The sequence below is a fragment of the Peteryoungia rhizophila genome, assembly GCF_004912145.1.
GTDB lineage: Bacteria > Pseudomonadota > Alphaproteobacteria > Rhizobiales > Rhizobiaceae > Allorhizobium > Allorhizobium rhizophilum.
Genome location: NZ_STGT01000005.1, coordinates 1 through 112096, shown reverse-complemented (window position 1 = coordinate 112096; position 112096 = coordinate 1). Strand labels below are relative to the sequence as shown.

The following is a 112096-nucleotide window of genomic DNA, read 5'->3' as shown; positions in this document are numbered from 1 at the left end:
ATTCTTGTTGGCCGTGAGGATCTCGCCCGTGGTGGTGAATTCGATCGTCGCCTGGACGCGGCAGATCGCTTCCAGCTTTCCTGCGTCCTCAGCAGACTTCAACTTTGCTGCCGTAATGTCGGTGGCAAACTTGACAATCTTCCAGAGCTTGCCGTTCCTGAAGACAGGATTGTAGGACGCCTGGATCCAGACTTCGCCACCGTCTTTTCGGACCCGCTGATATTCCCGGCTCTCGAACTGGCCCTTGTTCAGCATATTCCAGAATTCGCGATAGTCGGCCGTCGCGGTGTAGGCCGGATCGCAGAAGATCCTATGGTGTTTTCCTTTGATTTCTTCGAGGCCATAACCGAGCGCACGACAGAAATTCTCGTTCGCCGTGATAATGGTGCCATCAGGCTTGAACTCGATCACTGCCTGCGATCGGCTCAAAGCATCAAGGACGGACTTGGATCCGAGCCCCGGAAATGTAACAAGACCCATGAAATTCCCCATAGTGAATCCATGCACCGAAGATCAGCGCAATCCTGGGCGAATATTAGCCGCCTCGGCTTAAGCGATCGTCAATGTCGAGCAATACATGGGCAACTGGTTGGGCGCCAAACGTTCAGCGATCCTCCAGTCTCGGCACGTTTACCTGACGAAACGCAATTGCCGGGATTAAAAGAGATCACATAAGAATTAAAATATAAAACGATATATTGCTTCATCCGCCGCGCGTCGGTCGATCCAGAATGCGTCGGCCGAAGAGACTTGCGGCCAGTTCGACCATAACACGAGCGCTCCGCCCGCGATCGTCGAGGAATGGGTTGAGCTCGACGAGGTCGAGGGAGGAAACGAGGCCGCTGTCATGCAGCAGCTCCATGATGAGATGCGCCTCGCGGAAGGTCGCTCCACCCGGCACGGTCGTGCCCACGCCCGGCGCCACGTCGGGATCGAGGAAGTCGACATCGAGGCTGACATGCAGCAGCGCGCCCGCTTCTCGGACGTCGCCCAGGATACGCTTGACGATGCTGCCCATACCTTCTTCGTCCACCGCCCGCATATCGAAGACGTTCACCGCGTTCTCCCGGATCATGCGGCGCTCTTCTTCGTCGACCGAGCGAATGCCGATCTGGTAGACGTGTTTTGGATCGACGAAAGGTCGATCGGCCGGCAGGATCGGAACGAATTCCGCCTTGCCGCAGAAGAAGGCGACCGGCATGCCGTGGATGTTGCCTGAGGGAGAGGTTTCCGGTGCGTTGAAATCCGAATGGGCGTCCAGCCAAAGGACATAAAGCGGCCGGTCGATCTCCGCTGCATGACGGGCCATGCCGGACACGCTGCCCATGGACAGGCTGTGATCGCCGCCGAGCAGGATCGGAACCGTGCCGTTGCGTGCCGCCGCATAGGTTTCGGCCTCGATTGCGCGGGTGAAGGCGCCGACGATCGGCAAGTGCTTGGCCTCTGCCATCTCCGGAAGGTCCGAGGCCGGGGCAGGGCGCAGGTCGCCGCGGTCATCGACGGCATAGCCGAGTTCGTGCAAAGCTGAGGCGATGCCGGCGATCCTGTAGGCGGCGGGACCCATGGCACACCCACCCCGTCCGGAGCCTTCCTCCAGCGGAATTCCGATGAGCGTCACGGTTTTGGTCTCGGCCTGCATGGGATACCCTTTCCTGAATGTCCTGGCGCATCATCGGCGATTGGCTCGTTGGCAAAAAGATGGAACTTCGCCATAAAGCGCGATAGTTTATGCAAATCGCAACCACAGTATGACGTTTTGACACATGGATGACCTCGACCGTGAAATTCTCGCCGCCCTGCGCCAGAATGCCCGACTGCCCGTCGCGTCTCTTGCGGCGATGACGGGTGCCTCCCGCGCGACGATTTCAGCGCGGATCGAGAGGCTGGTCGCCAATGGTACGATCGCCGCCTTTACCATTCTGACCGGCAGTGAAATCCAGTCGAGCGGCGTTCGCGCGATCGTCATGATCGAGGTCGTGGGCAAGTTCGCGGACCGAGTGGCACATCAGCTGCGCGGCATGCCGCAGGTCAAGTCGCTTCACAGCACCAACGGCCGATGGGATTTCATCGCCGAACTCGAAGCGCGCGACCTCGCGGGTTTCGACGAGGCCTTGCGGCGCATCCGCTTGGTCGAGGGGATCAATCTAACGGAATCGAGCATTCTGCTGAAGACGAGCAAGATCGGCTGAGATTGCCGCTTAGTCCGCCCCAATCTCCCGTCAGTATTCCTTCTCGTAGAAGATGCCGCCACCGGCTCCTTCGCCACCGGCCTCCCCCTTCAACTTCACGCCGCGGCCGATGTCGAGGTTGATGACGGCCTTGGCACCGCCGGCGCCGCTCTGCTGCAGCTCGATATAGGTGCGGTCGTTGAGATATTTTCCGGCGCTGATGCTGGTGCCGCCGGTTTCGTCCGTGGAGATGTCGAGATCGTCGATACCGAGCGTGTTGCGCAGCGACTGGAACAGCGAGGTGCCGCGACCGCCGGCGAGCTGAGCGGCCGCATCGGCAAGCTGCGCGATCTGCAGGGGCGAGAGCCGCGAGAGAGACTGGCCGAAGATGAGCTGCGCCAGGATTTCGTCCTGGGGCAGGGAGGGGGTCGAGCTGAAGCTCACCTGCGGATTGCTCGCGAGCCCCGTCAGCAGAATGACGATGGTGGCATTGCCAGAGGTTGTCGTCGCTTCGAGATCGAGCAACGGCACGAGGTCGCCCCCGAAGGTGATGGTGGCCCGTGTGATGTCGAGGCGCTTCGTCAGGATCTGCATTCGGCCGCGCCTAAGATCGAAGGCACCGGAAACCACGGGGGCTGCAGCCGTACCAGTCAGAGCGATCGTCCCGCCCAGCTCTGCGTCGATGCCACGTCCGCGCACGAATGTCTGCGTCGGCGAAGAAATCGTCAGATCCAGCGCAATCGGCGCACTCGAGGAGCGGCCTTCCGATGGCTTCTGGTCCCTCTGCTGGCGAAGGATCGCCGGGGGCGCGTTAAGGTGCACGATATCGAGCTCCCGCAAACTTGCGGGCTTGCTTTCCGAAAGAGTGATCGAGGTGCGTGACAGATTGATACTCCCCGCGAGCCTCGGGCCGTTCAGCAGCGGCCCGGTCAGGGTGAGTTGACCGTCCGCCGTGCTGGTAACGGTGTCGCCGTCGACATAGACCGCCTGGTCGAGGTCGATTGTCAGATCTGCGGGAAGGCCGGGCGCCGTGATGTCGATAAAGCCACGGGCAGACACCCTGCCGCCCGATGCGAGATTGCCGGTCAGGCTGCCTATCTCGGCGCGGGTGCCTGTCAGGTTCACCGTCGTCGCGATCTGTTCGATCGCAAGATTGCGCCGCACGTCGATGACGCGCGCGCCGCTGGTCGATACCGTGCCGGTGATGCTCGGGGCAGAGCCGGAGCCGCCGATCGTCAGGTTCACAGTGGCATTGCCTTCGGCGACGAAGCCCTGGGCTCCGAGCTGGCCATTGGCCGCAGACAAGGGAACGTCGCCCTGGATTCGGATGTCGAGCCCCGGGCCGTTCTGCAGGGATAGATTGCCGCCTGCGGTGAGGCCGATCCCGCCGCCGTTGATCTGGCTGTCGAGAGTGACGTTCTGGTTTTCGAAACGTCCGCTTGCCGTAATGCCGAAGGGTGCGAGCCCCGCGCCGCGGGTCTGGGCGATGGCTGCGCCCTGCCAGTCGAGATCATAGTCCGCGGTTGGTGCCGCCGTCGTGCCGCCGACGCGGACAGTACCAGAAATGGTTCCTTCGGGAGCAATGGTGGGCGCAAAGGGTGCCGCGAGAGAGGCAGGCAGGGCTCGGAGATCGACGGCAAGGTCGAGCCGGTCGCCGACCGTTCCAGAAAGGGCGACTCGGCCTGAGCCAGCGGAAATTACTGTCTCAGCGATCGAGACAGTGCCATCTGCCAGGCGTATCGAGGTTGGCGCGGTGAGGGCGAGCGCGATGCCGCGTGGCGTGGCGCGCAGTTCCTCGACGGCGACCGAGAGGTCCTCGTTGCCCTGGGTCAATGCACCCCGCACGACCACTGGGGCGTTGTCGTAGCGTCCGGCGAGGTTGAAGTCGGTGTCGGTGCCGGATCGAGTAAAATCGAGCGCGACCGTTTCCAGCCGATTTGCGCCGGACGCAATTTCGGATGCCGTGACACTGCCTTCTGCCGCCAGTGCTGCGACGTCGGACACGGTCAGGTCGATGTGCGGCTCGCTGACCGTGACATTGCCCTGACTGATCGCCGTGCCGGAGGCTTCGACATCGGCTGCAATTCGTCCCTGCTGGGATCGAATGGCGACCTCGCCCTTGAGATCGCCACCCACCGTCTGGCCGGCGAGTGCGGCGAGCAGGCTGATATCGGGGAAGTCGAAGGACACATCGCCGGTCGGCAGAAGGTCCTGTCCGAGATCGAGTGCCCCGGTCAGGCGGTTCGGGCCGATGGCGACATCGAGAGCATCGACCCGTGTCCTGCCGTCCGCGCTTACAACTTGTGCCTTGGCGTCGAGCGGCTTTCCATCGATCTGGCCGCTGACGGTCAGGTTGCCGCTGGGTGCATCCCGATTGACCACGCCATCGATCTGTAGCGCGACATCCTCGATCCGGTAGCCGGCTGCTTCGCCTTGCTCGATGGCCAGATTGATCGTCGCATCCATCGAGTCCATGGGTCCCGAGGCGGAGAGGTTGAAGGAGGCGGGTGCCCGGATGCGCTCGACGAAGAGGCCGAGGTCGCGAAGCTGCCCTGTGAGATCGGCCGCAACAACGCCTTCCTGGTCGAGGCTCAGCGAGCCTTCCGCCTGGGCGATGTCGGTGGACAGAACGATCTCTCGGAGGGCAATCGCGCGCGGTGCGACGAAATCGACGCGGGCCGAGAGATCGACTGGTCCCTGCAAACGGCTTGCCAGTGCGGCTGGCAACAGATCAGGTGCGGCCTGTACCGCGAGACGGCCGGAGAAGCCGTTGGTATCGAGGGCGTATTGGCCGGAGCCCTGCAGATCGAGGCCATTGCTGTCGAAGACCAGTTGCTCGAAGGCGATGGCTTCGCTGGAGATGGTGAGCGGTGCTATCAGGGTAAGGGGACCGCGAACATAAGGCCGGATGGCGGCGTCGGTGATGTCGGTGCCCTGCACAGAAACGCCGAGGTTCACAGGGCCCTGACGGTTGGAAAGGTCGAAGCTGTCACTCTCGGCGGTCAACTTGACGTCCGACAACGTGCCCTGCGGAACGGTGAGTTCCGCCAGATCGGCGCTCAGCGACAGGGCTGCGGCTGCGGCCTGTCCGTTGAGGGTGAGGTCCAGGTTTCTCAGCTTCAGACCTCCGGTGAAGTCTCCCGATCGAGTGGTGATGCCGACTGGTTCGCCGGTCGCCCGGGCCGCCAGGCGAATGTCGTTTTCACCATTCGGATCGTAGCGCCCGGCAGCCGTCACCTCGGCGGAGGCTGTTTCGAACCGGCCTCTCTCGATCGCGATCGATCCGTCCGTGCCGAGTGTCGCCGCCACGTCGATGGTGGTTTCGCCGGCAAAGATGTCCCGTAGCTCCGGTGGCATCAGGCCAGAAAACTGGCCTCCACCTGCAGCTGTCACTGTCCGGGTCCCCTCCGCCTCGAGACGGTGGGTCGCGTCGACCGTGATCGTTCGTTCACCGTCGAGCGAAGCGATGATTTCGCCGGCCCAGTTGTCGAGCGGACCGTCACCGTCGATTTCGATCGCCAGCGCCGGCTGGCCGGGCAATTGCAGCTGTTGGCCGAGCAGGCCGGCGGCCGGTTCCTGGTAGTCGAGATTGATGCGCAGCTGGTTGTCGTTCGGCGCGTAGAGCAGATCGACTACGGCATTGTTGCCGGGCTCATCCAGCCGGGTCGCAGTCAACCGGCTGCCGATCGTGTCGCCGACGATCTGCAGCGAACCCTGCGCTGAGAGCGCGAAGTCGCGTTCGGCGAGTGCTGCGCCGATTTCGATCGAGGGTAGGTCGATGGTGGCAATGTCGATTTCGACCGGGAGCGAGAAAGGTTCGTCCGTTTCCGGCTCCTGTTCCGCAGACGGCAGAGGTGGACGGCTGACTGTCACCCGCCGAGCAGAAATGCGGTCTGCCGTGAACCGCTTGCGGATCAGGTCCCGAGGTGTCCAGTCGAGTGCGAGATCCTCGATCGAGGCATAGACGCCCTGGCTGTCGGAGACCGTGATGCGTTCCACGGAGAATTCGCTGCTGAGCAGGGGGCCGGTTCCGCTCAAGGTGATCTGGCGATTGTCCGTGGAGACCACTGCGGCGATGCGGTCTGCCATGAACTGGCTGCCGGTGCGCGAAAAGCCGCCCACCAGGATTACCACGACGAAGAGCGCAATGAGCACCGCCACGAGGCCGCCCAAGAGACGGAGCGTCCAGGTCAGGATGCGCTTCAACCAGATCATGCTTTCAATCGTCCTGTCTTGCGCCGTCAGAAGCTCTGGCCGATGCCGGCATAAATGGCATAACGGCTGCCGCCATCATAAGGATCCAGCGGCACTGCCACATCCAGTCGCAAGGGACCGAAGGGTGTCATATAGCGCAGCCCGACGCCTGCACCCATCTTGATGTCATTGAAATCGGGCACGGTGTTGTCCGTGACGGTGCCGATATCGAGAAATGGCACGATGCCGATCGTATCCGTCACATTGATGCGGGCTTCCAGATTGGCCGTTACATAGGAGCGGCCGCCGGTGCCTTCGTCTGCGGCGCTGTAGGGCGTGATCTCCTGGAAGGCGTAGCCGCGTACCGAGCCGCCGCCGCCGGAGAAGAAGCGCCGTGTCGCCGGGATGGCGGAGAGATCTCCGCCGCCGATCAGGGAGCCAGCGCTCAGGCGACCGGCGAGCACGAAACGATCCTCCTCGCCGAAGCCGAAATAGGCCGAGATCGAGCCTTCTAGCGAGGTGAAGAAGGTCTGACCAAAGAAGTCGTAGCTCGGGGTCAGCGTCACCGTGCCGTAATGGCCCTCGGTCGCATTCAGCCGGTTGTCACGGGTGTCTCTGATGTAGCCGATCGGCACGCCGAAGGTCAGGTATTCGTTGTCATCGCCGAAGGCGTCGTCGATGCTGTCATAGGCCAGCGAAACGCCGGCGCTGACGGTATCGAAATCGCTCAGTTCATAGGCGTAGGACACCTTACCTGTAAAAGTGGCTGCGTCGTAAAAATCGGTTTCGAGCGTGCTGCCCTTGATGCTCGCTTCCAGCGTTCCGGAAGGAACGAAGGCACCGGGCTTGATGAAGGTTATCCCGGCCGTGTAGTCGAGCGAGGAGACGTCGCTGACATTCTCGAGTTCGCCGAGGCCACGCACCGCACCTTCGATCCGGAGTGATTCCGCCTCGCCGAAGAGATTGCGATGGCCCCAATAGCCTTCGATGCCGCCGCCGTCGACGGACGAGTAACTTGCGCCGATGCCGAAATAGCGGTGTTTTCCTTCGGAGACGACGATACCCACAGGGAGTGATCCGTCCGCTTCGAGGCTCTCTGTCTCATTGACCGTGACCGACGAGAAGACACCGAGCGTCCGCAGGCGTTCACCGGCCTTGCGTAGCTGCTCGGGCGAATAGGTCTGACCGGGCCTGAGGCGGGAGTAATAGGCGATGAATTCGGAGTCTACCGACCGTGCGCCCTTCACCGTCACTGCACCGAGAGGTGCCACGGGGCCTGCTTCGACTGCAATCGTCAGATCAACCGTCTGTGTCTCGTGGTCGGCGACGACGTCGCGCCGCGTCACGGCAGTCAGTGGCCGCCCTTCTTCCTTGAGTTGCAGGGCTATTGCCTCGGCTGCCTTCAAAATCGTCAGCGATCCTGCCTTGTCCCCGCGCACGAGATCGAACTCGGCGGGATCGAGCCGCGCGGCATCACCCTCCAGGCGCACATCGCCCAGTGTGAATGTCGGTCCCGGCTGGACGGTGATAGAGACGGGCACCGGGCGCGAACGGTCGAAGGTCGGATTGGGTGGCAGGCTGTCGAGGTCCTGGCCGTCGATGGTGACGGTGACGATGCCGCCATAGAGAGCGTTTTCGTAGAGGGTGGCAATCAGCCTGTCGCGGTCGTCGCGCGCCTTGATGACAAGGCCGAGATCGCCGGACACAGGCTGTTCCTCGTCGGCCACCAGCAGCGACGTGCGCTCGAGTGATTTGCTCAGCGCGCGATCAGCATCACCAGTGTCCAGCGTGATGGCATAGTCGACGGGATCGATGATGTCGCGGTCGACCTCGTCGCCGCCGAACAGGCGAATGCCGAAGATCTCGAAGGCATGAGCCTGCGATGCGATCCCGACGGATAACGGGCTCACAACGGTCAGAGCAAGTCCGAGCCGGAACGCATGACTAAACTTCGGCAATATCCATCCACTCGGTCTTGGCATTTCGCTTTCATCGCGATCTGTCAGGCACTTCCCCGCCTGGCGGACAACTTAGGCGTAATTGCGCAAAGACGCATACCCTTTTTTGCTCATTTATGGAAAAAGGCGGGGAGTGTTGCCTCCCCGCCTTTTTCGTAACTGCTTTCGCCGCGCGTATCAGTAGCCGCGCGGGCAGGCGTCGATGTAACGGTTGCCGTAGCGGTCGCGGTAGTAGCACTGTCCGGGCTGCTCCGAAACATTGCCGATGACTGCGCCGGCAACGCCACCGATTGCTGCGCCGACTGCAGCGCCCCGGACATTGCCTGTGGCAATGCCACCGATGATCGCGCCGGAGGCGGCGCCGATACCCGCGCCGCGTTCCGTCTGGGTGCAGCCTGCGACCGTAAGGCCGACCAGCATCAGCACAAGAGCTTTCTTCATCTTCATCTCTCCAAGTTCCACGCGCCCGGTCGAGCCGGTCTTGTTTTTGACAGCATGCCACGCCGCTCAGTGTCTCCCCGGGCGGTCGTCGGCTTGCATGAGCATAGCCTTGACCAAGGGAAAGTCCATGGTCGCGGCTCACACCCTGACAGGTGTTCCATTTGCATGCGGCATCGAAGATGAACCCAGGATTTACAGGCGGTTTGATGCTGCAATGCGGCACATAAAATTTTCAATTGCGACCCTTTGGACGGTTGCACATGTCACACAAAACTCACACCATGCCCTCCGTGTCCGGGAGAGACACGAGGAGGAACAACATGGCTAAAGTGACACTGACGGTGAATGGCCGGACAGTGAGCGGAGAGTGCGAGGATCGCACCCTGCTCGTGCATTTCATTCGCGAGAAGCTTGGTCTGACGGGAACGCATGTGGGTTGCGATACCACGCAATGCGGAACCTGCGTCGTTCACATGGACGGCAAGTCGATCAAGAGCTGTTCGATCCTGGCCGTCCAGGCGTCGGGATCCTCGATCACGACGATCGAGGGTATCTCTTCCGGCGGCGAGCTGCATCCGGTTCAGGCGGCGTTCAAGGAGCATCACGGCCTGCAATGCGGCTTCTGCACGCCGGGCATGGTGATGACGGCGCTCGACATGATCTGTCGTCACAACGGTGCGCTTGATGAGGCCACCGTCCGCCACGAACTCGAAGGCAATATCTGTCGCTGCACAGGCTACCACAACATCGTCAAGGCCGTGCTGTCGGCCAATGAAGCGATGACCGCTGGCCGCCAGGCCGCCGAATAAGGACTTCGGCAGTTCGGGTCGCCGCGACCGAGAGCCTGACCAAGGCCTCTCTGATGCCGACTGCACTGCCTCTGTCCGTCTGCCTGAAGTCCTGTTTCTCTGGAGGAGAAGACAATGGGTGTTGAAGGAATCGGCGCACGGGTTGCGCGCAAGGAAGACAAGCGTTTTCTGACCGGCAAGGGCCGGTATACGGACGACATGGTCGTCCCCGGCATGAAATATGCCTATTTCGTCCGTTCGCCCTATGCCCATGCCAAGATCACGTCGATCGACGTGTCTGCTGCCAAGGCCATGCCTGGTGTCATTGATGTTCTGGATGGCAAGCAGCTGCTGGCCGACGGTATCGGCAATCTGATCTGCGGCTGGATGGTGCATTCCAAGGATGGCACGCCGATGAAAATGGGCGCCTGGCGGCCGCTGGCCCATGAAACCGTGCGCTATGTCGGCGATGCCGTCGCCATCGTCGTGGCTGACAGCATGGGCGAGGCCCGCGATGCCTCCGAAGCCGTCGTCGTCGAATACGAGGAATTGCCTGTCGTCACCGGTGCTGTCGATGCGCTGAAATCAGGCGCGCCACAGATCCATCCGGAAGCCCCCGGCAACCTGATCTTCGACTGGGAGATCGGCGACAGTGCCTTGGCGGACGCGGCGATCGCACGGGCGGCCCATGTCACCGAGATCGAAATCTTCAACAACCGCCTCTCGCCGAACCCGATGGAGCCGCGCGCGACGCTCGGCATCTATGACGGGGCGGAAGACCACTACACCTGCTACACCACCTCGCAGAACCCGCATGTCGCACGCTTGGTGATGAGCGCCTTCTACAATGTCGCGCCCGAACACAAGCTGCGCGTGATCGCACCCGATGTCGGCGGTGGCTTCGGCTCGAAGATCTACATCTATCCCGAAGAGATCGTCTGTCTCTGGGCCTCGAAGAAAACCGGCGTGCCGGTCAAGTGGACATCGGACCGGACGGAGGCCTTCCTCACCGATGCCCATGGTCGCGACCATGTCTCCAAGGTCAAGATGGCCTTCGACAAGGACAACAACATCATCGGGCTGAAGGTCGATACGATCGCCAATCTCGGCGCTTACATGTCGCTTTTCTCGTCGTCCGTGCCGACCTATCTCTATGCCACGCTGCTGTCTGGCCAGTATGCGATCCCGGCGATCCACGCCAATGTCCGTACCGTCTACACCAACACGGTGCCAGTCGACGCCTATCGCGGCGCCGGGCGACCCGAAGCGACCTATCTCCTGGAACGTACCGTCGAGACGGCCGCGCGTGAACTGGGCGTCTCTCCGGCAGACCTGCGCCGGCAGAATTTCGTCCGCACCTTCCCGTACCAGACGCCTGTGATCATGTGTTACGACGCTGGTGATTACGACGCCTCGCTGGATGCAGCCATGAGTGCTGTCGATTGGAACGGCTTCCCCGCCCGCAAGGCCGAGGCTGCCCGCCGCGGCAAGCTGCGCGGTATCGGCATGAGCTGCTATATCGAGGCCTGCGGTATCGCGCCGTCGGCAGCGGTCGGTTCGCTCGGGGCGGGCGTCGGCTTGTGGGAATCGGCTGAGGTCCGCGTCAACGCAGTCGGTACGGTCGAAGTGCTCACTGGCTCGCACAGCCATGGCCAGGGTCACGAGACCACCTTCGCCCAGCTCGTCTCCGAACGCTTCGGCCTGCCAATCGACAATGTCTCCATCGTGCATGGCGACACCGACAAGGTGCAGATGGGCATGGGCACTTATGGCTCACGCTCCGGTGCCGTTGGCATGTCGGCCATCGTCAAGGCGCTCGACAAGGTCGAAGCCAAGGCGAAGAAGATCGCGGCCCATCTGATGGAAGCCGACGAGAGCGACATCGTCATCGAGAACGGCGAGCTCAAGGTCGCCGGGACCGACAAGACGCTGCCCTGGTTCCAAGTGGCGCTTGCCGCCTATACCGCGCACAACCTGCCGTCCGGCATGGAGCCGGGCTTGAAGGAGGGTGCCTTCTACGATCCCTCAAACTTCACCTTCCCGGCCGGTTGCTACATCGCAGAGGTCGAGGTCGATCCGGAAACCGGCAAGACCGAGATCGTGCAGTTCGTTGCGGCGGACGACTTCGGCAACATCATCAACCCGATGATCGTCGAGGGCCAGGTGCATGGCGGTATCGCGCAAGGCATCGGCCAGGCATTGCTGGAGGCCGTGCATTATGATCCGCAGACCGGTCAGTTGCTGACGGCAAGCTACATGGACTATGCCATGCCGCGTGCCGACGATCTGCCGTCCTTCAACGTCTCGCACCAGAACACGCCGTGCCCGGGGAATCCGCTCGGCATCAAGGGCTGTGGCGAGGCCGGTGCCATCGGTTCGCCGCCGGCGCTGATCAACGCGATCACGGACGCGATCAGCAACAACAACCTCAACATGCCGGCGACGCCGCTTGCTGTCTGGAGCGCGCTCCAGGCCAATGCGACCCGCCAGGCCGCCGAATAAGGGAGGAGAGGATCATGCAGCTCTATTCCACCAGCTATCACCGCGCCTCGTCGATCGAGGATGCCGGCAAGCTTCTCTCCGGTGCCGAGGACGGCAAGTTCATCGCCGGCGGCCAGACGCTGATTGCGGCGCTCAAGCAGCGTCTGGCCCAGCCTTCGGATCTGATCGATCTCCGGCACATCGAGACCCTCAAGGGCCTCAAGGTCGAGGGGCGGCGAGTTACGATCGGAGCTGGCGTCACTCATGCTGAGGTCGCCACCTCAGCGGCCATCCGCGCGGTCTGTCCGGCACTCTGTCATCTGGCCTCGATGATCGGTGACCCGCATGTCCGCCACATGGGCACGATCGGCGGCTCCGTCGCCAATGACGATCCGGCCGCCGATTACCCATCTGCCGTGTTGGCGCTCGGGGCGACTGTCGTCACCAATACCCGGGAGATCGTTGCTGACGACTTCTTTGTCAGCCTGTTCGAGACGGCACTCGCCGATGACGAGATCATCACGGCGATCCGCTTTGACGCTCCGGAAAAGGCAGGTTACGCCAAGTTCGCCAATCCGGCTTCCCGCTATGCCATGACCGGGGTCTTCGTCTCGAAGGGCGCCGGTGGCGTTCGTGTCGCCGTGACCGGTGCCGGATCGTCAGGCGTCTTCCGCCATGCCGGACTGGAGGCCGCGCTCTCGGCCAACTGGTCACCGGAGGCTGTCGCGGGTGTCGAGATCGATCCGTCGGATCTGATGTCGGACATGCATTGCACGGCCGAATACCGGGCAAACCTGATCCGGGTCATGGCGAAACGGGCGGTCCAGGCGGCCTGAGGTCCTGGACCTTCCAAGACTGCGGACAAGGGCGGCTTCGGCCGTCCTTTTTCTCCAAGATTGACGCAGATCAATTTCGCCTTGGCACAATCCGTTAGTATCTCTATGTGATAATTCTAATGTTCGCGCCATTTGTCGCAGTTTAGAATGAATGTACAATGGCGGGGTTGACCGCGCTGCCCGAGATACTCAAAAGGGTATCAAATACAGGAGTGACAGGAATGGATTTCGAGGCGTTTTTCACGGAGCAGCTGGCAGGACTTCACGAGGAAGGCCGCTACCGCGTCTTCGCTGATCTCGAACGCCAGCGGGGCAATTTCCCCCGCGCCACCCGCTACACCGAAAACGGCACTCAGGATGTCACCGTCTGGTGCTCCAATGACTATCTCGGCATGGGCCAGAACCCCATTGTCATCGATGCCATGAAAAAGGCGATCGACGACTGTGGCGCGGGTGCGGGAGGCACCCGGAATATCTCTGGCACCAACCACTACCACGTTCTGCTCGAGCGTGAGCTCGCCGATCTGCACGGCAAGGAATCGGCTCTGATCTTCACCTCGGGTTATGTCTCGAATTGGGCGGCCCTGGGCACGCTCGGCGCCAAGATCCCTGGCCTGATCATCTTCTCCGACGCGCTGAACCACGCGTCGATGATCGAAGGCATCCGCCATTCCAAGGCCGAACGCGTCATCTGGAAGCACAACGACGTCAAGGATCTGGAAGCCAAGCTCGCCGCTGCCGATCCCCGCGCGCCAAAAATGATCGCGTTTGAGTCCGTCTATTCGATGGATGGCGATATCGCGCCAATCAAGGAAATCTGTGATCTCGCCGACAAGTATGGCGCGATGACCTATCTCGACGAAGTTCATGCAGTTGGCATGTACGGCGCCCATGGCGGCGGCATTGCCGAACGCGAAGGCCTGATGCACCGCCTGACGGTGATCGAAGGCACGCTTGGCAAGGCCTTTGGCGTGATGGGCGGTTACATCGCCGCCTCCACCGCGCTCTGTGATTTCGTCCGCTCCTTCGCCTCCGGCTTCATCTTCACCACGGCTCTGCCGCCGGCGCTGGCCGCCGGTGCGGTCGCCTCGATCCGCCATCTCAAGACCAGCCAGGTCGAGCGCTTCGCCCATCAGGAGCGCGTGCGCCGTCTGCGCTTCATGCTCGACAAGGCCGGCATTCCGCACATGCCGAACCCGAGCCATATCGTGCCGGTGCTGGTTGGTGATGCGTCGAAGTGCAAGTGGATCTCCGACCTGCTTCTCGACAACTGTTCCATCTATGTGCAGCCGATCAACTATCCGACGGTCCCGAAAAAGACCGAGCGGCTGCGCATCACGCCGACGCCTTTGCATTCGGACGCCGATCTCGAACATCTGGTCGGCTCGCTGCACCAGCTCTGGTCGCGCTGCGCGCTCGCTCGCGCGGTGGCTTGATCGACCCATAGCAGACCTTCATAAAGATGCGGGTTCCGGAAATGGGGCCCGCATTTTTCATTGGGAGGTTTTGAGAACGTGAGTATTGCCGCACGCGTGGATGCCCTGATCGACAGGGTGATCGAGGAAGAACGCATCACGGGCGCCGTGGTGCTAGTGTACCAGGACGGCGAACCGATCCTGGAAAAGGCGGCGGGTTTTGCCGATCGCGAAGCCGGTATGCCTGTCCGCCTCGATGCGATCTTCCGCTATGCCTCCGTCACCAAGCCGGTCGTTGCGGTCACGGCCCTTGCGATGATCGAGAAAGGGCTGCTCAAGCTCGACGATCGCGTCTCGCACTATCTGCCCTGGTTCAGACCGAAGGCGCCTGATGGTCGCGAGGGCGCGATCACCATCCGCCATCTCCTCACCCACACATCCGGTCTTCTCTACGATCCGGCACTGGAGCTCCTGCCCGAGGGACAGCGCATGACGCTGGGCCTCGGCAATACGGATCTCAGCCTCGAAGACAATTTCAGCCGCCACAATGCCATCCCGCTCGCCTTCGAGCCTGGCAGTCGCTGGGCCTATTCCTTTGCCACCGACATTCTCGGCGGAGTCCTTGTTGCCCTCCATGGAGGGACGCTTGAAGATGCCGTCGCCCATCATGTCGCCGGCCCGCTTGGCATGGCCGATGCGCGCTTCCATGTGATGGATCCCGCGCGCCTTGCAGTTGCCTATGCCGATCATCCGGGTCGACCCGTTCGCATGCCGGACCCCTGGGTCAGCGGCGACGAGGACAACTGGCGGACTGTCTTTTCGCCGAGCCGCATCTTCAACCCCAGGGCCTTCCAGTCGGGCGGGACGGGGATGGCAGGCACAGCGCAGGATGTGATGCGTCTGCTCGAAATGTTGCGACAGGACGGAGCGGGTCTTTTGCCTGCGACCTTGGCCAAAGCCGCGCTCTCCAACCAGATCGCGAACCTCGAAGGTGAGCCAGGCTATCGCTTCACCTTTGTCGGAGGGCTGGTCACGGACCCGGCCGCAGCGGGAACCGCTTTGCCGAAAGGTGTCATCCAGTGGGGCGGTGTCTATGGCAATACCTGGTTCATTGATCCGGCCGAGAGGCTCACTGTGGTCAGCCTCACCAACAATGCGCTCGAAGGCTGCAACGGCGCTTATCCGGAGATGCTCCGTGCTGCCGTCTACGATCGGTGAGCCGCTGATTATCTGGCGCCGATGACCTCTGCCGCCTTGCGTCTCGCCTCATGATCGGCGGCATAGACGTCTTCGATCGTATCTGCCGGCACGCCCTCGATCATCGCGTCCATGACCGTCTCCACCACGTCGGCCATGTCGAGGAAGCGGATCTTGTCCTCGACGAAGGCGTTGAAGGCTGTTTCTTCGGCGGCATTCAGGACGGCGCCCTGCAGGCCACCACGCGTGAGCGCCGTGCGGGCGAGCCGCAGCGCCGGGAATCGGGTCTCGTCCGGGGCTTCGAAATCGAGCCTTGCCAGCTTGGCGAAGTCCAGCCGGTCGACATTCAGCGCCGGACGCTTCGGATAGGTTAGCGCATAGCCAATGGCCGTGCGCATGTCCGGCACGCCGAGCTGGGCGATCACCGAGCCGTCGGTGTAACCCACCATCGAATGGATGATCGACTGCGGATGCACGACGACCTCGATCTGGTCAGGACGGACGTCGAAGAGGTGCTTGGCCTCGATCAATTCCAGCGCCTTGTTGAACATCGAGGCGCTGCCGACGGAGATCTTAAGGCCCATCGACCAGTTGGGATGGGTCCGCGCCGTCTGGACGGTGACATTGGCCATCTGCTCGCGGCTGTGGGTGCGGAAGGGGCCGCCGGAAGCCGTCAGCACGATGCGCTCGAGCGCGTGGCGCTGATCCTGCTCCAGGCATTGGAAAATGGCCGAATGCTCGCTGTCGACGGGGATCAGCCGTCCGCCGCCCTTCTTCACCGCATCGACGAAGAGGTGGCCGGCGGAGACTAGGCATTCCTTGTTGGCGAGCGCGATGTCGGCGCCGCGCGCGGCTGCTTTCAATGTCGGTGCGAGACCTGCCGTGCCGACGATCGCCGCCATCACCCAGCCGGCATCCATATCTGCTGCCTCGTCCAGTCCGCTCATGCCGGCGGCGACGTCGATGCCCGATCCTGAGAGCAGGTCCTTGAGTGCCATGTACAGGCTCTCGTCAGCGGTCACGGCAAGTTTTGCCCCGGTGCGCCTTGCCTGTTCGGCCAGCAGATCGAGATTGCCATTGCCCGTGAGCGCCATCACTTCGAAAGCGTCGCGTCCACCGAGCTGTTCGATCACGTCGAGCGTGTTGACGCCGATCGACCCGGTCGAGCCGAGGACTGAGAGGCGCCGGGGCCGGGCGTTGTCGATCATGCTGCTTACGTCCGATTGCTTCATGCTCAGAAGGCTCTACAAGGGAAAGGGAAGGGCAGCAAGAGAGGCCGATTTCGGCCTTGCGCCAGCGCCTCGGGAATCCGACCATGCCGGAGTTTCTGCAGCCGACACGATTGCGTGAGAGCCTGCCCGTCCTGCTTGCCGGGCTCGCACTTCTCTGTCTCGTCGGCGGTGGGATGTTCCTCCTTGCGGACCAACCCGAACAGGCGGCGAGGATCTGGTTCGTCGGCGGCGGTGCGGTGCTCGTCGTCCTCGTCATCGATATCCTGCGTGCGCTTCTCAACGGCCGGATGGGTGTGGATGCCATCGCCGCACTCTCGATCGGCGTCGGCCTGGCGCTGGGTGAAAACCTCGCCGCCGCCATTGTTGCCGTCATGTATGCCGGCGGACAGTTGCTCGAAAGTTTTGCCGAGGGCCGTGCCCGGCGGGACATGACGGCCCTGCTCGGCCGCGTCTCGCGCACCGCGATGTTGTATCGCAACCAGGCGCTCGAGAGCGTGCCTATAGAGGCGCTTCAGCCGCAGGACCGGATCCTCGTTCGCAAGGGCGAAGTCGTGCCTGCCGACGGCCGCCTGCTCGCCCCGTCCGCGGTTCTGGATCTCTCGGCACTCACGGGGGAATCGCTCCCGGTGCCCATTCAGATGGGCCACGAAGTGCCGAGCGGCGCGACCGCGCTCGGCGATGCCTTCGACCTCCTGGTGCTGAGGGGTTCGAAGGAAAGCACCTATGCCGGCATCGTGCGTCTCGTCGAACAGGCACAGGCCAGCCGGGCGCCGATGGCGCGGATGGCGGATCGTTACGCCCTTGTCTTTCTCGCCGTCACGCTGCTGCTGGCAGGCGGCGCCTGGTGGTGGAGCGGTGACGCGACGCGAGCGCTGGCCGTGCTCGTCGTCGCCACGCCCTGTCCACTGATCCTCGCCGTTCCCGTTGCTGTCATCGCCGGCATGTCGCGGGCCGCTTCCCATGGTGTGCTGGTGAAGACCGCCGGCGCACTGGAGGCGCTGGCCACCGTCACCACGGTCGTGGTCGACAAGACTGGCACGGTTACCTCCGCACGCCCCGAAGTGAACGACATCAAGCCTGAAGCCGGCTTTGCGGCCGATGAGGTGCTCGCACTCGCGGCCTCGCTCGACCAGGCCTCCGGCCATGTCGCGGCCGAAGCGCTCGTTCGGGCAGCGACGGCACGCCGCCTTTCCTTGGTCCTTCCCCAAACGGTGGTCGAGGATGCTGGCCGCGGTCTTTCCGGTCTCGTCGGCAGCCGTCGGGTCGTGCTCGGCGGCAGCGCATATGTGCTTTCCCAGCTGTCGGCGGGTGAAGCCTTCACCCGCCTGGGCATTGACGGCGGCACGGCGGTCGTCGCTGTCGGCATCGACGGGCGGGCCGCCGGTCTCATCCTGCTGTCTGACCCCATTCGTGAGGATGCCGATGTCGCGATTGCAGCCTTTCGAGCCGGTGGCATCAGACGCATCGTCATGGCGTCCGGGGACCGCACGGATGTCGCGGAAAAGGCATCAGCGACGCTCGGCCTCGATGCGGTCGCCGGCGATCTCACGCCGGAGGGCAAGGTCGAGCTCATTCGTCGGGAACGACGGGAAGGCGTGGTGATGATGGTGGGCGACGGCGTCAATGATGCGCCAGCGCTTGCTCTGTCCGATGTCGGCGTTGCGATCGGGGCGCGGGGGTCTGCAGCCTCATCCGAGGCCGCGGATGTGGTGCTGCTCGCGGATGATCTGTCGCGACTGCCTCTGGCCTGTGGGATCGCGAAAAGATCCAGAAATATCGCTCGGCAAAGTGCCATTGCCGGGCTCGTCCTCTCGGGCGGCGCCATGGTGCTTGCCGCCCTCGGTTACCTGACGCCGGTCCAGGGTGCGCTTTTGCAAGAGGTGATCGACGTCGCCGTCATTCTCAACGCCTTGCGCGCGCTTCGCGGCTGATCACCCGATCAGGCCCGGTTCATGTCAGGCCTGCGTCATGACGCTGCCTTCGCCTGAAATCCGGATGCGCAGGTTGTTCTGCACATGGGTAACCCCGCTGACGCGGTCCACACAATCTTCTGCCCGGCGCTTCTCCCAGCGGTCGGTCACATGGCCGCCCAGCGTCACCTCGGCGTCCTCCACCGTAACCTCGATGTCCGACGCATCGATTGCAGGATCGTCTGCCAGGCGATCGTTGACGTCTTCCAGGATACGGGCGTCAGAGCGACGATAGCCGCGGGGACCCTTGCCGCGATGGCCGTCCATCTCGCGCCGGCGTGCCGCAACCTCATCGCCGAACCAGGACGCGACCTCGTCGTTGGCGCGATCGACGAAGCCGCGATCATGGCGAACAATATCGAAGGGCGAGTAGTCATGTCCGTGATCACGTCGACGGTCCGGCAATTGGTCGCCATAACCGCGATCGCGAAGTTCACCGATATGACGGTGCTCGCCGCTCGCTTGCTGTGATCGTCCCATGCGGGGGTCACGCGATCCGGATCCGCGATTACCATCGTCCATGCCGTAATCATGCTGCCGCGCAGCGTCATATCGATCCATGTCCGGGCGGTTTTCGCGGTGATCTCTGACAAAGCCGCTGTCACCCGGGCGGTAGTCGCCCGTCGGTCCCCGGCGCTGACGTTCACCGTGGAAATTCTCATGGTCCCAATTGTTGTTTCGATCGACCATTTTCTCCTCCTTTCGGTCGGGAAAGCGGGGCAGGCCCGCGTCAGGCCAACTGAGGAACGCGCCGTTCGTTCCTTGTGTCTCAAGGAATAAAGCCAGGAACAAAGGGACCGCAACGCAGGTTAGTCCGTCGCATTCCCCAACCCCGAGGAGACATACATCATGGCTACGAAAACACTGGAAGATCTCTTCCACGAAACGCTCAAGGACATCTACTATGCCGAGCGCAAGATCCTGAAGGCGCTGCCGAAGATGGCCCGCGGCGCTCAGAATGAAAAGCTGAAGGCCGCCTTCCAGCAGCACAAGGAAGAGACCGAAGGCCAGGTCGAGCGCCTGCAGCAGGTGTTCGAAATCATCGGCAAGCGTCCGCGCGCCAAGACCTGCCCCGCCATCGACGGCATCGTCGAGGAAGGCGAGGAAATCATGGAAGAATTCAAGGGCTCACCCGCTCTCGACGCCGGCCTTCTGGCCGCCGCCCAGGCCGTCGAGCATTACGAGATCAGCCGTTACGGCACCCTGCGCGCCTGGGCCCAGCAGCTCGGCTACAAGGATGCGGTCAAGCTGCTCGACGAGACGCTCGCCGAGGAATCGAAGACCGACGAACTGCTGACGAAACTCGCCGAGCAGGCCGTCAACGTGGCGGCACAGAAGAAGGCGGCCTGACCCGCCACGCTTCCCGTCAAAGGGCCGGTTCTGCCGGCCCTTTTTCGCGTTGAACTCACGGTTCAACCAGTCATATCATGCGGATGGTCTGGTGGTGAGGAAGGCCATCAAGCGGTTCTCGTCCGCCCGCAGCAAGGCGCGATTAGACGCTGAGAGGATCTGGGTGCGCACGGTGTCGAGGTCGGTTGCCGCGTCGGCCAGCGTCAGGATCGCCGGATGCACATAACTCGTGCGGCAGATCGTCGGCGTGTTGTGCAATCGGTCGGACGCCGTCTGGCACATCTGGCGGATCGTGGGACGTTCACCCCCTTCGATGCGTTTCCAGGCCTCGCTGAAGGCCGCCACACTGCCGCCCCAGGTCCGGAAAGTCTTGGCAGACAGGCTCGCCCGGGTAATCTCACCGAGATAGGAGTTGAGCCGGCCTGAATCGATGCGGTGCAACTGGCCGTCCTTGTCCCGCCAGGAAAAGAGATCGCGGCCGGGAAGATCGGCGATCTCCTCCAGGATCTTCTGCAGGCGTGGATGGCGCAGCTTCCGGCGCACGCGCTTGCCGCCCTTGGCGAGGAAACTCAGACGAATGCCATCGGGCTCAAAGGTCAGGTGACGCTTCTGCAGGGTGGTGGCGCCATAGGTCTTGTTCTCTTCGGCATAGGCTCGATTGCCGACGCGCATATAGGTCACGTCGAGCAGACTGATCAGCGCGGAAAGGAGAAAATAGCTCTGCTCCTCATGCTCGGCCAGATCACGTGCCACCCGGCGGCGGATACCGGGCAAAGCCTCACCGAAGGCGATGAGGTCGTCGAACTTTCGTTCGCTGCGCCAGGCGGCCCAATCGGTGTGGTAACGATATTGCTTGCGGCCCCTGGCATCATGACCGGTGGCCTGTAGATGGCTTCGTGGCTCGAGGCTGATCCAGACGCGTTCATAGGCCGGGGGAAGCGCGAGCTTACGGATCCGTGCGAGAAGCGTTGGATCGTTCACGGCCGTGCCATCTGGAAGATGATAGGAAAATCCTTTGCCCCTTCGGCGGCGGCTGATGCCGGGCGCGGCATCGGTGCCATAAATCAGGCCGATTTCGGCCAGTTCCGGCGCATCGTCCGGCGACGGGGCAGCGCCGGAAACCGCTTCGGTCTCGCTGTCTGCCTTCGTCATCCGACGGGGCTGTCCGTGCCCATTTCGCCCAGTTCACGGCGCAGCTGTTGGCGAGCCCGGCTCAGCCGGCTCTTCACGGTGCCAACCGCACATCCGCATATCTCGGCCGCATCCTCGTAACGTTCACCCAGCATGACGATCAGAACCAGCATTTCGCGATGATGCTCGGGAAGCCTGTTCAAAGCTCGTCGGACCTCCTCGGCTTGCACAGTCCATTCCTGGCTCGCCTCTGTTTTCAGGCTGGCCGTGATGGATTCCGGCAGGCCGACGCTCTCCCGGCTGCTTTTCTTGAAACGGGTACAAAAGGTGTTGCGCATGATCGTGAAAAGCCAGGACTTCAGCCTCGTGCCCGGCTCGAACTTGTCGAGGTTGGCAAGCGCTTTTGTCAGGGTCTCCTGGACGAGATCGTCGGCTTCTTCCGGCTTGTGGCAGAATGTCCGCGCAAAGGCGCGCAATGCCGGTATCAACGCGACAACTTCAGACTGTGCGGCAAGCTCGGCTCTACGGGTCGTCAACGTCGCCATCCTCCAATGTCTGTGGCGCAAAGGCAGAATGACGCGGAAACGCGCGCACCATGCCTTGGTTCCCAATTATGCAAACGATCTGTGAAGCCGGAAAACATGTCAGCTTCGGCTTACGAATTTGTTGAACCTGCTCATATTGCCGTCTTCGGCTTCGTCCTGATGAAGAAAGGCAAGATCGCTTTTCTCGAAGATGTCGAAGAAAACCTCCCACTCGACAGGTTCCAGTGCCTCTTCCGGTTCGCCGAAATCGACCCTGAGGATGCCGCCACTGCCACTGTCACGAACTCGCGACGGCGTGCCTTTGCGCTCCTCGATCCATCGGCGTATCGCATCGTGGTCGGTCGTCTGGCGTGCGCTGCTCATCGGTGCCTCTCCACTCTCGCTCTCCCCCATAGAGCCCGTCGAAGGAACGCCCCGATTGGCCCGTGGTTCCCGGCGGTTCGCGGCTTTTTCGAGTGGAACTATGCCGGGAATGGCGGGTTTCCTGCCAGAACAAGTCCCAATGGAGGTGAGAATCCCATGACGCACGTGCAGAATGTCGATGGCCAGGGCCAGTTGCTGATCGGCGAGCGTTTTTCGCCGATGACCTATCACGTCACCGTGGAGCGGCGGAATGCAGGCTATCGCGCCAAGGTTGAAATGCAGGTGCCGCGCGACTGGTTGATCCGTCAGGGGTTTCAATCCCGTGCAACGCTCGTCCTGTCGTCCGGAGACCGGATCGAGCTTGAACATGACGGCCCGGTGGATGTATCCGACAGCATTAGCGTGTTACTGCAGGGTGCGGCGCTCGACTATGGTGATCGGGATGCATTGGTTGCGGCCTTTCCCGAGGCAGATGAAAGCTCGAGCTAGGGCCGGCCTCGAGGTTGGGCAGAATTTCTGCTGATCCAAGACAAACCAATCGTCGTATCGAGAGTTATAGCGGAACATGTGTGATGGTTCGCGAGAAGCATCAAGTCGGAGGCCTGAATGGAAAAATCAAAACTCACATCCATGGAGGCTCGCCGCGACCGCACGGGCGGGATCGTTCGAGACAAACTCGATGTCCTCATGGAGGATATGCACCGTGAGGCCGTGCCCCCGCATCTGACCAAGCTCGCGCAAGACCTGCAGTCCGCGCTTGATGAAAAGGTGGCGAGCACGGCCACCAGTTCCTGATCAGTACCGGAACCTTTCGTCCAACGTCGGGTTGGCCTCATGGCCCACGTCACGAAAGGATACATCATGATCAATTACTTCTGGCTCGCCGTCGTCATGCTCGGACCGGTTCTGCTCGGCGCTGCGATCGTTTATGCCATCCTGCGTCAACGTCGGCTCAGCGCTCGCGAGCGCATCAACAGCGATGCGGCAACCCATGAGCTTTATCGCAATGAGGAAAATGCCGACACCCGGCCATTGGGCGGGCGTCAATGACGCCCACCATTCGGCGGCTTAGAGAAAGCTGCCATTGCTCGGATCGTAACGCTTTCCGTGCGCGATCCTCGCCAATTCAACGAGCTCGTCCTCGTCGTGAATGCCACTTTCCACCAGATAGGTGACGAGAGCGGCCGCATTCTCTTCAGAATGCCCGTCTTCCTGCCTTCGCCCATAGAGCCGTCGGACGGTGCGTTCGACGATTGCATCTGCTTCACGGGTCTTCCCGGGGGATTCTAATGCCATTGCATTCCCTCCGTTCAACGCTGGCGTACGAAGAATAGTCACCCGCCAGCATGGCATGGAACAATCATGGCGGGTCGTCACGAAGATGCAACCCTAGATTCGCAGTGGTGAGATTTCAGTGGTGAACGAGTGGTGATCCCGACGCGATTCGAACGCGTGACCCTCAGATTAGGAATCTGATGCTCTATCCTGCTGAGCTACGGGACCACTGCCTCCTCCATACAAAAGCAAAGCCTTCAAGCCAAGCGGTTTTGCGTGATGGAATGATGTCACTCAGCGCGGCAGGCGTTGTTCGGCGAGGCGAACCCAATAGGAGATGCCGGCTGCGATCGCCTCGTCATTGAAGTCGTAGGCCGGATTGTGCAGGCCGGCCGTCTCGCCATTGCCGATCATGATGTAGGCGCCGGGGCGCGACTGCAGCATGAAGGCGAAATCCTCCCCTGCCATGCTCGGATCCACTTCGGTGTCGACATTGTCAGCGCCGACCACGTCGATCGCTGCACGTGCGGCATAGTCGGTTTCGGCGGGATGATTGACGGTGACGGGGCAGGCGCGCTCGTATTCGTATTCGATGGTTGCGCCATGGGCTACGGCGATACCCGCAGCGATCTCGCCGATCCGCCGCTCGGCCAGATCGCGCACGCCTTCGTCCAGCGAGCGCACGGTGCCGGAGATGAAGGCCTCTTCGGGAATGATGTTGTGGGTCGTGCCGGCATGAAACTGGGTGACGGATACCACGACCGAGCGTAGCGGATTGGCGTTGCGTGCGGCAATCGTTTGCAGCGCGCCGACGATCTGCGCACCGATGACGATCGTGTCGGCAGTGTTGTGCGGTTCGGCGGCATGGCCGCCGAGGCCGGTCAGCTTGAGCTGGAACTTGTCGGGCGCCGCCATGATGCCGCCCTTGCGAATGGCGAAGGTCCCGACCTGTCTTCCAGGCATGTTGTGCATGCCATAGATCTCTTCGATCCCGAAACGCTCCATCATCCCGTCCTCGACCATGGCCAGCGCGCCACGCCCACCTTCCTCGGCCGGCTGGAAGACAACAGCCACGCGGCCGGCGAAATTGCGGGTCTCGGCCAGATACTTGGCCGCGCCGAGCAGCATGGCGGTATGGCCGTCATGGCCGCAGGCATGCATGCGGCCCGTGATCGTCGATGCCCATGGTTTACCCGTGATCTCCTCCAGCGGCAGCGCGTCCATGTCCGCGCGCAGTCCGATGGTCCGGCCCGCGCCGCCCGATCCCTGGATGATGCCGACGACACCCGTGCGGCCGAGCCCCGTCACGACTTCGTCGACGCCGAAGTCCCGAAGGCGCGCCTCGACGAAGGCTGCAGTGTTTTCGACGTCATAGAGGATTTCCGGATTGGCATGCAGATGGCGGCGCCATTCGGTGGCCTCCGATTGGAGTTCGGAGGCTCGGTTCAGAAGCGGCATTCTCTCGTCCTGGGTTCAGTCCTGGTCACGCTTGTTGCGTATCACGCGATTGTCGCCTGAGAATGTGCGCCTTTCAATTGACGTATTCAATGGGCTTTGCCATTCCTTCCCTACATAAGATTTCGCCATGCTTGGCGAGTGACCAGCCGAACAAGAGGATCGAAGTCGTGTTTACGAAACGTCCCCGCATGTTGTCTTCAACCGGAATCTTCCGCCGACTGGCGGTCGCCGTCTCGCTGTTGGCACTGGTTCTGCCAGGTGTTGCCGCCGCCAATCCGATGATGGTCGTCGATGTCGGCAGCGGCCGGGTCATCGCGCATCAGGAAGCCTTCCGCAAATGGTATCCGGCCTCGCTCACCAAGCTGATGACCGCCTATACGACCTTCCGCTCGATGCGGACGGGTGAGCTTTCGCCGGAAACCGTGGTCGTGATGAGCAAACACGCCGCCGACCAGCCGGCTAGCAAGATGTATTTTAAGCCGGGCTCCAAGCTGACGCTCGATAGCGCGTTGAAGCTCTTGATCATCAAGTCGGCCAATGACGTTGCAGTCGCGATCGGGGAAACCGTGAGCGGCAGCGAGCCCGCCTTCGTTCAGCGGATGAACCAAGAGGCGCAGCGGCTCGGCATGACCTCGACGCGCTTCGTCAATCCGAACGGGCTGCCGGGCAAGGGCCAGTATACGACGGCCCGCGACATGGCGCTTCTCGCGGCGACCATCCGGCGCGAATTCCCGGAATATGCGAGTTACTTCGCGCTCGAAGGTGTGACCACGGGCAAGAAAGACTATCCGAACTTCAATCTTCTGGTCGGCCGCTTTCCCGGTGCCGACGGCATGAAGACCGGTTATGTCTGCGCATCCGGCTTCAACCAGGTGTCGTCCGCTACGCGCAATGGCCGGACCGTGATTTCCGTCGTGCTCGGCGCCGACAGCCTCGGTGCACGCGCTGACCTTTCCGCCGACCTCCTGCAGAAGGGGCTGACGACGTCCACTGCTGGCAATCGGCTGGAGCAGCTCGCACCCTATGGCGAGGGGCAGGACCAGGTGACCGACATCAGCGCGGAGATCTGCAACCCGCAGGCCCGCAAGGTGCGCAGCGAAGGCCGCGACGACGCTGGTCGCATGAAACTGCTCTCGCCTTATATTCGCGAGATGGGCCGGCCGCCGGCGATGAGCTATGCCGGGCTGATCCCGGGGAGCGAACCCGTCCAGGCTGCAAAGGGAGGCGGCATCGGCGAGATCGCCAATGTGCCGATCCCGAAGCCGCGTCCCACTTTCTGAGTTGATTCATGAGCCAGTCCCGCATTCCCGTTTCCATCCTCACCGGCTTCCTCGGTGCGGGCAAGTCGACGCTACTCAACCGGCTCCTCAAGGACCCGGAGATGAAGGATGCAGCCGTCATCATCAACGAGTTCGGCGAAGTTGGCATCGACCATCTCCTGGTAGAATCCTCCAATGACGCCGTGGTCGAGCTTTCCGACGGCTGCCTCTGCTGCACGGTACGTGGCGAACTCGTGGATACGCTGGCCGAGCTGATCGACGGCATGCAGACGGGTAAGATCAAGCCTTTGTCGCGCGTCGTGATCGAAACGACGGGGCTCGCGGATCCGGCGCCCGTCATGCAGTCGGTCATGGGCCACCCCTCGGTTGCTCAGCATTTCGACCTCGATGGCGTCGTGACCGTCGTCGATGCGGTGAACGGGCTCTCGACCATCGACACCTATCCGGAAGCCTACAAGCAGGTGGCGGTGGCCGACCGACTGATCCTGACGAAAAAGACCCTCGCCGACGAGGCGACGACTGCGGCGCTCACTCAGCGCCTGCGTTTGCTCAATCCGCGTGCGCCGATTGCCGACGGGGACGCCCAGGATGCGGGCTCGGCTGCCATGCTGGTCAACGGTCTCTATGATCCCGCGAGCAAGATTGCCGATGTCGATCGCTGGCTGAAAGACGAGATGACGGCGGCGGGCGACCACCACCACCACCACCACGATCACCACCATGGTCATGACCACCATCACGGCCACGATCATCACCACGCTCACGACGTGAACCGTCACGGGGCCTCGATCCGGTCCTACTCGATCCTGCATGACGAGCCGATCGATCCGATGGCGATCAACATGTTCATCGATCTTCTGCGCTCCACGCACGGCGAAAAGCTTTTGAGGATGAAGGCGATCGTGGCGCTCACCGATCGGCCGGACAAGCCGCTGGTGCTGCATGGCGTGCAATCGATCTTCCATCCGCCCGTGCGCCTGCCGGCATGGCCGGAGGGATCGGACCGCAAGACGCGGCTGGTGCTGATCACCAGGGATCTGTCGGAGAACTATGTTCGGGACCTGTTCGGTGCCTTTACCGGCAAGGTCGCGATCGACCGTCCGGACCGCGCGGCGATGATGGACAATCCGCTGTCTATTCCCGGCTTCAAGTTCTAGGTCTCGCTCACCCGCCTTTGCGGATGTGGAAGCGGTGGCCCGCCTCCAGGCGTTCCTGCGCCACCAGTGCGTGACCGTCTTCCATGCAAAAATGCGGGATATCGATGCCGGCGAGCGGATCTGTCGTTTCGACGATCAATTCGTCGCCCGATTTCATGTCGGCCATTCGTCGGCGTGTCTTCAAAACGGGAAGGGGGCATTTAAGCCCCCTCAAATCATAAACCACCGTGTCGGGCATAACGCTTACCAGAGCTTCCAGAAGGGCTTCTTCTGAGCGGCTTCGGGTGCTGCTTGTGCGCTCTGGGGTGCGGGCGCCAGCGGATTGGGCTGCGGTACGGGAACAGCCGCCGTGGCCGCGGCTGCTGCAGTTGCGGCCGTCTGCGGCTGCGCGGCCTGGGCCTGCGGGTCGCCGTTCGGGTTGGTCGCCATCTGGTTGACGGCCGCGGTACCGTTGGCAGGTGTCGACATTGCCGGAGCGACATCGTTGATATCCAGCAGTTTTCCGGCCTTCAGGGCAGAGCCCGTCGGCGCAAAAGCGAGATCGTGCGAGCGCGACTTGCGCAGATCCGCAACCAGCGCCTTGCGCTCGGCTTCGGTGGGATCGTACCAGATCTTGCCGTCGTATTTCTTCAGCGCCTTGGAATAGGCGGCGTCATAGGCCTCGTTGTAGCCGTTCAGCGCGACCGACAGGGCCGCGGGCGTGCTGATCGCCGGGCAGGCACCCTGCGGATTGAAGCTCGAACCGGCCGGAGCGGTCTGGTTGAAGACGTATTTCTTCTCGCAGACATTGACCTCGGGCGGACGCTTGGTCACTTCGAAGTGGTCGTAGCCGACCTTCAACGTTTTCCAGAAGTCGTAATGCTGACTGTGGCGGTGGCGCGCCATGTTTTCCGCTGTCATGCGGAAGGGGAAGGCCTGCAACTGAACTGCCTGCTGGCCGCCCTTGAAGGCGTCCCGCGCGAAGGCATAGATTTCCAGCATCTGGGCGTCGGTCATCGAGTAGCAGCCCGAGGACGAGCAGGCGCCATGGATCATCAGATGAGATCCGCTGCGGCCATTGGCACGGTCGAACTGGTTCGGATAGCCGGTGTTGATTGCGAGGAAGTATTTGGAATTCGGGTTCAGGTGATAAGGCGTCAGCGGATAGAAGCCTTCCGGCGCCTGACGATCACCCTCCTTGACCTTGGGGCCGAGACGGCCCGACCAGGCACAGATGTCGTATTCCACGACTTTGTCGAAGCGGCTGTTGGTCTTCGCCTTCCAGACTTCGAGCTTGCCCTCTTCCTTGAAAATCCGGATCATGATCGGCGAATTGCGATCCATGCCCTTCTTCTGGATTTCGGCAATAAGGCGTGCCGGCAGCGGCTGCGCCACCTTGTTGGAAACCTTCGGCGTGTCGTAGGCCGCACTCTCCAACGCGTCGTTGCAGCCCGCGAGGGCGGCGGCGAAAATCAGAACCAGGGCCGTCGATGTCAAGCGCATGCGCGAATGCTCTTTCCAGGATCGAAGTTGTGGCTCGCAATGAGCCGGTCAGGCGTAGTCTAGAACTGCTTTCTTCACAAATTATAAACCAATGACGGCCGATTTCGCCATTCGCTTTCCGCCGCTAGTCCCTCAAAGCGGCGGAGTGATGGCAAACGGCCACATAAGGGCACGAAAACCCTAGAGATTCCGGCCGATATCCAGGAATTTCTGGCGGCGGTCGGAGCGCAGCTTGTCGCCCGGCAGCGGTGAAAGTTCTGCAAGAGCACTGGCGATCACATCGCCGGTCATGCCGATCACGCGGTCCGGCGCACGATGGGCGCCACCAACCGGCTCCGGAATGATCGCGTCGATGATGCCGAACCCCTTCAGGTCCTCTGCCGTGATCTTCATGTTGGTCGCGGCTTCCTTGGCGCGGGTCGAGTCGCGCCAGAGGATCGAGGCGGCACCTTCCGGCGAGATCACCGAATAGATCGCATGCTCCAGCATATAAACGCGGTTGCCGGTCGCGATTGCGATCGCGCCGCCGGAACCGCCTTCGCCGATGACGACCGAGACCATCGGCACCTTGAGGCCGAGGCACATTTCGGTCGAGCGGGCGATCGCTTCCGCCTGGCCGCGTTCTTCTGCTCCAACGCCCGGATAAGCGCCGGCCGTATCGATCAGTGTGATGACTGGCAGGCCGAAACGGTCAGCCATTTCCATGACGCGGATCGCCTTGCGATACCCTTCGGGACGCGGGCTGCCGAAATTGTGCTTGATGCGCGACTTGGTGTCGTTGCCCTTTTCCTGGCCGATCACGGCGACGGGCTGGCCGCGGAAGCGGGCGAGGCCGGCCTGGATGGCGGCGTCCTCGGCAAACTTGCGGTCACCGGCCAGCGGCGTGAACTCGGTGAACAGCGCCTCGGCATAGTCGACGAAATGCGGACGCTGCGGATGCCGCGCGACCTGCGTCTTCTGCCAGGCGTTGAGCTTCGAATAGATCTCCACCATCGCCTCTTCGACGCGGCTTTCCAGCCGGCTGATCTCTTCGGAGGTGTCGATGCTCTCGTCCTCTTCCGCGATCTTCTTCAGGTCGCGGATCTTGGCCTCGAGGTCGGAGATGGGTTTTTCGAAGTCGAGATAGTTGTGCATGAACTCCGTTCCGATCGTTCGTTCCTGGCGCTCGCCGCCCGCAGGGAACCGGCTTTGCCGGTCCTAATCGGGGTTTTTGGCCTGTTTTGCAAGGGGGTGATGCGTATGCACCAGGTGCTGCAGGCGCTCGTCGAGCACATGCGTGTAGATTTGTGTCGTTGAAATGTCGCTGTGACCGAGCAGTTCCTGCACGGCGCGCAGGTCCGCACCGTTGCCAAGCAGGTGGCTCGCAAAGGCATGACGAAGCACGTGCGGAGACACGGCATCGGCCGAAAGACCGGCCCGGATCGCGAGATCCTTCAATTCGCGGGCGAAGACCTGGCGGGGCAGATAACCCTCCTTGCTCGCGGAGGGGAAGAGAAAGGGGCTCTGGGCCTGGATAGGGTCGGCGTTTCGGACCGCGCCATAACGTACCAGAGCTTCGATCGCCGTGCGCGACAGCGGCACCAGCCTTTCCTTGTTGCCCTTGCCGCGCACCAGGAGAAAGCGTCCCTCCTGAGAGAGCACCTTCACAGGAAGCGAGACGAGTTCGCTGACGCGCATGCCGGTGGCGTAGAGGAGTTCGAGCAGAGCGAGCCGCCTGATCCTCGTCGCCTGATCCGGCCCCTCCAGGTTCGCCTCCGCTTCGGCAAGCGACAGCAGGCCAGTCACGTCCTCGACCGTCAGCACCTTCGGCAGTGTGCGGGATTTCTTCGGCGCATCGAGGATGGCAGTCGGATCGTCGCCGCGCAGGCCTTCGGCATAAAGAAACTTGTAGAACTGCCGCATGGCGGACAGTCGCCGCGCCTGGGATGTCGGCATGAACCCACGTTTCGACAGATCGGAGAGGTAAGCCGAGAGGTCTTCCCGTGTCGCCAAACCCAGGCTCACCTTGCGGCCGGACAGGAAGTCAGAGAGGTCGTCGAGATCCCGCTGATAGGAGAGGAGCGTGTTCTCGGCCGCCCCGCGCTCCGCGCTCAGCATTTCCAGGAAGGCTTCGACGCGCGCGCTGCTCAGATCCGACATGGTCGTGCTTCCTGCTACTGCTCGACCGGGTTGATCCGCTCGGAGGGAATGCGCACCGTGACGTCCCGCTCCCTGGGTTCCACGAAGACCGCGAAGGACCACATGGTCACATAGACCAGGCCGACGATAGTCCCGCAGATGAACAGGAAGCGAAACAGTGTGGGCATGGTCGATCCTTAAGTCCTTCATCGCAATAAATAGGTCGAAACATGGAGTTTACCAAGGCCGGGACAGGTCCGTTGGAAATGCCGCCATGGCTTGACGCTAGCCTCCTATATGTCAATAGGTCATGAAACAGTCGTGAACAGGCCGATGACCGAAACGATCCTCAACCTTGCTCCCAGTCTGGGTGAGCGCGCCAAGGCGGCGCTCGGCAAACGCAATCTCGTTCTCGTCGGTCTTATGGGTGCCGGCAAGTCGGCGATCGGCCGGCTCGTTGCCCAGCAGCTCGGCCTACCTTTCATCGATACCGATACGGAGATCGAGCGGGTTTCGCGCATGTCGATTTCGGAACTTTTCGCAGCTTACGGCGAAGAGGAGTTCCGCACGCTCGAAACGCGGGTGATCAAGCGGCTGCTCAGGACGGGTCCGCGGGTCGTCTCGACCGGAGGCGGGGCCTTCATTAACGAGAAGACCCGCAAGCAGATCGAGCGCGGCGGGCTTTCCGTGTGGTTGAATGCGGATCTCGATGTTCTCTGGGAACGGGTCAACAAGCGGGATCATCGCCCGCTTCTGAAGACCGAAAACCCGAAGCAGACATTGAAGGACCTGATGGACAAGCGTTATCCCGTCTACGGGCTGGCCGACATCACCGTCCAGTCGCGCGATGTGCGCAAGGAAGTCATCGCCAATGAGGTCCTCACCTCGGTGATCGAATATATCGGCAAGGACAAGACGTTATGACGAAGCCCGAGACATCGGAACGCCTGGTGCATGTGCCGCTGGGCGAGCGCTCCTATGACATCCTGATCGGCCCCGGGCTCATGGCGCGCGCCGGCGGTGAGATTACGAGCCGCATCAGGGGTCGCCGCGCCGCGATCATCACCGATGAAAATGTCGGGTCGCGTTACCTCGACGGCCTGATGGACAGCCTGCAGACCGACGGCATCGAGGCGGTGTCGGTGACGCTTCCGGCCGGCGAGAAGACCAAGAGCTTCGACAATCTCACCAATGTCTGCGACGTGCTGCTCGAGGCCCGCATTGAACGCAATGATACCGTCATCGCGCTCGGCGGCGGCGTCATCGGCGATCTCACCGGCTTTGCCGCCGGCATTGTGCGTCGTGGCGTGCGTTTTGTGCAGATCCCGACCTCGCTGCTCTCGCAGGTCGACAGTTCCGTTGGCGGCAAGACCGGCATCAATGCCCGCCAGGGCAAGAACCTGATCGGCATCTTCAACCAGCCGGACCTCGTGCTCGCCGATACCGATGTGCTCGACACGCTGTCGGAGCGCGAGTTTCGCGCCGGCTATGCCGAAGTCGCGAAATACGGCCTGATCGACAAGCCTGACTTCTTCGAATGGCTGGAGACGAACTGGCGCGAGGTCTTCGCCGGGGGGCCCGCCCGCATCGAGGCGATTGCCGTATCCTGTCAGGCCAAGGCTGACGTGGTCGCCGCCGACGAGCGCGAGAACGGTCGCCGCGCCCTTCTAAACCTTGGCCATACCTTCGGCCATGCGCTCGAAGCCGCGACCCAGTATGACAGCCGCCGTCTCGTGCATGGCGAAGGCGTGTCGATCGGCATGGTGCTCGCGCATCGCTTCTCGGCCCGCATGAACCTTGTCAGTCCCGATCTCGCGGATCGCGTCGAGGCGCATCTGAAGGCGGTCGGCCTGCCGACGCGTATGGATCAGATCCCCGGAGAGCTGCCGCCGACCGAGGTCTTGATGGACGCCATCGCCCAGGACAAGAAGGTCAAGAGCGGCCAACTCACCTTCATCCTCACCCGCGGTCTCGGCCAGTCCTTTGTCGCCGACGACGTGCCCGCCTCCGAAGTCCAGCGTTTCATCGAGGAGATGCGCCCATCATGATCGAACAAACTCTCGCTGTTCTCGGCGAATACTGGCTCACTCTCGTCGCCATCTTTCTGTTGATCTGCTGTTCGGGCTTCTTTTCCGGCTCTGAGACTGCGCTGACCGCGACGTCGCGCGCGCGCATGCACAGCCTGGAGGTCAATGGCGACGATCGTGCGGGCGTGGTGAATATCCTGATCGAACGGCGCGACCGGTTGATCGGTGCGCTGCTGATCGGCAACAACCTGGTCAACATTCTTGCCTCGTCGCTGACGACCAGCCTGTTTCTCGGGTTGTTCGGCGATTCCGGTGTCGCCATCGCCACGATTCTGATGACGATTCTTCTCGTCATCTTTTCGGAAGTGCTGCCGAAGAGCTGGGCGATCTCGGCGCCGGAGCGCTTTGCCCTCGTCGTTGCGCCGCTCGTCCGGCCCTTCGTGGCTATTGTCGGGCCGCTCTCCAGTCTCGTCAACTGGATCGTCCGCAAGCTGCTCGGCCTGTTCGGCGTCTCGATTTCAGGCGAGGCCTCCATGCTTTCTGCGCATGAGGAGCTGCGCGGCGCCGTGGCGCTCCTGCATCGCGAGGGTTCCGTGATCAAGGCCGACCGCGACCGCCTCGGCGGCGTTCTCGACCTCGGTGAGCTCGAGGTCTCCGACATCATGATCCATCGGACCGCGATGCGGGCCGTCAATGCCGACGAACCGCCGGAAGTCGCCATCCGCAACATTCTCGAAAGTCCCTATACCCGCATGCCGGTCTGGCGCGGCGCCACAGACAACATCATCGGCGTCATCCATGCTAAGGACCTGATCCGGGCATTGGCCGAGCCCCATGTCGAGCCGCAGGACATCGACATCGTCAAGATCGCGCAGAAGCCCTGGTTCGTGCCTGACACCACGAACCTCAAGGATCAATTGAACGCCTTCCTGCGCCGCAAGACGCATTTCGCCGTCGTCGTCGACGAATATGGCGAAGTGCAGGGCGTCGTGACGCTGGAAGACATCCTGGAGGAGATCGTCGGCGACATCTCGGACGAACACGATCTGGAGATCCAGGGCGTCCGCCAGGACAGCGACGGCTCGATCGTCGTCGACGGCGGCGTGCCGATCCGTGACCTCAATCGCGCCATGGACTGGCTGCTGCCGGACGAGGAAGCAACCACGATCGCCGGTCTCGTCATTCACGAATCGAAGTCTATCCCCGAGGAACGCCAGGCTTTCACCTTCTACGGCAAGCGTTTCATCGTGTTGAAGCGCGAGAAGAACCGTATCACGCGCCTGCGCATCCGCCCGATCGACGCCGCCGAACCGGAGGCCTGACCGTCTCGCTGTTTACCAGCGGGTCGGTTCGCCGGGTGCCGCCGGCTCGATTGCAAGAGCATGGAGGCCGGCATCGAGTTCCGGCTTGAGCACATCCGTAATCGCACGATGGCGTGCGAGCCGCGTCATGCCTGAAAAGGCATCGGCGACGATGCGCACCCGCATGTGGGTTTCGCCGGTGCCGGTGATGTCAGGCTGATGACCCGCATGGTGATGGCTCTCGTCAATCACGACAAGGCGTTCGGGGCCGAAGGCCTCGTTGAGACGGGTCTCTATCCGGCTCTTCACCGACATTGGTCTTGCCTCTTGCTGCTGCTTCGCAAAAAGCCCCACAAAGCGCGCAACAAACCGGTTTGTCAATTCTTGTCCGACCCCGGCTGACGCCCCATAATTACCCCATGAAACTCGACTCGAAATACTTCGATGGTATCCGGACCCGGCGAAAGCGGGCAGCGGAGCCCGAACCATCCAATCCTGTGTGCCAATGGGACGGCTGTGACAAGCCGGGGGCCCATCGCGCACCCGTGGGTCGACATGCAGAGGGGCAGTTCTTCCTGTTCTGTTTCGAGCACGTGAAGGAATACAACAAGGGTTACAACTACTTCTCCGGCCTCTCCGACACCGAAATCGCTCGCTATCAGAAGGAGGCGATCACCGGACATCGTCCCACCTGGACGGTGGGCGTCAACAAGGCGGCGAAAGCGAGCCCGTTGCACTCCACCGCGCGCTCCGGTTCGGCTGCGGCACAGGCGCGCATGAAGGACCCGTTCGGCTTCGTGCAGCAGGGTCGCGGAGGCACCTCGCGCTATCAGGCGGCGGATCGCAAACTGAAGACGCTGGAGGCAAAAGCGCTGGATACGCTTGGACTTAACGTCAGCTCCACGCCGACGGATATCAAGACCCGCTACAAGGAGCTTGTAAAAAAACACCATCCCGACGCAAATGGCGGAGACAGGGCTTCGGAAGAGCGTTTTCGCGCTGTTATTGAAGCCTACAAATTGTTAAAGCAGGCCGGTTTCTGTTAATCCGAACACACAGCAGCGATGAGATGCGGCCGGTCGGTGGCGCCCGGCATGGAGAAACGATGAGCAAAATTGAACTTGATATTACCAATCTCCCCGACACCACCGTGTCGGTGCGCGAGGTATTTGGTATCGACAGCGACATTCGCGTCCCGGCCTACTCCAAGGGTGACGCCTATGTCCCGGATCTCGATCCGGATTATCTCTTCGACCGCGAAACCACGCTCGCCATCCTCGCCGGCTTCGCGCACAACCGTCGCGTCATGGTCTCGGGCTTTCACGGCACGGGCAAGTCGACCCATATCGAGCAGGTCGCCGCCCGCCTCAACTGGCCCTGCGTGCGCGTCAACCTCGACAGCCATGTCAGCCGTATCGATCTCGTCGGCAAGGACGCCATCGTGCTCAAGGACGGCAAGCAGATCACCGAATTCAAGGACGGCATCCTGCCCTGGGCCTACCAGCACAATGTCGCGCTCGTCTTCGACGAATATGATGCCGGCCGTCCGGATGTGATGTTCGTCATCCAGCGCGTTCTGGAAAGCTCCGGCCGCCTGACGCTGCTCGACCAGAGCCGCGTCATCCGTCCGCATCCCGCCTTCCGCATCTTTGCGACCGCCAACACGGTCGGCCTCGGCGACACGACGGGCCTCTATCACGGCACGCAGCAGATCAACCAGGCGCAGATGGACCGCTGGTCGATCGTCACCACGCTGAACTATCTGCCGCATGACAAGGAAGTCGACATCGTCTGCGCCAAGGTCAAGAGCTTCGGCTCGACCGCCGAGGGTCGCGACACCGTCTCGCGCATGGTTCGCCTTGCGGATCTGACGCGTGCCGCCTTCGTCAATGGCGATCTGTCGACCGTCATGAGCCCGCGTACCGTCATCACCTGGGCCGAAAATGCCGAGATCTTCGGCGATGTCGCCTTTGCGTTCCGGGTCACGTTCCTCAACAAGTGTGACGAACTCGAGCGCACATTGGTGGCCGAGCACTATCAGCGCGCCTTTGGCGTGGAACTCAAGGAAAGTGCCGCCAATATGGTACTTGGCGCATAAGGACTTAAGAAGCATGGCAGGGCGCGGCGACAATTCGAAGGCCAAGGCTGGCGGCGGGGTGGATACCGAGCCGCTTCGCCGTGCCATCACCGGCTGCGTACGCTCGATCGCGGGTGATCCGCAGGTCGAGGTCGCCTTCTCCAACGATCGCCCGGGCCTTGCCGGCGAGCGCATCCGTCTGCCGGAAATCTCCAAGCGTCCGACCTCGCACGAACTCGCCGTGACCCGAGGTCTCGGCGATTCGATGGCGCTGCGTCTCGCCTGCCACGACCAGAAGGTCCATGCCAGCATGGCGCCTCAAGGTGTCGATGCTCGCGCCATCTTCGATGCGGTCGAGCAGGCCCGTGTGGAATCGCTGGGCTCGCTGCGCATGCCCGGCGTCGCTTCCAACATCCAGTCGATGAACACCGAGAAATACGCGAAAGCGAATTTCTCGACGATCAGCCGCCAGGAAGACGCGCCGATCCAGGAAGCTGTCGCCATGCTGGTGCGCGAGAAGCTCACCGGCCAGAAAGCACCAGTGTCCGCCGGCAAGGTGCTCGACCTCTGGCGTCCCTTCATCGAGGACAAGGCCGGTGCCGACCTCGACAATCTGTCTACCGTCATCGAAGACCAGCAGGCCTTCTCCCGCGTGATCCGCCATATGCTGTCGTCCATGGACATGGCCGAGGACATGGGCGACGACCAGGAGCAAAGCGAGGACGACCAGTCCACGGACGAGGAACAGCCACGCAGCGGCGAGCAGGACCAGGAAAGCGCCGAGGATGAGGCAGGCCAGGAGTCGGCTCCGGCCGAGGAAAGCGAAGCCTCCCAGGAACAGCTCGACGACGGCGAGATGGATGGTGCCGAAATCTCGGAAGAGGAGATGTCGGACGAAGGCGACGACGACAGCGAGACGCCCGGCGAGATGCGCCGACCGGCGACGCCGTTCGACGACTTCAACGAGAAGGTCGACTACAAGATCTTCACCCAGGAATTCGACGAGGAAATCACCGCGGAAGAGCTCTGCGACGAGGCCGAGCTCGAGCGGCTGCGCGCCTTCCTCGACAAGCAGCTCGCGCATCTGCAGGGTGCCGTCGGCCGGCTCGCCAACCGGTTGCAGCGCCGCCTGATGGCGCAGCAGAACCGCTCCTGGGATTTCGACCTGGAAGAAGGTTACCTCGACCCGGCGCGTCTCACCCGCCTGATCATCGACCCCATGCAGCCGCTCTCCTTCAAGAAGGAGAAAGATACCAAGTTCCGCGATACGGTCGTGACGCTGGTCATCGACAATTCCGGCTCGATGCGCGGTCGTCCGATCACGGTCGCGGCCTCCTGCGCCGACATTCTCGCCCGCACGCTGGAGCGCTGCGGCGTCAAGGTCGAGATCCTCGGCTTCACCACCAAGGCCTGGAAGGGCGGTCAGTCCAGAGAGAAGTGGCTCGCGGGTGGCAAGCCGACGGCACCGGGCCGTCTCAACGATCTGCGCCATATCATCTACAAGTCGGCCGATGCGCCCTGGCGCCGGTCACGCCGCAATCTCGGCCTGATGATGCGCGAGGGCCTGCTCAAGGAAAACATCGACGGCGAGGCGCTGATGTGGGCGCATAACCGCCTGATCGGGCGCCGCGAGCAGCGCAAGATCCTGATGATGATCTCCGACGGCGCCCCGGTCGATGATTCGACGCTGTCGGTGAACCCGGGCAATTATCTGGAGCGGCATCTGCGCGCCGTCATCGAGCAGATCGAGACAAAGTCGCCGGTCGAATTGCTGGCAATCGGCATTGGCCACGACGTCACGCGTTACTATCGCCGCGCCGTCACCATCGTCGATGCGGATGAGCTGGCGGGCGCGATGACCGAACAGCTCGCCTCTCTGTTCGAGGAGAAGCCTTCCGGTGGCTCGGGCCGGGCGCGTCGGCGTGCCTGATCGATCCGCACGGATGCTAGGAGGCGCCTGCGCTCTGTCGGTGCTCGTCGCGCTTTCGTCGTGCACACCGGCCACCATCCTGCCCGGTGAGATGCTTCCGATCGCCGTCGAGAGTGACGTGATCACCGACCTCGGCGGCAACCCGACGCTGTCGCCAGGCCTGACATTTCTCGGTGGTATCGAGCTCTCATCGTCCGAGCCGCTCTTCGGCGCATTTTCGTCGATCCGATTCCGCGACGAACAATCTTTCCTCGGCGTCTTTGACACCGGCTACTGGATCGAGGGGCGGATCCTGCGCGATGGAGACGGTCGTCTCGCGGGATTGGACGCTGTCCGCCTTGCGCCACTTCTCGATGCCTCCGGGCGCGAGAGCCCCAGCAAGTTCCTGGTCGATGCCGAAAGCCTGGCTCTCAACGGGGATCGTGCCTTTGTCGGCTTCGAGCAGCGGCATCGTGTCGTCGCCTATGCGCCGCTCGTCGATCTCGGCAAGGCGCTGCCGTCTGCCCCGCTCGCCTTTCCCTTCGACCTCGACATCCTGCACAGCAATGGCGGCTTCGAATCCCTCGTGATCGCGCCCAAGGGCAGTCCGGTCGAGGGTGCCCTGGTGGCGATTACGGAAAAGAGCTTCGACGAGAACGGCAACATCTATGCCGCCATCGTCGGTGGGCCGCTCGCCGGTGAGTTCCGCGTGCGCCCGCGCGACGATTTCGATATCACGGACGCCGCCTTCCTGCCCGATGGCGATCTTCTGCTCCTCGAGCGCCGCTTCTCCATCGCCACTGGGGTCGGCATGCGCCTTCGGCGCGTCGAAGGGACGAGCATTCTCCCAGGCGCGGTGGTCGACGGGGACGTCCTGTTCGAAGCGAATTACCGTTCGCAGATCGACAATATGGAAGGCCTCGACGTCATCCCGGAGCCGGATGGCTCCGTGCGCCTGATCGTCGTCTCGGATGACAACCATTCCATCCTGCAGCGGACGCTGATGCTGGAATTCCGGCTCGCGCCGCAGAACTGATTTTTCTCATCCCGCAAAAGCAAACAGCCCCGGTCTCCCGAGGCTGTCCGTCATTTCCTTCGATCGTGTCTCTTCAGGCCGAACGCGCGGCCGTCGGCATGGGGCGTACGACGCTCATCAGGGCGCCATAGGGCAGAAGCATGATCACGCCGATCAGCATCTTCACGCCGAAGTCGGCGATCGCCCAGGAGATCCAGCGCGGCGCTTCCGCCGACATCACGCCGAGGATCGGGGCGGCCGCAATCGCAAAGTCGTCATTCGGGCCGATAAAGCCGAAGACGGGCGCGAAGGAGAGCGAGAAGAAGATCACCGTGTCGAGCACGGAGCCGATCAGCGAGCCCATGAGCGGGGCTTTCCACCAGGACTGCTGGCGCAGCCGGTTGAAGACCGAGATGTCGAGCAGCTGGCCGACCAGGAAGGCCGTTCCTGAGGCAACCGCGATGCGCGGGGTCGCGAGCAGGATCGACAGGAGAACGCCGGCGATGAAGCCGACGAGGACCACACGGCGTGCCACCTTGGGTCCGAACTGACGGTTGGTCAGGTCGGTGACGAGGAAGGCGATCGGATAGGTGAAGGCGCCGAAGGTCAGAAGATCGGCGAGATTGATGCCGGCCAGGACCCCGTTGACCGGGTGCTGGACGAGGAAGTTCGAGGCGACGACGATGGTCGTCATCAGAAGGCTGTAGGCAAGGAAATAGCGCTTGTTCAGCATTTTTTTATCCTGGGTGATGCCACCAGTTGGAGGGACAATGATGTAGTGAATGGCGTGCAGGTCTTTTCCCGCATGCACATCTCAAACGAAAAGGCTTGCCCGGAGACCGGTCAAGCCTTTCGAAAGTCTGGCCGAAAAGCGCTATTAAGCGGCTTCAGCGGTCTTCTTGACGATCTGGCGACGCAGCAGACGAGCGCGCATGCTCAGATCGGTTTCGGAAGCCTTGAGCAGGAACGCGTCGAGACCGCCACGATGCTCGACCGTGCGCAGGGCAGCAGCCGAAACGCGAAGGCGGAAGCGCTGGTTCAGAGCATCCGAGATCAGCGTGACGTCGCACAGGTTCGGCAGGAACCGGCGCTTGGTCTTGTTGTTCGCGTGGCTCACGTTGTTGCCCGACTGGACGCCCTTGCCGGTCAATTCGCAACTGCGGGACATGGTACACCTATTGTTTTTCTAGGCCATCGCATCGCTTCCGGCCAAATGCCGGCGAGGCAATCCAACAGCGTCTGATTGGAAAGTTGCGGTTCTATAGTCAGTGAGAACCGGCGCGTCAAGCCAAACCTTGGATTTTCCGGGCGGCAAGGCGGGTGTAGGATATTTTCTTGCCACAGTCCACGGCGAGTATGCATGCTCAATTGCGCCGGCATTCCGGCACTGCCCCCTTATCTGGAGACGGCGCCTTGCGTTTCACCGGCCTTGCCCTTGCCTTCCTCGCCCTGATGCCCGCGGCCGCCGGAGCATCGGATTATCGCTATGATACGAGCTACAGCGTGGCGCTGGGCATCCTGCCCATTGCCCGCATGACCTTCCAGACGGAGGTTGTTTCCGATCGCTACACGATTTCCGGCCAGTTCCACTCCTCCGGTCTCGTCGACATCGTCCGTGAGGTGGCCGCCAAGAGCACGGTCAGCGGCACGCTGACCGGTGGTCGGATGCTGCCTCAGCGCTATGCGCTGGATTACAAAAGCGGGAAGCGGGCAAGCACCTACGAAGTCTTGTTTTCCGGCGGTAATGTCGTGGAAACCAATGTCACGCCCGTGCGCCCGAAGCCCAGTTCCTGGGTCCCCGTGAAGGCCTCCGACCTCAAGGCTGTACTCGATCCGATCGGCGCGCTGCTGATCCCTGGTGATGCAGATGTCTGCGCGCAGACCCTGCCGGTCTATGACGGTGAAAGCCGCATGGATCTCGTGCTTTCTCCCAACCGGTCGGAAAGCTTCTCTGCCGGCAGCGCAAAGGGTGACGCCATCGTCTGCTCGGTGCGTTACGTGCCGAAGTCGGGATACCGGAAGGGCCGCAAGGATATCGAGTATCTGACGTCGGTGACCGGCATGGAGATCTGGTTTGCCAAGACAGCGACGCTGAAGCTATATGCTCCAGTCTACGCGAAGATCCCGACCCGCTACGGGACGGTGCATGTGACCGCAGAAAAGTTCGACGGCTAGTTTTTGCGGGCGAGCCCCGCATCAGGGGATTTCATGAAGACCAAGGCAACGCTGATCGGGTTCACGGCGATCCTGATGTGGTCCTTCCTCGCCCTCATGACGGCGGCCTCCGGCACCATGCCACCCTTCCAGCTCTCGGCCATCACTTTCGCGATCGGCAGCCTTCCCGGGATTGGGCTTTTCGTCGCGCGGCCGGAGCGTTTGAGGGCCTTGCGCCAACCACCAAAAGTCTGGCTCGCCGGCGTCGGTGGCCTTTTCGGCTACCACTTCCTCTATTTTACGGCGCTCCGGAATGCGCCGGCCGTCGAAGCCGGCCTGATCGCCTATCTCTGGCCGCTGCTGATCGTGGTCGGCTCGGCGCTGCTGCCGGGGGAAAAGCTCGGTTGGCATCATATCGTCGGGGCGCTCTGCGGCCTCGTCGGTACCGCGCTCATCATCGGCAAAAACGGTTTCGCCTTCGATCCGGCCTATAGCCTCGGTTATTTCACCGCCTTGCTATGCGCCTTCACCTGGGCGGCCTATTCCCTCGTCAGCCGCAAGTTCGACAAGGTCTCGACCGATGTGGTCACCGGCTTCTGCCTCGCGACCTCGGTCCTGTCGCTCATATGCCATCTGGCGCTCGAAGCCACGGTCTGGCCCGACACGACGGCACAATGGGCCGCCGTGGTCGGCCTCGGCATCTTTCCCGTCGGGCTCGCCTTCTATGTCTGGGACTACGGCGTGAAAAATGGCGACATCCAGATCCTCGGAGCTTCCAGCTATGCGGCGCCGCTTCTCTCCACGCTGGTCCTCGTCCTCTCCGGTTTCGGAGAACTCAGTGTCAGAATTGGCCTCTCTTGCCTGCTGATCACCGGTGGCGCGATGCTCGCGGCTCGCGATATGATCTTGCGGAGCAAGGAACGGCCGACCTGACGGGGAATTGAATGGCATTCGCGACCGGTATCTTCTGGCTCTCGGTCGCGCTCGGCGCCAGCTATCTCTGGATCCTGCCACAAGAGAAGACGCTTGTCCGGGCTGTCTGGAAAACGGTGCCGGTCCTGCTCCTGTCGCTGTACGCCGGCCTCGTCGGCGCGCCTCCGCTGCTGGTCGCGGCCCTCGCGCTCGGTGCTCTCGGCGATCTGTCGCTTGCCTTCGACGGTGAGCGTGCCTTCATGGGCGGGGTCGCGGCCTTCCTGTCGGCCCATATAGCCTATGTCGCGCTTTTGATTTCAATCGCCGATCCATCGATCGCCTTCGCCGCACCCTGGCGCATCGTCGCAGGCTGCCTCGTCGGTGTTCTGACGCTTGGCGCCCTCGTGCGTCTCTGGAAGCCGGCCGGGCGACTTGCGTTTCCGATCGGCCTTTACATCCTGCTCTTCATGGCGCTCGTCTGGCTGACGCTTGGCCTCCCGGACCCGCTCGTCTTCGTCGGCGCCAGCCTCTTCATGCTGTCCGATCTCGTGCTGACAATGCGGAAATACTGGACAGGACCGGAGCATCCCAAGGATGGAGCCGCCGCCTATGTCGTCTGGGTGACCTATTTTGCGGCGCAGGTGATCCTGACAGTCACGCTTAGCCCATATTGACCGGGGGATTGCCAGCCGGGGCCCAGCCGGGCGGTGCCATCTCGAAAACGGCGAAGTCGAAGCCGGGCGCAACCGTGCAGCCGACGAGGGTGAATTCACCCAGGCTTTCGGCAGCCTGCCATTCATCGGCCTCTATGATCGCCTGGGGGCGCTGCCCTGCGGCGAGATCGAGCCCCAGCACCACTGTCTGCTGCGCCATGCCATCTTTCGAACGATGCAGAGCCAGCGGCGCGCCGGCATAGTAGTGCCAGGCCTCGGCTGCATCCTTCACCTTGTGCCAGTGCGAACGCTCGCCGGCCTCAAGGAGATAATAGATCGCCGTCGAATGCCCGCGCGGTCCGCCGTTTTCATCGCGCCAGGTTTCCACGTACCAGCCACCCTCGGGATGGCGTTGCATGCCGAGGGTTTCGATGATGTCGGCTGCCTGCATCAGAACGTGTCCTTGCGCTTGCGGATTTCGGCGAAGACCTCGTCATTGGTTGCGCCTTCCATGCCAAGCGTCCGGCGGATATCCGGTTCACCGGCCCGCAGGAACGGGTTGGTCTCCTTCTCAAACCCGATCGTCGTCGGAATGGTGAAATCGCCGCGCTTGCGCTGCATCTCGATCAGTTCTGCGCGCGATCTCAGCCGGGCATTTTCCGGGTCGATGGTCACCGCAAATCGGGCATTGGAGAGCGTGTATTCATGGCCGAAATAGACGATCGTCTCGTCTGGCAGTTCGGCGAGCTTCTGCAGCGAGTGCCACATGTCGAGCGCCGATCGCTCGAACAGGCGCCCGCATCCGAGCGCGAAAAGGGTGTCGGCTGCAAAGAGAATCATGTCCTCGGGCAGATAGTAGCAGATATGCCCCGCAGTATGGCCCGGCGTCTCGATCACGCGTACCGGCCGCTTGCCGAAGGTGAACTCGTCACCGTCGCCGACCGTTCGGTCGATGCCGGGGATCGCAGCCGCCTCGTTGCGCGGGCCGATGATCTCGCAACCATATTTTTCCTTCAGCGCCAGATTGGCTTCGACATGGTCGCCATGATGATGCGTGGTGAAGACATGGGTGATCGTCCAACCGCGCTTTTCGGCTGCCTTGACGATCGGATCGAGTTCCGGTGCGTCGATCGACGCCGTTTCACCCGTCTCCGGGCAGTGGAGAAGTACGCCGAAGTTGTCACTTCGGCAGATGAAAACTTCAATCTGCAGTGATTTCATTGTCGACCCACTTTTTATGTCCCACCTCTTTGCGGCGAATGTACCCTCTCGCGCTTTGAAGTCCAATGATGGGCTGCTAACAATAAGTTCATGCATGTCGATATCGTCGATCTGAGGCAGTTTTATTATACGATGCTCGGCCGCGTGGCCGAGCAGTCGATTGCGCTGGCCTTGTCCACAGTCTGGGCGCGGCTGCCGCAGGAGCGCCTGGTCGGCCTCGGCTACTGCATTCCCTTTCTCGATCGCTTCCGGGCCGACACCGAGCGCACCATGGCCTTCATGCCTGCAGGGCAGGGGGCGGTGAACTGGCCGGTCGGTGAGCCTTCTGCCACGGCGCTGGTCTTCGACGAGGAACTGCCGCTGCCGGACAGTTCCGTCGACCGGGTGCTGATGGTCCATTCGCTGGAATTTGCCGAGAACCCCCGCGAGACGCTGAAGGAGATCTGGCGGGTGCTTGCGCCCGGCGGTCGTCTCGTCATCGTCGTGCCCAATCGTCGCGGCGTCTGGGCGCGCATGGAGCATACGCCCTTCGGTTCGGGGCGTCCCTATTCGCGCGGACAGCTCACATCGCTGCTGCGCGAGACCAATTTCACCCCAGGGGCCTCGGCCGAGGCCCTGTTTTTCCCGCCCTCCAAGATCCGGGCGATCCTCCGGCTTCGGCGTGGTTTCGAGCGGCTCGGCCGTATCCTCTGGCCTGCCTTTTCCGGTGTCATCGTGGTCGAGGCGCAGAAGCGTCTCTATCAGGGGCTTCCGGTCGCTTCGCGTGCCTCGCGCCGCGTCTTCAAGCCAGTGCTCGCGCCTCAGGGCGTGCCGACCACGCGCACTCGATTGCCCGAGGTCTGAACCGCGTCATGAGCCGGGCGTCGGATGGACAGGCTGCGGCGCTCGCCCGCCTCGACAAGCGGAGCTTTCCGCAGTAATCCCAAGACCATGTGAAGGGTCGGTCTCCTGGTCGGCCGACGACCGGAAAGACGCCTCATGATTGCCTCGACGAAGCCGATGCCCCGTGCCGGGGTTATGGAGATCGCCGCCTATGTTCCTGGCAAGGAACATGCCGGTGGCGTCGCGCGCGTCTTCAAGCTCTCGTCCAACGAAACGCCGCTCGGCCCGAGCCCCCTGGCCATCGAGGCCTTCCAAGCAGCCGCAGACAAGCTCGAGATCTATCCCGACGGCCAGGCCCGTATGCTCCGCGATGCAATCGCTGAGGTGCACGGCCTGAACCCTGCCAATATCCTCTGCGGCAACGGATCTGGAGAATTGCTGGCCCTGCTCGCCAATATCTATCTCGGCCCCGGCGACGAAGCGATCATCACCGAACACGGCTTCTTGCTCTACCGCATCCAGATCCTGGCCGCCGGCGGAACACCTGTGACGGTTCCGGAGACCGATCGGTGCGTCGATGTCGATGCGATCCTTGGCGCCGTCAGCGAGCGCACGAAGATCGTCTTCCTGACCAATCCCGGAAACCCGACTGGCACCTATGTGCCCTATGCCGATATCAAGCGCCTGCATGCGGCCTTGCCTGCGCAGGTGATCCTGGTGCTCGACGCCGCCTATGCCGAATATGTCCGTCGCAACGATTACGAGGCCGGTATCGAGCTGGTCTCGGCCAATCGCAATGTCGTCATGACGCGGACCTTCGCCAAGGTCTACGGGCTGGCGGCGCTGCGCATCGGCTGGATCTATGGCCCAGCCGAGATCATCGATACGATGAACCGGGTGCGTGGACCATTCAACATCAACACGCCGGCGCTGCTCGCCGGGGCTGCTGCCATGCGCGACCAGGAGCATGTGGCGAAAGCCGTCGAACACAATCAGGTCTGGCTCGCCCGGGTGTCCGAGGCGCTTTCAGCACTCGGCCTCGAAGTCACACCCTCGGTCACCAATTTCATCCTGATCCACTTCCCCGACCGGGACGGAAAGCGGGCCGCGGATGCGGATCACTTCCTGACGGAACGCGGCTTCGTCTTGCGCGCGGTCTCGTCCTATGGTTTTCCCAATGCACTCCGCATGACGATCGGCAGCGACGAGGCCAATACCGGCGTCATCGCCGCCCTCACAGAATTCATGGAACGCACGTGATGTCTGAAATCCTGTTCGACCGCATCGCCCTGATCGGCATCGGCCTCATCGGCTCGTCGATCGCCCGTGACGTCAAGAAGCTGGGCCTTGCGAAGGATGTGGTCATCTCGACCCGCAGCGCCGAGACGCTGAAGCGGGCGGAAGAGCTGGAGCTCGGCACGGCTTACGTCACCTCCGCAGCCGATGCCGTGAAGGATGCGGATCTCGTCATCGTCTCCGTGCCCGTCGGCGCCTCGGAAGCGGTCGCCAAACAGATCGCGCCGAACCTGAAAGCCGGCGCCATCGTCACCGATGTCGGTTCGACCAAGGCCTCGGTCATCGCGCAGATGGCGCCGCATATGCCTGACGGCGTGCATTTCATTCCCGGCCACCCGCTGGCGGGGACGGAAAAATCCGGCCCGGATGCCGGTTTCCCGGGCCTCTTCAAGGGCCGTTGGTGCATCTTCACGCCGCTCGCAGGCACGGACGGCCAAGCGCTCGCCCGGTTGCGCGGCTTCTGGGAGGCGCTGGGATCGATGTGTGACGAGATGGATCCGCAGCACCACGACAAGGTGCTCGCCATCGTCTCGCACCTGCCGCACATCATCGCCTACAATATCGTCGGCACGGCGGATGATCTGGAAGCGGTGACGGAATCGGAAGTCATCAAGTATTCGGCGTCGGGTTTCCGCGATTTCACCCGTCTTGCCGCGTCCGACCCGACCATGTGGCGCGACGTCTGCCTGCACAACAAGGATGCGATCCTGGAAATGCTGGCGCGCTTTTCGGAGGATCTCGCCTATCTGCAGCGGGCGATCCGTTGGGGCGAGGGCGACAAGCTGTTCGAGCTTTTCTCGCGCACCCGCACGATCCGCCGCTCGATCGTCCAGGCCGGCCAGGACGTCGACGTGCCGGACTTCGGCCGCCACTCGCTGGACAAGTGAGCCGTTCCCACTGCCTCAGAGCGGCGGGATCTGTCCGAGCGGGATGAAGCCGAGCGCGGCCACGCCGTTCTGGATGGTGATCTCAGCCTCGCTGTTGTCGCGGCCGAAGGCGAGCGCCCGAAGCACGTTGGCGACATTGTCGACCATGTCGGCTTGCTCCGGATAGGCGGTCTTCACCGCATCGCGCCAAGCGCGGACCTGTTCGACCTCGACCTTGATGCGCCCCGAGAGCAGACCGTCCTCGCCCACTTCGAAGGGACCGCTCAGCGTCAAAACCCGGCCCTCGCCGATATCGACGACCATGCGGCGGATCTCGCCCTTGGTGCCGTAGAGTCGCTGATCCTGCGCGATCCTGGGGTCGAGCAGCCCGCCCTTGTCGGCGAGTGTAGCGTCGAGGCTCGCCGAGATCGGCGGTAGTGCAATCTTCTCGCCGCCGATCGACACCACCATGTCACGCACCAGCGTCGCGTAGTCGAGATTGCCTTCGTTCTGGCGGACATGCGACTGGGCGCTCGGCACGGCCATCTGCACCTGCAGGCTGGAGACGGTCGAGGTCAGCGTCGCGCTCAGATCTTCCAGGACGAGCGAGCTGCGCGACAGGCCTGACAGGCCAATGCGGAAGCTCGACTGCATGTTGGTCCAGTCGAGTGCGGTGTTGTAGCCGAGCGCCGAGCGGATCTCTGCCGGCGCATCCATCTCCCAGACGATCTGGCCCGGATTGTAGATCTGGGCAGCCGCGCGCACCGGCCCGAAGGAGGCCGCAACACCCTGGAAGTGATCGTCGACGGCGAGCCGGGAGCAATTCAGGCGGAATCGGAAGGGATAGCCGCCCATGGTCGCATCCTCGCATGATGCGGTCACGCCTGCCGGATTTCCGCCAGCGAAGAAGGTCAGAATGCGATTCTTCAGATATTCCGCAGCGAAATACCACCCGATGCTATAGACAGCGATGACGAGGACGATCAAAACGCCGAGCCGGACAACCTTGCGGCTGATCGGGCTTTCCGGCGCGGTCGACATGGCCATGGGATGCTCCTCGTTGCGATCTTCGTATCTTGGATTGGCGTGCGATATGGACGAATTTTGGGTCTTTGGCTACGGCTCGCTGATGTGGAATCCGGGCTTTCCCTATGAAGAACGGGTGCTTGCCCAGCTCGGTGGCTATCGTCGTTCGCTCTGCGTTCGTTCCTATGTCCATCGCGGGACCGAAGAGCGTCCCGGTCTCGTGCTCGGGCTCGACCGGGGCGGTTCCTGCAAGGGCGTCGCCTTTCGTGTGGCGCCGTCCGACTGGCAGTCCACCGTGGACTATCTGCGCGAACGCGAACTCGTCACCAGCGTCTATCTCGAGCGGCACGTCCGAACGCGCCTCGCGGATGGTCGCGATGTCCGCGCCCTGACCTACGTCATCGACCGTGCCCATTCTCAATATGCCGGTGCCATCGCAGTGGATGAGGCAGCCCGCATCGTCGAAAGCGCCGTCGGCCGATCCGGACCCAATCCTGTCTACGTCGCCAATACGGTCGCGCATCTGCGCGAGCTCGGCATTCGCGACCACTGGCTCGAAAGCGTGGCCTCGGCGATCGTCAACGATCCGTCCGGTGACTGATCATTCGCTTTATGGAAATGCGCTCAGAGCGCCCCGAGTTCCTTCAGCCTGTTGACGGCGGTGGGCGGTAGCGGCAGATCGGGGTTTTCCTTCGCCGTCTTCACCAGCAGTTCGTCGCTCGCCGCCTCCAGCCGCTGCATCAGCGTGTCGTGGAAGACGTCGGGGTCGAGACCCGGCTCGATCGGCGGCAGGATCCGCACGACGAAGTGGCCCGGGAAGCGCAGGAACTTGCGGCGCGGCCAGAAGAGGCCCGGATGCATGGCGACGGGCACGACCGGTACGTTGATGTCCCGGTAAAGGCGGGCGATGCCGTATTTATAGTCCGGTGCGGCGCCCGGCGGGCGGCGTGTGCCTTCGGGATAGATGATCAGCTGGCGGCCGTTTGCCATTTCCAGCTTGGTGCGCTCGATCACCTGCGCCATCACCTTGCCCTTGGCGCCGCGATTGACCGGGATCATGCGCTGCTTGGCGACATACCAGCCGAAGACCGGAATCCACATCAGCTCCCGCTTCAGGATGTAGACCGGATCGTCCAGCCAGGGCAGCAGCGCATAGGTGTCCCAGAAGGACTGGTGCTTGGGCGCGAGAATGTAACCGCCGCTCTTTGGAATGTTCTCCAGCCCCTCCACCGTGAAGGTCGTGCCGACGATCTTTTCCATCAGCCAGTGGTTGGCGCGCGCCCAGTCCTTCGGCACGAAGAAGGCCTTCTTGCGCGGCAGCAGGAAATAGATCGGCGAGAGCACGATCATCCTGAGGATCAGATTGGCGTAGAAGGCAGTGTTGAAGAGAATGGAACGTAGCGCAATCATATCTGGGGCTCTCGAGGGCGGGCGAAGACGTGCTTAGAGGAAAAGTGCGTCAAGCAAAAGCGCCTGCGTGAACTGGCCGGTCAGGAGCTGCGACCAGATTCTGTGATTTCGCCTTCCGGGCGCAGGCCCTGGTCCCGGCTCCAGCCTGTCACGCCCCGGATATAGGCGACGACCGTCTTGCCATATTCCGCCAGCATGGTGCGCATCGCATCCGGCTCGCTGTACCAGGCGCGGGTCTTCAGGTCTGCATTGACCACGGGATAGCCGATGAAATCGGTGTCCGGGTCGCCACGGCGAAGCTCCATCAGGCTGCGGGCCAGATGGTAGTTGCTGGTGACGACCAGAACCGACCGGTAGCCCTTGTCGCGGATCCAGATCGCCGTCTCGTTGGCATTGCCGATCGTGTCGATCGCACCGTAACCGATATCCACGCAGCATTCGAAGATGTCCGGTGAGGTGCGTGTCGCCTTGCGGATCTGCCCCGGCGTCGTCGCCGGATTGACGCCCGAGATCAACAGTCTTTCGCCATAGCCGCGCTTCAGAAGATCGATCGCCTGTTCGATTCGCTGGTAACCACCGGTCAGCACCACGATCGCATCGGCCTTCACCGTCTCGGGCGGTCGCATGCCGGTGACCGAATCAGCAAAGACGAGAAAGCCTGCCACGAGCACGGCCACGCACAGGATCACGAGCATGCCGCCATAGCGCAATGCCCTGCGGATCAGGCCTTTTCGCGCGAAAACGCCGGCGCCCGAACGGGGCCGGTCGCCGTCACGCAAAGGTTGATTTGGCGTCATGCGATCCATGCTCATTGCCCGTGAATAGCCGGGATTTCCCACAGCGAACAGGCGGCTTTAAGGCAAGTCAACATGCGAGTTTTCGTCAGTCGTCCAAGAGGCCGTCGGTCCGGGCCGGATCGGAGCGGATCAGATCTATCTCGTAGATGGTCCGCATCACCGTCAACCGTGCCGTGATCGTGGTCAAAAGCGCAATGACGACCATGGTCGCGAAGATGCCGATATAGCCGCCCCAGCCGATTGTGAAGGTGCCGAAGAGTGCGGTCGCCTGATCGCTTTCCGGCGTCGCCAGCGACCGGCTCTGCCAGAAACTGGCGAGCGCGAAGAAGGCTGCGGCGAGCAATCCACCGGCTGCCGCGCCCTTGAGGCTGATCTTGAGGAAGTGTTTCTGGAATTCCTGGGCGACGAAGCTTCCTTCAGCGCCGACGAAATGCAGCACCTCGATGATGTGGCGGTTGCCGGATAGCGCACCGCGGGTCGCAAACACCACGGTCAGCACCATGGCGGTGAAGACGAGGATCAAGATGCCCGAGCCGATCAGCACCGTCGTACTCGCCATTTGCACCAGCCTGTCGACCCAGGTGCGGTGGTCGTCGAGGAAGGCCTGCGGCACTTCCACCTGCAACAGCGCCCGCATGGCGTCGAAGTCCGGCGGATTGCTCTCGTCGATGGTGATGACGATCAGACGCGGAACGGGCAGGTCTTCGAGGTTCAATCCGGTGCCGAGCCAGGGTTCGAGCAGCCGAGCCGTTGCGCTGTCGTCCATGATCTGGCCGTCGCGCGTGCCGACGAAGGTCAGCGCCAGATCGCGGGCCTTGACCAGGGCGGCCCCCATGTCGAGGCCATCTTCCGGCGTGATCTGGATGGTGATTTCGCGCGAGATCTGGCTTTGCCAACTGGAGGCGGTCGCCCGCACCATGGAGACGCCGCCCAGCGTCAGGCAGGCGAGGAAGGCCATGATGGCGATCACCACCATCAGCGCATTGCCCTGGATGTTGGACGGCGGCAGGATCGGGCCGGTCGGCCTCACCGTCATCTCGACGCGGCGTTTTTTCTGGCCAGGGTTCTGGTTTGCGTTCTTGGCGATCTCATTCATAGATGTCGAGCCGCCCGTCGGTCAGGATCATCCGGCGCGCGTCCACCTGGTCCATCAGCGCGAGATCATGGGTCGCGATGACGACGGCGGTTCCGAGGCGGTTCAGTTCCAGGAAGAGGCTGAGCAGCCGGCGGGCCATCGGCGGATCGACATTGCCGGTCGGCTCGTCGGCGAGCAGGATTTCCGGCCGGTCGATCAGCGCGCGGGCAATCGCCACGCGCTGCTTCTCACCACCCGAGAGTACGGGTGGCAGAACGTTGATGCGCTCGCCGAGACCCACCCATTTCAGGAGTTCGATGACGTCCTGCTTGTAGGTCTGCTCGGCCTTGCCGCGGACACGCAGCGGCAGCGCCACGTTCTCATAGGTGGTCAAATGGTCGAGCAGCCGGAAATCCTGGAAGACGATGCCGACGCGACGACGCAGCATCGGCAATTCGCTGCGGGGAATGCTGGTGATGTCGCGGCCGAAGCTCTTGATCAGTCCGCGCGTCGGCTGCAGCGACATGAAGAGCAGGCGCAGCAGCGTCGTCTTGCCCGCGCCGGATGGGCCGGTCAGGAATTGGAAGGACCCTTTCGGCAGGTCGAAGGTCAGGTCGCGGAGGATCTCCGGTCCCATCCCATAGCGCAGGCCGACATTTTCGAAATGGATCAAAGGGGGCCCAGTCTGACGTGTCCGAGGTCTGGGGCGCGTAAACGAAGATCGTCAACGGCCGGTAAACATGCTTCCGGATCCGGGGCTTTTCCGCCCGTCTTTCCGAAGCATTAACCATTTGAATTTACGTCTAGAGAGGATTCGTTTCAACCGCCGACTTTCGGGGTATCCGATTTTGGCTGTGCGAAAGGTCCGAACGAATGAGTGCCTTCCGTTACCAGAAGCAGGCCGCCGCTGCGGACCTCGATCTCCTGCCGCCGGATCGTGCCCGCAGACGGATCGAACCGCAGCAGCGCATGGGCCGACACGACGTCGTGGACGCGCAGTTCGTTACGGTCCGCGAGACGCCAAAGCCATCGCCGCGTCCGGCCGTGGCGCCCTCCGTCGCACCCGTACCCTCTGACATCAGCGCTTTGCTGCGCACGTGTATCGAACGCGTCGAAGCCCGCCTCCAGCGGCTGTCCGATGTCGCCTTCTCGCTTCTCGTCGCCATTGCCTTCGTGTCCATGTTTTCCCTGGCTGGCCAGCTCGTCTTCGGCAGTGGCGAACATCCGGAAATCGCCGCCAAGCCGCTCGACTTGACCCACGTGAATCTGACGCCGCAGGACCGCAACGGCATGCGCGTCCTGCTGCTCAACGCTATCGTCGAGAACCGCACCGGTCGCGAGGTGATGCTCCCGAAGCTGCGCGCCGATCTTCTCATCGACGGTCAGGTCATCGCCAGCACCTATATCGAGCCCCCGGTGACAAGCCTGGATGGCGGCGAGAGCCGCGGGATCGTCACGCGGCTCCAGCATCCCGGTGGAAAAATCCCGGAAGTCCGGCTTTCCTTTGAACAGGCGGGTGTCTAACAGGCTCCATTGTGCTAATGGCCTTGCCTTTCCGGCATCCGCCGGTTCAGGACCTGAGGTCGACCAGCAAGGAGTCTCCCATGCCCGTTGTTCGCGGAAAGAACATCGAACCGCTCTTTACCGCCGAGCAGATCCGGCAGCGTAATCTCGAACTCGCCCAGGATATCATCAAGGGTCCCTGCGACGACCTTCTGGTCATTTCCGTGCTGAAGGGCTCCTTCATCTTTGCCGCCGACCTCATTCGTGCGTTGCATGATGTGGGTCTCGCCCCCGAGGTCGAATTCATCACCCTGTCCAGCTATGGCACAGGCACGGTGTCCCAGGGCGTGAAGATCATCAAGGACATCGACAGTGACGTGAAGGGGCGCAACATCCTCCTGATCGACGACATTCTCGAGTCCGGCCGCACGCTGCTTTTCGCCAAGGAGCTGATGTTTGAGCGCGGTGCGGCCAATGTCACGATCGCCGTGCTTCTCGACAAGAAAGTGAAGCGAAAAGAAGTGTTTGAGGCCGATTACGTCGGCTTCGAATGCCCCGACTATTTTGTCGTCGGTTACGGCATGGACGTGGCCTATGCGTTCCGCGAACTGCCCTTCGTCGGCGTGGTCACCGGCGACGCTTGAGCTGTTCCAGAAGGGAACATCTGACCATTCGACGGCAGTGAGCTGTTAACCATCGCGCGGGACGAGGCGTCCCGCGTTTACCACTCGACAAGGAAAGTCTGGTGATTTGCCTCCTGCAAGGCTCAAAAGACGCGGGAGAAGACTTCAACCATGGCGAGAATCCTCATCACCGAAGACGAAGACTCCCTGCGCTCCTTCGTGGCCCGTGCACTGCGTCTGGACGGGCACGAGACGCATGAAGCCGCCGATGGTGCCGAAGGTCTGGAAAAGCTCTCAGAGGGCGCCTACGACCTGCTGCTCTCCGATATCCGCATGCCCGTCATGGACGGCATCGAGCTCGCACATCGCGCCCATTCCGAATTCCCGTCTATGAAGATCCTGTTGATGACCGGCTATGCCGAACAGCGCGAGCGCGCCGACGACCTCTCGGCCAAGATCGTCGACGTCGTCTCCAAGCCCTTCGCCCTGCCTGACATCCGCAAAGCCGTCGCCTCGGCTCTGGCCGGCTGAAGTCACGCCCTTATCGCGTCTCTGACACCGCTTTCAGATAGGCCCGGCACATGAGCACGAGTTGCTGCATGACGCCGTCTGCCTCGTGGTTTGCAAGTTGCCGCTCGAAGGCATTGCGCACTGTGCCGAAGATGACCGTGACCAGCGTCCGATTGACCATAGCCACGTTTTGGAAGCGGCTGTCGCTTGCACTTTCCAGCATCGTGATCGTGGCGGAATCGACCCTTTGCGCGAACCTCTCGATCAGCGCCGAATTGTCGAGATCGGCAACGGAACGATAGAGCGCACGCGTGACCTCCGGCCTTTCCGTCTTGGCATGCCAATAGGTTTCTATCAGGGCCTGGACCATCAGGCCTGCCGAAGCGCCATGCTGCTGGCGGGACGTCGTCTCGATCCTCTCGGCGAGAGATTCCAGATAGCGTTCGTTGAGCGCATGGATCAGCGCCTGTTTCTGCGGAAAATACTGGTACATGGTGCCGACCGAAACGCCGGCGCGTTCGGCCACGCGGGTGGTCGTCAGGCGGTGCGGTCCGTCACTCAGCAAAACCTGAATGGTCGCCTCGTAAATGGCATCCACGGTCGCGGTCGCGCGGGCCTGACGCGGCCTTTTGCGCGGTGAAAGAGCCTGTTGCGTGACCGGGGCCAAATGCGAATCCTCAAACTGAATAATCCTTCATATTATGTCGGCTCATCGACAGCAACGGAAGGACCCTTCATGACAGACAGATCGATTGCCCTCGTCACCGGCGCGAACAAGGGGATAGGCTTGGAGATCACGCGCCAACTGGCCGGGGCCGGTGTGCACGTCATCATGGCGGCGCGTGACCCGCAAAAGCTGGCCGCTGAAGCTGAGGATCTCGCTGAGCGCGGTCGATCCGTCTCTACCGTGTCCCTCGATCTTCTCGACCAGGCCTCCATCGACGCGGCCGCTCGGTCTGTTGCGGAGGCGTTCGGCCGGCTCAACATTCTGGTCAACAATGCCGGCATCTTTGATCCGGCAGACGGTCCGCCGGATGCCGCTTCGCTCGGTGCAGTGCGTCGTGTCATGGAAACCAATTTCTTGGGCACGCTCGCGGTTACACAGGCCATGCTGCCGCTGTTGCGCAAATCGCCTGCGGCGCGGATCGTTAATCTCGCCAGTTCGCTCGGCTCGCTCAGGGTGAATAGCGACCCGACCTCGCCCTATTATGCCGCGCGTTTCATCGGCTACAACGCCTCGAAGGCCGCACTGAACATGCTGACGGTGCAACTGCACGAGACGCTGAAGGGTGCCGGGATCGCGGTTAATTCAGTCAGCCCGGGTTTCGTGAAAACGGACCTGACGGGCCAAGGCGCCATGACACCGGAGGAGGGCGCGCGGCTGCCCGTCCAGTTCGCTTTGGGACAGAGAGAAGGCTCGGGTGGCTTTCACGAGCCCGACGGCATAACGCCGTGGTGACCGGGGATGGTCGCTCCGATGAGGCGCCAAGCCCTCACTGGATGTCCAGCAACCGCTCCAGATAACGCCGTTCGATCTCCGGGCTCGAGTTCTCGCCGAGCTTCTCGCGGATCGCCTCAAGGATCTCGCGGGCGCGCTGGACGTCGATCTCGTCGGGAACTTTGACCTGCTCGCCGAAGTCGGGGCCGCTCGTGGCGCGCGGACGTCCCAGCGGGTCACGTCCATCCTGGTTGCCCTGGCCTTGACCCATCTGCGGGCCCTGACCACCCTGGCCCTGCTGCGCCTGCATCATCTGGTTCATCATGTCGCGGGCACCCTGACGCAGCGCTTCCATGGCGCGGCCCTGGCCTTCCACGGCCGGGCCACCCTGACCCTGGCCGAGGGCTTCACCGGCGCCCTGCATTTCCTGCTGCGCCTCGCCGAAGCCCGGGCCCGGTTCCATGCCGAGACCTTTCAGGCCCTCCTGCAATTCGCCGAGCTGCTGGCCGAGTTGTTCCTGCTGCTCGCGCAGCTGCCGTAGGGCCTCGCGCAGCTGCTCTGCGGTCATGCCGTCTAGCCCCTGCTGACCCTGTTCGCCTTGCTGTCCCTGTTGACCCTGCTGGCCCTGTTGCTGCTGGCCCTCGGCACCTTCCTCGCCCTGCTGCGGGTCGCCGCGCTGCATGCGGTCGCGCAGGGCCTGGTCGAGGCGGAAGGTCTCATCCATCAGCCGCTGTTGTTGCTGCAGGATCTCGCCGAGCTTGTCGATCTGGCGGCGGGCCTCGCTGTTCTGCTGCTGCTGGCCCTGCTGGGGCCGGCCGGCCTGCAGGTTGTTCATCATGCGCTGCAGTTCCGACAGGAGTTGCTGCGCCTGATCGCGATTGCCGGAGCGGGCCAGGTTTTCCAGCTGGTCGAGCATGTTGTCGAGGTCCTGCTGACGCAGCATGTTCTCGGCATTCTGCTGCGGCTCGCCCTGCTGGTTGGGCATGCGCTCGGCCAGCGCCTGAAGGAACTCCTGCATCGCCGAGCGCAGCTCGGCCATCAGCCGCTGGATTTCCTCGTCGGAGGCGCCGTTTTCCAGCGCCTCGGACAGTGCCTGCTGGGCGTCGCGCAGACGGCGTTCGGCGAGCGACAGATCACCGTCCTCCATGCCGAGCGCGATCTCCCAGAGATAGTCGGCCGTGTCCTTCAACTGCTCCTCGCCGCGCGCCATGGTCATCCGGGCACGGGCGCTTTCCAGCGCGATGAAGTTGCCGAGATCTGGGATTGTCTCGTCGGCGCGGAGCACCAATGCCTCGTTGAAGGCGATCGCCTGGGGCATCTGGCGGGTATCGAGCGAGAACACCTGCCGCTGTTCGGCAACGGAAGCCGCGAGCGGTTCGTTGAAGTTGCGCGACGGCAGCTGCATCTCGACCGGTTCGCTGCGGCCCGTCTGGCCGGCGCCGTCGGTCGCGACCAGCGTGATCTTCACCATCTGGCCGGCGAGCGGATGTTCGGTGATGTTGCGGCTCGCAACACCCTTGGTGTCGCGGGCATTGTGGCGCGGCAGGTCGAGTTTGTAGTCGGGCAGCGGATAGAGCGGGGTCGCGCCCGGCTGCTCCTCGACCGGCACGATCTCGGCATGGGCCTCGCGCAGGCCATAGTCGTCCTTGGCGAGGAAGGCGATCTCCAGCGCGCCGTTGATGGCGCGACGCGGCACGCCGTCAAAGGCGATCTCCGGTGCCTTGTCCGGCGTCACGCCGATCGTCCAGGTGCGGTCGGCGACGCGCAGTTCGCCGGCTTCGGCCAGTTCCAGCTCGTGCGTGCGTGCGACCATCGGGGCGTTTGGCGCGGGCGCCGGCGGGGGTGTCGGCACGGCCGTCTGACTGATTGCGTCCGTCTCGGAGCCGGCCGTGGGCGTGCGGGCCGCATCGTCCTTCTCCGCCACGTCGAGCACGGCGCCATCCGACTGCTGTACGAAGAGAACTTTCTCGTCGGACACCCCGCCACTGATGCGCACGGTAATCTTCGACTTCTGCGGCACGGTCACGCCGGCCGCATCCTGCGTGCCGAGGCCGGAGAGGAAGACCGGCGGCTGGCCGGTATAGCCCGGCGGCGTGATCCAGGCGTCGATGCGGATCGTCGGGGCCTCGCTCTCCGGTACATGCTGGCGGAAGGCATCGGCAATCTGGCCCGCGCCATTGGAGCCGGAATAGGCAAGGGCTGTGACGAAGAGCAGGGCCGGTACGGCGCGCAACGCGAAGCGGTCGTAGCGGGCGATATCCGGCTGCGGCAGGCCTGCATCGAGGGCTGCGATCCGCTCGGCCATGCGTCGCTGATGCTCCTGCCAGAGCGCGCGGGCAAAGGGTGTCTCAGCGGCGATTTGATCGTCCTGCACCGCCACCGGCTGGTGTGCGAGGCCATTGCGCTCCTCGAGCAGCCTGTCGGCTTCCGGAATGCTCGGCAGACGAAGCTTCAGGAAGGGCAGGAAGGACGCGACGAAGGCAAAGACGAGGATGAAGACGAGGGCCAGGCGAAGGACGTCAGGCACCTCCCGATAAACGCCGAACCAGGCGAGCGAGACGAAGAGGGCTGCAATGCCTGCGACCGGCAGGAAGAGCGGCAACAGGCGCTCGGCAAACAGCACGGACCGTGCGAGCACGCGTTTGACGCCGACGCGCCGCGCAAGCTTCGGGTCGTCCTTCAAGGCGCCTTTCCTGTGGCCGGCCGGGCGGGAAGAGCTCATCCGTCTGGTCTCCGAGAGCGCCGCGCATGATCACGGCTGACAGATCTCGAAGATAGCAGTCTTTGTGGCGAAGACGAGGGCGGCAAGGATGAGGTGGGGGTTTTTCCCGCCTCATCGCCGAATTGTGAATGGATCAGGCCAGCCAGTCGGGCACGCTGTCGAGCGCGATCAGGTCCTCATAGGTCGGACGCGGGCGAATCACGTGGAACTCGTCGCCGTTCACCAGCACCTCCGGCACCAGCCGGCGGGTGTTGTAGGTGCCGGCCTGCACGGCGCCATAGGCACCGGCCGAACCGACGGCAATCAGGTCGCCCGGCTTCGGCATGGCCATTTCGCGGTCGAGCGCCAAGTAGTCGCCGGTCTCGCAGACGGGACCGACAACATCGGCCTTGATGCGCGGGGCGTTCGCTGCCGAAATCACCACCGGCTTGATCTCGTGATAGGCCTCGTAGAGCGTCGGGCGAATGAGGTCGTTCATCGCGCCGTCGACGATGACGAAGGTCTTGTCGCCGCCGTCCTTCACATAGATCACCTCGGTCACCATGATGCCGGCATTGCCGACGATCAGGCGGCCGGGCTCGGTAACGATGCGGCAGTTGAGGCTCGACAGCTGGTCCTTGACGATCCGGGCATAGGCATCCGGTTCCGGCGGCGGGTTGTTGTCGTCCTTGTAGGGGATGCCAAGGCCACCGCCGACATCGACGTGATCGATGCTGTGGCCGTCGCCGCGCAGCGTCTCGACGAGTTCGCGCAGCAGGCGGAAGGCGTCCTCGAAAGGCTGCAGATCGGTGATCTGGCTGCCGATATGCATGTCGATGCCGGTCACCTGGATGCCTTCCAGGCTAGCCGCGCGGGCATAGACGGCGCGGGCCCGGTCGAAGGAGATGCCGAACTTGTTTTCCTTCTTGCCCGTCGAGATCTTGGCATGGGTCTTGGCATCGACGTCAGGATTGACGCGGAAGGAGACGTGGGCTTTTTTGCCGGCCTTGATGGCGCGCTGGTTCAGGACTTCCAGTTCCGGCTCGCTCTCGACGTTGAAGCAGTAGATGCCGGCTTCAAGGCCCAAATCCATCTCGCTCGGCGTCTTGCCCACGCCGGAGAACATGATGCGCTCTGCCGGAATGCCGGCTGCCAGCGCGCGGCGGAGTTCACCTTCCGAGACCACGTCCACGCCGGCGCCGAGGCGACCCAGCGTCTTCAGGACGGCCTGGTTGGAATTGGCCTTCATCGCGTAGCAGACGAGGGCGTCGACGCCGTCGAAGGCTTTTGCGAAGACCTTGTAGTGACGCTCCAGCGTCGCGGTCGAATAGCAGTAGAAAGGCGTGCCGACGGTGCGCGCAATCTCGGGAATGGCCACGCCCTCGGCGTAGAGAACGCCGTCGCGATACTCGAAGTGGTTCACGGGTTAAGCCCTGTCAAAGAAGCGGATCGAGAAGGAATGGGGTGTCCGGCGTCTTTTCGGCTTCGACGCCGCGCTTGTTCTGCTGGTCGACCGGCGTGCTCGGAGGGTCGAGATCGCCCTTGCGGCCGCAGGCAGACAGAGCCAGCGAGGCGGCCAGCACCAAAGAGAGCGTGAGCGTCGTGCGTTTCAGCGAATTCACCATGACCCGGTCCATAGAAATGTTGTTGCTCTAGGCTCTAGCGAAAAAAGGGGCGCTTGTGCACCCCTGATCTCGTTATGATTGGCCGGTGTCGGCGTGATCAATTGCGGGCCCGCCACCAGGCGATCTGCTTCCTGACTTCCGAAGGCGCCGTGCCGCCAAAGCTCTTGCGGCTCGCGACCGAGGCTTCCACGGTCAAAACGTTGAATACGTCAGCCGTGATCGCAGCATTGATGCTCTGCAACTCTTCCAGCGAAAGCTCGGCGAGATCGCAGCCCTTCTTCTCGGCCATGGCCACCGCATTGCCGGTCACATGGTGTGCATCGCGGAAAGGAAGGCCCGCTTCACGCACCAGCCAGTCGGCGAGGTCCGTCGCGGTCGAATAACCCGAGCCCGCTGCTGCCTTCATCTTGTCGGTGCGGATGGTCATGTCGGTGACCATTCCGGTCATGGCGGCAAGCGCCAGTTCCATGCTTTCGGCGGCGTCGAAGACCTGTTCCTTGTCTTCCTGCATGTCCTTGGAGTAGGCGAGCGGCAGGCCCTTCATGACGGTGAGCAGCGCAATCAGCGAGCCGTTGATGCGGCCGGTCTTGGCACGTACCAGTTCGGCCGCATCCGGGTTCTTCTTCTGCGGCATGATCGAGGAGCCGGTCGAAAACGCGTCCGACAGGCGGATGAAGCCGAATTGCGGCGTCGACCAGATGACGATCTCTTCCGCCAGACGCGAGAGATGCACAGCGGCAATCGAAGCGATCGAGAGGAATTCCAGCGCGAAGTCGCGGTCGGAGACGGTGTCGATGGAGTTGCGGGTCGGCTCGCGGAAGCCAAGCGCCTGTGCCGTCATGTGGCGGTCGATCGGATAGCCGGTGCCGGCAAGGGCTGCCGCCCCGATCGGGCTTTCGTCCAGATGCTCGATCGCATGGCGCACGCGCTGACGGTCGCGGCCGAACATCTCGACATAGGCCATGCAGTGGTGACCGAAGGTCACCGGCTGGGCCGTCTGGAGATGGGTGAAACCGGGCATGACGGTGTCGGCATGTTCTTCGGCGCGGTCGAGGAAGGCGGCGATCAGGCCGCTCAGCGCCTGTTCCGTCCGCTGCAGCTCTTCCTTCACCCAGAGGCGGAAATCGAGCGCCACCTGGTCGTTGCGCGAGCGGGCGGTGTGCAGGCGGCCGGCGGCGGAGCCGATCAGGTCGGCAAGGCGCGCCTCGATGTTCATATGGATGTCTTCGAGCTTGCGCGAGAAGACGAACTGGCCGGCCTCAATCTCTGACAGGATCGTGTCCAGGCCGTGAAGGATCTTGTCTTTATCTTCAGCAGAGATGATGCCTTGGTGCGCCAGCATGGTCGCATGCGCCTTTGAGCCGCGGATATCCTGGGCGTAAAGCTTCTTGTCGAAACCGATGGAGGCATTTATCTCCTCCATGATCGCCGAAGGGCCGGAGGCGAAGCGACCGCCCCACATCTGGTTGGAGGATTTGGTGTCTGTAAAGTCCTCGGCCATGAAGTGCCCGTCCTGGAGAATGACATGACAGAAAAAAGACCTAGCGGTCTCTTCCCCACCAAGCTGGTTGCGATTGCGGCGGTGGCCGGCATCGTCGCCGGCGCGGCTGCGGTATACGTGAAGCAGACCATGTCTGGCAATGCCGTGGAGACTGCGGATGCCGCCCAATGCGAGGGTTCTGTCGCCAGGGCAGAGGCGATCACGCCTTACCTCAAGGGCGATGTCGCGGCGATGATCCCTGTCAGCGAACCCAAGCTGATCGATGGGCTGACCTTCCAGGATAAGGCTGGCTCAGCGATGACCATGGCGAACTTCGCCGACAAGACGGTTCTGATCAATCTCTGGGCGACATGGTGCGTGCCCTGTCGCGAAGAGATGCCCGCTCTCAACAACCTGCAGGAGGCTGCCGGCGGGGAGGCCTTCCAGGTGCTCGCCATCAACATCGACACCGGCGATGTCGAAAAGCCGCAGACTTTCCTCGAGGAAACCGGCGTCGATGCGCTTGGCCTCTACCGCGATGCCTCGATGGGCGTCTTCAACCAGTTGAAGCGCGAGGGCCTCGCCTTCGGCCTTCCCGTCACGCTGCTCGTCGATGGCAAGGGCTGTCTGCTCGGCAGCATGAACGGCCCTGCGGTCTGGGACGGCGCCGACGCCAAGGCATTGGTGACGGCGGCGGCAACTGGCAGTTGATCTCCTCCGCCCGGTTTCGTTGTCTTAGTCTTGAAACAAGCGTGGCCGCAGGATTTCGATGAAGCCCTGATCGCCCTTCGACTTGGCAAAGTCGGGGGACGCGTCGAATTCGACGATCGTGTCGCCCGCGGCCTTGGCCAGCACCCGACGCGAGCCCGGGCGGTCAAGAACCCGCTGGATGGTCGCCGCCACACCCTTAGACGCGTCGTCGCTCCAGACGACATCGGTCGGGCGGAACAGCAGCTCGGCAGGTCCGTCCTTCAGGCCGTCTGCCGCATAGGTCATGTTGCCGACGGCAGCTTTGCCGCCCAATATGCTCGCCTGCAGCGCATTGGTGTCGCCGAGGAAACGCATGACGAAGGCATTGGCCGGATGGCGGCAGACCTCTTCGGGCGTGCCCTGCTGAACGATCTTGCCCTTGTCGAGGATGACGACGCGATCGGCAAGGTCGAGGGCCTCTTCCTGATCGTGGGTGACGAAGAGCGTGGTGATGCCGAGCTCGTCATGGATCGAGCGCAGCCAGCGGCGCAGGTCGCGGCGGACATTGGCGTCGAGCGCGCCGAAAGGCTCGTCGAGCAGCAGCACGCGCGGATCGACCGCAAGCGCACGGGCAAGCGCCACGCGCTGGCGCTGGCCGCCGGAGATCTGGCCAGGGAAGCGCTCGCCCAATCCGGCGAGCTGCACGAGGGAGAGCAGGTCTTCGACGCGGCGGTCGATGTCGGCCGTCGAACGCTTTACCTTCGACACCTTCATGCCGAAGGCGATATTCTCGGCGACAGTCATGTGCGGGAAAAGCGCGTAATGCTGGAAGACGAAGCCGACGCCGCGGTCGCGCACGGGAATGTTTGTCGCATCCTCTTCGCCGAAATGGATCTGGCCGCCATCGGCAAATTCGAGGCCAGCCACCATGCGCAGGATCGTCGTCTTGCCGGAGCCCGAGGGGCCGAGAAGCGCCACCAGTTCGCCGCTCTTGATGTCGAGCGAGACGCCATGCACGGCGCGGAAGGTTTCGAAGGTCTTGACGACAGTGTCGAGGCGAATGTTCACGAATTCATCTCCGAAGTATTGCCGGCGAGCGTCGCCGGTCGGTTCCGGCGTCCTGCGCCCTGGCGTTCGAGCAGAACCTTGGCCACGAGCGTGACCAGTGCCAGCGCGGCGAGCATTGAGGCGGCAGCGAAGGCGCCGACGGCGTTGTAGTCCTGGTAAAGCAGCTCGATATGCAGCGGCAGGGTGTTCGTCTGGCCGCGGATGTTGCCGGAGACGATCGACACCGCGCCGAATTCGCCCATCACGCGGGCATTGCAGAGCACGACGCCGTAGAGCATGGCCCATTTGATATTGGGCAGCGTCACCGACATGAAGGTGCGGAAGCCGCTCGCGCCCAGCGAGGTCGCGGCCTCCTCGAGATCGCGCCCTTGCGCCTGCATCAGCGGGATCAGTTCGCGTGCCACGAAGGGTGCCGTCACGAACATTGAGGCGAGCACGATGCCGGGCAGGGCAAAGAGGATCTTCAGGCCGGCGCTGTCGAGGACAGGCCCGAAAATGCCCTGCAGGCCATAGACGAAGAGATAGGCGACGCCTGCCACGACCGGCGAGACCGAGAAGGGGATCTCGATCAGGATGGTGAGCAAGCGCTTGCCGCGAAAATCATGCTTGGTGATCGCCCAGGCCGCCGCCACGCCGAAGATGGTGTTCAGCGGCACGGCGATCAGCGCGGTCAGCACCGTCAGCCCGATTGCGTGGCGTGTGTCCGGATCCGCGATCGTCTCCAGAAAGAACGGCACGCCCTTGGAGAAGGCCTCGATGCCGATGACGGCCAGGGGGGCTACGATGAAGAAGGCCACCAGAACGAGGACCAGGCCGATCAGCGTGTATTTGAAGAGGGGCGCGTCGCCGACGCGCGGCGGGCGTCTTGTCTTTGTGACGTGGCTCATGGTTCAGCCTTTCACCGTGTAGCGCAGCGCGCGGGCCTGCAGGTAGTTGGTCACTGCCAGCATGACAAAGGCGGCAATCAGCATGACCGAGGCGATCGCGGCCGATGCCGGATAGTCGTATTCCTCGAGCCGGATGAAGGCGAGCAGTGCCGTGATCTCGGTCGAGAAGGGCTGGTTGCCGGCGATGAAGATGACCGCGCCGAATTCGCCGAGGCTGCGGGCGAAGGCGAGCGAGGTGCCGGCGAGAAGGGCCGGCGTTAGCAGCGGCAGGATCACGCGGCGGAAGATTGAAAGATCGCTGGAGCCCAGCGTCTGGCCGGCTTCTTCGAGAGCCGGATCAAGCTCTTCCAGCACCGGCTGCACCGTGCGCACGATGAAAGGCAGGCTGGTGAAGGCCATGGCGACCATGATGCCGAGCGGGGTATAGGCGACCTTGATGCCGATCTCACCGAGTGCTGCGCCGAACCAGCCGTTCGAGGCAAACAGCGTGGTGAGCGAAATGCCGGCAACCGCCGTCGGCAGGGCAAAGGGCAGATCGACCAGAGCGTCGATGATGCGGCGACCGGGGAAGCGGTAGCGCACGAGAACCCAGGCGAGCGCCAGACCGAAGACGAGGTTGAACAGGGTCGCGACCAGCGCCGAGCCGACCGTCACGCCATAGCTCGCCACGGCGCGTTCCGAAGAGACGATACGCCAGTAATCGGCGGGCCCGAGGCTCGCCGCCTTGAAGATCAAGGCTGCCAGCGGCAACAGTATGATGATCGCGGCATAGACCAGCGTGATCCCGAGGGACAGTCTGAAGCCCGGCAATACGCGGCGTTTCAACGTCGTCGTCCTTTCATGAGAAAACCGGCGGAGGCTCCGCCGGTTCTGACATCGATCGAATACCGTGCTTAGCGGCTGCCATAGATCCCATCAAGGATGCCGCCCTCGGCAAAGTGCTCCGCGGAGACCTTGTCCCAGCCGCCGAACGCATCTTCGACGGTCACGAGGCGGATCTCCGGGAACTGGTCCTTGTATTCGGCAGCGACCGCCTCGTCATGGACGCGGTGGCCGAAGTCGGCGGCGATTTTCTGGCCCTCGGGCGAATAGAGGAAGTCGAGGTACTTCTTGGAAAGCTCCTGGCTGCCCTTCGCATCGGCGACCTTGTCGACGATGGCAACCGGGAATTCGGCGAGCAGGCTCACCGAAGGCACGACCTGCTGGAACTTGTCCTCGCCATACTGCTTGGCGATCGACTTCGTCTCGGCCTCAAACGTGATGATCACGTCACCGGTCTCGCGCTCGACAAAGGTCGTCGTCGCGGCGCGGCCGCCGGTGTCGAAGACCGGCACGTTGTCGAAGATCTTGTCGACGAATTCCGTCACCTTGGCCTCGTCGCCGGCGAACTTCTCTTTCGCGTAAGCCGTTGCCGCCAGATAGGTGTAGCGGGCATTGCCCGAGGTCTTCGGGTTGGGGAAGATCACCTGCACATCGTCACGGGCGAGATCGTCCCAGTCCTTGATGTTCTTCGGGTTGCCGGCGCGCACCAGGAAGGACGGGAAGGAATAGAAGGGCGAGGCGCTGTTGGGGAATTCGCTCTTCCAGTCTTCGGAGACGAAGCCGTTCTTCACGAGGAAGTCGATATCGGTCACCTGGTTGAAGGTCACGACGTCGGCTTCCAGACCTTCAACGATGGCGCGGGCCTGACGCGAGGTGCCGCCATGCGACTGGTCGATGGTCACGCCCGGATTGGCCTTGATGAAGGCTTCGTTCTGGGCGGCGAAGATCTCGCGGGCGATGTCATAGGAAGCGTTGAGCAGCTTGTCGGCAGCACTGGCCGAAACCGGCAGGGACAGAGCGGCGAGGGCGGCGCTGACGAGGAGGAGGCGTTTCATCGACTGGTACTCCGGTATGCGGGGGGATCGGTATCTGCCCCGCAAACTAGAGGGTCGGCCCGTCTCTTCCGAGGAATGGCCGACCAATGATCACCCCAAGGGGCAAATATCTTTCCGCCGGAGGGTGCCCCGCCGGAATGGGTAATCAGCGGGTCGGAACCGGCACTTCACCGCGGTAGTCGTAGAAGCCGCGGCCCGACTTGCGACCGAGCCAGCCGGCCTCGACATATTTGACCAGCAGCGGGCAGGGTCGGTACTTCGAGTCCGACAGACCCTCATGCAGCACCTGCATGATCGAGAGGCAGGTGTCGAGACCGATGAAATCGGCGAGCTGCAGCGGCCCCATCGGATGGTTGGCACCAAGCTTCATCGCCGTGTCGATGGCTTCCACCGAACCGACGCCTTCATAGAGCGTGTAGATCGCCTCGTTGATCATCGGCAGCAGGATGCGGTTGACGATGAACGCCGGAAAATCTTCCGCCACCGTGATCGTCTTGTCGAGCGAGGAGACGAACTCCTTGGCTGTCTTGAAAGTCGTCTCGTCGGTCGCGATGCCGCGCACCAGTTCGACGAGCTTCATGACCGGCACCGGGTTCATGAAGTGGATGCCCATGAAGCGCTCCGGCCGGTCGGTGGCCGAGGCGAGGCGGGTGATGGAAAGCGAGGATGTGTTGGTCGCAATCAGCGCCTCGGGCTTCAGCACCGGGCAGAGGGCTGCGAAGATCTTGCGCTTGACGCTTTCGTCTTCGGTCGCTGCTTCGATGACGAGATCTGATGGGGCGAGGTCGTTGACGTCGGACGATCCGGAAATCAGCGCCAGCGCTTCCTTGCGCTGTTCGTCGGACATCTTGCCATTGGTGACCTGGCGGGCGAGATTGCCGTTGATGGTGGCGAGACCTGCCTCGATCCTCTCCTTGGAGAGATCGTAGATCGTGACCTTGTAGCCGGCGGTGGCGGAGACCTGAGCAATGCCGCAGCCCATCTGGCCGGCACCCACGACACCCACATTGCTGATCTTGTCCGTCATCGTCTCGCTCCTCACCCGTTCCAGTCTTCACTCAAGAAGTGGCACCCAAGAAAATGCCGGCCCCGCTCATCGCGGACCCGGCTGATTGATAGACCGCAAAGGGTTCTTTGACCAGTCCTTTCGCAACTGCGAGATGGCGTTCAGAGCGCCTTTTCGAGCTCCGGCAGGGCTTCGAAGATGTCGGCGACGAGGCCGTAATCGGCGACCTGGAAGATCGGTGCTTCCTCGTCCTTGTTGATCGCGACGATGACCTTGGAGTCCTTCATGCCGGCGAGATGCTGGATGGCGCCCGAGATGCCGCAGGCGATGTAGAGCTGCGGGGCAACCACCTTGCCGGTCTGGCCAACCTGCCAGTCGTTCGGGGCGTAGCCCGCGTCGACCGCCGCGCGCGAGGCGCCGACAGCGGCACCCAGCTTGTCGGCGACCGGCAGGATGACTTCCTGGAACTTCTCCGAGGAGCCGAGCGCGCGGCCGCCGGAAATGATGATCTTGGCCGAGGCCAGTTCAGGACGGTCCGAGGAGGAGAGGGCGTCAGCGACGTGGCTGGATACGCCAGGGTTCGCGACAGCTGAAATCGCCTCGACAGCAGCCGACCCACCGTCACCGGCAGCGGCGAAGGAGGCGCTACGCACCGTGATCACCTTCTTGGCATCGGTCGACTGCACGGTCTGGATGGCGTTGCCGGCATAGATCGGACGCTTGAAGGTGTCGGCCGAAACCACTTCGGTGATTTCAGACACCTGCATCACGTCGAGCAGCGCTGCAACGCGCGGCATCACGTTCTTGCCGACCGAGGTCGCAGCCGCGATGATCGTGTCGTAGGAGCCTGCCAGCGATACGATGAGCGCTGCCAGTGGCTCGGCCAGGTTGTTGGCGAGCGAAGCGTCCTCGGCGAGCAGCACCTTGGAGACGCCCGAGAGCTTTGCGGCGGCATCGGCGGCAGCCTTGGCGCCGGAGCCTGCGACCAGCACATGTACGTCGCCACCGATCTTAGCGGCGGCTGTCAGGGCCTTCGCGGTCTGTTCGGAAACGGTCGCGTTGTCGTGTTCTGCGAGAAGAAGAATAGCCATGGTTCAATCCTCGAATAGAGTTCCCTCGGAAATCCGTCAGGCCCAGCCGAAAAGGGTGGGGTGCGAGAACCGGAGCGGAGCGTACTCAAAGTACGTGAGCACCGGAAGCGCAGCGACCCGCCCTTTGCAGGCGGGCCTCACGGATGTCATTAAAGCACGCCGGCTTCGTTCTTGAGCTTGTCGACCAGTTCGGCGACGCTCTTGACCTTGATGCCTGCCTTGCGGCCACCCGGCTCCTCGGTCTTCAGAACCTTCAGGCGCGGAGCAACGTCGACGCCGAAATCAGCCGGCGCCTTCTTGTCGAGTGGCTTCTTCTTCGCCTTCATGATGTTCGGCAGCGAGGCATAACGCGGCTCGTTGAGGCGCAGGTCGGTGGTGACGATCGCCGGAAGCTTCACGTCGATGGTCTGCAGACCGCCATCGACTTCGCGGGTCACGGTCGCCTTGTCGGCGCCAAGCTCGAGCTTGGAGGCGAAGGTCGCCTGGCCCCAGCCGAGGAGAGCTGCCAGCATCTGGCCGGTCTGGTTCGAATCGTCGTCGATCGCCTGCTTGCCGACGATGACGAGGCCCGGAGCCTCGGCTTCCACCACGCCCTTCAGCAGCTTGGCGACGGCGAGAGGCTCGACGGCTTCGTCGGTCTCGATCAGGATGCCGCGGTCAGCGCCCATGGCGAGTGCGGTGCGGATGGTTTCCTCGGCCTTGGCCGGACCGATCGAGACGACGACCACTTCCTCGGCCTTGCCGGCTTCCTTCAGCCTGAGCGCCTCTTCGACGGAGATCTCGTCGAAAGGATTCATGGACATCTTGACGTTGGCGAGCTCGACGCCGGAGCCATCCGGCTTGACGCGGATCTTGACGTTGTAATCCACAACCCGCTTGACTGGGACGAGTATCTTCATGGGTTCCTCTCTTCAAATCTTCCGTCGGAAAATGCGCTCATGTGCGCTCCCCCGTTTGTCGATTGGCGACATCGATACGCATTTTTTCCCCAAACACAACGATCGATGCCGTTTGGTCGACAGCAATAATTGACGTTGACGTGCACGTCAATACGACGAGGCCGCGACCTGTTGTCACCGTCCCCAGTGGGTGACGGGGCGTGCGGGCTTTGAGGCCACGGTTTCCGGCGTTTTCTGCTCCGGACCGGTGCGCGAGGTCGAGGCGGGAGCGCCCCATGGCCCGACCACTCCGGCATCGACGGACGGCGCCTCATGTTCCACGGCTCGCGGTGTCACGATCGCCCGATCGAAGAGCGGCACGCCGGGACGTCGCAAAACGAGCACCAGCAGCGCGCCCGCCAGAATGCCGCCGACATGAGCGCCCCAGGAGACGTTGCTGGCGCCGTCGATGACCAGCATGACGAATTGCTGGCCGACCCAGAAGAGAAGCGGAATGAAGGCCGGGAGCGGTAGGGGAAAGCGCATGAAGACCAGCACCCAGACGCGCACCTTCGGGTGCAGCATCAGATAGGCCGCAACCACGCCCGACACCGCGCCTGACGCCCCGATCAGCGGTGCTTCGCTCGCCGGCATAACCAGCCCATGCACGAGTGCGCCGGCGGCCGCGCAGGCGAGGTAGAAGAAAAGGAACTTGAAGTGCCCCATCGCGTCCTCGACATTGTCGCCGAAGACCCAGAGGAAGAGCATGTTGGAGCCCAGATGCAGCCAGCTGCCATGCAGGAAGGCATAGGTGATGTAGGTCGCACTCTCCGGCACCAGCACCAGAGAAGGATCGAGCGATGCGCCGCCGAGCAGGATCGCCGGAATGAAGCCCAGCCCATAGACGCCAAGCTCGAAAGCTGCATCTGGCACCACTCTTGCCAAAGCATAGGCAATGACATTCGCCGCAATCAGCCCCAGCGTCACATATTGCCGGCGAATATGTTTGAGCGCGTTTCGGTCATGCAGGGGAATGAACATCGCGCCTCGTCGGGGTTAGGGTAAGCCAATGCTAGCGCAGGTTGGGATGCGGGGACAGGGGGGAAAGGGGCGAGTGGCGGTTCCCCCTCTCCCCTTGTGGGAGAGGTTACAAAATCGAGGGCTTAGCCCGATCAGGGCTAAACCTCAGATTTTGTTGGTGAGGGGATCGGTGCGGTTGTCGCGACATAACCGACCCCCTCTCTGGCGATTTCTGATGTTTAGGCGGCTTGCGCGCGCCTAATTCATCGAAATCGCTTTCTCCCCCGCAAGCGGGGAGATGAGCGTCGCGCAAGCCGCGCGCTCCCGCTTCTCCCCAGCGGGGAGAAGATGGTCCGGAGGACCAGATGAGGGGGGCGCGCAGCGCAAGGCGAGATGGCACCATGGTTAGGGTGCAGGGTGATCCTCTGCCTGACGAGGTTCTGCTGCGCCGCGCCCTCATCCGGCGCTTGCGCGCCACCTTCTCCCCGCTGGGGAGAAGAGGAAAGCCGCCTTTGCCCCTCATCCGCCTGCCGGCACCTTCTCCCCGCGAGCGGGGAGAAGGCCGAGACATCAACCGCTTGCGCCCCCTCTCCCCGCCTGCGGGGAGAGGGTAGGGTGAGGGGCAAAACCACCAACTCGGCGCCAGCGGCCTAAATAGGGGGATGACTTTCGAAAATATCCCAACAAAATCAACAAAAGCTCTTTTTTCCATCCCCCACCATTTCCACGCCCTTACCCTAGTCCCCGTCCCGCCCTCGGATACACCTGACGATGCGATGTCAGGCGAGGCGGGGCCGGCGCCGGGGCTAAGCACTCTCGCAGGTGCAGACCCCCGGCCCGCTGCAACGGTCTCCCTCCGGACGAGGGGCTGGACGAAGGTGAAGGGGTCGGATGCCCTTTCACTGGATACCCCGATCGGAAGGACGTGCCTCAGAGGCACACAGACAAGGCGCCCACGCCGTCGCGAACATCCAGACGGCGGGGCGGATAGAACGGCGGGGATGAGAGCCGGGTCGCAAATGACCAGACGATCGTCCCCCGGGCGAGGGTCCCGGTCGGATTGGTGCACCATCCGGCGGGAACCTCCCGGGCCAACGGCCAGGCTGAAGCGTCATCCCGTATGACGCCGCAGCCGGACCCGCGCCCGGTCATCCTCGGTCATCCTCGGGCCTGACCCGAGGACCGAAGACCGTCGCCGCCTTGCCAGAGAGACGCATGCAGCGGGAATAGACGCCGAACGGGGCGCCGGAAGGAGCCACATAAAACTACTTAGACAGGTTGCTTCTGGCGCCTCGTCCGAGACAAGCATGAGACCGAACCGGAGGGAGCAATCCTGACCGGTGGCGAAGCTTGGGGTTTTTGACATTGATAGATCACCCCTCATCCTGAGGTGCCGGGCTTGCCCGGCCTCGAAGGGCGAGGCCACCTAGGGATGCTTCGAGGCCCTCGCCTTGCGAGGGCACCTCAGCATGAGGGAGCCGAAGCGCCTGCTGGGTCCCATCTCCCCCTTTGCGGGGGAGAACGGAAAATCGAAGGCTTAGGCGAGCGCAAGCCGCCTAAACTTCAGATTTTCCAAGAGAGGGGCAAAGTTCCCTAGGAAGAAACTTCACCGAGCCCCCCTCTTTCGAAATCTGAGGTTTGGCCCTGATCGGGCCAATTCCTCGATTTCGCTTTCTCCCCCGCAAGGGGGGAGATATGTCGCCGCCTACCTATTCTTCCCCGGCACCCACAGAATATCCGCCCTGCCGCCATCATTCGCATGCCGGGCCGCAACGAACAAAAAGTCCGACAGCCGGTTCACATATTTCAGTGCCGGCTCCCCGACCTCTTCGCCGTCGAAACGCGACAGTTCGACCATGATGCGCTCAGCCCGGCGCGAGGTGGTGCGGGCGAGGTGCAGATAGGCGGCGGCAGGCGTGCCGCCGGGCAGGATGAAGGATTTGAGCGGATCGAGATCGGCATTCAGCAGGTCGATCTCCTTCTCGATCCGATCGACCTGCGCCTCGATGACGCGGAGCGGCTCGTAGGAGAGCACTTCGCCGGTTTCGGGGGCTGCCAGATCCGCGCCGAGGTCGAAGAGGTCGTTCTGGATGCGCATCAGCATGGCGTCGAGTTCAAGCATCTCAGCCGTATGCAGGCGGGCGATACCGATCGCCGAATTGGTTTCGTCGATCGTGCCATAGGCGTCGACGCGCAGATCGTGCTTCAGGCGGCGCGGGCCGGTGACGAGTGCCGTTGTGCCGTCATCGCCGGTGCGGGTATAGATCTTGTTGAGCTTGACCATGGCTTCAGCGGCCCCCGCCGGTCAGCCAGAGCGTCAGCATGATCAGCGCAATCGCGATCGCCTGCAACACGATGCGCGCCTGCATCAGCTTGTTCGACGTATTGCCGTCGCCGCCCTTCAGCATGTTGAAGAGGCCTCTCACGAGGACAAGGGCAACGAGCCCCATGACGATGATGGCGAGGACATAGGTGAATGTGGACATTGCGATGGAAGAGCCTTTGTTCGTCGCCGGTCAGTCCAGCGAGCGCATCAATCGATAGAAGAGGTCGGCCGGCAGCCAGCGCTTGAGCAGGGCCCCCTGTTTCGCCGGCTTGGTCACGAGATAATGTGGGCGGGCACGGCGGGCGGTCAAGGCGTGGGTGAGGACTTTGTAGACCGCATCCGGCCCGAGTTTGTGGCGGTTCACGGGGCCTGTGCCATCGAGTCGCGCCAGCTGTCGGCGATAGTCTTCGGCATGAACAGAGTTTTCGAGGTCGATCGCCTCGCGGATATGGTGAAGCGCATTGGCGGTGAAGCGGCTTTCGATCGGGCCGGGCTCGATCAGGCTCACCTTCACGCCGGAGCCTTCCAGCTCCATGCGCATCGTCAGCGATAGACCCTCGAGCGCAAACTTCGATGCCGTGTAGGCGCCGCGCCAGCGATAGGGGATGATGCCGAGGATCGAGGAGCATTGCACGATGCGGCCTTCACCTTGCGCCCGCATCGCCGGGATCACCCGGCGGGTGAGGTCATGCCAGCCGAAAAGATTGGTTTCGAACTGGGCGCGCAAAGCGTCCGTCGGCAGGTCTTCCACCGCGCCCGGCTGGCCATAGGCGCCGTTGTTGAAGAGGGCATCGAGCCGTCCGCCGGTGCGCTCGAAGACAGTTGCCACGAGGGCTTCGATGCTGGCTGTGTCGGTGTAATCCATCAGCAATGCCTCGATGCCTTTGGCTTCTAGGTGCGCCAGATCCTCCGGCTTGCGTACGGTCGCGAAGACACGCCATCCGTCAGCCTTCAGGGCCTCTGCACAATAGGCGCCGATGCCGGACGAACAACCGGTGACGATGATGCTCTTCACGGACAAATCCTCGACTTTCCTGTACAAACGGCGATCGGTTTCCCATATTCGGCCACAGCCTGCAATCGTGCCTGTATCCCGAGGAGACTTGATGCCGACTTTCCTGCGTATGCTTTACAAGGTCGGTTTCGATGCGTTCTGGCACTTCACGGAGGACGACGGCTGGGCCATGGCGAGCCATGTGGCGCTGTCGGCGATCCTCGCGCTCTTCCCCTTCCTGATCTTCGGCACGGCGCTTGCAAGCTTCCTCGGCGCCGACCAGTTCGCCGATACGGCGGTGCATCTGATCTTCGATACCTGGCCGGAAACGATCGCCAAACCCCTGTCGGACCAGGTGATCGAGGTGCTGACGATCCCACGCGGCGGACTGCTGACGATCTCTGTGCTGGCGGCCGCCTATTTCGCCTCGAACGGGGTCGAGGCGCTCAGGGTTTCGCTCAACCGCGCCTATCGGGTCGCCGAAACGCGGCCCTGGTACATCACCCGCCTGATGAGCCTCGGTTTCGTCCTGGCCGCAGTCGTGGTGCTGGCGGCGATCAGCGCGCTTCTGGTCGCGGTGCCGGTGGCCCTCGCCTTTGCCGAACGGCTCTTTCCCTTCCTCAAGGACTTCCTCGCCACCGTCGCCAACTGGCGGGTCTACGGCACGGTCGCCTTCCTGATCGTCACGCTGGTGGTGTTTCATCTCGGCCTGCCGGACGGGCGCAGGCGGCTGATCGACGTACTCCCGGGTGTGCTGCTGACGCTGGCGCTCTGGCTGGTCGGGGCGCTGCTTTTTGCCTACTACCTCGCCTCCTTCGCCAATTATGCGGCGACCTATGCCGGTCTCGCCTCGATCATGATCGTGCTGGTCTTCCTCTACATGGTCGGCGCGATCTTCATCATCGGGGCGGAGTTCAATGCGGCGCTGATGAAATTCCGCGTGGTGCCGGTCAAGGGCGGGCCGCCGGGCGGGATCTCAAACCCCGACCATGGCGCGGATATCTGAGGGCGTTTTTCCCTCGGCCCTGAGTGCTGAAAGCGCCGTGTCGCCGAGGCTCTTCGAAAGCTTGCGACCGTCAGGCCCCAGGATCAGGCGATGATGGTGATAGACCGGTGCCGGCAGGCCGAGCAGGGCCTGCAAGAGGCGGTGCACCGAGGTGGCGTGAAAGAGATCAAGGCCCCGCACGACGTGGGTTACGCCTTGCGCCGCATCGTCCACGGTGGCGGCCAGGTGGTAACTCGAAGGCGAATCGGAGCGCCAGAGCACGACATCGCCCCAGGCGGCGGGATCAGCCTCGATCTCTCCTGTCGGCCCGTCGCCGGTTTCCTGCCATGTGAGCCTTTCGCCAATGAGGCCTTGCGCCTTGTCGATGTCGAGCCGGAAGGCATGGCGCTCGGCCTTCGCCAGTTTTTCGGCCCGTTCGGCCTCGGTGAGCGACCGCTCTTCGGTCGGGTAAAGCGGCGCGCCGTCCGGATCGCGCGGCCAGATGCCGCCCTCGCGTTCATAGGCCGAGACGCGGGCCTTGACCTCCCCACGGGTGAGAAAAGCGGGATAGACCAGGCCCATGGCCTGCAACCGGTCAAGCGCTTCCCGGTAAAGCGGAAAATGCTCCGACTGTCGGCGGACGGGGCTTTCAAAGGGCATTCCGAGCCAGCTGAGATCGTCGAAGATGGCCAGTTCGAGTTCGGGCGTGCAGCGGGTGAGGTCGATGTCCTCGATGCGCAGCAGAAGGCGACCGCCCGTTTTTTCGGCCATATCGGCGTTCAAGAGGGCCGAGAGCGCATGGCCGAGATGCAGTCGGCCGTTTGGGCTCGGCGCGAAACGAAAGACGGGGGCATCTTGGCCCTCGGTTTGACGAAAACGTTCGGTCATGCTTTTCCTTCGCATGAGAGTGGAATGAGGAAAAGGGGACGGATTTGACGACGATCCGATGCGAGGCCGATCTCGCTGCGGGGCTTTCCCTTTTGCTGACACGCGATCCCAGGCTCCGTCCGATCGCTGAAGTATGCCATCCGCTGCCGCTACGGCTCTCTGCCCCCGGCTTTGCGGGGCTCGCCTCCATCATCGTCTCGCAGATGGTGTCGCGGGCCAGCGCCGATGCGATCTGGCGGCGGATGACGGCGGTCTTGGGAAACAGGCCGCTGGCGGAGGATTATCTGGCGCTCGGCCCGGAACTGATCGGCACCTTCGGGCTCTCGCGCGGCAAGGCGCAGGCTCTCGAAGCGGCGGCCAAGGCCGATCTCGGTGGACCCTTCCGGCTCGACGAACTGGCGGACATGCCGGCCGATGCCGCGATCGCGGCGCTGACGGGTCTGAAGGGCGTCGGCCCCTGGACGGCCGAGGTCTACCTGATGTTCTGCGGCGGGCATCCGGACATCTTCCCGGTGGGTGACGTTGCGCTGCGCATCTCCGTCGGCGACGTTTTCTTTGCCGGTGAACGGCCCTTGCCGGATCAGGTTGCCGAAATCGCGGAGGCCTGGACACCCGTGCGCTCGGTCGCGGCGCGGCTGTTCTGGGCCCATTATGCGCGCATAACCGGACGGGTCGCACTGCCGCGCTAAAAGGGCGCGCCGAGACGTCGCAACACGGCTCAAAGATTCAGGCTTCACAATGCTGTAACAACGGACCTAATATAGAAAGGCAGATGCCGAATCGATCAGGAGTTAGCCTTGACGATTGCAGTTTCCCCTCAGGCCCTGCCGGCGCTCGTTCTGAATGCCGACTACCGGCCACTGAGTTATTATCCCTTGTCGCTCTGGTCCTGGCAGGACGCGATCAAGGCGGTCTTCCTCGACCGTGTGAACATCATCGCCGAGTACGAACACTCCGTCTGCTCGCCGAGTTTCTCGATGCGACTGCCGAGCGTGGTCAGCCTCAAGACCTATGTTCAGCCGACCCGGAACCCGGCCTTCACTCGCTTCAATGTCTTCCTGCGCGACAAGTTCGAATGCCAATATTGCGGTTCGCCCGACGATCTGACCTTCGATCACGTCATCCCGCGCGCCCATGGCGGGGAGACGACCTGGGAGAACGTGGTCGCCGCCTGTTCGCCCTGCAACCTGCGCAAGGGATCGAAGCTGCCCAAGCAGGCCGGCATGGTGCCGCATCAAAGACCCTATCGGCCGACGGTGCAGGACCTGCACAACAATGGCCGGCTCTTCCCGCCGAACTACCTGCATGAAAGCTGGGTGGACTATCTCTACTGGGATACCGAACTGCAGCCTTGAGGCCGCAGCTTCAGCCCGGTTCTGGGTACCTTACCGGGCAGCCGCTGATCCTCAGACGGTGGGCTTGCGCAGCGCGCCCCAGAGCGAGATGGCGGCCAGTGCTGCACTCGTCAGCACGTTCCAACCGGCGAAGGACAGGCCCAGCACACGCAAGGTCGCGTCCGTGCAGGACGGCGCCTTGGTCGCGTTCAGCGCTTCCAGCACGTTGACCGGTGTATCACCGCCGGTCGCGCCGATCGTGCAGCTGTCCGGTCCAGCCCAAAAGCCCCACTCGACGCCGGAATGATAGATCCCCAGGCCCATGCCGGTGATCATCAGAAGCGCGATCGCAATCAGCAGGGCCTTCGTGACGACTGGCGGCAGGCGGAAGACGGCCGACAGAACCGCCAGAAAGCCGACGCCGATGCCGATGTAATAGGGATTGCGCTGCATCAGGCAAAGCGCGCAAGGGACGTAACCGCCGATATGCTCGAAGCCGAGGGCCGAGCCGACGACCAGAGCCATGCCGAAGGTGAGAAGGGCGGCGAGCGCGGCGTCGGACTTCAATGGAGCTAGAATGGAGGTCATCATCAGCACTCTCAGAAAGCAAATTTGACGAGGTAGAAGCCGCCGATCAGCAGCAACATGAAGAGGGTGAAAAGAAGGCCGAGATATTTCTCGATGAAGATCCGGATCGGCTCACCGTAGAGCTTCAGGAGGAAGGCAACCAGAAAGAAGCGGGCGGCCCTTCCGATGATGCTGACAATGGTGAAGACGAGAAAGTTGAGCCCGGTCGCTCCGGAAAAGATCGTCAGGACCTTGTAGGGGAAGGGCGTGATGGCAGCGAAGAGCACGCCCCAGCCGCCCCAGGTGTTGTACCAGGCGGCGACCTGCTCGAACGAATCCTCCTTGCCGTAAAAGGCAAGGATCGGCCGGCCGATCGCTTCGAACAGAAACATGCCGATGGCATAGCCGAGAAAAGCCCCCAGAACTGAGGCAATCGTGCAAAGGAGCGCGAGCCTGAACCATTCACCGCGACGTGCGAGCACCATGGGAATGAGCAGCACATCAGGCGGGATGGGGAAGAACGAGCTTTCGATGAAGGAGACGCCGGCGAGTGCCCTGTCTGCGTGCCGGGTACCGGCAAGAGACATCGTCCAGTCGTAGATGCGACGCAGCATGGGATGTTCCGTGGTAAGGTGGTCGCGTTCTATGGCGCGCGTAGCCCTGTGTAAATGGTGCCATCGCACCGCGAGGCGAGAGGCGCCAACATTTGCGTGAACTGAAGCACGAAAAAGGCGTTGACCGCCCCACCCCGCCTCGTATAGTCCGGCGCAGTCAAACCTACGCTCATGTGCCCCATTGGCGGAACTGGTAGACGCGCTCGACTCAAAATCGAGTTCCGAAAGGAGTGCTGGTTCGATTCCGGCATGGGGCACCACAATCCCGTAGAAGGCAGAAGCGATGAGCAATTCCGGCAACAAGATCCGCATTCCCCAGCCCGTCAAGCAGGTTGTCGTGGATGCCGCGTTGTTGCCAAAGGCTCCGGCCCAGCCCGTTGCCGCCACGGGCAAGCGCAAGACAAAGGCTGCGACACCTGTCGTTGCCAGCCCGGCCGCTGCCGTGGATGGCAAGGCGAAGGTGAATGTCGTGGCGCCGGTCGCGCCGCAGGTGGCGGCGATGCGGCAGAAGCTGAAGCAGCAGTCGGTTCAGGCGCAGATCGCGCGTGTCGATGCCGCGATCGAGGCGGGGACGGTTTCGCCGGCGGATGCCAAGACGCTGGTTCTCACGCTTGCGATGAAGCGGCTCGGCTCGAAGGAAACCGCCGAAAAGTGGTATCGCAGCCAGCATCTGGAAGCTTTCGGCGGTCGCACGCCAGCCCAGATGGTGCGCGCCGGCGAGTTGAAGGCGCTGGTCTCGCTGATGCGCGCGGAAGCGGCCCAGAACAAGGCCTGACACGCAGGGGCGGCGTGAAACCCGCCCGAGGTTTCAGGACAAACTCCCTTTCGAACGACTGCGACATTTCGGCGGGCTGTCACCCGATGCGCGGTGGCGCGTTTGCGCGTGATTTACGCTATATCCAGCCGGTTATTGTGCATCTGCGAGATGAATGTTAGCAGATACAGCATGACGATCCGGAGCCTCAGCCATGCTGCTTGAGCCGCGCGACACTTTCGAGGCACTTCGCCGCGATTTCCATTGGGATATTCCCGCTGATTTCAACATCGGACGGGTGGTGTCCGACGACTGGGCCGCCAAGGCGCCCGAGCGCATCTGCCTTCAGCATTTCTCGCCCGACGGCGACCATCAATCGATGACTTATGGCGCGCTTGCGGCGCAATCCTCGGCGCTCGCGCATGGGTTGACCGACCTCGGCGTCGTGGCCGGGGATCGGGTGGCGCTGCTCCTGCCGCAGTGTTTCGAGACCGTGATCGCGCATGTGGCGATCTACAAGATGGGTGCGATCGCGCTGCCGCTGGCGCTGCTTTTCGGCGAAGAAGCGCTGGAATACCGGCTTCGGGATGCAGGCGCCAAGGCCATCGTGACCAATGGCTTTGGCCTTGCGCGACTGAAGACGCTGCGGGCCCGCCTGCCATCGTTGCAAAAGGTGATTTCGATCGAAGGTGCCGGGCCTGATGTCATCGGCTTCCATGCGATGATCGAGGGCAGGCCTGATGTTTTCGAGATCGCGGAAAGCGGCCCCGATACGCCGGCACTGATGATCTATACGTCTGGAACCACGGGGCCGCCCAAGGGTGCGCTGCACGGCCACCGGGTCCTGGCGGGTCACATTCCCGGTTTCCAGCTGGCGCATGATTACCTGCCGCAGGCCGGCGACAAGGTCTGGACGCCCTCGGACTGGGCCTGGGCGGGCGGGCTGCTGAACGCGCTTCTGCCAGCGCTGATGCTCGGGGTGCCGGTCGTTTCCTCGCCGGCGCAGAAATTCGATCCGCATATGGCTTTCCGGATCATGGCCGAGATGAAGGTGCGCAATGCCTTCATCCCGCCGACGGCGCTCCGGCTGCTGAAGGCCGTCGAGAAGCCACGCGAGGCTTACGACCTCGTGTTGCGCAGTATCGGCTCTGCGGGGGAATCGCTGGGGCGCGAGACCTATGAATGGGTGAAATCGGCGCTCGGCATCGTGCCGAACGAGTTTTATGGCCAGACGGAGTGCAATTTCGTGCTGTCTTCGGCCGCCCATCTCGGCGTCAGCAAGGGTGGCTTCATCGGCAAGGCCGTGCCGGGGCACGAGGTCGCGATCATCGACGCTGACGGTCGGGAAATGCCTGTTGGCGAGACGGGGCAGGTGGCGATCAAGCGACCGGATCCGGTGATGTTCCTCGGCTACTGGAATAACGCCAAGGCGACGGCGGACAAGTTCGTCGGCGACTGGATGAAGACGGGTGATCTCGGTCGGCAAGATGAAGAGGGCTATGTGCAGTTCTTCGGCCGTGACGACGATGTGATCACCTCTTCCGGCTATCGCATCGGCCCGGCCGAGATCGAGGACTGCCTGATCGGCCATCCGGCCGTGCGGCTGGCGGCCGTCATCGGAAAGCCGGATGCGCTGAGGACGGAAATCGTCAAGGCCTTCGTCGTGCTGCAGGACGGTTTCGCCGGCAATCCGGCGCTCGCAGCCGAGATCCGCGACTGGGTGAAGAACCGCCTGTCGATGCATGAATATCCGCGCGAGATCGAGTTCGTGGCGGAGCTTCCGCTGACCACCAGCGGCAAGGTGATCCGCAGGCTGCTCAGGGACCAGGAAATCGCCAAGGCGAGCTGAGTAGACGCGAGTAGCCGCGTTTCGACGGCCGACGATCAGCCGCCGAAACGGCGGTTCAGGACCTTGTCGCGCAGGATGCGGGCGATGTTGCGGGTGTTGCGATACATGTGCAGCTGGGCGCCGACCTGACGGACGTCGCGGTCGGCATTGGGTTTCAGGCCGACCACCAGGGTGCCCATGGCCTCCCGTTCCTGCCAGAAGCGGCTCATGATCGGATGATCAGACACGGCACAGCTGTCGGTGCGCTGGATGTTGGCATCGTCCAGATGCCATTCCGTGAGATCGGCCATCAGAAGCTTGCCCGGCGAGAACCGGGCATAGGTTTCGTCGAAGGCGGTCTTCCAAGTGTAGGCCTCGCCGGCCATGATGAAGACCACCATGGAGGCAATCGCGCGGCCGTCCAGGTCCAGCGTGTGGATGCGCACCGCATCGGCTTCGGCCAGATTGGTGATCGCCTCGCGGGCAAAGGCGGCGCGCAGGCGGTCGTTGACCATGGCGGAGCGCTTGCGCCCCTTCCAGCCGCTCGCTTCCAGTGCCAGGAATTCTTCCATCCTGAAGCGGATTTCTTCCGGCTGACGGGCGACGTTGTAGGTGACCGATCCCTGTTCGGAGAGCAGTCGGAACTGGCGGCGCATCTCGCGCAGATGGTTCTTGTTGAGCGCACCTCGAAGATAGTTCGGACCGTCCTCGTAGCTCTGCAGCATGGGGCGCTGGTATTCGTTGGTGACGGTCAGCGGCAGGTCACGAGCGAGCGCCACGGCGCGGGCGAGCTGGGCGAAACGGCCTTCGAGGCGCAGATCCGGGATGACGAGCAGGCCCGGCAGGCGGGCTTCCGGGCGGGCCAGCGCTTCGAGCAAATTGTCGATCGTCTCGGCCGCGCCCTCCGCATCGACCAGAGGTGTGCCGAGCGGGCCGAAGGGATTGGCCCAGATGCGGATGATCGAGGGGCCGACGGAGAAACCGGGCTTCTCGACCGAGAAGGGGAAAAGCAGGCGCAGGCGTGAACGGCGTTCGTCCTCGTCGCGGATGACGGCGAAGCGGACCTGGCGTTCCTCCAGCCGCGGCATGGCGGGGGCGAGGAAACGCGGGGCGAAAAAGACATTCGCCTCCATGACGCGATAGGTGAGGTATTCGAGTTCGTCCTGGAGCTCGTAGCCCATCTGCCCTGGATAGACGCTGAGGCGACGACCGGGGCGGCCGACCGGGACTTCCATTTCGGCAACGGGTGCCGGAGCGCCACCTGCGAGACTGCCGACCAGCCGGTTGGCGTCGCTGTTCATGCTCTCGTTGTAGATGCGTTCGGTCATGGGCGGACGGCCTCCGGCCAGGGCATCAGGGCATGCGGACCGGCGAACACGGCCACAGCCACGCGCTGAGTGCTGACCACCTCGTTCTCGGCCAGATGCACAAGGACCAGACGTGGGCCTGCGGGCAACCATTTTTCCGCTGTTTCCAGAACAGTCATCGGTACGTACGCAATACTTCTCGCTGGATCGGATATGGGCTCCAGTGATGACAGATCAGGGTTAACGAAGTGTGGTGATGCGGGGCTGCGGGCTGTCGGTGTCGCGTGGCTTGCGAGGCATGGACACGCCGTTGAAGAGGAAGAGCGCCAGCGAGGAACGCCGGATGAGGCGGTGTGCCGCATAGGAGAGCGCTGATGTTGCGAGGCAGACCAGGGCGAATTCGGCGACCGGCGGCCAGGCGGTGAGAAGGAAGAGGGTCGACAGGGCGTAGATGATGGGGTGATGCAGCAGGTAGATGCTGAAGGAGGCATCGACGATGCGGTCGATGCGCGGGTCGGGGCGGTTCCGAAAGCGCTGGGCTATGCCGATCGCGACGAGGCTGGCGAGGAGGGCGGCGGCACCATCCACGGCGTTGTAGGCAACCTCCAGGCCCGCGGTGTTCCAACCCCTCAGCAGCGAGGCGAGGATGGCGGTGATCGCCGCCAGTATGGGAAATGTCCAGCCCTTTTGCCAGACGAAAGCGGTTCGGAGATCCGGGGCGGCTCTCAGGGCGACGCCGATGAGGAAGAAGGGAAGATAGCGGAGATAGGGGTCGATGCCGTGGGCGAGGAGATAGGGCAGCGTGCCGCCGCGTGCGAGCATGGCCTGGTGGGAGAGGTGGACGCAAACCTCCCATGCGGTGATGACGAGCGTCAGCACAGCGAGTGCCATGTGCGGGCTCGCACTGCCGAAGCGGCGGAGGCGTTGCACAAGGTCCGTCAGCCGGGGCTGCTCGAGCGCTCCCAGTACGAGGACGAGGAAGGTGCTGTAGGCCAGCAGCGCCGGCAGGAACCAGAGATGCATGATCCAGCTTAAGCCGGGATGGGTGACGTCCTGTGCTGCGCGGTCGAGGGCGGTCGCCATCGGCATGGCGCCGGTCACAGCACCGTTGAGGTCGATCAGGACGATCTGCAAGGGGGCGAGCAGCGCAAGGCCTGTCAGGAAGGGAATGCCGAGCCGCGTCAGCCGGCTGCGGAGCCAAATGGTCGGGGGCCTTCGCTCCAGCATCATGGCGGCGAAATAGCCGGCGACGATGAAGAAGGCCGGCATGCGGAAGGTGACGAACACGCCGCTCACGAAGGTGAGAAACTCGCTCTTGTCGGGCGACTGTATGTCCCACACGACGCGCGTGTTGTAAGCCATGGCGGCGTGATAGGGGATGCCGAGAAGCATCAGGAACGCGCGCAGCGAATCCCAATGATGTTCCCGCGCTGACGCAGCTGACATCCTGTCCTCCAAAGAAAAAAGGGGAACCGGGCCGGGCGGCGCGGTTCCCCTCATTCGTCAGAGGCTAAGGGCGAAAGATTGAGAAAGCCTCAAAGCCCGGCGATCAAGCCTCGAGCACGCCGTGGCAATGCTTGAACTTCTTGCCCGAGCCACAGGGGCAAGGTTCGTTGCGGCCGATGGCGCCCCAGGTCTTGGGATCTTGCGGGTTGCGGTCCTGCGGCGGCACCTGGGCACCTTCGGCGAAATCGTCCTCGCCGGTGGTCGCATCGAGGTGATGGCCTTCCATTACCGGCGGCGGGGTCGGGGCCGGCGGCGTATCGCGGACCAGTTCGACGCGCGACATCTGCATGGTCACGGCGTCGCGCAGGTTGGCAAGCAGGGCCTGGAAGAGCTCGAATGCTTCGGCTTTGTATTCCTGCAGCGGATCGCGCTGGGCATAACCTCGGAAACCGACGACGGAGCGCAGGTGGTCGAGATTGACGATGTGCTCGCGCCACAGATTGTCGATCGTCTGCAGAACGACGGAGCGTTCGACATAGGCCATCAGCTCGCCACCGAAACGTTCTGCCTTGTCTGCGGCGGCCTTGTCTGCGGCTTCCATGATGCGGTTGTAGATGTCGTCCTCGGCAATGCCTTCTTCGGCGGCCCAGGCGTCGACAGGCAGGTCGAGGTTGAGCGTAGTCGCAACCTTCTCCTTGAGGCCCTTTACATCCCACTGTTCGGCATAGGCATTCGGGGGCACATGGATGGCGACCATGGTCTCGATCACTTCGTGACGCATGTCGGTCACGGTGGTCGAGACGTCCGTCGCGTCCATCAGCTCGATGCGCTGTTCGAAGATCACTTTGCGCTGATCGTTGATGACGTCGTCATACTTCAGGAGGTTCTTGCGGATGTCGAAGTTGCGGGCTTCGACCTTCTTCTGGGCACGTTCGAGCGCCTTGTTGATCCACGGATGGACGATCGCCTCGCCGTCCTTCAGGCCGAGCTTCTGCAGCATGCTGTCCATGCGGTCAGAGCCGAAGATGCGCATCAGGTCGTCCTGGAGCGACAGGTAGAACTTCGAGCGTCCCGGGTCACCCTGACGGCCGGAACGACCGCGCAGCTGGTTGTCGATGCGGCGGCTTTCATGGCGCTCTGTGGCAATGACGTAGAGACCGCCGGCTTCGAGCGCCTTCTGCTTGAGAGCTGCGATTTCCGCCTTGATGGCTTCAACCTTGGCATCACGCTCCGGACCCGGCTCGACTTCAGCCAATTCGTGCTCGAGGCGCATGTCGAGATTGCCACCGAGCTGGATGTCGGTACCGCGACCGGCCATGTTAGTGGCGATCGTGACGGCGCCGGGAACGCCGGCTTGGCTGACGATGTAGGCTTCCTGCTCATGGTAGCGGGCGTTCAGAACCTTGAAGTCCTTGAAGCCGCTGTCGCTCAGCATGGTGGCGAGCAGTTCTGACTTCTCGATCGAGGTCGTGCCGACGAGAACCGGCTGGTTGCGCTCGCTTGCAGCCTTGATCTCCTCGATGATTGCCTTGAACTTTTCCTCGAAGGTCCGGTAGACCTCGTCGTCTTCATCGATACGCTTGATCGGCAGGTTGGTCGGGACTTCGACCACTTCGAGGCCATAGATATTGGCGAATTCTTCCGCTTCGGTCGCCGCCGTACCGGTCATGCCGGCGAGCTTCTTGTACATGCGGAAGTAGTTCTGGAAGGTGATCGAGGCCAGCGTCTGGTTCTCGGGCTGGATCTGGACCTTTTCCTTGGCTTCGAGCGCCTGGTGCTGGCCCTCAGAGTAACGACGGCCCGGCATCATGCGACCGGTGAATTCGTCGATGATGATGATTTCGTCGTTGCGGACGATGTAGTCCTTGTCGCGCTGGAACAGCTTGTGGGCCTTCAGCGCATTGTTGATGTGGTGGACGATCGCGACGTTCTCGACGTCATAAAGGCTCTCGCCCTTCAGAAGGCCCGCTTCACGCAACAGATTTTCGAGCTTCTCGGTGCCGACTTCGGAGAAGTTGGCCGAACGCTGCTTCTCGTCGATTTCGTAGTCTTCATCCGACAGGAGCGGGATGAAGGCGTCGATCGTGTTGTAGAGGTCCGAGCGGTCGTCGAGCGGGCCGGAGATGATCAGCGGCGTGCGTGCCTCATCGACGAGGATCGAGTCGACTTCGTCGACGATCGCGAAATTGTGACCGCGCTGCACCATCTGGCCGCGCTCGTACTTCATGTTGTCGCGCAGATAGTCGAAACCGAGTTCGTTGTTGGTCGCATAGGTGACGTCGCAGGCATATGCCGCGCGGCGCTCATCGTCGGAGAGGCCATGGACGATGACGCCGGTGGTCAGCCCGAGGAAGCCGTACATCTTCGCCATGGTGGCGGCGTCGCGGCGGGCAAGGTAGTCGTTGACGGTGACGACGTGCACACCCTTGCCTTCGAGCGCATTCAGGTAGACGGCGAGCGTTGCGACCAGCGTCTTGCCTTCGCCCGTCTTCATTTCGGCGATGGAATTGTCGTTGAGGATCATCGCGCCGATCAGCTGTACGTCAAAAGGACGCATGCCGAGTGCACGACGGGCTCCCTCGCGGGCGACGGCGAAGGCCGGTACGAGGATGTCGTCCAGAGTCTTGCCAGCGGCCAGTTCTGCCCGGAACTCAGCGGTCTTTGCCGCGAGCTGCTCGTCGGTCAGGGCCTTCACCTTTTCCTCGAGGGCTGCGATCTGAGCGACGCGTGGGTTATAGGATTTGACGCGACGCTCGTTCGACGAGCCGAAGATTTTGCGCGCAAGTCCACCAAGACTGACCATATCGATGGTCCTTTCTGACCTTCGTCATATCGTTTGTGTGCCCATCGGAACGCACTCGGCGCGGACGAATAGGCACAGTGCGTCCTGAAACTGCTCTGGACGCGAGGTTGCGTGACAGATAAGAGGGGGGTCGAATGATGTCAACGGCGCAGGCAGGTCGCAAATCCCCTCGGTCGCCGGGCATCTGACAATCTTTTGCCCGATTCGAACGGTCTTCAAACGGTTCATCATCCGAAAGGTCTTTCATGCTTCGCCTCAATAAAATCGTGCTTGCCGCCTGTGTTTCCCTCTCGGCCCTCTACGGTGCGGCTTCCGCCCAGGACGCGACCGTTGTCGCCAAGGTCGGTGACGTCGAGATCACCCAGTCCGAACTCGACCTCGCCATTGCCAATCTCGATCCGCAGCTCGCCCAGCTCCCCGACGAGCAGAAGAAGGTCGCAGCCCTCTCCGGCGCCATCGACGTGAAGCTGCTCGCCGCCAATGCGACCGCCGCCGGCCTGCAGGACGATCCGGAATACAAGCGCCGCCTGGCCTTCATTGCCGAGCGCGAACTGCACAATGCCTTCTTCAAGAAGAATGTCGTCGATGCCGTCACCGAAGACGAAGTGAAGGCGCGCTACGACAAGGAAATCGCAGCGCTTCCGAAGCAGGAAGAAGTGCGCGCCCGCCACATCCTGGTGAAGAGCGAGGAAGAGGCCAAGCAGATCATCGCCGATCTCGACGCCGGCAAGGACTTCATCGAAATCGCCAAGGAAAAGTCGACCGATCCGAACAAGACGGAAGGCGGCGATCTCGGCTACTTCACCAAGGGCCGCATGGTTCCGGAATTCGAAGAAGTCGCCTTCGCACTCGAAAAGGGTGCCTATACGAAGACCCCGGTCCAGACCCAGTTCGGCTTCCACGTCATTCGTCTCGAAGACAAGCGTGATGCACCGCCGCCGGCTTTCGAAGCCGTCGAGCAGCAGGTTCGCCAGCTCGTCATGCGCGATAAGTATCTCGCTCTCATCGAAAAGGCGAAGACCGAGCAGACGATCGAGATCGTCGACGAAGCTCTGCGCAAGGGCTATGAAGAGGCCAACAAGGCTGAGCAGCAGCCGGAACAGCAGTAAGCTCGCCTTCATCCGCATCCATACTCAGGCCCGCAGATTGCGGGCCTTCCATTACGGGCCGTCGCCATGTCTTCCAGCATTTCCCCCCTCGCGCCGAAAACCTATGCCGACATGCCTGTCATCCGCGGTGTGCGGATGGCGACGGCCGCTGCGGGCATCAAGTACAAGAACCGCACCGACGTGCTGCTGATGGCCTTCGACCATTCGGCTTCCGTCGCTGGCGTGTTCACCAAGTCGAAGTGCCCGTCGGCGCCGGTCGACTTCTGCCGGCAGAACCTGGCACATGGCGTGGCGCGCGGCGTCGTCGTCAACTCGGGCAATGCCAACGCCTTTACCGGTGTGAAGGGCAGGGCAGCGACGGAATTGACTGCGAAGTCAGCGGCTGAGGCGCTGGGCTGCGGCGAGAACGAGATCTATCTCGCATCCACCGGCGTCATCGGCGAGCCGCTGGATGCCACCAAGTTTTCCGGCGTGCTGGACCAGATGGCGAAGGACGCGACCGGCGACTTCTGGTTCGAGGCGGCCAAGGCGATCATGACCACGGACACCTATCCGAAGGTCGCGACGCGCAGCGCCGAGATCGACGGTGTCACCGTGATGATCAACGGGATCGCTAAGGGTGCCGGCATGATCGCGCCCGACATGGCGACCATGCTGTCCTTCGTCGTTACCGATGCCGACATCGCACCTCAGGCTCTGCAAGGGCTGCTTTCGGCTGGCGTCGAGCCGAGCTTCAATTCGATCACCGTCGACAGCGATACCTCGACTTCCGACACGCTGATGCTGTTTGCGACCGGGGCTGCGTCTGCCGATGGGCAGGTGAAGGTCGAGAGCGCGAACGATGCTCGCCTCGCAGATTTCCGAATTGCATTGAACGATCTTCTGAAGGATCTGGCACTTCAAGTCGTTCGCGACGGTGAAGGTGCGCGCAAGATGGTGGAAATCACCGTCAAGGGTGCTGAAAGCGACGTGGCCGCGAAGAAGATTGCGCTGTCGATCGCCAATTCGCCGCTGGTGAAGACGGCGGTTGCCGGCGAGGACGCCAATTGGGGTCGCATCGTCATGGCGGTGGGCAAGTCCGGCGAGATGGCCGATCGTGATCGGCTCGCCATCTGGTTCGGTGACGTGCGCGTCGCCGTCGATGGTGAGCGGGATCCTGCCTATTCCGAGGATGCGACGACGGCCGTGATGGAACGCGAAGACATTCCAGTCACCGTCGATATCGGCCTGGGCTCCGGCACGGCAACGGTCTGGACCTGCGACCTGACGAAGGAATATGTCGCCATCAACGGCGACTATCGGAGCTGACGTCCGAATGCATGCAATGGTAAGCAATCCCAACCTGCCGCTCGTCCGGCGTCTCGAAGCGGTCGGTTTCCGTGCCTGGCCGGCGAGCAACGTGGTCTATGACGGCAGTTGGCAGGTCCGGCTGACCGGTGGCCATCCCGGCAAGCGGCTGAATTGCATCGTGCCGCTCGACCCTTCCGACAGCCGAGATATCGCGATCCGGATCGAGAAGGCCGGCAAGCGTTTCGAGGCGCATGGACGGCCACTGCTGGTGCGCCAGACGCCGTTGTCGCCGAAGCCCCTGATCGACTTTCTCGCGGCCGATGGCTGGGAGCGTTTCGAGGAGGTGGTGACGATGACCGCCGATCTCAGCCGGATGACATTTCCGGACACGCTGGACCATCTGCCGACCCAGGATGTCGGACGCTATGTGGATGCGGATATCGCCGTGCATGGCAGCGATCCGGCGCTGAAGCCGGCGCTGGCCGAGATCATCACCGGCATCAAGCCGCCGTCGGGCCTTTTCGTCATCGAGGATACTGTCGAGGGACCACTCGCAGCCGCCCTTTGCGTGCAGGACAACGATCTCGCGGGCATCATGTCGCTCGCAGTCAGGGCGGACCGCCGCCGGCAGGGGCTCGGCATCGAAATCCTGAGTTCGGCGCTTCGTTGGGCGCGGATGCGCGGCGCGCGGACCGCCTGGCTGCAGGTGGTGGCCGAGAATTCGGAGGCGCTGGCGCTCTATCGCAAGATGGGCTTCGAGGAGGCCTATCGTTACGCCTACTGGCGAAAGGCTTCCCGATGACGGAGACGAAGAAGCCGATCCTCTTGGTTGCGGCCTGTGCGCTGGTCGATACCGACAACCGGATCCTTCTCGCGCAGCGGCCCGAGGGCAAGTCTCTCGCGGGTCTGTGGGAATTCCCCGGCGGCAAGGTAGAAGCCGGGGAAACGCCGGAGGAGACGCTGGTACGCGAACTCGAGGAAGAGCTCGGGATCCAGACCAAGGTCGCCTGCCTCGCGCCGCTGACCTTTGCCAGCCATACCTACGAGACCTTCCATCTGCTGATGCCGCTCTACATCTGCCGTCGCTACGAGGGTATTCCGCACGGGCGGGAGGGGCAGGCGATCAAATGGGTGAAGGCCAAGGCGCTTCGCGACTATCCGATGCCGCCCGCCGACGAGCCGCTCATTCCGGTTCTCCAGGATCTTCTCTGACAAAACGCTCATCAAAGCGGCGTCGTTAATCAAAAGTTTATACCCCGCACCGCAATATACCCTCTGTTCATACGTCGAACACGTGTGTGGAGCGTAATATGGTAAACGAGGATTTCTGGAAGGCCGCACGGTCCCGAGAGCGGTCTTCGATCAAGACTGGCAGGACGGGTGTCCTCAACATCGCGTTGTTGTTCGGCACGGCTGCGATCGCGCTTTCGCTCGTCCTGACGCCGATGCTCGCCTCCAAGTCCGATCGCAAGACCCTGGCTTACCAGCCGGACGAATTCGATATGATCACCACCGGTTCCATCCCGAAGGACGACAGCGGCAAACGGTATACGATCCGCCGCAGCGTGCTTCAGGAAACGCCGGGTTCCGTCTGCATCATCGACGGCTATGGTTCGGGCCAGGCCTGCTGAGGCGAATGACAGGTCAGGCGTTCGTGGGGTGCGGCGCCTGGGCTCACATCAACGAGGGGTAAGAATGCATCTTTTCCGCCAACTGCTTTCAGACCTTCGTGGGGCCACAGCCATTGAATACGGCCTGATCGCTGCGATCATGAGCGTTGCGCTGATCAGCGGTTATGGCGCCTTCACAGGCGCTTTGATGGGAACCTTCAATACAATCGAAACCGAAATTGTAGAAGCCGGAAGATAATCCGGGTCTGCATCGGTCATGTGTCGCGCCTGGTTGGGTCGAGAGCGTCTGCCAGACGCATCTTGGCCGAGCCGGGTTTCAGCGGTTTCTGCTGGCTCTCATGAGGCGCCCAACCCGAGACGAAGACAATCGAGAAGGTGGCGCGGATGCGGCCATCCGGATCGGCAAACCGTTCGGCGTAGAGTTCCGCCGCCCGCAGGAAGAAGCGGCTGGAAACCGGACGGCGGCTGCGGCCCAGAAGTGGGTTCGCCATGCCCATGGCCTTCAAATCCCGCATCAACGCAAAGATATGATCGTAGCGCACCGTGAAGCTTTCCTCGTCGATGACGGGAAGCGCGAAGCCTGCGCGCTGCAGGAGTGAGCCGACATCGCGGATATCGGCGAAGGGCACGACGCGAGGGCTCGCGCCGCCATAGATCTCCGTTTCCGCTGCCAATAAGACGTCCCTGAGCTCCGCCAGCGTTCCCGCTCCCGGGATTGCCGCCAGAAGCAGGCCATCGGGTTTGAGGGCCCGTCGCATCTGAATCAGCATGCCGGGTGTATCATTGGTCAAATGCAGCGCGAGCGGCGAGAGGATGAGGTTGACGGATTGCGGCTCGAGGGGCACGCTCTCGTAATTCGTGGCAAGCACAGCCTGTCCTTCCTCGCCGAAGGCCGCATCGGTTTCTATCCGCTGCAATCGCTCGATCTTGCCTGTCGCCAGTGCTGCCTTTGCCGTAAGACCGGTGCCACCGAAGAGTTCGACGGCGTCTTCGAAGCGGCGCTCGACCAGGGAAAGCCGATCGGCGAGTTCGCGGGCGGTGAGTTCCAGCAAGAAATCGCTGCCCGGTGCGTTGCGTGCAAGCGCGCGTGCGCGGTTGCGGGCAATCAGGGCTTCGTCGAACAGGTCGTTCATGGCGGCATTCCCGGTTTTCGGCAGAGCTTTCTCAAGATTTCCGGCATTGGCCGAACGCCACAGCAGGCGTAAGGTCGATGCATGTGGGCTCATTTAGTGCAGAAAAGCGCATCCGTCAGCCGGTATCGTGCCGGATCCATGCTGCGCGGCTTGTTTCATCTCATCTATCCACCGGCCTGCGCCCATTGCCACGTCCATGTCGCCGGCCATCACGCGCTGTGTCCAAGCTGTTGGGGCGAGATGCGGCTGATCGAGAAACCATATTGTCCCGTTCTCGGCCTTCCCTTTGCGCATGATCCGGGCGAGGGCATGGTCTCGCCGCAGGCGATCGCGCATCCGCCCGTCTTCGACCGGCTGCGGTCCGTTGCCCTGCATGAAGGGGTGGCGCGGCATCTGGTGCATGGCCTCAAATATCGTGACCGAGTGGATCTGGCGCCGATGATGGCGGGCTGGATGCTTCGGGCGGCGTCTGTGGAGGTGGCCGAGGCGGACGCGATCGTCGCCGTGCCGCTGCATCGGATGCGGATCTTCCGGCGGATGTTCAACCAGTCGGCGGAGCTTGCCCGGCATCTGTCCGCACAATCGGGAAAGCCTTTCCTCGCCGAGGCGCTGGTGCGCCGCAAGCGTACCCGGCAACAGGTGGGACTAACGGCGAACCAGCGGTCGCTGAATGTTCGTGGTGCCTTCGGTGTGCCTGAGGGACGGGAGGATCTGGTCTTCGGCAAGCGGATCGTGCTGGTCGATGACGTCTATACTACGGGCGCGACGGTGAGTGCCGCGACGATTGCCCTGAAAAAGGCAGGGGCGGCGGATGTCACTGTTTTGACCTTTGCAAGGGCTCTCGCCGGGCCTATATGAGAGGTCAAACCCCTTTGTCCACCGACGCTTACCGGCGGAGACCCCATGGCTGACGTCACGATCTACACACGGCAATTCTGCGGCTTTTGTGCCAGCGCCAAGGCGCTGCTCGACAAGAAGGGCGTGGCCTATGTCGAGTTTGATGCGACTGGCAAACCTGACCTGCGCGAGGAAATGATCGCGAAGTCGGGCCGCAATACCTTCCCGCAGATCTTCATCGGTAGCCAGCATGTCGGCGGCTGCGACGACCTGCATGCACTCGACCGGGCCGGTAAGCTCGATCCGCTTCTTTCTCAGTAAGGACAGACCCATGGTGTTCAAGGCTGCTGCCGTCCAGATGTGTTCCGGGGTCGATCCGGAGAAGAATGCCGAGAGCATGGCGCGGCTCGTGCGCGAGGCTGCCCGGCGCGGCGCGATCTATGTCCAGACGCCGGAGATGACCGGTGCCGTACAAAAGGATCGTCCAGGGCTGATGGCGGTTTTGCGCGACGAGGAGACCGATCTCATCGTCAGACAAGCCTCTGAGCTTGCCAAGGAGCTCGGCATCCATCTGCATGTCGGTTCGACCGCAATCGCGCTTGCGGACGGCAAGATCGCCAATCGCGCCTTCCTCTTCGGACCCGACGGCAAAAAAATCACCTCTTACGACAAGATCCACATGTTCGACGTCGATCTCGACAATGGCGAGAGCTGGCGAGAGAGCGCCGTCTACCGTCCGGGTGAACGGGCGGTTGTTGCGAACTTGCCTTTCGCCAAGCTCGGCTTCGGTGTCTGCTACGACGTGCGTTTTCCGCATCTGTTCCGGGCGGAGGCCATGGCCGGTGCCGAGATCCTGACGACGCCGGCGGCCTTCACCAAGCAGACCGGCGAGGCGCATTGGGAGATCCTGCTTCGGGCACGCGCGATCGAGAACGGTGCCTATGTCATTTCGGCGGCACAGGCCGGCGTGCATGAAGACGGGCGCGAGACCTTCGGCCATTCGATGATCGTCGGTCCTTGGGGCAAGGTTCTCGCGTCTGCCGGTGGTGCCGGTGAAGATGTGGTGGTGGCCGAGATCGATCTCGAGGCGGTCAAGGCCTGCCGGGCGAAGATCCCGAACCTGAAGAACGGCCGCGACTTCCAGCTCGACATCGCGCCGGTCCTTGCCAAGGGAGGCGTCACCGTTTGATCCGCTATTCCCTGTGCTGCGACAAGGCGCATGAGTTCGAGGGCTGGTTCTCCGAGAGCGCCGATTTCGACCGCCAGAAGGCGTCGGGTTATTTGACCTGCCCCGTCTGCGGATCTGCGGACGTATCCAAGGTGCTGATGGCGCCTGCCGTCTCGACGGCGCGGCAGAAGGAAGACACCCAGGCGCTCGCTGTCTCGGTGGTGCAGAAGCAGGCCTTCGTGAAGCTCAAGGAAGCGATCCGCGAGATCCGTGCGAGCAGCGAGGATGTCGGCGAGAAGTTTCCGGAAGAGGCTCGCAAGATCCATTACGGCGAGGCGGAATCCCGCGGCATCATCGGACAGGCCTCGCCAGTCGAGGTGAAGTCGCTGATCGAGGAAGGCATAGAGATCGCGCCGTTGCCGGTCCTGCCTGACGATGTGAATTGAGCCTCGGCGGCCATCATCTTGCGATCTACAATTTCGGTATCCATACCGCATCCTATATGACTGCAGTCATCCAGGGCTTCGCGTTGCGAGAGCCGCTGAATTTCGAAGCAGCGACGCGTGCTGTCGGTTTCGTGGGGCGTTCCGGTTATGCAGGGGAACCGGGACCGGGAAGCTGGGGCGAACAGGTGTTCCCGCGCTTTCTGGAAGCGGGTCAGACCGGCGCGGTGTCGTCACTTTCCCTTTGGCACGACATCGAAAGCCTGATGGCCTTCACCTATGTCGGCGTCCATGCGGATGCGCTGAAGCATGCCCGCCATTGGAACCAGAAGCAGGCATGGCCGTCCCTAGTTCTGTTTTGGGTCTCTGCTGGAGATTTGCCGAGTTGGAGCGAGGCGGTTCGGCGGTTCGAATTGCTGGCCGATCGAGGGCCGACGCCGGAGGCTTTCAGTTTCAAGTCTGCCTTCGATACTCGGGGGGCTACTTGTCCGATCGATCGCGAACGGGTGAAGGCTCTGGCCGAGCAGAACATCGAAGGGCAGGCCGACCTACTCTCCGTCGTCAGGACCTTGCCCGTCTGATCGATGATCAGCCCTTGAAGCCGTCCGCGTCGAGATAGGCCTGTTCTTCCGGTGTCGTTTCGCGGCCAAGCGCTGCGTTGCGATGGGGGAAGCGGCCGAAACGCTCGATGAGCTCGAGATGCACGATTGCCCACTTCAGCGGCTCGGCGTCGCCCGTCTCGTCGCGATGCTTCTCGAAGAGGGAGACGCTGAACTGCTGATCCTTCAGGTCTTCCGAGTGCTCGAAAGGCAAATAGAAGAAAGGGCGCAGGATCGGTTCAACCTTGCTGTCGAAGCCCTTTGCGAGGGCCCTATGGGCGGTCGTGCGGGCCAGCGGATCCGTCGCATAGGAATGGCCGCTGCCGCGAAAGAGATTGCGGGGAAACTGGTCGAGAAGAAGAAGGAGCGCCAGTGTGCCCTCCGGCGTCTGCTCCCAGTCGGAGAGGGCGCAGCAGGAGGCCTGGAAATGCAGATCGGCGTATTCGGCCTCGATCTCGGCATCCAAGGCGGCATTGCGGGCAAACCAGGCTTCGGGGCCGTGGCGCAGCCAGCATTCGATGACGGCTTGCGGCGAACTCATGCTGCATCCCCCGGACGGCTGGCGAGCATCATGTAGTTCACGTCGATATCGGCCGAGAGGTTCCACTGGTTTTGCAGCGGATTGAAGAAGACGCCCTTGCGCTCGATGATCTGCATGCCGTTCGCTGACAGCGGACGCTCGATTTCCTCTGGACGGACCAGTTTTTCATACTGGTGGGTGCCGCGGGGCAGCCAGCGGAGCACGTATTCGGCGCCGACGATGGCAAGAGCTGCGGCCTTCAGGGTGCGGTTGATGGTGGAGACCAGCATGAGGCCGCCGGGGCGAACCATGGACGCGCATGTCGAGAGGAAGAAATCGACGTCCGCGACGTGTTCGACGACTTCCATGTTGAGCACGATATCGAAGGTCTCGCCCTGGGCTGCCAGTTCTTCAGCAGTGACGGCGCAGTAGTCGACCTCGACGCCGCTCTGGGCGGAATGGGTCATGGCGATCTTGATGTTTTTCTCGGAGGCATCGGCACCCAGCACGCTCGCACCCATGCGGGCAACGGGTTCGGACAGGAGGCCTCCGCCGCAGCCGATGTCGAGGATGCGTAGACCTTCGAGCGGGCGCGGGCTTCGCGGGTCGCGGCCGTAATGCTCCACGACCTTGTCTCTGATATAGGCGAGGCGGACCGGATTGATCTTGTGCAGCGGCTTGAACTTGCCGGTCGGATCCCACCATTCCGCGGCCATGGCGGAAAAGCGGTCGACTTCGGTCTGATCGATGGTGGTGCGTGCCTCTGCACTCATGACGGAACCTCCTGCGGCGATTGGCCATGAAGTCGTCCCGATGGCCTGCAAAGTCAAGGGCAGGGACGTCGCAGGGCGAATGCCGGGGGAACCTCGGCCGAGCGCAAACGTTGAGACGCGAACCGCAGCCCTCGCGAGCTGCAGGTCAAATGGAGATTGAAGATCATGAAAAGAATGTGGTTCATCGCAGCGCTTGCCGTCTCCGCCGGGGCATTGCCGGCTGTGGCCGAAGCGGCTGCGGCCTTCTCGACTGCAAACGTCAACATGCGGTCCGGGCCGAGCACGCGCTATCCGGCGGTGATCGTTGTACCGGCAGGCAGTCGCGTGAACATTCAAGGATGCATGTCGAGCGCCAACTGGTGCGACGTGTCCTTCGCCGGGTATCGCGGCTGGGTCTCGGGTTCCTATTTGCAGACCACCTATTCGCAGCGCCGCGTCAGTGTCGGACCGCAGTATTACCGACCGCTCGGTATTCCGACGGTGACCTTCAGCATCGGCCGTTACTGGGACGACCACTATCGCGGGCGCCCGTTCTACCGCGACCGTGATCGCTGGCGCGATGGCGATGGGGTTCGCGATGATCGTCGGGATCGCCGGGTCGAAAACGATAGGCGCGGGCGTGATGAAGAAAGACGCGTCCGGCGCAACGCGCAGCCGCAGGACGACCGGGATCGTAACCCCATCCGCATGCTGATGCGGGAGCGTTGCGAGCGCGATCCGAGCGCCTGCCGCTGAGACCAATCAAGATAAAAGGGGGCGGCTTTGCCCCCTTTTTCGCGTTGATTTGCAACTGGCTTCCTACGGCAAACGCTTGTCCAAGCCGTCCGTGATCCGCTTGGCCAGGGCCGGATAATTGCCGTCGAAGTGGTGGCCACCGTCAGTGCCGATGGTCTCGACCTTGCTGCCAACCAGATCGCGGCAGGCGTCATCTTCTTCTTGTGAGCCGTACATGCACTGGACAAGCGCGGGATCGATCCTGGCGATGTCGGTCAGCGGGTCCTTCTTGCCTTCGGCGCTCGACGTTCCCAGCCAGCCGGACACGGAGACCTCGTAGTCGGCCTGGTGAGACAGGGCGAGCAGGCTGACCTGTACGACCTTTTGCTTCACCTTGTCCGGCAGGCCGTCATAAGCCGCAGGCAAGATATCGGCGCCGAACGAATAGCCGACCAGCAGCACATGTTTGACCTTCCAGCGCTTGTCATAGGTACGAATGATCGTCGCAAGATCCCCACTCACCTGTTCCGGCGTCTTTTCCGACCAGAAGTAGCGCAGGGAATCCACCCCGACGACGGGAATGCCGGCGGACTGCAAGCTCTTGCCCACCTCGCTGTCGAGATCACGCCATCCGCCATCGCCGGAATAGATGACCGCCAGGGTGTCGCGGGCGGGGATGGCGTCGAGAACCGTGAGCGGCATGCCGAGCGGCGTCTCGGCTGTGCTCTGGGCTGCAATCAATTCGTCGACGGCCTCTGAAAAAGCCTCGTCGGAGTTGCTGTTGATGTCCCGCTGATCGATATCCGGGTGGGTGGCGAGGAGGTCGGCGACATGGGTACGACCATCGGCCGGAGCCGCGGGGCTGAAGAGCACGGTCGCCGGATCCGGGAGGTCGCCCGGGGTGAGGCCATAGACCATGCGGCCGGCCACGACCGTCTTCTCGGCAGGCGTGCAGAACTGATGGGTCAGCGGGATGCCTGCCGGTGGATCGACCGCAAGCGTCTGGCCGATCGTCGCCTTCGGGGTCTGCGCCAGGATGGCGAGCGCAAGCGCTCCGCCCTCACCGCGTCCAGCCACGATCGGTGGTAGGAAACTGGCATTGCCGGCCTTGCGCTGAAGCTGGTGGCCGAGCGCCTCGATGTCGGAGACCGTGTAGATGCAGTCACCCTTGTCCTGCGCCAGCGACGCCAGATAGTTCGGCGTGTCGATGCCGACCACGATGGCGCCATCGGTTTGCAAGCGTTCGGCTTCCGTCTGGTCGCTCGGCTGCCAGCCCTTCGCATCCGAGAGAAGCACGACGAGCGCCTTGGGGTCGCCGTTCGGCAGGAGCGTCAGCGGCGCGGGGATCATGCCTGTGGCGAGCGACGGATCATCGGCCCGCGCCAGGGTCGCGGATCCGATGCTTGTCAGGAGTGTGAGGAGGAGGGCTGCAGAACGCAGGAGGTTCTTCATTTCTTCACCACGCCTTTCAGGCCGCCGCCGATCAGGAGCGTCGAATCGACGAGGGCCAATACGGGATTGAGACCGCCGGCAACTGCGAGATAACGCGGCTGCCAGTCGGGATGGAACTTTGCCTTGAAGGCCCGGAGGCCCTTGAAGTTGTAGAAGCGCTCGCCGTGCTCATAGAAGGTGTTGGCGATGCGGTCCCAGACAGGGGCGGCTTCCCGGCGTGACAGGCCCGATAGCGGCGCCATGCCGAGATTGAAATGGCGATAACCCTGTTCCCGCAAGTCTGTCATCAGCCGCACGAAGAGAAAGTCCATGGCGCCACGCGGTGCGTCCGGGGCAAAGCGCATCAGGTCGATCGAGGCCTCTTCCCGGGTATCCGTCAGAAGGACATTGGCGAATGCGACGATCCGGGTTTCGTAACGAAGGACTGCCACGGGCTGCGCCTGCATGTAGGCGTCGGTGAAGGCGCCGAGCGAGAAGCCTTTCTCCTTGGCGCGATGGTGATCGAGCCAGGCGTCGGATATTTGGCGCAGATCGCCGAGAACATTGTCGATGGTCTCTGCCGGGATGATCTCGAAGGACAGTCCGTCTCGCTCGCCCTTGGCGGCTGCCTGGCGGAGGCCTGCCCATTTGCTGCCCTTGAGGTCGAAGCTTTCGAGATCGATCACGGCCATCTCGCCGAGCTTGAAGGCTTTCATGCCGGCATCGGCGATGGCGGGCAGGAGGGCCGGCGAGGTCTGGTAGAAGGCTGCCCGGCACCCGGAGGCGCGCGCCGTCTCGACGAATTGCCAGACGAGTTCGTCACGGGAGGCCTTGGGACCGACCGGATCAAGGAAGGCGATGAAGGAGCGGCCTTGGCGGGCATACATCAGAAAGGCCTGGCCATCTGGCGAGAACATCACCGACTTGTCGCCAGTGCGAACGAGGTTTGCATCGGCTATGTCGTGTTGCTGCAGGATGGCGACCGCGCGGGTGAGTTCCTCCGGGGTGGCCGGTGCGACGGCGCCTGTGGCCGGACGCATGAGACTGACGAGGCCAAGTCCCATTCCGAGGACCGACAGGGCGAGCATGGCGCGCAAAGAGCGTGGTGCTTCTGCGTCGAAGGCGAATTGCCACCAGAGGTCATGGCTATACTGGACATCTCTGTAAACGAAGAGAAGGACCACGACTGCGCCGAGGAGGAGGACGCCGACCGCCATCAGCCAGGATGTGGTCAATGCCTGGCGGAGCGAGGCGCGGCGGTGAAAGAGCTGGCGACTGGCGAGCAGGCCGACCAGCAGCAGAGCGAGCATGGCTGATTCGTAGACTGCCATCGCCTTGGCGAGTGACAGCATGAGCGCAAGGAGAGAGATGAGGACAGCACCCCACCAGGCTCCGTCCAGCCGCTGGGCGAGACCGCGGGGGACGATGACCAGCATCAGGCCGAGAATGCTGGCGAGGAAATGCGCGCCTTCGACGACGGGAAGCGGCAGGACGTCAGAAAGTGCTGCGAGCTGCGGGATCGGTGTCGGCGTGACGCTCGAAAGAACCAGCATGGCGCCGAGCACGAGGGCGAGCGTCGCGAGCAATGTCGGCGCAAGCCGGCCAGCGGTTCGGGCAATGCCGGCAGAGAGGGGGGTGGCGGCGAACTGGCGCAGTTCGGTGACTGTCACCAGAAGGATGGCGACGACGAGCGGCAGGACGTAGTAGATCACGCGATAGGCGACGAGCGAGGCGAGAATGGCCTCCGTGCCGACCTGAGATCCCAGGGCTGCGATGATGACGGTCTCGAAAACGCCGAGGCCGGCCGGCACGTGGCTGATGACGCCAAGGCCGATGGCGACGGCATAGATGGCGAAGAAGGCCGGCCAGGTGATCTGGGCTTCCGCTGGCAAGAGAGCGTAGAGGACCGAGGCCGAAAGGGCGATATCGAGGACAGTGACCAGGAACTGTCTGGACATCGTCCGGCTGTCGGCCAGATGCAAGGTTCGATTGCCGATGGTGACGCCTCGGCCACTCGCAAGGAAGAGGAGTGTGAGCAGCGCGATCAGAACGAGCGTGCTGGCGAGCGCAAGCATTGTCGATGAGACGCCCACCAGCGGAGCCAGCTCTCCCGCCATCGGGATAAGGCTGAGGGCCGTGAGGACTGCGAGGCCGAGCGAAAAGGATACCGTCACGAAGGCGATGATCCGGCCGATCTCCTCAGGCGAGAGGCCGGATCGTGAATAGGCCCGGTAGCGGATCGCGCCACCCGAGAGAGCGCCGAAGCCGGCGACATTACCGACCGCATAGGCGCTGAAGGCGGTCAGCGCCACTTCCGGCAAGGGGCGCTTGCGGCCGATGAATGCGAGCGCGTTGATATCGTAGAGGCAAAGGGTGCCGAAGCTCAGCACCGTGAAAAGCACGGCCAGGGCGATCGAGTCGCTTCCGGTCGCTTCGAGACCGTGCAAGACGTCGGCATAAGTCACTTCCTCGGTCAGCCGGTAGATGGCAAAGCCGACAGCGGCGAAGACGAGGAGGGCGGCCAGGGCTGCGAGCGACCTGGCGTGGCGGGTGAAGAAAGAGGGGGCGAGGGGATCGAGATCCTGCGGCGCATGGGGGAGCTCGGTGGAAGACTTCATCTGAGACTGTCCGGTGTTGATCGTCTGATCGAGCGACTACCGGCTCCCAGCCCGGTATTCCCGATATGGTTGGCGCCCGAATTCGTGCCAAATTATGGCAGGTGAAAAGCGCTGAATTCCGTCGAAAATCCCGTATCTGCCGTACCGTTTGGGGGGCAAGTGGCCGTTGCGCCCCTGACCCAGATAGACTAAAAGCCCGGCCAGCCCGAGGCTTTGCGCCCGGGCGATCATTTTCGTGCCGGGGCTCCGGCGTCTTTCAAGGGCATATGGTTCAAGTCTATGGCTCGCATCGTCATGAAGTTCGGCGGGACATCCGTCGCCAATCTGGATCGCATCTACAATGTCGCGCGCCATGTGAAACGCGAGGTGGATGCGGGTCACGAAGTGGCCGTCGTCGTGTCGGCCATGTCGGGCAAGACCAATGAGCTGGTCGACTGGGTTCAGAACATGCCGAAGGTGGCGGGTGCCGACTCGCCTTTCTACGATGCGCGCGAATACGATGCCATCGTCGCCTCGGGCGAACAGGTGACATCCGGGCTGCTCGCCATCGCGCTGCAGTCGATGGGCATCAATGCCCGTTCCTGGCAGGGCTGGCAGATCCCGATCAAGACCGACAACGCCCATGGTGCAGCCCGCATCCAGGAAATCGACGGCGCCGACATCATCCGCCGCATGGGCGAGGGCCAGGTGGCCGTGGTCGCCGGCTTCCAGGGTATCGGCCCTGACAACCGCATCGCGACGCTCGGCCGTGGCGGTTCCGATACCTCGGCTGTTGCAATCGCTGCCGGTGTGAAGGCCGACCGCTGCGACATTTATACTGACGTCGACGGCGTCTATACGACCGACCCGCGCATCGAGCCGAAGGCGCGTCGCCTGAAGAAGATCGCCTTCGAGGAAATGCTCGAAATGGCCTCGCTCGGCGCCAAGGTGCTGCAGGTCCGCTCGGTCGAACTCGCCATGGTACACAAGGTCCGCACTTTCGTGCGCTCCAGCTTTGAAGATCCCGATGCACCGGGCATGGGCGATCTGATGAACCCGCCCGGTACGTTGATTTGCGATGAGGAAGAGATCGTGGAACAGGAAGTCGTCACCGGTATTGCCTACGCCAAGGATGAAGCCCAGATTTCGCTGCGCCGTCTGGCCGACCGGCCGGGCGTTTCGGCCGCGATCTTTGGACCGCTCGCCGAATCCCACATCAATGTCGACATGATCGTCCAGAACATCTCGGAAGATGGTTCGAAGACCGACATGACCTTCACGGTTCCCTCGGGTGACGTGGACAAGGCGCTGGCCGTTCTCGGCTCCAACAAGGAGAAGATCGGCTTCGACGTGGTCCAGAGCGAGAAGGGTCTGGTCAAGGTTTCTGTCATCGGTATCGGCATGCGCAGCCATGCGGGCGTCGCGGCCACCGCCTTCCGGGCGCTGGCCGACAAGGGCATCAACATCAAGGCGATCACGACGTCCGAAATCAAGATCTCCATCCTGATCGACGGTCCCTATGCCGAGCTTGCGGTTCGCACTTTGCATTCCTGCTACGGTCTGGATAAGAATTGATTCCTGAGAGCGGACACGCGTGACCCGACCCCTGAAAAGGCAAGGGTAACAATCCGCTGACCAATGGGAAGTGGAGCAAAAACGCGATGAGAGACCTTTCTGCGGGTCCTCGCGTCCTGCTTAAGCGGCTGCGCGAACTTATGGCGGAGCCGCTCGAGCCGCAGGAGCGACTGGATCGGATCGTTCGCCAGATCGCGAACAACATGGTCGCAGAGGTGTGCTCCGCCTATGTCCTCCGCTCCGACGGCGTTCTCGAACTCTATGCCACCGAAGGTCTGAACAAGGACGCGGTTCACCTGGCCCAGCTGAAGATGGGCCAGGGTCTCGTCGGAACGATCGCGGCTTCCGCCCAATCACTCAATCTTTCTGATGCCCAGGCGCATCCGGCCTTCCGTTACCTGCCGGAAACCGGCGAAGAGATCTATCACTCCTTCCTCGGCGTACCGATCCTGCGTGCCGGGCGAAGCCTCGGTGTTCTCGTCGTGCAGAACAAGGCGCAGCGGAACTATCGCGAGGACGAGCTCGAAGCGCTCGAAACGACCGCGATGGTGCTCGCCGAAATGATTGCCACCGGCGAACTCAAGAAGATCACCCGACCCGGGCTGGAACTGGACCTGACGCGGCCGGTCTCGATCGATGGTGACGGTTATTCCGAAGGCATTGGCCTCGGCTATGTCGTGCTGCACGAGCCGCGCATCGTTGTCACCAATCTCTTGAACGAAGACAGCGAGACGGAAATCAGACGGCTGGCCGACTCGCTCGGCTCGCTCAGGATCTCGATCGACGACATGCTGTCGCGCCGCGAAATTTCGATGGAAGGCGAGCACCGCGACGTGCTCGAAACCTACCGCATGTTCGCCCATGACCAGGGTTGGGTGCGGCGCATGGAAGAGGCGATCCATAACGGGCTCACCGCCGAAGCGGCTGTCGAGAAGGTGCAGAGCGATACCAAGGCGCGCATGATGCGCCTGACCGATCCTTATCTGCGCGAGCGCATGCACGACTTCGACGATCTGGCGAACCGCTTGCTGCGCCAGCTCACCGGCTTTTCGCCGCACAGTGCCGCCGAAGGTTTCCCGAACGACGCGATCGTCTTTGCACGCGCCATGGGGGCGGCCGAGCTTCTGGATTATCCGCGCGCCAATCTGCGCGGCCTCGTGCTCGAAGAAGGCGCCGTCACCAGCCACGTCGTCATCGTTGCGCGTGCCATGGGCATTGCGGTCGTCGGCCAGGCGGCGGGTGCCGTGGCGCTTGCCGAAAATGGTGATCCCGTCATCATCGACGGTGACGACGGCAAGGTGCATGTGCGCCCGGTCGCGGATCTGCAGAAGGCCTATGAGGAAAAGGTCAAGCTCAGGGCCAAGCGGCAGGAACAGTTTCGCGCGCTGCGCGATGTCGAACCGGTTACCAAGGACGGGCACCGCATCAAGCTGCAGATGAATGCCGGCCTGCTTGTCGATCTGCCGCAGCTTGCCGATTCCGGTGCCGAAGGGATCGGGCTTTTTCGCACCGAATTGCAGTTCATGATCTCCTCGACCATGCCCAAGGGCGAAGAGCAGGAGAGTTTTTATCGCAATGTGCTGAAGCAGGCGGGCGGACGTCCGGTGACCTTCCGCACGCTCGATATCGGCGGCGACAAAGTCGTGCCCTATTTCCGCAGCCAGGAAGAAGAAAATCCGGCGCTCGGCTGGCGGGCGATCCGCCTGTCGCTTGATCGGCCCGGACTTCTCCGAACGCAGCTGCGCGCACTGCTGAAGGCAGCCTCCGGCGCCGAGCTCAAGATGATGCTGCCGATGGTGACCGAAGTCTCGGAAATCCGGGCGGTGCGCGAGCTGATGCAGAAGGAGATCCAGCACATCTCCAAGTTCGGCCATCAACTGCCGAAGAAGCTGCAGTTCGGGGCGATGCTCGAAGTGCCGGCGCTGCTCTGGCAGCTCGACGAGCTGATGGACGAGGTCGATTTCGTTTCGGTCGGTTCGAACGACCTGTTCCAGTTCGCCATGGCGGTCGACCGGGGTAATGCGCGGGTGTCTGATCGCTTCGACGTGCTCGGGCGACCGTTTCTTCGAATTCTGCGCGATATCGTCCGTGCCGGAGAGCGGAACAAGACGCCGGTGACGCTGTGCGGGGAGATGGCGTCGAAGCCGCTTTCGGCCATGGCGCTGCTCGGGATCGGCTTCCGCTCGATCTCGATGTCGCCAACGGCGATCGGTCCGGTCAAGGCGATGTTGCTCGGTCTCGATGTCGGTCGGTTGTCCGAGGTTCTGACGGCCGCGCTTGACGACGACACCCCGGGCGTGTCAGTCCGCGACCTGCTCATCCGCCATGCGGAAGAGAACACGATCCCCGTCTGACTTTGACGACTGACTTTGGCGAGAAGACCTGGAGTAAAGGGTGGCGAAGCTTCCTGTCGAGAAAATGCGCGAACTCGAACGCCGCTTCGGCGAGATCGAGGGGCGAATGTCGGCGGGACCGGCAGCCGATGTCTATGTGAAGCTCGCCTCCGAGTATTCCGAGCTCGAGCCCGTCGTGAAGAAGATCCGCGAATACCAGGCGGCGATCGACGAGGCCGACGGTTTGCGCGCCATGCTTTCCGACAAGGCGACGGACCGCGAGATGCGCGATCTCGCCGAGATGGAGCTGCCCGAGATCGAAAGCCGGATCGAGGCGCTTGAAGGCGAGATGCAGATCCTGCTCCTGCCGAAGGATGCCGCCGACGAGAAGAGCGCGATCCTGGAAATCCGGGCCGGCACCGGCGGGTCCGAGGCGGCCCTCTTCGCCGGCGATCTCTTCCGCATGTATGAACGGTTCGCCTCGACCAAGGGCTGGAAGGTGGAAGTGCTTTCCGCCAGCGAGGGGGAAGCGGGTGGTTACAAGGAAATCATTGCGACGATCAGCGGGCGGGGCGTGTTCTCCAAGCTGAAGTTCGAATCCGGTGTGCATCGGGTGCAGCGCGTGCCGGAAACCGAAGCGAGCGGGCGCATTCACACATCAGCGGCTACTGTCGCGGTTTTGCCGGAAGCCGAAGATATCGACATCGAGATCAAGCCCGAGGACATCCGTATCGATACGATGCGCGCTTCGGGTGCCGGTGGCCAGCACGTCAATACGACGGACTCGGCGGTGCGCATCACCCATCTACCGACCGGGCTTATTGTGACGTCCTCTGAGAAGTCGCAGCACCAGAATCGCGCCAAGGCGATGCAGGTCCTTCGCTCCAGGCTCTACGACATCGAGCGGCAGAAGGTGGACAGTGAACGGTCTGCGAACCGCAAGAGCCAGGTCGGCTCGGGCGACCGCTCCGAGCGGATCCGGACCTACAACTTCCCGCAGGGCCGGGTGACCGATCACCGGATCAACCTGACGCTCTACAAGCTCGACAAAATGATCGAAGGCGATCTCGACGAAATGCTCGATGCGCTGATTTCCGACTATCAGGCCGGGCAGCTCGCCCAGCTCGGCGAGGCCCAGTGAGCGGGGCTTTGCCATCGGCGAGATCCCTGATCGCCGACGCGCGCCGGCGTTTCGAGGCCGCCGGACTTGCCGATGCCGCCACGGACGCCAGGGTGCTGGTCTGCGGTCTGCTCGACATTCGCCCCACGGCATTGCTTCTCGAAGGCGAAAAGCCGGTGGCGCTGGCCCTGGTTGATCTCGTGAATGGGGCAATCGAGCGGCGGCTGCAGCGCGAACCTGTCCATCGGATTCTCGGTCGGCGTGATTTTTACGGTCTCGATCTCGCACTCTCCACCGGGACCCTGGAGCCACGCCGCGATACGGAAATCCTGGTCGACGTGATCCTGCCACATGTCAGGTCTATGGTCGCCAAAGGTTTGAAGCCGAAGATTGCCGATCTCGGTACCGGAACAGGCGCAATCGCTTTGGCATTGCTGCATGAATGCCCGGAGGCAGAAGTCCTCGGCATCGATATCTCCGAAGATGCGCTGAAGACGGCGACCGACAATGCCGAGCGCAACGGGCTCGGATCCCGCTTCCGGACAAGGCCTGGTCCCTGGTTCGACCAGACGCCGGAGCGTTTTGACGTCATCGTCTCCAATCCGCCTTATATCCGCAGTGAGGTGGTGGCGGGTCTCGAACCAGAGGTGACAAAATTCGATCCGATGGCCGCGCTCGATGGTGGTTCGGATGGTCTGGACGCCTATCGCGCCATTGCCGCGCAAGCGGGCGCACATCTCGAAGTTCACGGCCTTATCGGTCTCGAAATCGGTTTCGACCAGCGGCATGACGTGACGCAAATATTTGAACAGTCTGGATTTTCTCTCATCGAAGAGCGTCGGGACTATGGTGACAACGACCGTGTTCTCGTGTTTGCGGGAAAGCTTGATTAGCCCGTTTGCTGCGGCTGCTAAGGATAATTGCAGGAAAGCCAGAAAAAGGCTTGGTTTTCCAGATGAAGCGTAATAGTTTGCGGGCACGCAACGGGCGGCGGGGAAAGAACGAAGATTCGTTCACGACTGGGCCGGCTTCGAAAAAGGTTCGCTGTCGAACTCTGCGAAGCACGACAGGACCGATGCGTAACTCAGTAAACTCGACTTTCACCAGCGGCGAGCAAGGCGAGAGCGCGGTCTGTCGGCGGCGCGCATAGACTTGGTCCGGTTCAACCAGAGCCAATGACGTTGCCCTTTATCAGCACAACAAAGACATTCAGGTGAAGCATCTATGAGGCCAGGACAGCAGAACAAGCGTGGTCGGGGGCGTAACAACAATGGCGGCGGCGGTGGCGGCGGCGGTGGAAACAACAATTTCAACCGCAAGGGCCAGAACCCGCTTACCCGGACCTATGACAGCTCAGGCCCCGACGTAAAGATCCGCGGCACCGCCCAGCATATCGCCGAGAAGTACTCGACCCTGGCGCGGGACGCTCATAGCGCCGGCGACCGTGTCATGGCGGAAAACTATCTGCAGCATGCCGAGCACTACAACCGCATCATCGCGGCTGCCCAGGCGCAGATGCAGGAACGCTTCCAGCGCGACGACCGCGATGGCGGCGACGACCGCGACGATCGCCAGGACTATAACGAGCGCGACGGCGAGGATTTCGACGGTTCGGACGAAAACACCGGTCAGAATGGTGATCGTGGCGGGGATCGCGGGAATCAGCAGGCGCCGCAGCAGCAGGCCCGACCTCAGCAACAGAACCGGCCGCAGCAGCACAATCGGCCGCAACGTCAGCCGGAGCCGCAGCCGCAGCCGGAAATCGCCGGTTCGGGCCCGCAGCCCGTCATCGAAGAGATGCCGGCGGAAGCTGCAGCCGCCGCTGCCGAAAGTGCAGCGGACGCCGGTGGCGAACGCCAGCCACGCCGCCGTGCGGCCAGCAACCGTCCTCGCCGTCAGCCGCGCCGCGCCGCGGGCAGCGACGAAGGTGGTGAAGCTGGCGGAGAGGCTGGCGGGAACGGCGAAGGTGGCGAAGCCCCTGCACTTGCCGAGGCTTCTACCGAATGAGCTTTTCCAGCTCGATTTGACGATTGCAAAACTCCGGGCTCTGGCCCGGAGTTTTTCGTTTAACTGCCTCTTTAAAGGGCAAAATCGCGCTCCCATATCTCGGTCGAGGGAGCGGTTTCCGCTCCGGGGTCCGCCGCTACCGGGGGCCTCATCCACACCATCCGACCTGTGCCGAATGCGGGCAGGGCGGAGATAAGGAGAGTGACGATGAATATCGAGAAATATTCCGAACGCGTGCGCGGTTTCCTGCAATCCGCACAAACCCATGCCCTGTCGGAAGGTCACCAGCAATTCACGCCCGAACATGTGCTGAAGGTTCTGCTCGACGATGAGCAGGGCATGGCCTCTTCGCTGATCAGCCGTGCTGGTGGTGATGCCAAGGCCGTGCGGATCGCCAATGATGCCGCACTTTCCAAGCTGCCCAAAGTGTCCGGTGGCAATGGCCAGGTCTATCTGGCGCAGCCGCTCGCCAAGGTCTTTTCGACGGCGGAAGACGCGGCAAAGAAGGCTGGCGACAGCTTCGTTACCGTCGAGCGCCTGCTGCTTGCGCTTGCGATCGAATCCTCGGCCTCGACATCCGCGTCCCTGAAGAAGGGCGGCGTGACCGCAAATGCGCTGAACCAGGTGATCAACGAGATCCGCAAGGGTCGCACCGCAGACGGCGCCAATGCCGAAGCCGGCTTCGATGCCTTGAAGAAATATGCCCGCGACCTGACCGAAGAGGCCCGTGAAGGTCGCCTCGATCCGGTTATCGGCCGTGACGACGAGATCCGCCGCACGATCCAGGTTCTGTCGCGCCGGACCAAGAACAATCCGGTCCTGATCGGTGAACCCGGCGTCGGCAAGACGGCGATCGCCGAAGGTCTTGCATTGCGTATCGTCAATGGCGACGTGCCGGAAAGCCTGAAAGACAAAAAGCTGATGGCGCTCGACATGGGCGCGCTGATTGCGGGTGCGAAGTATCGCGGCGAGTTCGAGGAGCGGCTGAAGGCCGTTCTCAACGAGGTACAGTCCGAAAACGGTGAGATCATCCTGTTCATCGACGAGATGCACACGCTGGTCGGTGCCGGCAAGGCCGATGGGGCGATGGACGCCTCCAACTTGCTGAAGCCGGCGCTCGCGCGCGGCGAACTGCATTGCGTCGGGGCCACCACGCTCGACGAGTACCGCAATCATGTCGAAAAGGACGCAGCCCTTGCCCGGCGTTTCCAGCCGGTCATGGTCAATGAGCCGAATGTCGAGGACACGATCTCGATTCTGCGTGGCCTGAAGGAGAAATACGAGCAGCACCACAAGGTGCGGATCTCGGATTCGGCGCTGGTGGCGGCGGCTACCCTGTCGAACCGCTACATCACGGACCGGTTCCTGCCCGACAAGGCGATCGACCTGATGGACGAAGCCGCATCGCGGCTGCGTATGCAGGTCGATTCCAAGCCCGAAGAACTGGACGAACTCGATCGCCGCATCATGCAGCTGAAGATCGAGCGCGAGGCACTGAAGAAGGAAACCGATGCGGCCTCTGCCGACCGGCTGACGCGGCTTGAAACCGAACTCACCTCACTGGAGGAAGAGGCCGATGCGCTGACGGCCCGCTGGCAGGCGGAAAAGCAGAAGCTGGGCCTTGCCGCAGACCTGAAACGCCAGCTGGACGAAGCCCGCAACGAGCTTGCGATCGCACAGCGCCAGGGTGAATTCCAGCGCGCCGGCGAACTCGCTTATGGCGTGATCCCCAAGCTCGAAAAGGAGCTGGTCGAGGCCGAGGCGCAGGACGGTTCGGGTGCAGCCAACATGGTGCAGGAGGTCGTCACGCCCGACGGCATCGCCCATGTCGTGTCGCGCTGGACCGGCATTCCCGTCGACAAGATGCTGGAGGGCGAACGGGACAAGCTGCTCAGGATGGAAGACGATCTGGCCAAATCGGTCGTCGGTCAGGGTGATGCCGTGCAGGCGGTGTCGCGGGCGGTTCGCCGTGCGCGGGCCGGACTGCAGGATCCGAACCGGCCGATCGGCTCGTTCATCTTCCTCGGCCCCACCGGCGTCGGCAAGACCGAGCTCACCAAGTCGCTGGCGCGTTTCCTCTTCGACGACGAGACGGCCATGGTCCGGCTCGACATGTCGGAATACATGGAGAAGCACTCTGTTGCCCGGTTGATCGGCGCACCTCCGGGCTATGTCGGCTATGAGGAAGGCGGGGCGCTGACCGAAGCGGTGCGGCGTAAGCCCTATCAGGTCGTGCTGTTCGACGAGATCGAGAAAGCGCATCCGGATGTGTTCAACGTGCTCCTGCAGGTGCTCGACGACGGGCGGCTGACGGATGGGCAGGGCCGCACGGTCGACTTCAAGAACACGATCATCATCATGACCTCGAACCTCGGGGCCGACTACCTGACCAGCCTCGGCGAGGATCAGGATGTCGACCAGGTTCGCGACCAGGTGATGGAGGTGGTCAAGGCCTCGTTCCGGCCGGAATTCCTCAACCGCGTCGACGAGATCATCCTCTTCCACCGGCTGCGTCGATCGGAAATGGGCGCGATCGTCGACATCCAGATGAAGCGGCTCCTGTCGCTCCTGTCGGAGCGGAAGATCCGCATTGATCTCGCCCCGGATGCCCGGGCCTGGCTCGCTGACAAGGGTTACGACCCTGTCTATGGGGCGCGCCCCTTGAAGCGGGTGATCCAGAAATACCTTCAGGATCCGCTGGCCGAGCAGATCCTGTCGGGTCAGGTGCTGGATGGATCCGAGGTGGCGATCGAGGCGGGCAGCGACCGGCTGCTGATGTCCACCAAGGCTGCGGTGAGTGCTGCGGCCTAATCAAAACTGCGGCCAGAACACGAAACGGCGGTCCTTTCGGGCCGCCGTTCTTCGTTGGATGCACGCGGTTGCCTATCGCCTCAGCGGCTCGCGACCTGGGCCGGGCGACCGCCGGACTGCAGGAGCGTGTCGATCCGCTGCCTTTCCTGCTGGAAGGAGGCGAGCGCCGGTCCGTCTAGGGCCTTGCCGCCGGGCAGACGAACCTTCATCGCGTCCACCTTGGTGCCGTTGACGATCAGCTCGTAATGCAGGTGCGAACCGGTCGAGGAGCCGGTCGAACCGACATAGCCGATGACCTGGCCCTGCTTGATCTTGGCGCCGGGCGTGATGCCCTTGGCGATGCCGCTCTGGTGGTTGTAGGAGGTGACATAACCATTGGCATGGCGGATCATGGTCTGGTTGCCGTAGCCCGAGGCCCAGCCTGCCTTTTCGACGGTGCCGTTGCCCGATGCGATGATCGGCGTGCCTCGGGGGGCAGCCCAATCGACGCCGGTATGCATGCGCGAGTAACCCAGGATCGGGTGACGGCGCATGCCGAAGCCCGAGGTGAAGCGGCCATTGGGCACGGGATTGCGCAGAAGGAACTGGCGGATCGACTTGCCGTTTTCGTCGAAATAATCGATCGAGCCGTCCTCCGGATCCTGGAACCGGTAGAACTGAGTGATCGTGTCGCCGAAGCGGGCTCGCACATAGAGGAGCTCAGAATCGTCGGTGGCCCGGCCCTCGTCGTCGGTGACCGAGAACACGGCTTCGAGCATGTCGGTCGACTTGAGTTGCGCCTGAAAGTCGACATTGGCGGCGAGCAGGCGGACGACCTGGGCGGTCAGATCCTGGTTCATTCCATAGGAAAGTGCTGCGCGGTAGATGCCGTCGTAAACGCGTGGCAGGTCGCGACCGGACATCATGGCTGGCTGCGAGCTGTCGAAAGCGCCTGATATGGCGTCGAGTTGCGGCGGCTCGGTTCCCTCGACCAGGCGGCCGACATCATTCACCGCGAGCGTCGCGATATGATCGGTGCGGTGGTAGAGCGAGAAGCGGACGAGCCGGACCTCTTCGCCACGCTGCAGCAGGCCGATGCGGATGATGTCGCCTTCGACGAGGTCTTCTTCCTTCATGAAGGGCGCCAATGCTTCGGCGACATCCTCGGCCTTGGGTTGAGGATAACCGGCTGCCGTCATCAGGGTCACGACCGACTGGGGGCGGCGGGCAGGCAGTATGTCGTCGGCATATTCGGGGGTCATCGGCGTGATGATCTCCGGTTCCGCGACACTCATGTTTTCCTCGACGATGCGGGCCGAGAGGCCGACGACGAGATCGAGCCCGCTGTCTTCCGTGTCGAAGCGGCGGGGATCGATGTAATAGAGGGCGGCGACCTGGGTGTCGCCGTCGGTCAGCACCGAACCGTTCGAGCGCACATTCGCCTCGACCTCGTCGAAGGTCATTTCGCCGGCGAGCGGCTTGTCCGGAACGGACGGGAAGGGGCTCGATTTCAGGATGACTTCGGATTCGACGTCGGAACCGTAAAGGGAGCCCGTGCGATTGGCGACGGCGGGCGTCGCCTCGTCTGTCGCGAAGATCGCGAGCGGATCGAACTTCGGATATCGCTCCTGATTGCCGTAGTCTGCGGCGAGAACCATCTTTACGTGGGCGAAGGGCAGTTTGCGCACCACTTCGCGTTCACCGTCCTTGAAGACAGTGGGGACGTCGAGGATCGCCTTGTCGACGGGCCTCGCGGCGATCTTCGGTGCGAAGATGCGGGCGCCGCGGACGGTATCGTCCGCCGGCGTTGCCGTGTCATCCGGAGGGGCAAGGGCGAAGGCTTCGGCCGGGATCGCGAGCTGCTGGCGCCCGTCGAGTGCGGCAAACAGGGCCACACCCATCAGGATGCAGGAGGTGATGCCAGTCAGGAAGGTGCCCGAGAGCCAGCGCAGCGAGATTTCACGGCGGTCGGGTGCCCGGAGGCCATCCGCCAGGATTGGAGGCTCGCCACCGAGCGAGCGCATCAGGTCTCGGTCTGTCGTCATCAGGTTCTGCTGCCTGTCCTGCTGCCTGCGGCGTCGGGGCAGGGCCCCGGCCTGTTGGTCGACTGGATCACGGTTCTCATGTCTCATGTTTTGCCCAGACCCGTCAAATTGGCGGGGTGGAGAACCCCTTATGATCAGGCAAATATGGAATTAGCGCGGCACGCGCGCGCCCGCGTATGGGTGGGACGGCTTTCCAGCTCCCATGAAGGTCCTGGAAGGCTGTCCGAGGGGGATCCAACGGCCCGTTTTCCGGGGCAGTCTAGGTCGTTTGAATCCTGACTTCAGAAAAATCGATTATATTCAATGGTTTGTCGATTTTCTGGAATTTTATCGGAGAA

General features: G+C 62.6%; 110 protein-coding genes and 2 tRNA genes (1 of these 112 cut by a window edge). 56 read left to right on the top strand and 56 right to left on the bottom strand.

Annotated features, from left to right (window positions below; all coding sequences use genetic code 11):
• Window positions 1–480, bottom strand: the beginning of a protein-coding gene (locus E9677_RS19575; protein ID WP_136559747.1) for a methyl-accepting chemotaxis protein. It extends 1305 nt beyond the left edge of the window; 480 of the gene's 1785 nt are visible here — the first part of the coding sequence; the start codon lies at window positions 478–480; its stop codon lies beyond the left edge, outside the window.
• Window positions 481–703: 223 nt separating this feature from the next.
• Window positions 704–1639, bottom strand: coding sequence for an arginase (rocF, locus tag E9677_RS19570; RefSeq protein WP_136559746.1), 936 nt, complete (start codon window positions 1637–1639; stop codon window positions 704–706).
• A gap of 124 nt (window positions 1640–1763) precedes the next feature.
• On the opposite strand from rocF, the gene E9677_RS19565 reads away from it, so the two are divergent.
• Complete coding sequence (locus E9677_RS19565; RefSeq protein WP_136559745.1) at window positions 1764–2189, top strand: Lrp/AsnC family transcriptional regulator; 426 nt, start codon at window positions 1764–1766, stop codon at window positions 2187–2189.
• Between the two features lie 30 nt (window positions 2190–2219).
• Here the strand turns inward: E9677_RS19565 and E9677_RS19560 are convergent, their stop codons facing one another.
• The 3 genes from E9677_RS19560 to E9677_RS19550 all read right to left on the bottom strand — a co-directional run bounded on the left by E9677_RS19560 (window position 2220) and on the right by E9677_RS19550 (window position 8761).
• Complete coding sequence (locus E9677_RS19560; RefSeq protein ID WP_136559744.1) at window positions 2220–6383, bottom strand: translocation/assembly module TamB domain-containing protein; 4164 nt, start codon at window positions 6381–6383, stop codon at window positions 2220–2222.
• A 26-nt stretch (window positions 6384–6409) separates the two neighbouring features.
• A complete protein-coding gene (locus tag E9677_RS19555; protein ID WP_136559743.1) occupies window positions 6410–8344 on the bottom strand; it encodes an autotransporter assembly complex protein TamA in 1935 nt (644 codons plus the stop codon).
• A gap of 153 nt (window positions 8345–8497) precedes the next feature.
• The gene (locus E9677_RS19550; RefSeq protein ID WP_102021253.1) at window positions 8498–8761 is read right to left on the bottom strand and encodes a glycine zipper domain-containing protein; all 264 of its coding nucleotides are present in this window, start codon (window positions 8759–8761) and stop codon (window positions 8498–8500) included.
• Between the two features lie 320 nt (window positions 8762–9081).
• Between E9677_RS19550 and E9677_RS19545 the strand changes: the two genes are divergently transcribed.
• The 5 genes from E9677_RS19545 to E9677_RS19525 all read left to right on the top strand — a co-directional run bounded on the left by E9677_RS19545 (window position 9082) and on the right by E9677_RS19525 (window position 15499).
• Complete coding sequence (locus tag E9677_RS19545) at window positions 9082–9570, top strand: (2Fe-2S)-binding protein (protein WP_136559742.1); 489 nt, start codon at window positions 9082–9084, stop codon at window positions 9568–9570.
• Between the two features lie 114 nt (window positions 9571–9684).
• The gene (locus tag E9677_RS19540; RefSeq protein ID WP_136559741.1) at window positions 9685–12051 is read left to right on the top strand and encodes a xanthine dehydrogenase family protein molybdopterin-binding subunit; all 2367 of its coding nucleotides are present in this window, start codon (window positions 9685–9687) and stop codon (window positions 12049–12051) included.
• 14 nt (window positions 12052–12065) lie between these two features.
• Entirely contained in the window at window positions 12066–12866 is an 801-nt protein-coding gene (locus E9677_RS19535) for an FAD binding domain-containing protein (protein ID WP_136559740.1), read from the top strand.
• A 221-nt stretch (window positions 12867–13087) separates the two neighbouring features.
• Window positions 13088–14302, top strand: a complete 1215-nt coding sequence (gene hemA / locus E9677_RS19530; RefSeq protein ID WP_136559739.1) for a 5-aminolevulinate synthase — start codon at window positions 13088–13090, stop codon at window positions 14300–14302.
• Window positions 14303–14380: 78 nt separating this feature from the next.
• The gene (locus E9677_RS19525) at window positions 14381–15499 is read left to right on the top strand and encodes a serine hydrolase domain-containing protein (protein ID WP_136559738.1); all 1119 of its coding nucleotides are present in this window, start codon (window positions 14381–14383) and stop codon (window positions 15497–15499) included.
• 8 nt (window positions 15500–15507) lie between these two features.
• Here E9677_RS19525 and dxr read toward each other — a convergent pair whose 3' ends face one another.
• The gene (dxr, locus tag E9677_RS19520; RefSeq protein WP_136559737.1) at window positions 15508–16686 is read right to left on the bottom strand and encodes a 1-deoxy-D-xylulose-5-phosphate reductoisomerase; all 1179 of its coding nucleotides are present in this window, start codon (window positions 16684–16686) and stop codon (window positions 15508–15510) included.
• Between the two features lie 107 nt (window positions 16687–16793).
• On the opposite strand from dxr, the gene E9677_RS19515 reads away from it, so the two are divergent.
• The gene (locus tag E9677_RS19515) at window positions 16794–18641 is read left to right on the top strand and encodes a heavy metal translocating P-type ATPase (RefSeq protein ID WP_136559736.1); all 1848 of its coding nucleotides are present in this window, start codon (window positions 16794–16796) and stop codon (window positions 18639–18641) included.
• A gap of 24 nt (window positions 18642–18665) precedes the next feature.
• Here the strand turns inward: E9677_RS19515 and E9677_RS19510 are convergent, their stop codons facing one another.
• Window positions 18666–19370, bottom strand: a complete 705-nt coding sequence (locus tag E9677_RS19510) for a BON domain-containing protein (protein ID WP_136559735.1) — start codon at window positions 19368–19370, stop codon at window positions 18666–18668.
• A gap of 159 nt (window positions 19371–19529) precedes the next feature.
• On the opposite strand from E9677_RS19510, the gene E9677_RS19505 reads away from it, so the two are divergent.
• Window positions 19530–20030 (top strand): YciE/YciF ferroxidase family protein, encoded by a 501-nt coding sequence (locus E9677_RS19505; RefSeq protein ID WP_136559734.1) that lies wholly within the window; start codon window positions 19530–19532, stop codon window positions 20028–20030.
• A gap of 75 nt (window positions 20031–20105) precedes the next feature.
• Here the strand turns inward: E9677_RS19505 and E9677_RS19500 are convergent, their stop codons facing one another.
• The 3 genes from E9677_RS19500 to E9677_RS19490 form a co-directional block, all read right to left on the bottom strand.
• Window positions 20106–21182: a DNA topoisomerase IB gene (locus E9677_RS19500; protein ID WP_136559733.1), complete on the bottom strand. Its 1077-nt coding sequence runs from the start codon at window positions 21180–21182 to the stop codon at window positions 20106–20108.
• Window positions 21179–21706, bottom strand: coding sequence for a sigma-70 family RNA polymerase sigma factor (locus E9677_RS19495; RefSeq protein WP_136559732.1), 528 nt, complete (start codon window positions 21704–21706; stop codon window positions 21179–21181). Before E9677_RS19495 ends, E9677_RS19500 begins: the two co-directional genes overlap by 4 nt.
• 99 nt (window positions 21707–21805) lie before the next feature.
• On the bottom strand, window positions 21806–22069 hold the full coding sequence (locus E9677_RS19490) for a hypothetical protein (protein WP_136559731.1): 264 nt from the start codon (window positions 22067–22069) through the stop codon (window positions 21806–21808).
• A 156-nt stretch (window positions 22070–22225) separates the two neighbouring features.
• On the opposite strand from E9677_RS19490, the gene E9677_RS19485 reads away from it, so the two are divergent.
• The 3 genes from E9677_RS19485 (at window position 22226) to E9677_RS19475 (ending at window position 23119) form a co-directional block, all read left to right on the top strand.
• The gene (locus tag E9677_RS19485; RefSeq protein WP_136559730.1) at window positions 22226–22558 is read left to right on the top strand and encodes a hypothetical protein; all 333 of its coding nucleotides are present in this window, start codon (window positions 22226–22228) and stop codon (window positions 22556–22558) included.
• Window positions 22559–22675: 117 nt separating this feature from the next.
• The gene (locus tag E9677_RS19480) at window positions 22676–22864 is read left to right on the top strand and encodes a hypothetical protein (RefSeq protein ID WP_136559729.1); all 189 of its coding nucleotides are present in this window, start codon (window positions 22676–22678) and stop codon (window positions 22862–22864) included.
• A gap of 66 nt (window positions 22865–22930) precedes the next feature.
• Window positions 22931–23119 (top strand): hypothetical protein, encoded by a 189-nt coding sequence (locus E9677_RS19475; protein WP_136559728.1) that lies wholly within the window; start codon window positions 22931–22933, stop codon window positions 23117–23119.
• Between the two features lie 18 nt (window positions 23120–23137).
• On the opposite strand, the gene E9677_RS19470 is transcribed toward E9677_RS19475, so the two are convergent.
• The 3 genes from E9677_RS19470 to E9677_RS19460 form a co-directional block, all read right to left on the bottom strand.
• Window positions 23138–23365 (bottom strand): hypothetical protein, encoded by a 228-nt coding sequence (locus E9677_RS19470; protein WP_136559727.1) that lies wholly within the window; start codon window positions 23363–23365, stop codon window positions 23138–23140.
• Between the two features lie 130 nt (window positions 23366–23495).
• Window positions 23496–23572, bottom strand: a tRNA-Arg gene (locus tag E9677_RS19465).
• A gap of 66 nt (window positions 23573–23638) precedes the next feature.
• On the bottom strand, window positions 23639–24802 hold the full coding sequence (locus E9677_RS19460) for a M20 aminoacylase family protein (RefSeq protein ID WP_136559726.1): 1164 nt from the start codon (window positions 24800–24802) through the stop codon (window positions 23639–23641).
• 188 nt (window positions 24803–24990) lie between these two features.
• Between E9677_RS19460 and E9677_RS19455 the strand changes: the two genes are divergently transcribed.
• Both E9677_RS19455 and E9677_RS19450 read left to right on the top strand, forming a co-directional pair.
• Entirely contained in the window at window positions 24991–26082 is a 1092-nt protein-coding gene (locus E9677_RS19455; RefSeq protein WP_136559725.1) for a D-alanyl-D-alanine carboxypeptidase family protein, read from the top strand.
• An 8-nt stretch (window positions 26083–26090) separates the two neighbouring features.
• Complete coding sequence (locus E9677_RS19450) at window positions 26091–27239, top strand: CobW family GTP-binding protein (protein WP_136559724.1); 1149 nt, start codon at window positions 26091–26093, stop codon at window positions 27237–27239.
• 7 nt (window positions 27240–27246) lie between these two features.
• On the opposite strand, the gene E9677_RS19445 is transcribed toward E9677_RS19450, so the two are convergent.
• The 5 genes from E9677_RS19445 to E9677_RS25300 form a co-directional block, all read right to left on the bottom strand.
• Entirely contained in the window at window positions 27247–27477 is a 231-nt protein-coding gene (locus E9677_RS19445) for a sulfurtransferase TusA family protein (RefSeq protein ID WP_136559723.1), read from the bottom strand.
• A 5-nt stretch (window positions 27478–27482) separates the two neighbouring features.
• Window positions 27483–28721: a L,D-transpeptidase family protein gene (locus E9677_RS19440; RefSeq protein ID WP_136559722.1), complete on the bottom strand. Its 1239-nt coding sequence runs from the start codon at window positions 28719–28721 to the stop codon at window positions 27483–27485.
• Window positions 28722–28901: 180 nt separating this feature from the next.
• A complete protein-coding gene (locus E9677_RS19435; RefSeq protein ID WP_136559721.1) occupies window positions 28902–29855 on the bottom strand; it encodes an acetyl-CoA carboxylase carboxyltransferase subunit alpha in 954 nt (317 codons plus the stop codon).
• Between the two features lie 63 nt (window positions 29856–29918).
• Window positions 29919–30860, bottom strand: coding sequence for a site-specific tyrosine recombinase XerD (xerD, locus tag E9677_RS19430; protein ID WP_136559720.1), 942 nt, complete (start codon window positions 30858–30860; stop codon window positions 29919–29921).
• A 14-nt stretch (window positions 30861–30874) separates the two neighbouring features.
• The gene (locus E9677_RS25300; protein ID WP_006724525.1) at window positions 30875–31027 is read right to left on the bottom strand and encodes a hypothetical protein; all 153 of its coding nucleotides are present in this window, start codon (window positions 31025–31027) and stop codon (window positions 30875–30877) included.
• Between the two features lie 145 nt (window positions 31028–31172).
• Between E9677_RS25300 and E9677_RS19425 the strand changes: the two genes are divergently transcribed.
• From E9677_RS19425 to E9677_RS19415, 3 genes are read left to right on the top strand one after another with little or no spacing between them, the layout of a single operon-like run.
• Window positions 31173–31763, top strand: coding sequence for a shikimate kinase (locus E9677_RS19425; RefSeq protein WP_136559719.1), 591 nt, complete (start codon window positions 31173–31175; stop codon window positions 31761–31763).
• Window positions 31760–32887, top strand: a complete 1128-nt coding sequence (gene aroB, locus E9677_RS19420) for a 3-dehydroquinate synthase (RefSeq protein ID WP_136559718.1) — start codon at window positions 31760–31762, stop codon at window positions 32885–32887. The genes E9677_RS19425 and aroB overlap by 4 nt, the downstream gene beginning before the upstream one ends.
• On the top strand, window positions 32884–34188 hold the full coding sequence (locus E9677_RS19415; RefSeq protein WP_136559717.1) for an HlyC/CorC family transporter: 1305 nt from the start codon (window positions 32884–32886) through the stop codon (window positions 34186–34188). The genes aroB and E9677_RS19415 overlap by 4 nt, the downstream gene beginning before the upstream one ends.
• Before the next feature lie 12 nt (window positions 34189–34200).
• Here E9677_RS19415 and E9677_RS19410 read toward each other — a convergent pair whose 3' ends face one another.
• Window positions 34201–34482: a BolA family protein gene (locus E9677_RS19410; RefSeq protein ID WP_136559716.1), complete on the bottom strand. Its 282-nt coding sequence runs from the start codon at window positions 34480–34482 to the stop codon at window positions 34201–34203.
• A 104-nt stretch (window positions 34483–34586) separates the two neighbouring features.
• Here E9677_RS19410 and E9677_RS19405 point away from each other — a divergent pair, with 104 nt between their 5' ends.
• Genes E9677_RS19405 through E9677_RS19390 form a run of 4 tightly spaced genes read left to right on the top strand, consistent with a single transcriptional unit; the run spans window position 34587 to window position 39189 of the window.
• A complete protein-coding gene (locus E9677_RS19405) occupies window positions 34587–35213 on the top strand; it encodes a J domain-containing protein (protein WP_136559715.1) in 627 nt (208 codons plus the stop codon).
• A gap of 59 nt (window positions 35214–35272) precedes the next feature.
• A complete protein-coding gene (gene cobS / locus E9677_RS19400) occupies window positions 35273–36265 on the top strand; it encodes a cobaltochelatase subunit CobS (protein WP_136559714.1) in 993 nt (330 codons plus the stop codon).
• 13 nt (window positions 36266–36278) lie between these two features.
• Window positions 36279–38174: a cobaltochelatase subunit CobT gene (cobT, locus tag E9677_RS19395; protein WP_136559713.1), complete on the top strand. Its 1896-nt coding sequence runs from the start codon at window positions 36279–36281 to the stop codon at window positions 38172–38174.
• On the top strand, window positions 38143–39189 hold the full coding sequence (locus E9677_RS19390) for an esterase-like activity of phytase family protein (RefSeq protein WP_235883040.1): 1047 nt from the start codon (window positions 38143–38145) through the stop codon (window positions 39187–39189). The genes cobT and E9677_RS19390 overlap by 32 nt, the downstream gene beginning before the upstream one ends.
• Window positions 39190–39262: 73 nt before the next feature.
• On the opposite strand, the gene E9677_RS19385 is transcribed toward E9677_RS19390, so the two are convergent.
• A complete protein-coding gene (locus E9677_RS19385) occupies window positions 39263–39901 on the bottom strand; it encodes a queuosine precursor transporter (RefSeq protein ID WP_136559712.1) in 639 nt (212 codons plus the stop codon).
• A gap of 144 nt (window positions 39902–40045) precedes the next feature.
• Window positions 40046–40336, bottom strand: a complete 291-nt coding sequence (rpmB, locus tag E9677_RS19380) for a 50S ribosomal protein L28 (RefSeq protein ID WP_136559711.1) — start codon at window positions 40334–40336, stop codon at window positions 40046–40048.
• Between the two features lie 245 nt (window positions 40337–40581).
• Here rpmB and E9677_RS19375 point away from each other — a divergent pair, with 245 nt between their 5' ends.
• Genes E9677_RS19375 through E9677_RS19365 form a run of 3 tightly spaced genes read left to right on the top strand, consistent with a single transcriptional unit; the run spans window position 40582 to window position 42908 of the window.
• Window positions 40582–41343, top strand: coding sequence for a DUF3108 domain-containing protein (locus E9677_RS19375; RefSeq protein ID WP_328591182.1), 762 nt, complete (start codon window positions 40582–40584; stop codon window positions 41341–41343).
• A gap of 33 nt (window positions 41344–41376) precedes the next feature.
• The gene (yddG, locus tag E9677_RS19370; protein ID WP_136559710.1) at window positions 41377–42255 is read left to right on the top strand and encodes an aromatic amino acid exporter YddG; all 879 of its coding nucleotides are present in this window, start codon (window positions 41377–41379) and stop codon (window positions 42253–42255) included.
• A gap of 11 nt (window positions 42256–42266) precedes the next feature.
• Window positions 42267–42908: a lysoplasmalogenase family protein gene (locus E9677_RS19365; RefSeq protein ID WP_136559709.1), complete on the top strand. Its 642-nt coding sequence runs from the start codon at window positions 42267–42269 to the stop codon at window positions 42906–42908.
• On the opposite strand, the gene E9677_RS19360 is transcribed toward E9677_RS19365, so the two are convergent.
• The gene (locus tag E9677_RS19360) at window positions 42895–43338 is read right to left on the bottom strand and encodes a cupin domain-containing protein (protein WP_136559708.1); all 444 of its coding nucleotides are present in this window, start codon (window positions 43336–43338) and stop codon (window positions 42895–42897) included. The genes E9677_RS19365 and E9677_RS19360 overlap by 14 nt on opposite strands.
• Window positions 43338–44108: a hydroxyacylglutathione hydrolase gene (gloB, locus tag E9677_RS19355; RefSeq protein ID WP_136559707.1), complete on the bottom strand. Its 771-nt coding sequence runs from the start codon at window positions 44106–44108 to the stop codon at window positions 43338–43340. Before gloB ends, E9677_RS19360 begins: the two co-directional genes overlap by 1 nt.
• 90 nt (window positions 44109–44198) lie before the next feature.
• Here gloB and E9677_RS19350 point away from each other — a divergent pair, with 90 nt between their 5' ends.
• The 3 genes from E9677_RS19350 to E9677_RS19340 all read left to right on the top strand — a co-directional run bounded on the left by E9677_RS19350 (window position 44199) and on the right by E9677_RS19340 (window position 47113).
• On the top strand, window positions 44199–44951 hold the full coding sequence (locus E9677_RS19350; protein ID WP_136559706.1) for a class I SAM-dependent methyltransferase: 753 nt from the start codon (window positions 44199–44201) through the stop codon (window positions 44949–44951).
• Between the two features lie 135 nt (window positions 44952–45086).
• Window positions 45087–46190 (top strand): histidinol-phosphate transaminase, encoded by a 1104-nt coding sequence (gene hisC / locus E9677_RS19345; RefSeq protein WP_136559705.1) that lies wholly within the window; start codon window positions 45087–45089, stop codon window positions 46188–46190.
• Window positions 46190–47113 carry a prephenate/arogenate dehydrogenase family protein gene (locus E9677_RS19340; RefSeq protein ID WP_136559704.1) on the top strand — a complete coding sequence of 308 codons (924 nt, stop codon included), beginning with the start codon at window positions 46190–46192 and terminating at the stop codon, window positions 47111–47113. Before hisC ends, E9677_RS19340 begins: the two co-directional genes overlap by 1 nt.
• A 15-nt stretch (window positions 47114–47128) precedes the next feature.
• On the opposite strand, the gene E9677_RS19335 is transcribed toward E9677_RS19340, so the two are convergent.
• Window positions 47129–48139: a DUF2125 domain-containing protein gene (locus tag E9677_RS19335; protein WP_136559703.1), complete on the bottom strand. Its 1011-nt coding sequence runs from the start codon at window positions 48137–48139 to the stop codon at window positions 47129–47131.
• Window positions 48140–48185: 46 nt separating this feature from the next.
• Here E9677_RS19335 and E9677_RS19330 point away from each other — a divergent pair, with 46 nt between their 5' ends.
• Window positions 48186–48719, top strand: coding sequence for a gamma-glutamylcyclotransferase (locus E9677_RS19330; protein WP_136559702.1), 534 nt, complete (start codon window positions 48186–48188; stop codon window positions 48717–48719).
• Between the two features lie 23 nt (window positions 48720–48742).
• Here E9677_RS19330 and E9677_RS19325 read toward each other — a convergent pair whose 3' ends face one another.
• From E9677_RS19325 to ftsE, 4 genes are all read right to left on the bottom strand, one after another.
• Window positions 48743–49528, bottom strand: coding sequence for a lysophospholipid acyltransferase family protein (locus E9677_RS19325; protein WP_136559701.1), 786 nt, complete (start codon window positions 49526–49528; stop codon window positions 48743–48745).
• Window positions 49529–49608: 80 nt separating this feature from the next.
• Entirely contained in the window at window positions 49609–50334 is a 726-nt protein-coding gene (locus E9677_RS19320; protein ID WP_136559700.1) for a YdcF family protein, read from the bottom strand.
• Between the two features lie 76 nt (window positions 50335–50410).
• Entirely contained in the window at window positions 50411–51421 is a 1011-nt protein-coding gene (locus tag E9677_RS19315; protein WP_136559699.1) for a cell division protein FtsX, read from the bottom strand.
• The gene (gene ftsE / locus E9677_RS19310) at window positions 51414–52073 is read right to left on the bottom strand and encodes a cell division ATP-binding protein FtsE (RefSeq protein WP_136559698.1); all 660 of its coding nucleotides are present in this window, start codon (window positions 52071–52073) and stop codon (window positions 51414–51416) included. The genes E9677_RS19315 and ftsE overlap by 8 nt, the downstream gene beginning before the upstream one ends.
• A gap of 200 nt (window positions 52074–52273) precedes the next feature.
• Between ftsE and E9677_RS19305 the strand changes: the two genes are divergently transcribed.
• The 3 genes from E9677_RS19305 (at window position 52274) to E9677_RS19295 (ending at window position 54057) form a co-directional block, all read left to right on the top strand.
• Window positions 52274–52924 carry a hypothetical protein gene (locus tag E9677_RS19305; protein WP_136559697.1) on the top strand — a complete coding sequence of 217 codons (651 nt, stop codon included), beginning with the start codon at window positions 52274–52276 and terminating at the stop codon, window positions 52922–52924.
• 80 nt (window positions 52925–53004) lie between these two features.
• On the top strand, window positions 53005–53547 hold the full coding sequence (hpt, locus tag E9677_RS19300) for a hypoxanthine phosphoribosyltransferase (RefSeq protein ID WP_102020912.1): 543 nt from the start codon (window positions 53005–53007) through the stop codon (window positions 53545–53547).
• Between the two features lie 150 nt (window positions 53548–53697).
• Window positions 53698–54057 carry a response regulator gene (locus E9677_RS19295; RefSeq protein ID WP_136559696.1) on the top strand — a complete coding sequence of 120 codons (360 nt, stop codon included), beginning with the start codon at window positions 53698–53700 and terminating at the stop codon, window positions 54055–54057.
• Between the two features lie 10 nt (window positions 54058–54067).
• Here the strand turns inward: E9677_RS19295 and E9677_RS19290 are convergent, their stop codons facing one another.
• Window positions 54068–54703, bottom strand: coding sequence for a TetR/AcrR family transcriptional regulator (locus E9677_RS19290; RefSeq protein ID WP_136559695.1), 636 nt, complete (start codon window positions 54701–54703; stop codon window positions 54068–54070).
• Window positions 54704–54772: 69 nt separating this feature from the next.
• Between E9677_RS19290 and E9677_RS19285 the strand changes: the two genes are divergently transcribed.
• Window positions 54773–55495 (top strand): SDR family oxidoreductase, encoded by a 723-nt coding sequence (locus E9677_RS19285; RefSeq protein WP_136559694.1) that lies wholly within the window; start codon window positions 54773–54775, stop codon window positions 55493–55495.
• Between the two features lie 34 nt (window positions 55496–55529).
• Here E9677_RS19285 and E9677_RS19280 read toward each other — a convergent pair whose 3' ends face one another.
• From E9677_RS19280 to argH, 4 genes are all read right to left on the bottom strand, one after another.
• Entirely contained in the window at window positions 55530–58196 is a 2667-nt protein-coding gene (locus tag E9677_RS19280; protein ID WP_136559693.1) for a TIGR02302 family protein, read from the bottom strand.
• Window positions 58197–58329: 133 nt separating this feature from the next.
• Window positions 58330–59598 (bottom strand): diaminopimelate decarboxylase, encoded by a 1269-nt coding sequence (gene lysA / locus E9677_RS19275; RefSeq protein ID WP_136559692.1) that lies wholly within the window; start codon window positions 59596–59598, stop codon window positions 58330–58332.
• Window positions 59599–59611: 13 nt separating this feature from the next.
• Window positions 59612–59800 carry an LPS translocon maturation chaperone LptM gene (gene lptM, locus E9677_RS19270; RefSeq protein WP_229575016.1) on the bottom strand — a complete coding sequence of 63 codons (189 nt, stop codon included), beginning with the start codon at window positions 59798–59800 and terminating at the stop codon, window positions 59612–59614.
• 97 nt (window positions 59801–59897) lie between these two features.
• Entirely contained in the window at window positions 59898–61301 is a 1404-nt protein-coding gene (gene argH / locus E9677_RS19265) for an argininosuccinate lyase (RefSeq protein WP_136559691.1), read from the bottom strand.
• A gap of 24 nt (window positions 61302–61325) precedes the next feature.
• Here argH and tlpA point away from each other — a divergent pair, with 24 nt between their 5' ends.
• Window positions 61326–61991, top strand: coding sequence for a thiol:disulfide interchange protein TlpA (gene tlpA / locus E9677_RS19260; protein WP_136559690.1), 666 nt, complete (start codon window positions 61326–61328; stop codon window positions 61989–61991).
• 24 nt (window positions 61992–62015) lie between these two features.
• Here tlpA and E9677_RS19255 read toward each other — a convergent pair whose 3' ends face one another.
• From E9677_RS19255 to E9677_RS19200, 11 genes are all read right to left on the bottom strand, one after another.
• Window positions 62016–63038 (bottom strand): sulfate/molybdate ABC transporter ATP-binding protein, encoded by a 1023-nt coding sequence (locus E9677_RS19255; protein WP_136559689.1) that lies wholly within the window; start codon window positions 63036–63038, stop codon window positions 62016–62018.
• Window positions 63035–63925 (bottom strand): sulfate ABC transporter permease subunit CysW, encoded by an 891-nt coding sequence (cysW, locus tag E9677_RS19250; protein ID WP_136559688.1) that lies wholly within the window; start codon window positions 63923–63925, stop codon window positions 63035–63037. The genes E9677_RS19255 and cysW overlap by 4 nt, the downstream gene beginning before the upstream one ends.
• 3 nt (window positions 63926–63928) lie before the next feature.
• The gene (gene cysT / locus E9677_RS19245) at window positions 63929–64750 is read right to left on the bottom strand and encodes a sulfate ABC transporter permease subunit CysT (protein WP_136559687.1); all 822 of its coding nucleotides are present in this window, start codon (window positions 64748–64750) and stop codon (window positions 63929–63931) included.
• Window positions 64751–64818: 68 nt separating this feature from the next.
• Window positions 64819–65802 (bottom strand): thiosulfate ABC transporter substrate-binding protein CysP, encoded by a 984-nt coding sequence (gene cysP / locus E9677_RS19240; RefSeq protein ID WP_136559686.1) that lies wholly within the window; start codon window positions 65800–65802, stop codon window positions 64819–64821.
• Between the two features lie 145 nt (window positions 65803–65947).
• Window positions 65948–66829 (bottom strand): 3-hydroxybutyryl-CoA dehydrogenase, encoded by an 882-nt coding sequence (locus tag E9677_RS19235; RefSeq protein WP_136559685.1) that lies wholly within the window; start codon window positions 66827–66829, stop codon window positions 65948–65950.
• 140 nt (window positions 66830–66969) lie between these two features.
• Entirely contained in the window at window positions 66970–67899 is a 930-nt protein-coding gene (locus E9677_RS19230) for an electron transfer flavoprotein subunit alpha/FixB family protein (RefSeq protein ID WP_136559684.1), read from the bottom strand.
• A 149-nt stretch (window positions 67900–68048) separates the two neighbouring features.
• Window positions 68049–68798 (bottom strand): electron transfer flavoprotein subunit beta/FixA family protein, encoded by a 750-nt coding sequence (locus E9677_RS19225; protein ID WP_112239287.1) that lies wholly within the window; start codon window positions 68796–68798, stop codon window positions 68049–68051.
• Between the two features lie 174 nt (window positions 68799–68972).
• The gene (locus E9677_RS19220) at window positions 68973–69818 is read right to left on the bottom strand and encodes a rhomboid family intramembrane serine protease (protein WP_136559683.1); all 846 of its coding nucleotides are present in this window, start codon (window positions 69816–69818) and stop codon (window positions 68973–68975) included.
• 1684 nt (window positions 69819–71502) lie between these two features.
• Window positions 71503–72081 (bottom strand): cob(I)yrinic acid a,c-diamide adenosyltransferase, encoded by a 579-nt coding sequence (locus E9677_RS19210; RefSeq protein ID WP_136559681.1) that lies wholly within the window; start codon window positions 72079–72081, stop codon window positions 71503–71505.
• A 4-nt stretch (window positions 72082–72085) separates the two neighbouring features.
• Window positions 72086–72283 carry a twin transmembrane helix small protein gene (locus E9677_RS19205; protein ID WP_076396652.1) on the bottom strand — a complete coding sequence of 66 codons (198 nt, stop codon included), beginning with the start codon at window positions 72281–72283 and terminating at the stop codon, window positions 72086–72088.
• Between the two features lie 30 nt (window positions 72284–72313).
• Window positions 72314–73138, bottom strand: coding sequence for an SDR family oxidoreductase (locus E9677_RS19200; protein WP_136559680.1), 825 nt, complete (start codon window positions 73136–73138; stop codon window positions 72314–72316).
• Between the two features lie 91 nt (window positions 73139–73229).
• On the opposite strand from E9677_RS19200, the gene E9677_RS19195 reads away from it, so the two are divergent.
• On the top strand, window positions 73230–74123 hold the full coding sequence (locus tag E9677_RS19195) for a YihY/virulence factor BrkB family protein (protein WP_136559679.1): 894 nt from the start codon (window positions 73230–73232) through the stop codon (window positions 74121–74123).
• On the opposite strand, the gene gluQRS is transcribed toward E9677_RS19195, so the two are convergent.
• Complete coding sequence (gluQRS, locus tag E9677_RS19190; RefSeq protein ID WP_136559678.1) at window positions 74094–74990, bottom strand: tRNA glutamyl-Q(34) synthetase GluQRS; 897 nt, start codon at window positions 74988–74990, stop codon at window positions 74094–74096. The genes E9677_RS19195 and gluQRS overlap by 30 nt on opposite strands.
• Window positions 74991–75034: 44 nt before the next feature.
• On the opposite strand from gluQRS, the gene E9677_RS19185 reads away from it, so the two are divergent.
• Both E9677_RS19185 and E9677_RS19180 read left to right on the top strand, forming a co-directional pair.
• Window positions 75035–75679, top strand: coding sequence for a DNA-3-methyladenine glycosylase family protein (locus E9677_RS19185; protein WP_136559677.1), 645 nt, complete (start codon window positions 75035–75037; stop codon window positions 75677–75679).
• Window positions 75680–75787: 108 nt separating this feature from the next.
• Window positions 75788–76345 (top strand): HNH endonuclease, encoded by a 558-nt coding sequence (locus E9677_RS19180; protein WP_112239271.1) that lies wholly within the window; start codon window positions 75788–75790, stop codon window positions 76343–76345.
• A 51-nt stretch (window positions 76346–76396) separates the two neighbouring features.
• Here the strand turns inward: E9677_RS19180 and E9677_RS19175 are convergent, their stop codons facing one another.
• Both E9677_RS19175 and E9677_RS19170 read right to left on the bottom strand, forming a co-directional pair.
• Window positions 76397–76912, bottom strand: coding sequence for a disulfide bond formation protein B (locus E9677_RS19175; protein WP_136560038.1), 516 nt, complete (start codon window positions 76910–76912; stop codon window positions 76397–76399).
• Window positions 76913–76923: 11 nt separating this feature from the next.
• A complete protein-coding gene (locus E9677_RS19170) occupies window positions 76924–77505 on the bottom strand; it encodes a YqaA family protein (protein WP_136559676.1) in 582 nt (193 codons plus the stop codon).
• 175 nt (window positions 77506–77680) lie between these two features.
• Between E9677_RS19170 and E9677_RS19165 the strand changes: the two genes are divergently transcribed.
• The 3 genes from E9677_RS19165 to E9677_RS19155 all read left to right on the top strand — a co-directional run bounded on the left by E9677_RS19165 (window position 77681) and on the right by E9677_RS19155 (window position 80108).
• Window positions 77681–77765 (top strand) — tRNA-Leu (locus E9677_RS19165).
• Between the two features lie 23 nt (window positions 77766–77788).
• Window positions 77789–78280: a DUF2384 domain-containing protein gene (locus E9677_RS19160; RefSeq protein WP_136559675.1), complete on the top strand. Its 492-nt coding sequence runs from the start codon at window positions 77789–77791 to the stop codon at window positions 78278–78280.
• Window positions 78281–78473: 193 nt separating this feature from the next.
• Window positions 78474–80108, top strand: a complete 1635-nt coding sequence (locus tag E9677_RS19155) for an AMP-binding protein (RefSeq protein ID WP_136559674.1) — start codon at window positions 78474–78476, stop codon at window positions 80106–80108.
• 35 nt (window positions 80109–80143) lie between these two features.
• On the opposite strand, the gene E9677_RS19150 is transcribed toward E9677_RS19155, so the two are convergent.
• The 3 genes from E9677_RS19150 to secA form a co-directional block, all read right to left on the bottom strand.
• Entirely contained in the window at window positions 80144–81415 is a 1272-nt protein-coding gene (locus tag E9677_RS19150) for a GNAT family N-acetyltransferase (RefSeq protein WP_136559673.1), read from the bottom strand.
• Between the two features lie 219 nt (window positions 81416–81634).
• Entirely contained in the window at window positions 81635–82840 is a 1206-nt protein-coding gene (locus E9677_RS19145; protein WP_168801284.1) for an acyltransferase family protein, read from the bottom strand.
• A gap of 103 nt (window positions 82841–82943) precedes the next feature.
• Window positions 82944–85643: a preprotein translocase subunit SecA gene (secA, locus tag E9677_RS19140; RefSeq protein ID WP_136559671.1), complete on the bottom strand. Its 2700-nt coding sequence runs from the start codon at window positions 85641–85643 to the stop codon at window positions 82944–82946.
• A 245-nt stretch (window positions 85644–85888) separates the two neighbouring features.
• Here secA and E9677_RS19135 point away from each other — a divergent pair, with 245 nt between their 5' ends.
• The 6 genes from E9677_RS19135 (at window position 85889) to E9677_RS19110 (ending at window position 89911) form a co-directional block, all read left to right on the top strand.
• Window positions 85889–86752, top strand: coding sequence for a peptidylprolyl isomerase (locus tag E9677_RS19135; RefSeq protein ID WP_136559670.1), 864 nt, complete (start codon window positions 85889–85891; stop codon window positions 86750–86752).
• Between the two features lie 66 nt (window positions 86753–86818).
• Window positions 86819–88060, top strand: a complete 1242-nt coding sequence (gene argJ, locus E9677_RS19130; protein ID WP_136559669.1) for a bifunctional glutamate N-acetyltransferase/amino-acid acetyltransferase ArgJ — start codon at window positions 86819–86821, stop codon at window positions 88058–88060.
• The gene (locus tag E9677_RS19125; RefSeq protein ID WP_205910174.1) at window positions 88029–88844 is read left to right on the top strand and encodes a GNAT family N-acetyltransferase; all 816 of its coding nucleotides are present in this window, start codon (window positions 88029–88031) and stop codon (window positions 88842–88844) included. The genes argJ and E9677_RS19125 overlap by 32 nt, the downstream gene beginning before the upstream one ends.
• Window positions 88841–89254 carry an 8-oxo-dGTP diphosphatase MutT gene (gene mutT / locus E9677_RS19120; RefSeq protein WP_136559667.1) on the top strand — a complete coding sequence of 138 codons (414 nt, stop codon included), beginning with the start codon at window positions 88841–88843 and terminating at the stop codon, window positions 89252–89254. Before E9677_RS19125 ends, mutT begins: the two co-directional genes overlap by 4 nt.
• A gap of 98 nt (window positions 89255–89352) precedes the next feature.
• A complete protein-coding gene (locus tag E9677_RS19115; protein WP_136559666.1) occupies window positions 89353–89673 on the top strand; it encodes a hypothetical protein in 321 nt (106 codons plus the stop codon).
• Between the two features lie 64 nt (window positions 89674–89737).
• Window positions 89738–89911: a Flp family type IVb pilin gene (locus E9677_RS19110; protein ID WP_136559665.1), complete on the top strand. Its 174-nt coding sequence runs from the start codon at window positions 89738–89740 to the stop codon at window positions 89909–89911.
• Window positions 89912–89927: 16 nt separating this feature from the next.
• Here E9677_RS19110 and E9677_RS19105 read toward each other — a convergent pair whose 3' ends face one another.
• Window positions 89928–90806 carry a methyltransferase domain-containing protein gene (locus E9677_RS19105; RefSeq protein WP_136559664.1) on the bottom strand — a complete coding sequence of 293 codons (879 nt, stop codon included), beginning with the start codon at window positions 90804–90806 and terminating at the stop codon, window positions 89928–89930.
• Window positions 90807–90944: 138 nt separating this feature from the next.
• On the opposite strand from E9677_RS19105, the gene E9677_RS19100 reads away from it, so the two are divergent.
• The 5 genes from E9677_RS19100 to E9677_RS19080 are packed head-to-tail and all read left to right on the top strand — an operon-like array spanning window position 90945 to window position 93835.
• Window positions 90945–91664: a ComF family protein gene (locus E9677_RS19100; RefSeq protein WP_235883052.1), complete on the top strand. Its 720-nt coding sequence runs from the start codon at window positions 90945–90947 to the stop codon at window positions 91662–91664.
• A 45-nt stretch (window positions 91665–91709) separates the two neighbouring features.
• Window positions 91710–91964, top strand: coding sequence for a glutaredoxin 3 (gene grxC / locus E9677_RS19095; RefSeq protein ID WP_136559662.1), 255 nt, complete (start codon window positions 91710–91712; stop codon window positions 91962–91964).
• A 10-nt stretch (window positions 91965–91974) separates the two neighbouring features.
• Window positions 91975–92832 (top strand): carbon-nitrogen hydrolase family protein, encoded by an 858-nt coding sequence (locus tag E9677_RS19090; protein ID WP_136559661.1) that lies wholly within the window; start codon window positions 91975–91977, stop codon window positions 92830–92832.
• Entirely contained in the window at window positions 92829–93257 is a 429-nt protein-coding gene (locus E9677_RS19085; protein WP_136559660.1) for a DUF1178 family protein, read from the top strand. The genes E9677_RS19090 and E9677_RS19085 overlap by 4 nt, the downstream gene beginning before the upstream one ends.
• Window positions 93254–93835, top strand: coding sequence for a DUF3291 domain-containing protein (locus E9677_RS19080; RefSeq protein WP_136559659.1), 582 nt, complete (start codon window positions 93254–93256; stop codon window positions 93833–93835). Before E9677_RS19085 ends, E9677_RS19080 begins: the two co-directional genes overlap by 4 nt.
• 7 nt (window positions 93836–93842) lie before the next feature.
• Here the strand turns inward: E9677_RS19080 and E9677_RS19075 are convergent, their stop codons facing one another.
• Both E9677_RS19075 and ubiG read right to left on the bottom strand, forming a co-directional pair.
• Complete coding sequence (locus E9677_RS19075; protein WP_136559658.1) at window positions 93843–94394, bottom strand: DUF924 family protein; 552 nt, start codon at window positions 94392–94394, stop codon at window positions 93843–93845.
• On the bottom strand, window positions 94391–95146 hold the full coding sequence (ubiG, locus tag E9677_RS19070; RefSeq protein ID WP_136559657.1) for a bifunctional 2-polyprenyl-6-hydroxyphenol methylase/3-demethylubiquinol 3-O-methyltransferase UbiG: 756 nt from the start codon (window positions 95144–95146) through the stop codon (window positions 94391–94393). Before ubiG ends, E9677_RS19075 begins: the two co-directional genes overlap by 4 nt.
• A 165-nt stretch (window positions 95147–95311) precedes the next feature.
• Between ubiG and E9677_RS19065 the strand changes: the two genes are divergently transcribed.
• A complete protein-coding gene (locus tag E9677_RS19065) occupies window positions 95312–95881 on the top strand; it encodes an SH3 domain-containing protein (RefSeq protein WP_136559656.1) in 570 nt (189 codons plus the stop codon).
• Window positions 95882–95944: 63 nt separating this feature from the next.
• Here E9677_RS19065 and E9677_RS19060 read toward each other — a convergent pair whose 3' ends face one another.
• Window positions 95945–97312 carry a virulence factor family protein gene (locus tag E9677_RS19060; protein WP_136559655.1) on the bottom strand — a complete coding sequence of 456 codons (1368 nt, stop codon included), beginning with the start codon at window positions 97310–97312 and terminating at the stop codon, window positions 95945–95947.
• On the bottom strand, window positions 97309–99909 hold the full coding sequence (mprF, locus tag E9677_RS19055) for a bifunctional lysylphosphatidylglycerol flippase/synthetase MprF (RefSeq protein ID WP_136559654.1): 2601 nt from the start codon (window positions 99907–99909) through the stop codon (window positions 97309–97311). Before mprF ends, E9677_RS19060 begins: the two co-directional genes overlap by 4 nt.
• Before the next feature lie 279 nt (window positions 99910–100188).
• Here mprF and E9677_RS19050 point away from each other — a divergent pair, with 279 nt between their 5' ends.
• From E9677_RS19050 to clpB, 6 genes are all read left to right on the top strand, one after another.
• The gene (locus E9677_RS19050) at window positions 100189–101463 is read left to right on the top strand and encodes an aspartate kinase (protein ID WP_136559653.1); all 1275 of its coding nucleotides are present in this window, start codon (window positions 100189–100191) and stop codon (window positions 101461–101463) included.
• Window positions 101464–101549: 86 nt separating this feature from the next.
• Window positions 101550–103817: a phosphoenolpyruvate--protein phosphotransferase gene (gene ptsP / locus E9677_RS19045; protein WP_136559652.1), complete on the top strand. Its 2268-nt coding sequence runs from the start codon at window positions 101550–101552 to the stop codon at window positions 103815–103817.
• Between the two features lie 40 nt (window positions 103818–103857).
• On the top strand, window positions 103858–104937 hold the full coding sequence (gene prfA / locus E9677_RS19040) for a peptide chain release factor 1 (RefSeq protein WP_136559651.1): 1080 nt from the start codon (window positions 103858–103860) through the stop codon (window positions 104935–104937).
• Window positions 104934–105809 carry a peptide chain release factor N(5)-glutamine methyltransferase gene (prmC, locus tag E9677_RS19035; protein ID WP_136559650.1) on the top strand — a complete coding sequence of 292 codons (876 nt, stop codon included), beginning with the start codon at window positions 104934–104936 and terminating at the stop codon, window positions 105807–105809. Before prfA ends, prmC begins: the two co-directional genes overlap by 4 nt.
• 331 nt (window positions 105810–106140) lie before the next feature.
• Window positions 106141–106923, top strand: a complete 783-nt coding sequence (locus E9677_RS19030; protein WP_136559649.1) for a DUF4167 domain-containing protein — start codon at window positions 106141–106143, stop codon at window positions 106921–106923.
• Between the two features lie 207 nt (window positions 106924–107130).
• A complete protein-coding gene (clpB, locus tag E9677_RS19025; RefSeq protein ID WP_136559648.1) occupies window positions 107131–109734 on the top strand; it encodes an ATP-dependent chaperone ClpB in 2604 nt (867 codons plus the stop codon).
• 80 nt (window positions 109735–109814) lie between these two features.
• Here the strand turns inward: clpB and E9677_RS19020 are convergent, their stop codons facing one another.
• Window positions 109815–111758 carry a M23 family metallopeptidase gene (locus E9677_RS19020; RefSeq protein ID WP_136559647.1) on the bottom strand — a complete coding sequence of 648 codons (1944 nt, stop codon included), beginning with the start codon at window positions 111756–111758 and terminating at the stop codon, window positions 109815–109817.
• Between the last annotated feature and the right edge of the window lie 338 nt (window positions 111759–112096).

Coding starts and splice junctions, on each gene's coding strand:
- lptM (WP_229575016.1), bottom strand. CDS start 59,800: ATGGTGAATTCGCTGAAACGCACGACGCTCACGCTCTCTTTGGTGCTG.
- E9677_RS19510 (WP_136559735.1), bottom strand. CDS start 19,370: ATGGTCGATCGAAACAACAATTGGGACCATGAGAATTTCCACGGTGAA.
- gluQRS (WP_136559678.1), bottom strand. CDS start 74,990: ATGACCGAACGTTTTCGTCAAACCGAGGGCCAAGATGCCCCCGTCTTT.
- E9677_RS19325 (WP_136559701.1), bottom strand. CDS start 49,528: ATGATTGCGCTACGTTCCATTCTCTTCAACACTGCCTTCTACGCCAAT.
- E9677_RS19220 (WP_136559683.1), bottom strand. CDS start 69,818: ATGTTCATTCCCCTGCATGACCGAAACGCGCTCAAACATATTCGCCGG.
- E9677_RS19110 (WP_136559665.1), top strand. CDS start 89,738: ATGCATCTTTTCCGCCAACTGCTTTCAGACCTTCGTGGGGCCACAGCC.
- E9677_RS19020 (WP_136559647.1), bottom strand. CDS start 111,758: ATGACGACAGACCGAGACCTGATGCGCTCGCTCGGTGGCGAGCCTCCA.
- E9677_RS19225 (WP_112239287.1), bottom strand. CDS start 68,798: ATGAAGATACTCGTCCCAGTCAAGCGGGTTGTGGATTACAACGTCAAG.
- E9677_RS19405 (WP_136559715.1), top strand. CDS start 34,587: ATGAAACTCGACTCGAAATACTTCGATGGTATCCGGACCCGGCGAAAG.
- E9677_RS19555 (WP_136559743.1), bottom strand. CDS start 8,344: ATGCCAAGACCGAGTGGATGGATATTGCCGAAGTTTAGTCATGCGTTC.
- cysP (WP_136559686.1), bottom strand. CDS start 65,802: ATGAAACGCCTCCTCCTCGTCAGCGCCGCCCTCGCCGCTCTGTCCCTG.
- E9677_RS19030 (WP_136559649.1), top strand. CDS start 106,141: ATGAGGCCAGGACAGCAGAACAAGCGTGGTCGGGGGCGTAACAACAAT.
- hpt (WP_102020912.1), top strand. CDS start 53,005: ATGCCCGTTGTTCGCGGAAAGAACATCGAACCGCTCTTTACCGCCGAG.
- E9677_RS19455 (WP_136559725.1), top strand. CDS start 24,991: ATGTTGTCTTCAACCGGAATCTTCCGCCGACTGGCGGTCGCCGTCTCG.
- E9677_RS19115 (WP_136559666.1), top strand. CDS start 89,353: ATGGTAAACGAGGATTTCTGGAAGGCCGCACGGTCCCGAGAGCGGTCT.
- E9677_RS19105 (WP_136559664.1), bottom strand. CDS start 90,806: ATGAACGACCTGTTCGACGAAGCCCTGATTGCCCGCAACCGCGCACGC.
- mutT (WP_136559667.1), top strand. CDS start 88,841: ATGACGGAGACGAAGAAGCCGATCCTCTTGGTTGCGGCCTGTGCGCTG.
- E9677_RS19470 (WP_136559727.1), bottom strand. CDS start 23,365: ATGGCATTAGAATCCCCCGGGAAGACCCGTGAAGCAGATGCAATCGTC.
- E9677_RS19065 (WP_136559656.1), top strand. CDS start 95,312: ATGAAAAGAATGTGGTTCATCGCAGCGCTTGCCGTCTCCGCCGGGGCA.
- E9677_RS19500 (WP_136559733.1), bottom strand. CDS start 21,182: ATGACGAAGGCAGACAGCGAGACCGAAGCGGTTTCCGGCGCTGCCCCG.
- E9677_RS19440 (WP_136559722.1), bottom strand. CDS start 28,721: ATGCGCTTGACATCGACGGCCCTGGTTCTGATTTTCGCCGCCGCCCTC.
- E9677_RS19360 (WP_136559708.1), bottom strand. CDS start 43,338: ATGCAGGCAGCCGACATCATCGAAACCCTCGGCATGCAACGCCATCCC.
- E9677_RS19195 (WP_136559679.1), top strand. CDS start 73,230: ATGCCGACTTTCCTGCGTATGCTTTACAAGGTCGGTTTCGATGCGTTC.
- E9677_RS19495 (WP_136559732.1), bottom strand. CDS start 21,706: ATGGCGACGTTGACGACCCGTAGAGCCGAGCTTGCCGCACAGTCTGAA.
- grxC (WP_136559662.1), top strand. CDS start 91,710: ATGGCTGACGTCACGATCTACACACGGCAATTCTGCGGCTTTTGTGCC.
- E9677_RS19415 (WP_136559717.1), top strand. CDS start 32,884: ATGATCGAACAAACTCTCGCTGTTCTCGGCGAATACTGGCTCACTCTC.
- E9677_RS19410 (WP_136559716.1), bottom strand. CDS start 34,482: ATGTCGGTGAAGAGCCGGATAGAGACCCGTCTCAACGAGGCCTTCGGC.
- E9677_RS19340 (WP_136559704.1), top strand. CDS start 46,190: ATGTCTGAAATCCTGTTCGACCGCATCGCCCTGATCGGCATCGGCCTC.
- E9677_RS19135 (WP_136559670.1), top strand. CDS start 85,889: ATGCTTCGCCTCAATAAAATCGTGCTTGCCGCCTGTGTTTCCCTCTCG.
- argJ (WP_136559669.1), top strand. CDS start 86,819: ATGTCTTCCAGCATTTCCCCCCTCGCGCCGAAAACCTATGCCGACATG.
- E9677_RS19305 (WP_136559697.1), top strand. CDS start 52,274: ATGAGTGCCTTCCGTTACCAGAAGCAGGCCGCCGCTGCGGACCTCGAT.
- rocF (WP_136559746.1), bottom strand. CDS start 1,639: ATGCAGGCCGAGACCAAAACCGTGACGCTCATCGGAATTCCGCTGGAG.
- E9677_RS19540 (WP_136559741.1), top strand. CDS start 9,685: ATGGGTGTTGAAGGAATCGGCGCACGGGTTGCGCGCAAGGAAGACAAG.
- E9677_RS19560 (WP_136559744.1), bottom strand. CDS start 6,383: ATGATCTGGTTGAAGCGCATCCTGACCTGGACGCTCCGTCTCTTGGGC.
- E9677_RS19100 (WP_235883052.1), top strand. CDS start 90,945: ATGCTGCGCGGCTTGTTTCATCTCATCTATCCACCGGCCTGCGCCCAT.
- E9677_RS19315 (WP_136559699.1), bottom strand. CDS start 51,421: ATGAATGAGATCGCCAAGAACGCAAACCAGAACCCTGGCCAGAAAAAA.
- E9677_RS19535 (WP_136559740.1), top strand. CDS start 12,066: ATGCAGCTCTATTCCACCAGCTATCACCGCGCCTCGTCGATCGAGGAT.
- E9677_RS19320 (WP_136559700.1), bottom strand. CDS start 50,334: ATGGATCGCATGACGCCAAATCAACCTTTGCGTGACGGCGACCGGCCC.
- E9677_RS19565 (WP_136559745.1), top strand. CDS start 1,764: ATGGATGACCTCGACCGTGAAATTCTCGCCGCCCTGCGCCAGAATGCC.
- E9677_RS19205 (WP_076396652.1), bottom strand. CDS start 72,283: ATGTCCACATTCACCTATGTCCTCGCCATCATCGTCATGGGGCTCGTT.
- E9677_RS19505 (WP_136559734.1), top strand. CDS start 19,530: ATGGCTACGAAAACACTGGAAGATCTCTTCCACGAAACGCTCAAGGAC.
- E9677_RS19550 (WP_102021253.1), bottom strand. CDS start 8,761: ATGAAGAAAGCTCTTGTGCTGATGCTGGTCGGCCTTACGGTCGCAGGC.
- E9677_RS19545 (WP_136559742.1), top strand. CDS start 9,082: ATGGCTAAAGTGACACTGACGGTGAATGGCCGGACAGTGAGCGGAGAG.
- E9677_RS19435 (WP_136559721.1), bottom strand. CDS start 29,855: ATGCACAACTATCTCGACTTCGAAAAACCCATCTCCGACCTCGAGGCC.
- argH (WP_136559691.1), bottom strand. CDS start 61,301: ATGGCCGAGGACTTTACAGACACCAAATCCTCCAACCAGATGTGGGGC.
- E9677_RS19150 (WP_136559673.1), bottom strand. CDS start 81,415: ATGACCGAACGCATCTACAACGAGAGCATGAACAGCGACGCCAACCGG.
- E9677_RS19090 (WP_136559661.1), top strand. CDS start 91,975: ATGGTGTTCAAGGCTGCTGCCGTCCAGATGTGTTCCGGGGTCGATCCG.
- E9677_RS19155 (WP_136559674.1), top strand. CDS start 78,474: ATGCTGCTTGAGCCGCGCGACACTTTCGAGGCACTTCGCCGCGATTTC.
- E9677_RS25300 (WP_006724525.1), bottom strand. CDS start 31,027: ATGCCCACACTGTTTCGCTTCCTGTTCATCTGCGGGACTATCGTCGGC.
- E9677_RS19385 (WP_136559712.1), bottom strand. CDS start 39,901: ATGCTGAACAAGCGCTATTTCCTTGCCTACAGCCTTCTGATGACGACC.
- E9677_RS19170 (WP_136559676.1), bottom strand. CDS start 77,505: ATGCTGCGTCGCATCTACGACTGGACGATGTCTCTTGCCGGTACCCGG.
- E9677_RS19285 (WP_136559694.1), top strand. CDS start 54,773: ATGACAGACAGATCGATTGCCCTCGTCACCGGCGCGAACAAGGGGATA.
- E9677_RS19445 (WP_136559723.1), bottom strand. CDS start 27,477: ATGCCCGACACGGTGGTTTATGATTTGAGGGGGCTTAAATGCCCCCTT.
- E9677_RS19335 (WP_136559703.1), bottom strand. CDS start 48,139: ATGGCCATGTCGACCGCGCCGGAAAGCCCGATCAGCCGCAAGGTTGTC.
- secA (WP_136559671.1), bottom strand. CDS start 85,643: ATGGTCAGTCTTGGTGGACTTGCGCGCAAAATCTTCGGCTCGTCGAAC.
- mprF (WP_136559654.1), bottom strand. CDS start 99,909: ATGAAGTCTTCCACCGAGCTCCCCCATGCGCCGCAGGATCTCGATCCC.
- dxr (WP_136559737.1), bottom strand. CDS start 16,686: ATGATCGACAACGCCCGGCCCCGGCGCCTCTCAGTCCTCGGCTCGACC.
- gloB (WP_136559707.1), bottom strand. CDS start 44,108: ATGAAATCACTGCAGATTGAAGTTTTCATCTGCCGAAGTGACAACTTC.
- E9677_RS19515 (WP_136559736.1), top strand. CDS start 16,794: ATGCCGGAGTTTCTGCAGCCGACACGATTGCGTGAGAGCCTGCCCGTC.
- rpmB (WP_136559711.1), bottom strand. CDS start 40,336: ATGTCCCGCAGTTGCGAATTGACCGGCAAGGGCGTCCAGTCGGGCAAC.
- E9677_RS19490 (WP_136559731.1), bottom strand. CDS start 22,069: ATGAGCAGCGCACGCCAGACGACCGACCACGATGCGATACGCCGATGG.
- E9677_RS19480 (WP_136559729.1), top strand. CDS start 22,676: ATGGAAAAATCAAAACTCACATCCATGGAGGCTCGCCGCGACCGCACG.
- E9677_RS19210 (WP_136559681.1), bottom strand. CDS start 72,081: ATGGTCAAGCTCAACAAGATCTATACCCGCACCGGCGATGACGGCACA.
- yddG (WP_136559710.1), top strand. CDS start 41,377: ATGAAGACCAAGGCAACGCTGATCGGGTTCACGGCGATCCTGATGTGG.
- E9677_RS19075 (WP_136559658.1), bottom strand. CDS start 94,394: ATGAGTTCGCCGCAAGCCGTCATCGAATGCTGGCTGCGCCACGGCCCC.
- E9677_RS19050 (WP_136559653.1), top strand. CDS start 100,189: ATGGCTCGCATCGTCATGAAGTTCGGCGGGACATCCGTCGCCAATCTG.
- E9677_RS19295 (WP_136559696.1), top strand. CDS start 53,698: ATGGCGAGAATCCTCATCACCGAAGACGAAGACTCCCTGCGCTCCTTC.
- E9677_RS19280 (WP_136559693.1), bottom strand. CDS start 58,196: ATGAGCTCTTCCCGCCCGGCCGGCCACAGGAAAGGCGCCTTGAAGGAC.
- E9677_RS19230 (WP_136559684.1), bottom strand. CDS start 67,899: ATGGCTATTCTTCTTCTCGCAGAACACGACAACGCGACCGTTTCCGAA.
- cobS (WP_136559714.1), top strand. CDS start 35,273: ATGAGCAAAATTGAACTTGATATTACCAATCTCCCCGACACCACCGTG.
- E9677_RS19365 (WP_136559709.1), top strand. CDS start 42,267: ATGGCATTCGCGACCGGTATCTTCTGGCTCTCGGTCGCGCTCGGCGCC.
- cysW (WP_136559688.1), bottom strand. CDS start 63,925: ATGAGCCACGTCACAAAGACAAGACGCCCGCCGCGCGTCGGCGACGCG.
- E9677_RS19460 (WP_136559726.1), bottom strand. CDS start 24,802: ATGCCGCTTCTGAACCGAGCCTCCGAACTCCAATCGGAGGCCACCGAA.
- E9677_RS19060 (WP_136559655.1), bottom strand. CDS start 97,312: ATGAAGAACCTCCTGCGTTCTGCAGCCCTCCTCCTCACACTCCTGACA.
- hisC (WP_136559705.1), top strand. CDS start 45,087: ATGATTGCCTCGACGAAGCCGATGCCCCGTGCCGGGGTTATGGAGATC.
- clpB (WP_136559648.1), top strand. CDS start 107,131: ATGAATATCGAGAAATATTCCGAACGCGTGCGCGGTTTCCTGCAATCC.
- aroB (WP_136559718.1), top strand. CDS start 31,760: ATGACGAAGCCCGAGACATCGGAACGCCTGGTGCATGTGCCGCTGGGC.
- ptsP (WP_136559652.1), top strand. CDS start 101,550: ATGAGAGACCTTTCTGCGGGTCCTCGCGTCCTGCTTAAGCGGCTGCGC.
- tlpA (WP_136559690.1), top strand. CDS start 61,326: ATGACAGAAAAAAGACCTAGCGGTCTCTTCCCCACCAAGCTGGTTGCG.
- E9677_RS19145 (WP_168801284.1), bottom strand. CDS start 82,840: ATGTCAGCTGCGTCAGCGCGGGAACATCATTGGGATTCGCTGCGCGCG.
- E9677_RS19160 (WP_136559675.1), top strand. CDS start 77,789: ATGAGCAATTCCGGCAACAAGATCCGCATTCCCCAGCCCGTCAAGCAG.
- E9677_RS19125 (WP_205910174.1), top strand. CDS start 88,029: ATGTCGCCATCAACGGCGACTATCGGAGCTGACGTCCGAATGCATGCA.
- E9677_RS19330 (WP_136559702.1), top strand. CDS start 48,186: ATGGACGAATTTTGGGTCTTTGGCTACGGCTCGCTGATGTGGAATCCG.
- cobT (WP_136559713.1), top strand. CDS start 36,279: ATGGCAGGGCGCGGCGACAATTCGAAGGCCAAGGCTGGCGGCGGGGTG.
- E9677_RS19450 (WP_136559724.1), top strand. CDS start 26,091: ATGAGCCAGTCCCGCATTCCCGTTTCCATCCTCACCGGCTTCCTCGGT.
- E9677_RS19175 (WP_136560038.1), bottom strand. CDS start 76,912: ATGACCTCCATTCTAGCTCCATTGAAGTCCGACGCCGCGCTCGCCGCC.
- hemA (WP_136559739.1), top strand. CDS start 13,088: ATGGATTTCGAGGCGTTTTTCACGGAGCAGCTGGCAGGACTTCACGAG.
- E9677_RS19475 (WP_136559728.1), top strand. CDS start 22,931: ATGATCAATTACTTCTGGCTCGCCGTCGTCATGCTCGGACCGGTTCTG.
- E9677_RS19425 (WP_136559719.1), top strand. CDS start 31,173: ATGACCGAAACGATCCTCAACCTTGCTCCCAGTCTGGGTGAGCGCGCC.
- xerD (WP_136559720.1), bottom strand. CDS start 30,860: ATGTCGGATCTGAGCAGCGCGCGCGTCGAAGCCTTCCTGGAAATGCTG.
- ubiG (WP_136559657.1), bottom strand. CDS start 95,146: ATGAGTGCAGAGGCACGCACCACCATCGATCAGACCGAAGTCGACCGC.
- E9677_RS19350 (WP_136559706.1), top strand. CDS start 44,199: ATGCATGTCGATATCGTCGATCTGAGGCAGTTTTATTATACGATGCTC.
- E9677_RS19235 (WP_136559685.1), bottom strand. CDS start 66,829: ATGACGGACAAGATCAGCAATGTGGGTGTCGTGGGTGCCGGCCAGATG.
- E9677_RS19485 (WP_136559730.1), top strand. CDS start 22,226: ATGACGCACGTGCAGAATGTCGATGGCCAGGGCCAGTTGCTGATCGGC.